The sequence below is a fragment of the Pseudomonas sp. BIGb0381 genome (assembly GCF_024809815.1).
Taxonomy (GTDB): Bacteria; Pseudomonadota; Gammaproteobacteria; order Pseudomonadales; family Pseudomonadaceae; genus Aquipseudomonas.
Genome location: NZ_JANUEN010000005.1, coordinates 285,000 through 380,473 on the forward strand (window position 1 = coordinate 285,000; position 95,474 = coordinate 380,473).

General features: G+C 62.3%; 85 protein-coding genes and 2 pseudogenes (1 of these 87 only partly in view). 40 read left to right on the top strand and 47 right to left on the bottom strand.

The genetic code is table 11. From position 1 onward, the window contains the following. The 9 genes from M2397_RS16580 to pedF all read right to left on the bottom strand — a co-directional run. Window positions 1-1,292, bottom strand: the 5' portion of a protein-coding gene (locus tag M2397_RS16580; protein ID WP_145336154.1) for a hybrid sensor histidine kinase/response regulator. 79 nt of this gene lie to the left of the window's left edge; 1,292 of the gene's 1,371 nt are visible here — the first part of the coding sequence; its start codon is at window positions 1,290-1,292; its stop codon lies off the left edge, out of view. After that, window positions 1,276-2,439, bottom strand: coding sequence for an alcohol dehydrogenase-like regulatory protein ErcA (gene ercA, locus M2397_RS16585; RefSeq protein ID WP_090405974.1), 1,164 nt, complete (start codon window positions 2,437-2,439; stop codon window positions 1,276-1,278). Before ercA ends, M2397_RS16580 begins: the two co-directional genes overlap by 17 nt. 127 nt (window positions 2,440-2,566) lie before the next feature. Further along, entirely contained in the window at window positions 2,567-2,638 is a 72-nt protein-coding gene (gene pqqA, locus M2397_RS16590; RefSeq protein WP_010209364.1) for a pyrroloquinoline quinone precursor peptide PqqA, read from the bottom strand. Between the two features lie 240 nt (window positions 2,639-2,878). Continuing rightward, window positions 2,879-4,399: an aldehyde dehydrogenase family protein gene (locus M2397_RS16595; RefSeq protein WP_010209363.1), complete on the bottom strand. Its 1,521-nt coding sequence runs from the start codon at window positions 4,397-4,399 to the stop codon at window positions 2,879-2,881. Window positions 4,400-4,520: 121 nt separating this feature from the next. Then, complete coding sequence (locus M2397_RS16600; protein ID WP_010209362.1) at window positions 4,521-6,296, bottom strand: PQQ-dependent methanol/ethanol family dehydrogenase; 1,776 nt, start codon at window positions 6,294-6,296, stop codon at window positions 4,521-4,523. Between the two features lie 125 nt (window positions 6,297-6,421). Continuing rightward, a complete protein-coding gene (locus M2397_RS16605) occupies window positions 6,422-7,354 on the bottom strand; it encodes a quinoprotein relay system zinc metallohydrolase 1 (protein WP_259244077.1) in 933 nt (310 codons plus the stop codon). A 16-nt stretch (window positions 7,355-7,370) separates the two neighbouring features. Further along, window positions 7,371-8,120: a quinoprotein dehydrogenase-associated SoxYZ-like carrier gene (locus M2397_RS16610; RefSeq protein ID WP_092490238.1), complete on the bottom strand. Its 750-nt coding sequence runs from the start codon at window positions 8,118-8,120 to the stop codon at window positions 7,371-7,373. A gap of 9 nt (window positions 8,121-8,129) precedes the next feature. Then, a complete protein-coding gene (locus M2397_RS16615; RefSeq protein ID WP_167655725.1) occupies window positions 8,130-9,005 on the bottom strand; it encodes an ABC transporter substrate-binding protein in 876 nt (291 codons plus the stop codon). Window positions 9,006-9,008: 3 nt separating this feature from the next. Further along, window positions 9,009-9,470: a cytochrome c-550 PedF gene (gene pedF / locus M2397_RS16620; protein WP_027606205.1), complete on the bottom strand. Its 462-nt coding sequence runs from the start codon at window positions 9,468-9,470 to the stop codon at window positions 9,009-9,011. A gap of 254 nt (window positions 9,471-9,724) precedes the next feature. Between pedF and exaA the strand changes: the two genes are divergently transcribed. Together exaA and M2397_RS16630 are read left to right on the top strand one after the other, a co-directional pair. Further along, complete coding sequence (gene exaA, locus M2397_RS16625) at window positions 9,725-11,617, top strand: quinoprotein ethanol dehydrogenase (RefSeq protein WP_259244078.1); 1,893 nt, start codon at window positions 9,725-9,727, stop codon at window positions 11,615-11,617. A gap of 88 nt (window positions 11,618-11,705) precedes the next feature. Next, window positions 11,706-12,353 carry a pentapeptide repeat-containing protein gene (locus tag M2397_RS16630; protein ID WP_131698167.1) on the top strand — a complete coding sequence of 216 codons (648 nt, stop codon included), beginning with the start codon at window positions 11,706-11,708 and terminating at the stop codon, window positions 12,351-12,353. A gap of 38 nt (window positions 12,354-12,391) precedes the next feature. On the opposite strand, the gene M2397_RS16635 is transcribed toward M2397_RS16630, so the two are convergent. After that, window positions 12,392-13,018, bottom strand: coding sequence for a response regulator transcription factor (locus M2397_RS16635; RefSeq protein ID WP_145336167.1), 627 nt, complete (start codon window positions 13,016-13,018; stop codon window positions 12,392-12,394). Then, a complete protein-coding gene (locus M2397_RS16640; RefSeq protein WP_184744111.1) occupies window positions 13,015-14,277 on the bottom strand; it encodes a sensor histidine kinase in 1,263 nt (420 codons plus the stop codon). Before M2397_RS16640 ends, M2397_RS16635 begins: the two co-directional genes overlap by 4 nt. A 186-nt stretch (window positions 14,278-14,463) precedes the next feature. On the opposite strand from M2397_RS16640, the gene M2397_RS16645 reads away from it, so the two are divergent. From M2397_RS16645 to M2397_RS16670, 6 genes are all read left to right on the top strand, one after another. Next, the gene (locus M2397_RS16645; RefSeq protein ID WP_259244079.1) at window positions 14,464-15,636 is read left to right on the top strand and encodes an ABC transporter substrate-binding protein; all 1,173 of its coding nucleotides are present in this window, start codon (window positions 14,464-14,466) and stop codon (window positions 15,634-15,636) included. Window positions 15,637-15,666: 30 nt separating this feature from the next. Next, window positions 15,667-16,626 (top strand): YVTN family beta-propeller repeat protein, encoded by a 960-nt coding sequence (locus M2397_RS16650; RefSeq protein ID WP_131698169.1) that lies wholly within the window; start codon window positions 15,667-15,669, stop codon window positions 16,624-16,626. Next, a complete protein-coding gene (locus tag M2397_RS16655; protein ID WP_131698170.1) occupies window positions 16,623-17,363 on the top strand; it encodes an ABC transporter ATP-binding protein in 741 nt (246 codons plus the stop codon). Before M2397_RS16650 ends, M2397_RS16655 begins: the two co-directional genes overlap by 4 nt. Then, window positions 17,360-18,151, top strand: coding sequence for an ABC transporter permease (locus tag M2397_RS16660; RefSeq protein ID WP_145336173.1), 792 nt, complete (start codon window positions 17,360-17,362; stop codon window positions 18,149-18,151). The genes M2397_RS16655 and M2397_RS16660 overlap by 4 nt, the downstream gene beginning before the upstream one ends. A 108-nt stretch (window positions 18,152-18,259) precedes the next feature. After that, window positions 18,260-18,808 (top strand): PQQ-dependent catabolism-associated CXXCW motif protein, encoded by a 549-nt coding sequence (locus tag M2397_RS16665; RefSeq protein ID WP_131698171.1) that lies wholly within the window; start codon window positions 18,260-18,262, stop codon window positions 18,806-18,808. Window positions 18,809-18,823: 15 nt separating this feature from the next. After that, window positions 18,824-19,489 (top strand): response regulator transcription factor, encoded by a 666-nt coding sequence (locus M2397_RS16670; RefSeq protein WP_032889994.1) that lies wholly within the window; start codon window positions 18,824-18,826, stop codon window positions 19,487-19,489. A gap of 342 nt (window positions 19,490-19,831) precedes the next feature. On the opposite strand, the gene M2397_RS16675 is transcribed toward M2397_RS16670, so the two are convergent. The 4 genes from M2397_RS16675 to M2397_RS16690 all read right to left on the bottom strand — a co-directional run bounded on the left by M2397_RS16675 (window position 19,832) and on the right by M2397_RS16690 (window position 25,077). Continuing rightward, window positions 19,832-21,772 carry a NahK/ErcS family hybrid sensor histidine kinase/response regulator gene (locus M2397_RS16675; protein WP_405046444.1) on the bottom strand — a complete coding sequence of 647 codons (1,941 nt, stop codon included), beginning with the start codon at window positions 21,770-21,772 and terminating at the stop codon, window positions 19,832-19,834. Continuing rightward, entirely contained in the window at window positions 21,714-22,859 is a 1,146-nt protein-coding gene (gene nosP, locus M2397_RS16680) for a nitric oxide-sensing protein NosP (RefSeq protein WP_259244080.1), read from the bottom strand. The genes M2397_RS16675 and nosP overlap by 59 nt, the downstream gene beginning before the upstream one ends. Window positions 22,860-23,025: 166 nt before the next feature. After that, a complete protein-coding gene (locus M2397_RS16685) occupies window positions 23,026-23,832 on the bottom strand; it encodes a sulfite exporter TauE/SafE family protein (RefSeq protein ID WP_131698174.1) in 807 nt (268 codons plus the stop codon). Continuing rightward, entirely contained in the window at window positions 23,833-25,077 is a 1,245-nt protein-coding gene (locus tag M2397_RS16690) for an FAD/NAD(P)-binding oxidoreductase (RefSeq protein ID WP_145336180.1), read from the bottom strand. Window positions 25,078-25,246: 169 nt separating this feature from the next. Between M2397_RS16690 and M2397_RS16695 the strand changes: the two genes are divergently transcribed. Continuing rightward, window positions 25,247-26,110 (top strand): MBL fold metallo-hydrolase, encoded by an 864-nt coding sequence (locus M2397_RS16695; RefSeq protein WP_131698176.1) that lies wholly within the window; start codon window positions 25,247-25,249, stop codon window positions 26,108-26,110. Window positions 26,111-26,167: 57 nt separating this feature from the next. Here M2397_RS16695 and bkdR read toward each other — a convergent pair whose 3' ends face one another. Continuing rightward, entirely contained in the window at window positions 26,168-26,656 is a 489-nt protein-coding gene (gene bkdR, locus M2397_RS16700; protein ID WP_003174877.1) for a Bkd operon transcriptional regulator BkdR, read from the bottom strand. Between the two features lie 195 nt (window positions 26,657-26,851). Between bkdR and M2397_RS16705 the strand changes: the two genes are divergently transcribed. From M2397_RS16705 to M2397_RS16725, 5 genes are all read left to right on the top strand, one after another. Then, window positions 26,852-28,087 carry a 3-methyl-2-oxobutanoate dehydrogenase (2-methylpropanoyl-transferring) subunit alpha gene (locus M2397_RS16705; RefSeq protein WP_259244081.1) on the top strand — a complete coding sequence of 412 codons (1,236 nt, stop codon included), beginning with the start codon at window positions 26,852-26,854 and terminating at the stop codon, window positions 28,085-28,087. A 1-nt stretch (window position 28,088) separates the two neighbouring features. Further along, window positions 28,089-29,147 (top strand): alpha-ketoacid dehydrogenase subunit beta, encoded by a 1,059-nt coding sequence (locus M2397_RS16710; protein ID WP_032888135.1) that lies wholly within the window; start codon window positions 28,089-28,091, stop codon window positions 29,145-29,147. Continuing rightward, on the top strand, window positions 29,148-30,404 hold the full coding sequence (locus M2397_RS16715; RefSeq protein WP_259244082.1) for a dihydrolipoamide acetyltransferase family protein: 1,257 nt from the start codon (window positions 29,148-29,150) through the stop codon (window positions 30,402-30,404). Window positions 30,405-30,408: 4 nt separating this feature from the next. Next, complete coding sequence (lpdA, locus tag M2397_RS16720; RefSeq protein WP_131698179.1) at window positions 30,409-31,788, top strand: dihydrolipoyl dehydrogenase; 1,380 nt, start codon at window positions 30,409-30,411, stop codon at window positions 31,786-31,788. A gap of 203 nt (window positions 31,789-31,991) precedes the next feature. Then, window positions 31,992-33,011, top strand: a complete 1,020-nt coding sequence (locus M2397_RS16725) for a branched-chain amino acid aminotransferase (RefSeq protein ID WP_131698180.1) — start codon at window positions 31,992-31,994, stop codon at window positions 33,009-33,011. A 67-nt stretch (window positions 33,012-33,078) separates the two neighbouring features. Here the strand turns inward: M2397_RS16725 and M2397_RS16730 are convergent, their stop codons facing one another. After that, complete coding sequence (locus M2397_RS16730) at window positions 33,079-33,972, bottom strand: GNAT family acetyltransferase (RefSeq protein WP_259244083.1); 894 nt, start codon at window positions 33,970-33,972, stop codon at window positions 33,079-33,081. A 266-nt stretch (window positions 33,973-34,238) separates the two neighbouring features. Between M2397_RS16730 and M2397_RS16735 the strand changes: the two genes are divergently transcribed. Further along, window positions 34,239-35,285, top strand: a complete 1,047-nt coding sequence (locus M2397_RS16735) for an ornithine cyclodeaminase (RefSeq protein WP_259244084.1) — start codon at window positions 34,239-34,241, stop codon at window positions 35,283-35,285. Window positions 35,286-35,404: 119 nt separating this feature from the next. Beyond that, on the top strand, window positions 35,405-35,902 hold the full coding sequence (locus M2397_RS16740; protein ID WP_131698183.1) for an Lrp/AsnC family transcriptional regulator: 498 nt from the start codon (window positions 35,405-35,407) through the stop codon (window positions 35,900-35,902). 72 nt (window positions 35,903-35,974) lie between these two features. Here the strand turns inward: M2397_RS16740 and M2397_RS16745 are convergent, their stop codons facing one another. The 4 genes from M2397_RS16745 to M2397_RS16760 form a co-directional block, all read right to left on the bottom strand. Further along, window positions 35,975-36,808, bottom strand: a complete 834-nt coding sequence (locus tag M2397_RS16745; RefSeq protein WP_259244085.1) for a TIGR03915 family putative DNA repair protein — start codon at window positions 36,806-36,808, stop codon at window positions 35,975-35,977. Continuing rightward, window positions 36,805-38,025 (bottom strand): putative DNA modification/repair radical SAM protein, encoded by a 1,221-nt coding sequence (locus M2397_RS16750; RefSeq protein WP_259244086.1) that lies wholly within the window; start codon window positions 38,023-38,025, stop codon window positions 36,805-36,807. Before M2397_RS16750 ends, M2397_RS16745 begins: the two co-directional genes overlap by 4 nt. A 66-nt stretch (window positions 38,026-38,091) precedes the next feature. Beyond that, window positions 38,092-39,429 (bottom strand): lysine N(6)-hydroxylase/L-ornithine N(5)-oxygenase family protein, encoded by a 1,338-nt coding sequence (locus tag M2397_RS16755; RefSeq protein WP_131698185.1) that lies wholly within the window; start codon window positions 39,427-39,429, stop codon window positions 38,092-38,094. A 119-nt stretch (window positions 39,430-39,548) separates the two neighbouring features. Continuing rightward, window positions 39,549-40,031: a sigma-70 family RNA polymerase sigma factor gene (locus M2397_RS16760; protein WP_131698186.1), complete on the bottom strand. Its 483-nt coding sequence runs from the start codon at window positions 40,029-40,031 to the stop codon at window positions 39,549-39,551. Between the two features lie 347 nt (window positions 40,032-40,378). Here M2397_RS16760 and M2397_RS16765 point away from each other — a divergent pair, with 347 nt between their 5' ends. The 14 genes from M2397_RS16765 to M2397_RS16830 all read left to right on the top strand — a co-directional run bounded on the left by M2397_RS16765 (window position 40,379) and on the right by M2397_RS16830 (window position 56,085). Next, the gene (locus tag M2397_RS16765; protein WP_131698187.1) at window positions 40,379-41,548 is read left to right on the top strand and encodes an efflux RND transporter periplasmic adaptor subunit; all 1,170 of its coding nucleotides are present in this window, start codon (window positions 40,379-40,381) and stop codon (window positions 41,546-41,548) included. 1 nt (window position 41,549) lies between these two features. Beyond that, on the top strand, window positions 41,550-43,520 hold the full coding sequence (locus tag M2397_RS16770; protein ID WP_259244088.1) for a MacB family efflux pump subunit: 1,971 nt from the start codon (window positions 41,550-41,552) through the stop codon (window positions 43,518-43,520). Continuing rightward, window positions 43,513-44,925, top strand: coding sequence for an efflux transporter outer membrane subunit (locus M2397_RS16775; protein ID WP_259244089.1), 1,413 nt, complete (start codon window positions 43,513-43,515; stop codon window positions 44,923-44,925). Before M2397_RS16770 ends, M2397_RS16775 begins: the two co-directional genes overlap by 8 nt. Window positions 44,926-45,033: 108 nt before the next feature. Beyond that, window positions 45,034-45,783 carry an alpha/beta fold hydrolase gene (locus M2397_RS16780; RefSeq protein ID WP_131698190.1) on the top strand — a complete coding sequence of 250 codons (750 nt, stop codon included), beginning with the start codon at window positions 45,034-45,036 and terminating at the stop codon, window positions 45,781-45,783. Window positions 45,784-45,890: 107 nt separating this feature from the next. Then, on the top strand, window positions 45,891-46,658 hold the full coding sequence (locus tag M2397_RS16785; protein WP_259244090.1) for a FadR/GntR family transcriptional regulator: 768 nt from the start codon (window positions 45,891-45,893) through the stop codon (window positions 46,656-46,658). A 134-nt stretch (window positions 46,659-46,792) separates the two neighbouring features. Then, entirely contained in the window at window positions 46,793-47,995 is a 1,203-nt protein-coding gene (locus M2397_RS16790) for an ABC transporter substrate-binding protein (RefSeq protein ID WP_259244091.1), read from the top strand. Window positions 47,996-48,063: 68 nt separating this feature from the next. Continuing rightward, window positions 48,064-48,924, top strand: a complete 861-nt coding sequence (locus M2397_RS16795) for a branched-chain amino acid ABC transporter permease (RefSeq protein WP_131698193.1) — start codon at window positions 48,064-48,066, stop codon at window positions 48,922-48,924. A gap of 1 nt (window position 48,925) precedes the next feature. Beyond that, window positions 48,926-49,936: a branched-chain amino acid ABC transporter permease gene (locus M2397_RS16800; protein ID WP_259244092.1), complete on the top strand. Its 1,011-nt coding sequence runs from the start codon at window positions 48,926-48,928 to the stop codon at window positions 49,934-49,936. Further along, complete coding sequence (locus tag M2397_RS16805; protein ID WP_184742945.1) at window positions 49,933-50,682, top strand: ABC transporter ATP-binding protein; 750 nt, start codon at window positions 49,933-49,935, stop codon at window positions 50,680-50,682. The genes M2397_RS16800 and M2397_RS16805 overlap by 4 nt, the downstream gene beginning before the upstream one ends. Beyond that, window positions 50,682-51,377 (top strand): ABC transporter ATP-binding protein, encoded by a 696-nt coding sequence (locus M2397_RS16810; protein WP_184742948.1) that lies wholly within the window; start codon window positions 50,682-50,684, stop codon window positions 51,375-51,377. Before M2397_RS16805 ends, M2397_RS16810 begins: the two co-directional genes overlap by 1 nt. Window positions 51,378-51,390: 13 nt before the next feature. After that, window positions 51,391-52,659 carry a Zn-dependent hydrolase gene (locus tag M2397_RS16815; protein ID WP_259244093.1) on the top strand — a complete coding sequence of 423 codons (1,269 nt, stop codon included), beginning with the start codon at window positions 51,391-51,393 and terminating at the stop codon, window positions 52,657-52,659. Further along, window positions 52,656-54,062, top strand: coding sequence for an amidase (locus M2397_RS16820; RefSeq protein WP_259244094.1), 1,407 nt, complete (start codon window positions 52,656-52,658; stop codon window positions 54,060-54,062). Before M2397_RS16815 ends, M2397_RS16820 begins: the two co-directional genes overlap by 4 nt. Window positions 54,063-54,158: 96 nt before the next feature. Then, window positions 54,159-55,022 (top strand): LysR family transcriptional regulator, encoded by an 864-nt coding sequence (locus M2397_RS16825; protein WP_259244095.1) that lies wholly within the window; start codon window positions 54,159-54,161, stop codon window positions 55,020-55,022. A gap of 58 nt (window positions 55,023-55,080) precedes the next feature. Beyond that, on the top strand, window positions 55,081-56,085 hold the full coding sequence (locus tag M2397_RS16830; RefSeq protein ID WP_145336209.1) for a LacI family DNA-binding transcriptional regulator: 1,005 nt from the start codon (window positions 55,081-55,083) through the stop codon (window positions 56,083-56,085). Here the strand turns inward: M2397_RS16830 and M2397_RS16835 are convergent. From M2397_RS16835 to M2397_RS16885, 11 genes are all read right to left on the bottom strand, one after another. After that, window positions 56,082-56,807 carry an SDR family oxidoreductase gene (locus tag M2397_RS16835; protein ID WP_131698201.1) on the bottom strand — a complete coding sequence of 242 codons (726 nt, stop codon included), beginning with the start codon at window positions 56,805-56,807 and terminating at the stop codon, window positions 56,082-56,084. The genes M2397_RS16830 and M2397_RS16835 overlap by 4 nt on opposite strands. A gap of 77 nt (window positions 56,808-56,884) precedes the next feature. After that, window positions 56,885-58,417 (bottom strand): FGGY-family carbohydrate kinase, encoded by a 1,533-nt coding sequence (locus M2397_RS16840; RefSeq protein WP_259244096.1) that lies wholly within the window; start codon window positions 58,415-58,417, stop codon window positions 56,885-56,887. A gap of 4 nt (window positions 58,418-58,421) precedes the next feature. Then, window positions 58,422-59,513 (bottom strand): alcohol dehydrogenase catalytic domain-containing protein, encoded by a 1,092-nt coding sequence (locus M2397_RS16845; protein WP_131698203.1) that lies wholly within the window; start codon window positions 59,511-59,513, stop codon window positions 58,422-58,424. 25 nt (window positions 59,514-59,538) lie between these two features. Further along, window positions 59,539-60,531, bottom strand: a complete 993-nt coding sequence (locus M2397_RS16850; RefSeq protein ID WP_145336211.1) for an ABC transporter permease — start codon at window positions 60,529-60,531, stop codon at window positions 59,539-59,541. After that, entirely contained in the window at window positions 60,497-62,005 is a 1,509-nt protein-coding gene (locus M2397_RS16855; RefSeq protein ID WP_184742964.1) for a sugar ABC transporter ATP-binding protein, read from the bottom strand. Before M2397_RS16855 ends, M2397_RS16850 begins: the two co-directional genes overlap by 35 nt. 63 nt (window positions 62,006-62,068) lie before the next feature. After that, window positions 62,069-62,992 carry a substrate-binding domain-containing protein gene (locus M2397_RS16860; RefSeq protein WP_259244097.1) on the bottom strand — a complete coding sequence of 308 codons (924 nt, stop codon included), beginning with the start codon at window positions 62,990-62,992 and terminating at the stop codon, window positions 62,069-62,071. Between the two features lie 217 nt (window positions 62,993-63,209). Next, window positions 63,210-64,676: a hypothetical protein gene (locus M2397_RS16865; protein ID WP_259244098.1), complete on the bottom strand. Its 1,467-nt coding sequence runs from the start codon at window positions 64,674-64,676 to the stop codon at window positions 63,210-63,212. Window positions 64,677-64,985: 309 nt separating this feature from the next. Next, window positions 64,986-65,555: a hypothetical protein gene (locus M2397_RS16870; protein ID WP_310521933.1), complete on the bottom strand. Its 570-nt coding sequence runs from the start codon at window positions 65,553-65,555 to the stop codon at window positions 64,986-64,988. Window positions 65,556-65,843: 288 nt separating this feature from the next. Beyond that, a complete protein-coding gene (locus tag M2397_RS16875) occupies window positions 65,844-66,905 on the bottom strand; it encodes a lipocalin-like domain-containing protein (RefSeq protein ID WP_131698208.1) in 1,062 nt (353 codons plus the stop codon). Next, window positions 66,895-69,357 carry an FtsX-like permease family protein gene (locus M2397_RS16880; protein ID WP_259244099.1) on the bottom strand — a complete coding sequence of 821 codons (2,463 nt, stop codon included), beginning with the start codon at window positions 69,355-69,357 and terminating at the stop codon, window positions 66,895-66,897. The genes M2397_RS16875 and M2397_RS16880 overlap by 11 nt, the downstream gene beginning before the upstream one ends. Next, window positions 69,354-70,013, bottom strand: coding sequence for an ABC transporter ATP-binding protein (locus M2397_RS16885; protein WP_131698210.1), 660 nt, complete (start codon window positions 70,011-70,013; stop codon window positions 69,354-69,356). The genes M2397_RS16880 and M2397_RS16885 overlap by 4 nt, the downstream gene beginning before the upstream one ends. A gap of 274 nt (window positions 70,014-70,287) precedes the next feature. Between M2397_RS16885 and M2397_RS16890 the strand changes: the two genes are divergently transcribed. The 3 genes from M2397_RS16890 to M2397_RS16900 all read left to right on the top strand — a co-directional run bounded on the left by M2397_RS16890 (window position 70,288) and on the right by M2397_RS16900 (window position 74,326). Next, window positions 70,288-70,962: a histidine phosphatase family protein gene (locus M2397_RS16890; RefSeq protein WP_259244116.1), complete on the top strand. Its 675-nt coding sequence runs from the start codon at window positions 70,288-70,290 to the stop codon at window positions 70,960-70,962. 188 nt (window positions 70,963-71,150) lie between these two features. Beyond that, window positions 71,151-72,806: a lipid IV(A) 4-amino-4-deoxy-L-arabinosyltransferase gene (gene arnT, locus M2397_RS16895; RefSeq protein ID WP_145336217.1), complete on the top strand. Its 1,656-nt coding sequence runs from the start codon at window positions 71,151-71,153 to the stop codon at window positions 72,804-72,806. Further along, window positions 72,806-74,326, top strand: a complete 1,521-nt coding sequence (locus M2397_RS16900) for a glycosyltransferase family 39 protein (protein WP_131698212.1) — start codon at window positions 72,806-72,808, stop codon at window positions 74,324-74,326. The genes arnT and M2397_RS16900 overlap by 1 nt, the downstream gene beginning before the upstream one ends. Before the next feature lie 105 nt (window positions 74,327-74,431). Here M2397_RS16900 and M2397_RS16905 read toward each other — a convergent pair whose 3' ends face one another. Beyond that, window positions 74,432-74,836 (bottom strand): RidA family protein, encoded by a 405-nt coding sequence (locus M2397_RS16905; protein ID WP_259244100.1) that lies wholly within the window; start codon window positions 74,834-74,836, stop codon window positions 74,432-74,434. 372 nt (window positions 74,837-75,208) lie between these two features. Here M2397_RS16905 and M2397_RS16910 point away from each other — a divergent pair, with 372 nt between their 5' ends. After that, complete coding sequence (locus tag M2397_RS16910) at window positions 75,209-75,484, top strand: DUF6124 family protein (protein WP_145336221.1); 276 nt, start codon at window positions 75,209-75,211, stop codon at window positions 75,482-75,484. A gap of 352 nt (window positions 75,485-75,836) precedes the next feature. Here M2397_RS16910 and M2397_RS16915 read toward each other — a convergent pair whose 3' ends face one another. Together M2397_RS16915 and M2397_RS16920 are read right to left on the bottom strand one after the other, a co-directional pair. After that, the gene (locus M2397_RS16915; RefSeq protein WP_259244101.1) at window positions 75,837-76,769 is read right to left on the bottom strand and encodes a pyridoxamine 5'-phosphate oxidase family protein; all 933 of its coding nucleotides are present in this window, start codon (window positions 76,767-76,769) and stop codon (window positions 75,837-75,839) included. A gap of 89 nt (window positions 76,770-76,858) precedes the next feature. Next, window positions 76,859-77,731 (bottom strand): LysR family transcriptional regulator, encoded by an 873-nt coding sequence (locus tag M2397_RS16920; RefSeq protein ID WP_259244117.1) that lies wholly within the window; start codon window positions 77,729-77,731, stop codon window positions 76,859-76,861. Between the two features lie 135 nt (window positions 77,732-77,866). On the opposite strand from M2397_RS16920, the gene M2397_RS16925 reads away from it, so the two are divergent. Both M2397_RS16925 and M2397_RS16930 read left to right on the top strand, forming a co-directional pair. Beyond that, entirely contained in the window at window positions 77,867-78,640 is a 774-nt protein-coding gene (locus tag M2397_RS16925) for a glucose 1-dehydrogenase (protein WP_145336225.1), read from the top strand. 14 nt (window positions 78,641-78,654) lie between these two features. Further along, window positions 78,655-79,707, top strand: a complete 1,053-nt coding sequence (locus M2397_RS16930; RefSeq protein ID WP_145336227.1) for an L-idonate 5-dehydrogenase — start codon at window positions 78,655-78,657, stop codon at window positions 79,705-79,707. A 3-nt stretch (window positions 79,708-79,710) separates the two neighbouring features. Here M2397_RS16930 and M2397_RS16935 read toward each other — a convergent pair whose 3' ends face one another. The 6 genes and pseudogenes from M2397_RS16935 to M2397_RS16960 form a co-directional block, all read right to left on the bottom strand. Beyond that, window positions 79,711-80,964 carry an ATP-grasp domain-containing protein gene (locus M2397_RS16935; RefSeq protein ID WP_145336230.1) on the bottom strand — a complete coding sequence of 418 codons (1,254 nt, stop codon included), beginning with the start codon at window positions 80,962-80,964 and terminating at the stop codon, window positions 79,711-79,713. Further along, window positions 80,961-81,842, bottom strand: a complete 882-nt coding sequence (locus M2397_RS16940; protein WP_259244118.1) for an EamA family transporter — start codon at window positions 81,840-81,842, stop codon at window positions 80,961-80,963. The genes M2397_RS16935 and M2397_RS16940 overlap by 4 nt, the downstream gene beginning before the upstream one ends. Window positions 81,843-81,898: 56 nt before the next feature. Then, window positions 81,899-82,465 carry a phosphoribosyltransferase family protein gene (locus M2397_RS16945; RefSeq protein ID WP_259244102.1) on the bottom strand — a complete coding sequence of 189 codons (567 nt, stop codon included), beginning with the start codon at window positions 82,463-82,465 and terminating at the stop codon, window positions 81,899-81,901. Further along, the gene (locus M2397_RS16950; RefSeq protein WP_259244103.1) at window positions 82,452-83,411 is read right to left on the bottom strand and encodes a cysteine synthase family protein; all 960 of its coding nucleotides are present in this window, start codon (window positions 83,409-83,411) and stop codon (window positions 82,452-82,454) included. Before M2397_RS16950 ends, M2397_RS16945 begins: the two co-directional genes overlap by 14 nt. 134 nt (window positions 83,412-83,545) lie before the next feature. Next, window positions 83,546-83,795, bottom strand: a pseudogene (locus M2397_RS16955) (ABC transporter permease); the annotation flags it as partial. Further along, a pseudogene (locus M2397_RS16960) lies at window positions 83,792-84,006 on the bottom strand (ABC transporter ATP-binding protein); the annotation flags it as partial. The pseudogenes M2397_RS16960 and M2397_RS16955, both read right to left, overlap by 4 nt. A 164-nt stretch (window positions 84,007-84,170) precedes the next feature. Between M2397_RS16960 and M2397_RS16965 the strand changes: the two are divergent. From M2397_RS16965 to M2397_RS16975, 3 genes are all read left to right on the top strand, one after another. Beyond that, the gene (locus M2397_RS16965; protein ID WP_131698221.1) at window positions 84,171-85,247 is read left to right on the top strand and encodes an aldo/keto reductase; all 1,077 of its coding nucleotides are present in this window, start codon (window positions 84,171-84,173) and stop codon (window positions 85,245-85,247) included. Between the two features lie 310 nt (window positions 85,248-85,557). Then, complete coding sequence (locus tag M2397_RS16970; protein WP_259244104.1) at window positions 85,558-86,766, top strand: DUF1835 domain-containing protein; 1,209 nt, start codon at window positions 85,558-85,560, stop codon at window positions 86,764-86,766. A gap of 135 nt (window positions 86,767-86,901) precedes the next feature. Beyond that, a complete protein-coding gene (locus tag M2397_RS16975; protein WP_259244105.1) occupies window positions 86,902-87,726 on the top strand; it encodes a 5'-nucleotidase, lipoprotein e(P4) family in 825 nt (274 codons plus the stop codon). 7 nt (window positions 87,727-87,733) lie between these two features. Here M2397_RS16975 and M2397_RS16980 read toward each other — a convergent pair whose 3' ends face one another. From M2397_RS16980 to gabT, 6 genes are all read right to left on the bottom strand, one after another. Next, window positions 87,734-89,074 (bottom strand): OprD family porin, encoded by a 1,341-nt coding sequence (locus M2397_RS16980; RefSeq protein ID WP_405046445.1) that lies wholly within the window; start codon window positions 89,072-89,074, stop codon window positions 87,734-87,736. A 69-nt stretch (window positions 89,075-89,143) separates the two neighbouring features. Beyond that, entirely contained in the window at window positions 89,144-90,349 is a 1,206-nt protein-coding gene (locus tag M2397_RS16985; RefSeq protein ID WP_259244107.1) for a DUF1624 domain-containing protein, read from the bottom strand. Window positions 90,350-90,377: 28 nt separating this feature from the next. Further along, the gene (locus M2397_RS16990; protein ID WP_259244108.1) at window positions 90,378-91,148 is read right to left on the bottom strand and encodes a DUF4198 domain-containing protein; all 771 of its coding nucleotides are present in this window, start codon (window positions 91,146-91,148) and stop codon (window positions 90,378-90,380) included. A gap of 426 nt (window positions 91,149-91,574) precedes the next feature. Then, window positions 91,575-92,063: an Lrp/AsnC family transcriptional regulator gene (locus M2397_RS16995; RefSeq protein ID WP_010449292.1), complete on the bottom strand. Its 489-nt coding sequence runs from the start codon at window positions 92,061-92,063 to the stop codon at window positions 91,575-91,577. A 45-nt stretch (window positions 92,064-92,108) separates the two neighbouring features. Further along, window positions 92,109-92,753, bottom strand: coding sequence for a tautomerase family protein (locus M2397_RS17000; protein ID WP_259244109.1), 645 nt, complete (start codon window positions 92,751-92,753; stop codon window positions 92,109-92,111). Window positions 92,754-92,801: 48 nt separating this feature from the next. Beyond that, a complete protein-coding gene (gene gabT, locus M2397_RS17005) occupies window positions 92,802-94,094 on the bottom strand; it encodes a 4-aminobutyrate--2-oxoglutarate transaminase (RefSeq protein ID WP_259244110.1) in 1,293 nt (430 codons plus the stop codon). A gap of 193 nt (window positions 94,095-94,287) precedes the next feature. On the opposite strand from gabT, the gene M2397_RS17010 reads away from it, so the two are divergent. Then, a complete protein-coding gene (locus M2397_RS17010) occupies window positions 94,288-95,214 on the top strand; it encodes a glyoxylate/hydroxypyruvate reductase A (protein WP_259244119.1) in 927 nt (308 codons plus the stop codon). Window positions 95,215-95,474: the final 260 nt, after the last annotated feature.

Genomic DNA, 95,474 nt, shown 5'->3' on the forward strand with positions numbered 1-95,474 from the left:
CGCAGCACGCGGCGGCACTGGTCGGTGCGGTCGGCGGTGATGATCACGGCGGGGATGTTCTGCGCGAAATGCTCGCGCAGGTGCTTGACCACCGCACAGCCCACCACGCCGTGGTCAAGGTGGTAGTCGGCGAGGATCAATTCCGGTGCCCTGCCCTGCAGCGCCAGCAACGCCCCGGCCTGGTCGGTGGCGGTGATCACCTCACAGCCCCACTGCCCCAGCAGCGCGCGCATGCTGTCGAGGATGCTCACCTCGTTATCGATTACCAGCAAACGCCGCCCCGGCAGCGGGTTGCCCGTGGTCGGCAGCACCGGCAGTTGGCTGATCGCCAGGGGCATCTCTTCGCTGATGGGCACCTCGATACTGAACATCGAGCCACGCCCCGGCCACGAACGGACCGCCACCGGGTAGCCGAGGATCTCGGCGATGCGCTCGACAATCGCCAGGCCCAGCCCTACGCCTTTGCGGTCCGAGGCACGGCCGACGTCGAGCTGGTTGAACTCGAGGAAGATCGCATCGAGCCGGTCGGCCGCGATGCCGCGCCCGGTGTCCCACACCTCCAGGCGCAGGCGATCGCCACGGCGGCGCGCGCCGAGCAGGATGCAGCCCTCGTCGGTGTAGCGGCAGGCGTTGCTGAGGAAGTTACGCAGGATCCGCGTCACCAGGCGCAGGTCAGTGCGAATCGCATAATGGCCGGTACGCGCGCGCAGGTTCAGCCCGGCCGCCAGCGCCACCGACTGGAACTCCGAGACCAGCGGCGCAAACAGCTCATCCAGGCGATACAGCGCCACATCGGGCTTGACCGCCGCCTGGTCGAGCCGCGAAATATCCAGCAGGTCGGTGAGCAAATCCTCGGCGCCTTCCAGGGCCTGGTGCGTACGTTCCACCAGCACCTGCTCGACGCTGGGCAAGTTGCGTTCGCGCAGGGTCGAGATCAGCAGCCGCGCCGCGTTAAGCGGTTGCAGCAGGTCATGGCTGGCGGCGGCAAGGTATTTGTCCTTGCTGCGGTTGGCAGCTTCGGCGGCGTCGCGCGCATCGCGCAGTTCCTGCTCGACCTGCTCGCGCTGGGCGATCTGTTGTTGCAGGTTGCGGTTGGCTTCCAGCAGCTCATCGGTGCGCGCCGCCACGCGCTGCTCCAGCTCATCGTTGAGACGGATATAGCGGTTGCGCTCGGCCTCCAGCTCGTCGAGGCGCGCGGTGAGTTCCGGGTAGTGGCTCTTGCGCGCCGAGTGATTGCCCAGGCCCAGCAACCCGGCCAGGGCCTGTTGCTGGTCGTCAGAGCGCTTCGCCATATACGACCTCGACATCACGCTGGCTGGACTCGCGCGGGTTGGTGAGGATGCACGGGTCGTGCATCGCATGTTGGGACAGGAACGGAATATCCGCCACGCGCACCCCATGCAAACCGAGGGTTTCGTGAAAGCCGATGGCGTGCTTCAGGGCAATCAGATGCTCCACCAGCCGCCCGCGAATCTGCCGATGGCTGAGGCCCCGGCAATCGATGCCAAAGGTCTCGGCAATTACCTTGAAGCGCTCCGGCGCCGAGTTGTAGTTGAACGCCACCACGTGTTCCACCAGCACCGCGTTGCACAAACCATGGGGCAGGTCGAGAAACCCGCCGAGGCTGTGGGACATGGCATGCACCGCGCCGAGGATCGCATTGGAGAACGCCAGGCCGGCCTGCATGCTGCCGAGCATGATCTTCTCGCGCAGGGCAATGTCACCGGGGTTGGCGATCATCTGCACCAGGTTACCGTTGATCAGGCGCATGGCTTCCAGCGCATGGGGGTCGGTGAGCGGGCCGTGACCGGTGGACACGAACGCCTCAATGGCATGCACCAGCGCGTCGATGCCGGTACAGGCGGACAGGAACGGGTCCATGCTCGCCGTGGTTTCCGGGTCGATCAGCGACACATCCGGCACCACCGCCTTGCTGACGATGGAGAACTTCATGCGTTCCTGCTGGTTGGAAATGATCACGAACTGCGAGACATCCGCCGACGTGCCGGCGGTGGTGGGGATCAGGATCAACGGCGGGCTTGGCACACGGATGGTGTCCACGCCTTCGAACTCGAGGATACAGCGCCCATGGGCGACCACAATGCCGATGGCCTTGCCGCAGTCCATGGGGCTGCCGCCGCCGATGGCCACGATCACATCGCAATGGTTTTCCCGATACACCTCGGCACCGAGCATCACTTCTTCGACGCGCGGGTTGGGCGACACGGCGCTGTACAGGCAGTAGTCGATACCGATGGCCTGCAGGCTGGCTTCCACATCGGCGACCCAACCGGCGGCGATCACCCCAGGGTCGCTGACCACCAGCACCTTGCGCGCACCAAAGGTCTTGGCGTAGTTACCGACGTTGTGCCGGCAGCCGGCACCGAAGATGATTTCAGGCGAGACGAATTTACGCAGGAGGCTCAGATTGGGGCTCATTGGAAAGCCTGTTCTTATTATTTTTGGGAGATGCGCTTCACACTAACCCATTCCGGGGCGAATGCAATCAGACCAAAGGGTCATTCCCAATACGGCACCGGCCAGCGCGAGGCTGGCCGGAGATGGATCAGCGGCTGGCGAAGTACATGGTCACTTCGAAGCCGATACGCAGGTCGGTGAAGGCGGGTTTGGTCCACATAGGGAGACTCCTCTTGTTGTGCCGGAAGATTCCGGTAAGGGCATTAATGCATGGGTGGATGGGGGTGCGAATGCTACTTTCGAAGGAGCTCGCACCCGCATTGGTAGCGGGTATACGCCGATCAAAATGTGGGAGGGGGCTTGCTCCCGATAGCAATGTGTCAGCCACATCACTGTTGACTGACCTACCGCCATCGGGAGCAAGCCCCCTCCCACAGGGGACCGCGTTGCAATCCGAGGGTTAGAAGAAACCCAACGGATTGATGTCGTAGCTCACCAGCAAATTCTTGGTCTGCTGGTAGTGATCGAGCATCATCTTGTGGTTCTCACGCCCCACGCCCGACTTCTTGTAGCCGCCAAACGCCGCATGCGCCGGGTACAGGTGATAACAGTTGGTCCACACGCGACCGGCCTTGATCGCCCGGCCCATGCGGTAGGCGCGGTTGATGTCGCGGGTCCACAGCCCGGCGCCGAGGCCGAATTCGCTGTCGTTGGCAATCGCCAGGGCTTCGGCTTCGTCCTTGAAGGTGGTGATACCCACCACCGGGCCGAAGATTTCTTCCTGGAACACGCGCATCTTGTTGTGGCCCTTGAGCAGGGTCGGCTGGATGTAGTAACCGCTGGACAGGTCGCCCTCCAGGCGCTCGGCCGCGCCGCCGGTGAGCAGCTCGGCGCCCTCTTCCTGGGCGATCTTGAGGTAGGAGAGGATCTTGTCGTATTGCTGTTCGGACGCCTGGGCGCCGACCATGGTCTCGGTGTCCAACGGGTTGCCGCGCTTGATCTTGACGATCTTCTTCATCACCACTTTCATGAAGTCGTCGTAGATCGACTCCTGCACCAGCGCCCGCGACGGGCAGGTGCACACTTCGCCCTGGTTGAAGAACGCCAGCACCAGGCCTTCGGCGGCTTTTTCGATGAACTGCGGCTCGGCCTGCATGATGTCTTCGAAGAAGATGTTCGGCGACTTGCCGCCCAGTTCCACGGTGGAGGGAATGAGGTTCTCGGCGGCCGCATGCATGATGTGCGCGCCGATGGGGGTCGAGCCGGTAAAGGCGATCTTGGCGATGCGCTTGCTGGTGGCCAGTGCCTCCCCGGCTTCGCGGCCAAAGCCCTGGACGATATTCAGCACGCCCGGTGGCAGCAGGTCATTGATCAACTCGGCAAACACCATGATCGACAACGGCGTCTGCTCGGCCGGCTTGAGCACGATGCAGTTACCGGCGGCCAGGGCCGGGGCGAGTTTCCAGGCGGCCATCAGCAGCGGGAAGTTCCACGGAATGATCTGCCCGACCACGCCCAAGGGCTCATGGAAGTGATAGGCCGCGGTGTGTTCGTTGATCTCGGCGGCGCCGCCTTCCTGAGCGCGGATGCAGCCGGCGAAGTAGCGGAAGTGGTCAGCGGCCAGGGGCACGTCAGCGTTGAGGGTTTCGCGCACGGCCTTGCCGTTGTCCCAGCTTTCGGTCACGGCCAGCACTTCGAGGTGCTGCTCGATACGGTCGGCGATTTTCAGCAGCACCAGCGAGCGATCCTGGGGCGAGGTCTTGCCCCAGGCGTCGGCGGCAGCATGGGCAGCGTCGAGGGCCTTGTCGATATCGGCGGCGTTGGAGCGCGGGAATTCGGCGATCACTTCACCGGTCACCGGCGAAGTGTTGGTGAAGTACTCACCGCTCAGCGGGGCGACGAATTCACCGCCGATGTAATTACCGTAGCGCTGCTTGAAGCTGACGATGGCGCCAGGGGTGCCAGGTTGTGCGTAGATCATGTTAAAGCCTCTGTCTGGGTCCGGGCCTGTCGGTCAACAGGCGATGACCCGATAGTAAAGAGCCCCCGTTGCCGGGCGAATGCGCCGTTGGCAGGGGGGCACTTGTCATTTGGTCGTAGATTCAGTGTTTGGCGACCAGCTCTTTGGGCAGCTTGAAGGTCCAGAGCATCCCGCCCTGGTTGAAGTCCTTGATGCGCTTGGCCACTTCACCGCCCCACAACGGCACGGCGCCGCCCCAGCCGGAGAGCACCGAGACGTACTGTTCACCATCCATTTCCCAGGTCACAGGCGAGCCGAGCACGCCGGAGCCGGTCTGGAATTCCCAGACTTTCTCGCCGGTCTTGGCGTTGAACGCCTGCAGGAAGCCTTCCGGCGTGCCGGTGAACACTAGGTTGCCCTTGGTGGTCAGCACCCCGCCCCACAGCGGCGCGAAGTTCTTGTGGCGCCAAACTTCCTTGCCGGTCTTCGGATCGATGGCGCGCAGCACGCCTATGTAGTCTTCGTTCAATGGCTTGATAGTGAAGCCCGCACCGAGGAACGCCGCGCCTTTTTTGTAGGCGATGCCTTCGTTCCACATGTCCATGCCCCACTCGTTGGACGGCACGTAGAACAACCCGGTGTCGCGGTTATAGGCCATCGGCATCCAGTTTTTCGCGCCCAGGAACGCCGGTGCGACGAACACCGAGGTGCCCTTGGCTTCGCTGCCCGGGGCGCCAGGGCGGCTGGCGTCGTTGTAGATCGGCCGACCGTCCTTGTCCAGGCCGGTGGCCCAGGTGATCTTGTCGACAAACGGGAAACCACGGATGAACTTGCCGTTGGTGCGATCAAGCACGTAGAAGAAGCCGTTACGGTCGGCTGTGGCGGCGGCTTTGATCTCTTTGCCGCCTTCCGTGTAATTGAAGGAGACCAGCTCGTTCACGCCGTCATAGTCCCAGCCGTCATGGGGCGTGGTCTGGAAGTGCCACTTGATGGTGCCGTCGTCCGGGTTCAGCGCCAGGCGCGAGGACGAGTAGAGGTTGTCGCCAGGGCGCAGGTGCGAGTTCCACGGCGCCGGGTTGCCGGTGCCGAACAGCAGCAGGTTGGTTTCCGGGTCGTAGTAGCCGCCCAGCCACGGTGCGGCGCCGCCGGTTTTCCACAAGTCCCCGGGCCAGGTCTTGCCCGCCTCGCCACCGGAGATGCCGTTCTCCACCGCCTTGCCGTCCTTGTAGACGTAGCCCATATGGCCTTCGACCGTCGGGCGACTCCATAGCAGTTCACCGTTTTTCGGGTCATAGGCTTCGATCTTGCCCACCACGCCGAACTCGCCACCGGCCACACCGGTAATCAGCTTGCCGTTGATCACCAGGGGCGCGGCGCTGATGGAGTAGCCTTCTTTGTGGTCGGCGACTTTCTTGCTCCACACCACTTTGCCGGTGTCTTTGTTCAGCGCCACCAGCTTGGCGTCGAGGGTGCCGAAGAACACCAGGTCGCCGTACAGCGCCACGCCACGGTTGATCACGTCACAGCACGGGCGGATGTCATCGGGCAGACGCGCATCGTACTGCCAGAGCTTCTTGCCGGTGCGCGCATCCACCGCGAACACCCGAGAGTAGGAACCGGTGAGGTACATCACCCCGTCCTTGATCATCGGCTGCGCCTGTTGCCCACGCTGCTTCTCGCCACCAAAGGAAAACGCCCAGACCGGGCGCAGTTCCTTGACGTTGTCGACGTTCAGGGTGTCGAGGGGGCTGTAGCGCTGGCCCTGCACGCCCAGGCCGTTGGTGACGATCTGCCCGGGGTTTTTCGGGTCCTGGAGGATTTCCTCATCGGTGACCGAGGCCATGGCCTGGCCAGACAACAGGATGGCACCGAGCAACACACTCAAGGCGAAGGGTTGGCGGCGTGCGGGTTGGGTCATGACGGCTACCTCTGCGGTTTTTGTTATACCCGGGAAATTTTCCCGGTCTGGTGCAGATTCTTGGGCGCAGGGGCAGTTGTCACAATTGACCGCAGTATCGAGTTTGCTAGTTCCTTAGTAGCGGGTCAGCGCGCCGAATCCACGCGTTGCATCTGTTCGCGCTCGTATCGCGGGTACAGGTGGCTGACGCTGCGGATCAGTTCATGGCGGCTCAGGCTGATAGCGGCGAAGCGTTCGGGGATGGGGCTGCGGATCATCTCGGCCATGTCGCTGCCGTGGGCCGCGCCGTCACGCAAAAGTTGATCGAGCCAGGTCAGGTAGTCGCGCATCTGCGTGAAGGGTTGCGCGTCGCTGGCCACCGGGCCATGGCCGGGCACGATCAGGGTCCAGGGCAAGGCTTGCAGGGTGCCGAGGTCGGCCAACCACACCGCCAGCCCCGGGCTGTTGGGGGTGGTGAGCGCGCGCTGGTAAAACACCAGGTCGCCGGCGAACAGCACGCCGGTGCTCTGGTCGAAGATCGCCAGGTCGGCGCCGGTGTGGCCGGTGAGCGCGAGCAGGCGCAAGTCGTGGCGGCCGACGCTCAGCACACCGGGTTCCAGCACCTGGGTGGGCAACACCACCTCGGTACCGCGCATCCAGTCGCCGACCATGCGGTAGAGGTTTTCCGCCATGCCGTCGCCCTGCTCGTGCAGCAATCGTGTGGTCTCGGCCAGGGCGCCGATGGGCACGTCCTTGAAGGCCTGATTGCCCAGCGCATGGTCGGGGTGATGGTGGGTAATCAGCACCTGGATCACCGGTTTGGGGGTGACACGGGCGATGGCCTCGCGCATGGCTTCGCCGTAGCGCCGCGACGGCCCGGTGTCGATCACCACCACGCCAGCCTCGGTGACAATGAAGGCGGTGTTGACGATATTGCCGCCATTGGCCTTGGCAAAATTGTCGGTGCTGCCTTCAAGCAGCCAGGTGTCATCGGCGATCAACCGGGGCTTGAGGGCGTAGTCGAGGTCCGCCAGGACGGGCAGGCTCAGGCCCAGGCATAACAATAGAATCCAGCGCATGCCGCGCTCCTTCTGGTCAGGGGATGGCCGCGTCGAACTCATTGCCGCTGTTGTCGCGCAGCACCAGGCGGGTGGGCCCCGGCGCGTCGATGTCGAAGGCCAGGTTGGGGTTCTCGCTGACCGCCGGGAACAACTCAAGATCAGCCAGCACCTGGCCGTCCTGGCCGCGCAGTTGCGCATGGTTGATAAAAAACTCGGGGATGCCGCTGACCATGCCATTGTCCATCGGGTGCGCCACCTGCACACGTACGCGGCTGAACTCGCCACGCGGGTAACGGCCGCCGAGCACTTCGCCGATGTGCTCTTCCCAGCCCGGCTGGGTGCGTACCACGCTGGGCGCGGTGCAGCCGCCACCGGCCGCGTCGATCAAGGTCGAGCCCACATGCCACAGCCCGTCATCGGTGAGCACCGCCGCCCGCAACGGCGTGGCCTGCTCGATACGAATCCGCAGCGACAGCCACGGCAGCACGCCGGCCTTGGGTTGGAAGTCGACGATTTTCGGCAATGGGTTGAGCTCGGCCCAGGCGAGGATTTTCACCACATGGCCGTTGAAGGCGCGGGCGTCGATTTCCAGCGGCACCTGGCGCGCATCTTCGGCGAACGGCGGCGCGAGCAGCTTGACTCGGTCGTCGAACACGAACGGCGCCTCGGCCAGGAACTGCTTGTGATAGAACGCCCACATCACCGACGGCACCGGGTCGACCTCCACGGCGTGAGCCGCCAGCGGCAGCCAGCACGCCAAAATGCAGCTCAGTCGCCAGTTCATCGCCTGCTCCTATTGATACATCTCGGGGACTTCGTACTGCAGGCCGTAACGGGCATAGATGGCTTGCACCGCACCGTCGCGGATCAGGCCTTCCAGCGCCTCTTCCACCGCATAGGCCAACTGGCGATTGCTCTCGTGCACCGCCATGCCGATCTCCCAGCGTTGCTTGCCCATGTTCGGGTAGGCGTTTTCGGCCAGGGCCAGTTGCGGGTCGTGGGCTTCATGCACCTGCCAATCGACTTCGCCGCGCATCGCCATCACCGCATCGACCTCACCGGCTTTCATCGCCGCAAAGGCCTGGGGAACATCGGGGTAGTGATGGGTCTTGGCGGCGAGCATGCCGTTGAACACCGAGGTGAGGTAGAACGACGGCACGCTGTCGACTTCGACGCCAATCGGGTGCTGCTCGAACACCGCCACGCTGGCAACCCTGTCCAGGCGCCGACGGTCGTAAGCCACCTGCCATTGTTCGTTCTGGTACGGCCCGAACATCACCACATGGCCGTTTTCCAGTTCGCCCTGGTCGTTGCGCTTCTGTGCGTAATCGTGATCGTAGGGCGCGCGCATCATCAGGTCGGCCAGTTGCTGGTTGTGCAACTGGCTGCCACGCCAGATGTAGTCGCGCAGGTCGTCGTCGAGCTTCTCGCCGGCCGGCGCCCAGATCAACTTGAGCCGTACCCCCAGCGCCGTGGCCAGGGCCTGGGCCAGTTCCACGTCGACCCCGCGCGCGGTGGCGCCGTCTTCGAAACTGTAGGGGGCAAAGTCCTTGTACACCGCCACGTTGATTTCGCCGGCGGCGATCATCTGGTCATAGCTGCGCACCTGCGCCTGTGCCGGCTGGCAACACAGCAGGGCCAGGCCAAGCACATAAGCGAACAGGCGCATGGCTTACTCCTCGACGTGCACGCTGTCCAGGTAGGTGCGCACGGCCCACAAGGCTTCCTGGCTCAGGTAGTCGGCCATTTTCGGCATGTACACGCGGCCGTCACGCACCGCGCCATGGCGCACGCGCTCGACGAACCATTCATCACCGGCTTCGCCCACATCGAGCATGCGCAGGTCGGGGGCGATGCCGCCGGACTTGGCTTCCAAGCCGTGGCAGGCGGCGCAGTTCTGGTTATAGGCGGACGAACCGATTTCCACGGCGCGGTCGTGTTCAGGCGAGGTGCGGTACGGATTGACCGCCGCCCAGCCGTCTTCGTTGACCGGCACGCCGGCATCCTTGATCGAGGTCAGGCCCTTGGTTTCCACCGCTTGCGGGACCACGTTGCCGTGGGCCCAGGCAGAGCCCCCGGCGATCACACCGACCAACAGCCCGGCGACGAGCAAGGCATTGTGTTTTGTTGTCATTATTTTGCCCTCAGGATTGCACGCAAAACCTCATTGCAGAGGTTATGGCAACCATCTTAGAAACCCCGGGGCATGGGCCGTATGCTGCTTTGGTGGCCGCCCTCTCCTCCCTTGGTAGTAGGGCTTGTGGGGCACGCCTAAAACAGCGGCGCCTCGGGAAGTCTTCCCGGCCACAGCGGGACTTTTTCCGTATCCGCCCGGCGCCCCGGCGTTCCACCCTGTGCAGGCCAAAACCTCCACTGGGAACTGCAACCATGACAATAAGATCGCTACCCGCCCGCTCACCTTTAAGCCTTGCCGTGCAAGCCTTTTTGCTGGTGGGCAGCCTGTCCCTCAGTGCCGTAACGTTCGCGGCCGCCGACCCCGCCAAGCCGACGCACAATGTCACCTGGGAAGACATCGCCAACGACCACCTGACCACCAAAGACGTGCTGCAATACGGCATGGGCACCAACGCCCAGCGCTGGAGCCCGCTGGCCCAGGTCAACGACAAGAACGTGTTCAAGCTCACCCCGGCCTGGTCCTACTCGTTCGGCGATGAGAAGCAACGCGGCCAGGAATCCCAGGCCATCGTCAGCGACGGCGTGGTCTACGTCACCGGCTCCTATTCCCGCGTGTTCGCCCTCGACGCCAAGACCGGCAAGCGCCTGTGGACCTACAATCACCGCCTGCCCGACAACATTCGCCCGTGCTGTGACGTGGTCAACCGTGGTGCGGCGATCTTCGGCGACAAGATCTACTTCGGCACCCTCGACGCGCGCCTGATCGCCCTCGACAAAAACACCGGCAAAGTGGTGTGGAACAAGAAGTTCGGCGACCACGCCGCCGGCTACACCATGACCGGCGCCCCGGTGCTGATCAAAGACAAGGTCAGCGGCAAGGTGCTGCTGATCCACGGCAGCTCCGGCGATGAATTCGGCGTGGTCGGCCAGCTGTTTGCCCGCGACCCCGACACCGGTGAAGAAGTGTGGATGCGCCCGTTCGTGGAAGGCCATATGGGCCGCCTCAACGGCAAGGACAGCACCACCACCGGCGACGTCAAGGCCCCTTCGTGGCCGGATGACCCCACCACCGAAACCGGCAAGGTCGAGGCCTGGAGCCACGGCGGTGGCGCCCCTTGGCAGAGCGCAAGCTTCGATGCCGAGACCAACACGATCATCGTCGGCGCCGGCAACCCCGGCCCGTGGAACACCTGGGCGCGCACCGCCAAGGACGGCAACCCCCACGACTTCGACAGCCTATACACCTCCGGTCAGGTCGGCGTCGATCCGAGCACCGGCGAAGTGAAGTGGTTCTACCAGCACACCCCGAACGACGCCTGGGACTTCTCCGGCAACAACGAGTTGGTGCTGTTCGACTACAAGGACAAGGACGGCAAGGTGGTCAAGGCCACCGGTCACGCTGACCGCAACGGTTTCTTCTACGTGGTAGACCGCAACAACGGCAAGCTGCAGAACGCCTTCCCCTTCGTCGACAACATCACTTGGGCCAGCCATATCGATCTGAAGACCGGGCGTCCGGTGGAGAACGAAGGCCAGCGTCCGGCCAAGCCATTGCCGGGTGAAACCAAAGGCAAACCGGTGGAAGTCTCGCCGCCGTTCCTGGGTGGCAAGAACTGGAACCCCATGGCCTACAGCCAGGACACCGGCCTGTTCTACATCCCGGGCAACCAGTGGAAAGAGGAATACTGGACCGAAGAGGTCAACTACAAGAAGGGCTCGGCGTACCTGGGCATGGGCTTTCGCATCAAGCGCATGTATGACGACCACGTCGGCACTCTGCGCGCGATGAACCCAACCACCGGCAAGGTAGTGTGGGAGCACAAGGAAGCGTTGCCACTGTGGACCGGCGTGTTGGCCACCAAGGGCAACCTGGTGTTTACCGGTACAGGCGACGGTTTCTTCAAGGCCTTCGACGCGAAAACCGGCAAGGAGCTGTGGAAGTTCCAGACCGGCAGCGGCATCGTCTCGCCGCCGATCACCTGGGAGCAGGATGGCGAGCAGTATGTCGGCGTGACCGTCGGCTATGGCGGCGCGGTGCCGTTGTGGGGCGGCGACATGGCCGAGCTGACCAAGCCGGTAGCGCAAGGCGGGTCGTTCTGGGTGTTCAAGATCCCGAGTTGGGATCAGAAGACCGCGCAAAAATAACCCCTGCGAGAATGCCGGGCCGCCCTTTGTAGCAAGCGGGTTCCCTTGTGGTGAGCCCGCTCACCACAGGATCCCCAGAGGTTACACGATGAACTACCTGCCCTTGTTACTCCTGCTCTCCCTGCCCCTGGCGCACGCCGACGACGGCGACGACGCCCCGCTGATCATCAACGGCTGCACCATCGCCGAACACAGCCAATGCCCCGGCGCCAACCTCAAGGGCGCCAACCTGCGCAACCAGGACTTGAGCAAGATGAACCTGGCCGGCGCCGACCTGCGCGAGGCGGATCTGCGCCATGCCAACCTCGACCTGGCCAACCTGGAAAAAGCCCAGCTGCAAGGCGCCAACCTGACCCGCGCCAGCCTGCAACAGGCCAACCTGCGCCTGGCCAACTTCAGCGGCGCCACGCTGATGGCGATCCAGGGGTGGGGCCTGTTCGCCCAGGGCGCGCAGTTCGAAAACGCCAACCTCAGTGCGGCCTACCTGCAATTTGCGCGGCTGTCCGGGGCAAAAATGCACAAGGCCAACCTGCGTGCGGCCGACCTGGAGATGACCTGGCTGAGCAAGGCCGACCTGCAAGGCGCCGACCTCAGCGACGCCAACCTGCAGGAAGCCAAGTTCGGCGAGAGCAACCTGGAACAGGCCACCCTCACCGGCAGCCGTCAGCACTATGCGAATTTCCAGGATGCGAATATGGAGGGCTGCCAGGATTGCCCAACGACCTGGAATCGCTGAAACGACGCCATTGAAATGTGGGCTTTGTGCACACCCGGTTATCCAACCACCCGCACCACCCCCATATCGATCCCCAAGTGCACCAGCTCGGCATGGGAACTCACCTGCAATTTGCTCTTGAGCAAGGTCAGGTGATTGGACACGGTCTTGCTGCTGATATTCAGCTGGTCGGCAATCGTTCGGGTGGGCGTGCCCCTGGCCAGCATCAGGAAAATCTCCAGTTCACGTGGGGTCATGCCCTGCAAGCGTTGATCACCGGGGGTATAGGCCAGTTCGGTGGCCAGAGCCTGTTCGATGTAGGCGTGGCCGTCGAGGATGCGCCGCACCGCTTCGATCAACACTTCGGGTGCCGAGGTTTTGGTCAGGTAGCCAGAGGCCCCGGCATCCAGGGCCTGACGCACCAGGGGCAGTTCGTCGTGCATGCTGAAAAACAGCACGCGCAGGTGCGGCAGGCGCTGGCGCAGACGGCGGGTGGTTTCCAGGCCGCTGATGCCCGGCAAGCCGAAGTCCATGATCACCAGGTGCGGCAGCGCTTCCTGGACCCGGCTCAACGCTTCTTCACCACTGGCCGCCTCGCGCACCTCAACGGCCGGCAGCAGCGCGCGCAGCAGGCTGGCATAGCCCTGGCGCACCACGGCGTGATCATCCACCAACAGAATATTCATGAAGCCTCCAACGGCATGTTCAACGCCAACGCCCAGCCGGCGCCGGGCTGGCTGATGATCTTCAATTCGCCGCCCAGGCAGCGGGCGCGTTCGGCCATCGAATACAGGCCCACACCCGGCCGCTGGGGCGTTTCTGCACCGCGACCGTTATCACGCACCCACAGGCGCAGGCGCGAACCGTGATGTTGCAGGCGCACGTGCACCTGGCTGGCGTCGGCATGCCGCAGGATGTTGGTCAGGGCTTCCTGGAGCAGGCGGTACAGATGGGTCTTGCTGGCGCCGGGCAACAGCGGCAGGTCCGTACTGACTTGCAGGTGGCAGGGAATGCCGTGGCTGGCCTGCCACTGCGTGACCAACATCGAAAACGCCTCGGCCATCGGCAGGTGTTGCAGGGCCACCGGATAGAGATCGTGGACCAGCGCCCTGAAGCCTTGCTGCAAGTGCTCGCAGTGATCTTCCAATTGCGCCACCGTGGACGCCAGCAGATGCGGCTGGTCGGTAACCAGCCGCAACAGGCAGGCCTGGGCGCGAATGCCGGCCAGGTATTGGCCGAGGTCATCGTGCAGGGTCTGGGCCAGGTGGGTGCGCTCCTGCTCCTGCACTGCCAGCAGGGTCTGGGTGAGCCGGGTGTTATCGGTGCGCGCCTGCTCCAGGGCGTCGGTCATGCGGTTGAAGTGCAGCGCCAATTGCCGTGCTTCCGGCGCGCCTTCACTGCGCAGGCGCACGTTAAGCTGGCCGGCGCACACCTGTTGCAGCGCGCGCAGCAATTCATCCAGCACGCCCATGCCACGGCGCACTGCCCAGCGGATGGTCAACAGGCTCAGCACCAGGGCCAGGGCGCACAGGCCCAGCAGTTGCTGCAGGGAGTCCCAGACCTCGTCGATTTCATCCCGTGGGTCAACGGCGATGGACACGCGCCGACCGTCCGGCAAGTCCAGCACTTGGGCACTGCGTCGCGCCTCGGCAAACAGCAGGCGCCCGAGCCAGGCGTCCAGCCCGTCCGGCGCCGGCGCTTGCGCGGTGTCGCCGCTCGCCAGCCAGTGCACACGTACATGGCGCAAACTCGCGGTGAGGTGGGGTTGCAGGCTGGCCGGGTCGCGCTCGGCGGTTTCGCTCAGGTAGTGCACCACCGCTTCAGCCGATTGCAGCTCGCGCTCCACATCGGCCAGGGCCTGGTGCAGCAACAGCGCGGTGCAGGCGCAGGTCACCAGGGCGAAGAAGCCGCACACCCACAGGTTGATGCGCCACAGGGCCGACAGGCCGGGCCGGGCGGTGAAGACGCGCATGCTCGTGTCACTCCTGTGAATAAGACCGGTAGGGACCCATGCTAAGACCGCACCCGCTGCGCGTGGCTACTACCTTGGTACTGCCCCAGCGCTACTTTCTGCATATTTGCAGCGACGTTCAGGGTTCCTATGCTGGCGCTACCTGTCATGGAGTGCCTTATGCGCCAGCTCGCCCCCTACGCCGTGATCTGCCTGCTGGCAATCGCCTGGGCCGCCACCGGCCAGGCCGCTGAAGCGCCCTTGCAGGTGCAGATCGGCTACCTGGGTTATCGGCCCGATCCGGGGCCGCTGCTGTCGAATGTGATTCCCGAGCCCGCCGATGCCGGGCAGCGCGGCGCTGAACTGGCGATCATCGACAGCAACAGCACCGGCGCCTTTCTCAACCAGCGCTACAGCCTGACGACCGCCACGGTAGACACCCCAGACGCCCTGCTCGCCGCCGCCCAAGCCCAGCATGCCCAAGGCCTGCGCCTGTTCGTGGTCAACGCGCCCGCTGCCAGCCTGCGCCAACTCAGCGCGGCGTTGCCCGACAGCCTGCTGTTCAATGCCGGCAGCCCGGATGACAGCCTGCGCAGCACCGACTGCCTGGGCAACGTGCTGCATACCCTGCCCAGCCGCGCGATGCTTGCCGATGCGCTGGCGCAGTTCCTGGTAGTGCGCAAATGGCAGAAAGCGCTGTTGATCGTCGGCCCCACCGAGGATGACCAGGCCTACGCTGCCGCCCTGCGTCGCGCCGCCAAACGCTTCGGCGTGCAGCTGGTGGCGGAGAAGGCCTGGCGCTTCGACAACGACCAACGCCGCAGCGCCCAGGCGGATATGCCGCTGTTCACCCAGACCGCCGAATACGACGTGGTGCTGGTGGCCGACGAGCGCGGCGACTTCGGCGAGTACGTGCCCTACCAGACCTGGTACCCGCGCCCCGTGGCCGGCACCCAGGGTCTGACGCCCACCGGCTGGCACAAAACCGTCGAGACCTACGGCGCCGCCCAATTGCAGAAACGCTTCGAGGCCCTGGCCGAGCGCTGGATGAACGACCGCGACTTCGCCGCCTGGATGGCCGTGCGCAGCATCGCCAGTGCCGTGAGCAAGTTGCGTCAGGTCGAGCCCATGGCGATCCGTCAACTGGAAATCAGCGAGCAACTGCCCCTGGATGGTTTCAAGGGCCGCAAGCTCAGCTACCGCCCCTGGAACGGCCAATTGCGCCAACCGATTCCCATCGTGCAGCCCCGCGCGTTGGTCAGCACCTCGCCCCAGGACGGTTTCCTGCACCCCACCAACGAAATGGACAGCCTGGGCTATGACAAACCCGAGGTGACCTGCCGCTTCCCTTGATCACCTACCCACAATAATAAGGAATCCGCCATGCGCCGCACCCTGCTCTCATGCGCCCTGCTGCTTGCCGCCGGGCACGCCATGGCCAGTACCGCCTGGGTCTCCAACGAGAAAGACAACAGCCTGAGCCTGATCGACATGCAGACCCTGCAGGTCACCGACACCCTCAAGGTCGGCCAGCGCCCACGAGGCTTGCTGCTGTCCCATGACAATAAGCTGCTGTACATCTGCGCCAGCGACTCGGACCGCGTGCAGGTGATGGACGTGGCCACGCGCAAGATCATCAAGGAACTGCCCTCCGGCAAAGACCCCGAGCAGTTCGCCCTGCACCCCAATAACCGCTGGCTGTACGTGTCCAACGAAGACGACGCGCTGGTCACCGTGATCGACACCGAGACCGCCAAGGTGCTCGGCCAGATCAACGTCGGCGTCGAACCCGAAGGCATGGCCGTGAGCCCGGATGGCAAGTGGGCGGTAAACACCAGCGAAACCACCAACATGCTGCACTGGATCGACACCAGCACCCAGACCCTGGCCGACAGCACCCTGGTGGACCAGCGCCCGCGCTTCGTCGAGTTCAACCACGATGGCTCGCAGCTGTGGGCCTCGGCGGAAATCGGCGGCACCGTGACCATCCTCGACGTGGCCAGCCGCGCGATCCTCAAGACCCTGACCTTCAAGATCAAGGGCGTGCACCCGGACAAAGTCCAGCCGGTCGGCATCAAGCTCAGCGCCGACGGCAAGTACGGCTTTGTCGCCCTCGGTCCGGCCAACCATGTGGCCGTGATCGACGCCAAGACCTTCGAGGTCCTCGACTACCTGTTGGTGGGCCGCCGCGTGTGGCAGATGGCATTTACCCCGGACGAGAAACAGTTGCTGGCCACCAACGGCGTGAGCGGTGATGTGTCGGTGATCGATGTGGACAGCCTCAAGGTGATCAAGTCGGTGAAGGTCGGGCGTTATCCATGGGGCGTGGTGGTCACGCCATGAACGCCCTGGAGGTGCGCGACGTGAGCTTCGCCTACGGCGCACGGCAGGCCTTGTGCGAGGTGGGTTTCAGCCTCGCACCGGGGCGCTTTGCGGCGCTGCTGGGGCCCAATGGCGCCGGCAAATCCACCTTGATCGCCCTGCTCACGCGGCTGTATGACCTGCAAAGCGGCGACATTCGCGTGGGCGGTCATTCCCTGCGTGAGGCGCCGCGTGCAGCCCTCACCCAGCTGGGTGTGGTGTTCCAGCAAAGCACCCTGGACCTGGATTTGAGCGTGGAACAGAACCTGCGCTACCACGCCGCGCTGCACGGTTTATCACGGCGCCAGACCGACCTGCGCGTAGCCGCCGAACTGGCACGCCAGGCCCTCACCGAACGGCGCCGCGAAAAAGTCCGCGAGCTCAACGGCGGGCATCGGCGCCGGGTGGAAATCGCCCGGGCGTTGCTGCATGAACCGCGCTTGCTGCTGTTGGATGAAGCCAGTGTCGGCCTCGACCCGGCCAGCCGCCTGGCGCTTAACCAGCACGTGCGCAGCCTGTGCCTCGAACAGGGCATCAGCGTGCTGTGGACCACCCACCTGCTCGACGAAGTACAGGCCGACGATGCGTTGATGATCCTGCATCAGGGCCGTCTGGTGGCCAGTGGGCAAGTCGATGCCTTGATCGCGCAACAAGGCGGCGACCTCGGCAGCGTGTTCGCGCGCTTGACGCGCCCCACCACGACGGGAGCTGCGGCATGAACGCTTACTGGCAATGCCTGCGCGGCATCGTCCTGCGCGAGTGGCTGCGCTTTGTGTTGCAGCGCACGCGGTTTCTCAGTGCGCTGGTGCGGCCATTGCTGTGGCTGCTGGTGTTCGCCGCCGGGTTCCGCGCCGCGTTGGGCATCTCGGTGATCGAACCCTACGACACCTACATCCCCTACGAGGTGTACATCATCCCGGGGCTGGCCTGCATGATCCTGCTGTTCAACGGCATGCAAGGCTCGCTGTCGATGGTCTACGACCGCGAGATGGGCAGCATGCGCGTGCTGCTGACCAGCCCGTTGCCGCGCACGTTTTTGCTGTGCAGCAAGCTGTTGGCCACCGCGCTGATTTCGCTGTTGCAGGTGTATGGGTTCCTGGCGATCGCCTGGGTGTACGGCGTGCAACCGCCGCCCATGGGACTGTTGATCGCCCTGCCGGCGTTGCTGCTGGTGGCCTTGATGTTGAGCGCCCTGGGCCTGTTGCTGTCGAACGCGATTCGCCAGTTGGAGAACTTTGCCGGGGTGATGAACTTCGTGATCTTCCCGCTGTTTTTCCTGTCGTCGGCGCTGTACCCGTTGTGGAAGATGCGCGACTCCAGCGAATGGCTGTACTGGCTGTGCGCGGTCAACCCGTTTACCCACGCCGTGGAGCTGGTGCGCTTTGCCCTGTACGAACGCTTCGCCGGCCTGGCCTTGGCAGTGTGCCTGGGCTTGACCGTGCTGTTCGCGGTGTTGGCGGTGCTGACGTTCAATCCCCAGCATGCGGCGTTGCGCAAAAAGGGCTGAAGGCGGCAAAAACTACTACTTTAGTACCGGTTTTCCTGTCTATCGTCGCATTCCCAAGGGCTCGGGACTCACGTGTAATGCGCGCATAACGATAAGGATCGCCCTGCCATGCTGTACGCCCGACTGCCTCTGTTGGCACTGCTGTGCCTGTTCGTCGCTAACGTTCAGGCCGACACTCCACTGTTTTCCGCCGACGGCTACCGCATCAGCCTGTACCGCAGCCCCACGCCCGACCACCTGCCAGGCGCCACGATTGTCGACACTGCGGCCCTGCAAACCCTGCTCAGCCAAACACCCGCGCCCGTGCTGATCGACGTGTACCGCCGCCAGTGGCTGCAAGGGCGCTTCATCGAAGACCAGCCCCACGCCAACCTGCCCGGCAGCCACTGGCTGGCCAATACCGGCGACGGCGACCTGACGCCGGAGTGGCAGAGCTATTTCGTGCGCCACTTGTATACCTACAGCGGCGGCGACCTCAAGCGACCGCTGGTCTTCTACTGCCGCGCCGATTGCTGGCTGAGTTGGAACGCGGTAAAACGTGCCGCCAATCTAGGCTATACCTCTGTGTACTGGTATCGCGACGGCCTGGATGCCTGGGAAGCGGCGAAGCTGCCGGTGACGGTCGCCCAACCCGAGCCATTTCAAACATCACAATAAGAAAGGTGAACGGCCATGTACAAAATCCTGATTGCCGACGATCACCCACTGTTTCGCGAAGCGATCCATAACGTCATCAGCGACGGCTTTCCCGGCAGCGAAGTGATGGAAACCGCCGACCTCGACAGCGCCCTGGCGCTGACCCAGGAACACGACGACCTCGACCTGATCCTGCTCGACCTGAACATGCCCGGCATGCACGGCCTCAATGGCCTGATCAACCTGCGCAACGAGGCGCCGACCATTCCGGTGGTGATCGTCTCGGCCGAGCAGGACAAGCAGATCGTGCTACAAGCCATCACCTATGGCGCCGTGGGTTTTATCACCAAATCCTCGCCGCGCCTGCAAATGACCGAGGCGATCCAGCAGATTCTCAACGGCAACGTGTACCTGCCGCCGGACATCATCCGCACCCAGAAGCCCGGCACCCACCGGCGTCTCAACGAAAACCCCGGCTTCGCCCCCGAACTGCTGCAAGCCCTGACACGCAAGCAATTGCTGGTGCTGGAACGCATGACCAAGGGCGAGTCGAACAAACAGATCGCGTACACGCTGGAGATTGCCGAGACCACGGTAAAGGCCCACGTGTCAGCGATATTGCGCAAGTTGAACGTGCATAACCGGGTGCAGGCGATCCTCAGTGCCGGGGATATCGATTTCGGCTCGTACCTGCGCCGCTGACCCGTCTGACACAACACAAATCAAATGTGGGAGGGGGCTTGCTCCCGATGGCGGTGCATCAGTCAGTTATGATGTCGACTGACCCACCGCTATCGGGGGCAAGCCCCCTCCCACATTGGTTCTCCGTTTATCAGGGCCGGCCGAGTAAGTGGCTCATGGCAGTCTTGAGCTTGATCAGACGTACCTGCGCCGCCAATCTTCCAGGCACAACACTGGTCAAATGTGGGAGGGGGCTTGCTCCCGATGGCGGTGCATCAGTCAGTTATGATGTCGACTGACCCACCGCTATCGGGGGCAAGCCCCCTCCGACATTTTGATCTCCACTTGTGGGTATTTCGCCGTTCATTTGCCGAGCAGGTGGCTCATGGCGGTCTTGAGTTTCATTGGGCGTACCGGCTTGTGCATCAAGGTGTGCCCCAACTCACGGATCTGCAGCTTCAACTCGTTGCTGTAGTTGGCGGTGATCATCAGCGCCGGTATCGCGCGGCCGCGGCGTCCATTGATGCGGGCGACGGCGTCGACGCCGTTCTGGTCGTCGTCGAGGTGGTAGTCGGCGATCAGCAAGTCGGCTTCGGCATGGTAGTTGTCCACCTGCCGTGCCAGGTCTTGCTCCGACAACGCCGTGATCACCTGGCAGCCCCAGCCTTCCAGCAAGGTGCGCATGCCCGCGCAGATCGCCGCGTCGTTATCCAGCACCCACACCCGTGCGCCTTGCAGGCGTTCGAGCATCGGTTCGCTCATGGCCAGCATTGGCAGCGACTTGGGCGCCGTGGCGCTCAACGGCACCTCCACCGAGAACATCGAGCCCTTGCCCGGCCAGGATTTGACGCTGATGCGATGACCCAGGATCCCGGCGATCTTTTCCACAATCGCCAGCCCCAGGCCCAACCCACGGTCCTGGTCGGGCCGCTGCACATCGCCGCGCTTGAACTCCTGGAAAATCTCCTCCAACCGCTCCTCGGCGATGCCCATGCCGCTGTCCCATACCTGGATCAACAAACGCTGATGCTGGCGGCGACAGCCCAGCACCACACGGCCCTTGTAGGTGTAGCGAATCGCGTTGCTCAACAGGTTGCGCAGAATCCGCGCCAGCAACTGAATATCGCTGCGCACCAGCGCCGAACAGACGACAAAATGCAATTCGAGGCCCTCGCTGCGGGCCAATTCGGTGTACTCGGCGGCCAGGTTGTCGAGCAGTTCACTCAGGGCAAACGGCGCGATGTCGGCCTTGATCACCCCGGCATCCAGCTTGGAGATATCCACCAGGGTGCCCAGCAGGTTTTCCACGTCTTCCAGGGAGTTGCTCACGTTGCGCACCAACGTTTCGCTGGGCCGCTCCAGCAGCGCGCTGGTAAACAGGCGCGCCGCATTCAAAGGTTGCAGCAGGTCATGGCTGACGGCGGCGAGGAATTTGGTTTTTGACAGGTTGGCCTGCTCGGCCTCGAGCTTGGCTTCACGCAGGCGCGCCTCCACGCGGCGGCGCTCGTCGATCTCCTGCAATAACTGGTCGTTGAGCGCGGTCAGTTCCGAGGTGCGCTGGGCCACGCGTTGCTCCAGGTGCTGATAGGCCTGGTGCAGGGCTTCGGCGGTGCGGCGGCGTTCGGTGATGTCGCGGATCAGCACGAAGATCCCCACCACTTCGCCGCTGGCCAGCATATTCGGCACATAGGAACGCAGCATGTAGCGCTCCTGGTTATTGATGTTGGTCTCGGCGAATTCAAAGGTCACGCTCTCCCCCGCCAGGGCGCGGGCGACGTAGGCATCCAGGCGCTGGCAGTGCTGCTCGCTGTGGACTTCGCGCAGGCTCTGGCCGAGCATCATGCCGCGCGGCCAGCAATACCATTCTTCATAGACTTTGTTGGTGAACTCGTAGACCAGGTCGGCATTCAGGTAGCCGATCAGGGCCGGGACGTTATCGGTGATCAGGCGAATCCAGCGTTCGCTTTCCTGGGCCTTTTGCGCGGCCGCCTGTTCGCCGCGCAGGGTTTCGGCGCGCAGCCGCGCGTTGATCAGCAAATGGTTGCTGGCCTTGAGTTCGGCCATCGCCTGGTTCAGCGCGTCGGTGCGTTCGCGCACTTGTTCGGCCAGCACCACCGAATGCTGAAAGGTAGTGTAAGGGTTATTGCCCTGGACCATGCCGGACTCGATGCGCTCGATCAGCGCCGCGTTGATCCGCGCCAGCTTGTGGTTGTCCTGTTGCAGCTGGGCAACCTGGGCGAGCAGTTCAGCGCCGACCTCGGGCAATGGCGACTCCAGTGAAGGTCTGGTTGATATGCATGCCATTGAACTGTTCTCCGTAGGTGTTGAAGCCCATCACCCGCTGGTCACGCAGGAAACCGCCGATCTGTTCCAGATTGTCGCTGTCTTCCAACTCCAGGCGGCGCAGGAAGCAGTCGCAGCCGATGGTCAACAGCAGGTCGCCCAGGCGCGCTTGCAGGCCGTCGAACAGGGTTTGCAGGTTTGGCAGGATCGGCCCGGGTTTCATCACGGTGAGGACGATGCCGTTTTCCACCGCGCAGTAGAAACTCAGGCTCAGGTCGTCGTGCACTTGCTGGATCGCCCGCACGTAGTACTGGTCGTGGATGCGCACTGCCAACGGGTGCGCCGCGAAGACGCGGTGATCGAGATCGGCCACGGCCACGCCGATATGCCGCGCGTACTCTTCGGCGGCGGGTTCGGCGTTGAGCTCGAAGACCCGGCGCGACGGGCTGTCGGCGCCGGTCACCACCAGCTTTTCGTTGCGCGGCAGGATGTGGTGGGTGGTGAACACCTCGAAATCCAGCCAGGTATTGACCAGCACCACCACCGCCGCGCCGCTGTGGAAGGCGCCGTTGAAGTACACGTGGGTGTGGGTGAGGAAGTTGTCGTCACCGGCCGAACCGCCGAAATGCGGAATGTCGCCGAGCGCCGCGCTGAGGGCGGCGAGCACCACCTCTTCACGGCTGGACAGGCCATCGAGCAGGGTCAGAGCGAAGGTGTTGCCCTTGATCGGCGCCAGGGTATTGCTGCGGCAACCGCCGACCAGACGTTCAACCATCTGCTGGGCGTCGATCAGGCTGAAGTGTTCCACCTGGTCGATCAGCTCCGTGGCGATGGAAAAGTGCGCGTGGTTAAAGCCCATTGCCGTCACGCAATTGCGGCCGTAGCCCTGGGGCGTGATCTCGCCGGCGCTGGTGCAGCCCACTACGCGCACGTTGCCGAAACATTCTTGCAGGGCGTGGCCCAGGGCCTGCAGGTCGTAGGAGGCCGAGCAGAAAAACAGCACGAAGCCCAGGTACGGATGCAACAGTTGCCGCGCCAACTCCTCGGCGGCCTGCCCGGCATCGGTGGCCTGGGACATGGCACTGACTACGCCTTCACTGTTATGCATCGTTACCTCCCCCTCTGAGGCATGAGTGTACGAAGGGCGGAGGGTGGGACCTATGCTACTTGGGTACTGGGTGGGGGGATGCGATGGGATGAATCGCTCAAAAACAAGGGAGATTCAAATGTGGGAGGGGGCAAGCCCCCTCCCACATTTGGATTGCATTTCAGGTTCAAAGCACGGCGTTGACCAGCATGCCAATCGCCACCAGCACACACAGGCTGGCAAACCCCACCTGCAAGGTGCGTGCGGCAATCACCGAGCACAGGCGTCGGCCGATCAGCATGCCGACGATACTCGCCGCGATGAACACCCAGCCCACGGGTTCGATGCGCACCCCGGCATGGAACGCGCCGGCCACGCCGATCAGCGAAATCAGGCTGATCACCATCAGCGACGTGGCGACGATGCCACGCATCTGCACGTCGGTGAGTTGCTTGAACGCCGGCACGATCAAAAAGCCGCCGCCCACCCCGAGCAAACCCGAGACCGCCCCCGTCACCGCGCCCAGTGCAGCCAGGGTGGCGCTGCATTTGGCGGTCCAGGCCAGGCGCCCGGTCTGTTGATTGAGCATGCAGTTCTTCTGGCCCCAGGACGCCGCGCCATGGTCACTCGGCCCGGCCTCGAGCTTTTCGCGCTGCAACATGCGCCAGGCCACCAGCACCATCAATGCACTGAACAGCCCCATCAGCACCGGCTCCGGCAACTGGTGGGCGAGAAACACCCCCAGCGGCGAAAACAGCGCGCCGAGCAAAGCGATCAACAGCGCGGCGCGGTAACGCACCAGGCCGTGGCGTAACCCGTCAATCGCCCCGACGGCCGCTGCCGCGCCCACCGCCAGCAACGACACCGGCGCGGCCTGGGTCATCGTCAAGCCCAACCCCAGCACCAACGCCGGCACCCCGAGGATGCCGCCGCCCGCGCCGGTCAGGCCCATGACCAGGCCCATCAACATCCCCAACACACTGGCCAGCAGCATTTAATCCACCTTGCTCAGACGGGTCAGCCACTCGCGGCCCTTGAGCATGCCGTTCCAGTAGAACCACGGCAGCCAGGTCGCCTTGAGAAACCACATCGAACGGCGCGCCCGGGTCGGGTCGAGGGGAAAGGTCGGCAGCAACTTGCCGCCGTAGCCGAACTCGGCCAATACCACCTTGCCCTTCTCCACCGTCAGCGGGCACGAGCCATAGCCGTCGTACTTGAGCGGCAGCGGCGCCTGTCTGCGCAGGGCCAGCAGGTTTTCGGCGACCACCACGATTTGCTTGCGCACGGCGGCGGCGGTCTTGGCGTTGCTGGTGCCGCACACATCGCCCAGGCCGAATATCTGCGGATAGCGCAGGTGCTGCAGGCTGTGGGGGTTCACCTCGCACCAGCCGGCAGCGTCGGCCAGCGGGCTTTGGCGGATAAACTCCGGGGCAACTTGCGGCGGCACCACGTGCAGCAGGTCGAAGGATTTTTCCTCGAGCGTGACGTTGCCCTCGGCATCCTTCACCTCGAACCAGGCCTTGCGCGCCGGGCCGTCGACCTTGACCAGGTTGGCGTTGAACGCCAGGCGCGCGTTGTATTTCTCCACGTATTTCATCAACGGCGGCACAAAGGTCGCCACGCCGAACAGCGCCGCGCCGGCCAGGTTGAACTCGACGTCGATGTGTTTAAGGTCGCCCTGCCTGAGCCAGTGATCGCAGGACAGGTACATGGCCTTTTGCGGCGCACCCGCGCATTTGATCGGCATGGCCGGCTGGGTAAAGATCGCCTTGCCGCCCTTGAGTTGCTGCACCAGTTGCCAGGTGTAGGCGGCGCTTTCGTAGCTGTAATTGGAGGTGACGCCGTGCTGGCCCAGGGTCTCTTCCAGGCCTTCGACCTTCTCCCACGCCAGGCGCAGGCCCGGGCAGACGATCAGGTTGTTCCAGCTGACGCGCTGGCCGCTGTCGAGCACCAGGGTGCGCTCGTCCGGCGACAGTTCGGTGACGGCGGCCTGCACCCAGGTGACGCCATTGGGCAGCACATCGGCCAGGGGGCGTCGGGTCTTTTTCAGGTCGTAGGCACCGCCGCCGACCAGGGTCCAGGCCGGCTGGTAGCAGTGATGGTCGCTGGGTTCGATGAGGGTGATGTTCAGGTCGGGGTCGCGCTTGAGCAGGCTGGCCAGCAGGCCGATGCCTGCCGAACCGCCGCCGATGACGACGATATCGCCACTGATGGTTGGCCCCCAGTGTTGGTCGGTCATGGTCTATTGCCTTTTATCGTCAATGCACACAAGGGTCGCTGCCGTATGGCATCACGCCCAGCGATGGGTCGATGCTTTGCCTCGAATCGTTTTTTTGCCTTAAGCTCGCAAGCCTATGTGGAAAACATCTCGAATGTAACCCGCAATTCGCTACCAAGGACCGCCGCCAATGCCAGCGTTGATTCAAGCCTTTCTGGACGAGGCATCGTCGACCTACACCTATGTCCTGCATGAGGGCGATGATGGCCCCTGCGCCATTGTCGACTCGGTGCTCAACTACGATCCGGCATCAGGGCGCACCGACACCCGTCAGGCGGACAAAGTGATTGCCTATGTGCGCGAACATCGTCTGCAAGTGCAATGGCTGCTGGAGACCCACGCCCATGCCGACCACCTGTCGGCAGCGCCGTACCTGCGCCGCACCCTGGGCGGCAAGATCGCCATCGGCCAAAGCATCAGCAAGGTGCAGGACGTATTCAAGAATCTTTTCAACCTGGAGCCGGAATTTCGCGTCGATGGCTCGCAGTTCGACCACCTGTTCGCGCCGGATGAAATCTTCCACATCGGCACCATCAAGGCCCAGGCCCTGCACGTGCCGGGGCATACCCCGGCGGACATGGCCTACTTGATCGACGACCGCTTGATCCTGGTCGGCGACACCCTGTTCATGCCCGATGTCGGCACCGCTCGCTGCGACTTCCCCGGCGGCGATGCGCGGCAGTTGTATGCGTCGATGCGCAAGCTCTTGGCCTTTGCCCCCGATACCCAACTGTACGTGTGCCACGACTACCCGCCCGAAGGCCGCGAGGCCAAATGCCTGACTACGGTGGCCGAACAGCGGGCGGGAAATATCCATGTGCATGACGGGGTGGATGAAGCGACGTTCGTGGCGATGCGCACCCAACGCGATGCCGGGCTGGGGATGCCCACGCTGTTGTTGCCGGCGATCCAGGTGAATGTGCGAGCGGGGAATATGCCGCCGGCGGAAGAGAATGGGGTTACTTACTTGAAGATACCCCTCAACCAACTCTGAGATGCGGGAACAATGTGGGAGGGGACCTGCCCCCTCCCACATTGGTAATCTGTTGCATCAGCTACCGAGGCTGATGCCATTGGCAGGCAACGGCAACGCTGTTTTGTAGCGCACTTGCTTGAGGGCAAAGCTGGAACGAATATTCGCCACCCCCGGCACCTTGGTCAAAAAGTCCATCATGAACCGCTCCAGCGACTGGATCGTCGGCACCAACACCCGAATCAAATAGTCCGGATCGCCAGCCATCAAATAGCACTCCATCACCTCGGGCCGGTCGGAAATCGCGCCTTCGAACTGCTGCAACGCCAACTCGTTCTGTTTTTCCAGGCTCACATGGATAAACACGTTGACGTGCAGCCCCAGCAAATCGGCGTCGAGCAGGGTGACCTGCTCGCGAATCAGGCCCAGTTCTTCCATCGCCTTGACCCGGTTGAAACAGGGTGTAGGCGACAGGTTGACCGAGCGGGCCAGGTCGGCGTTGGTGATCCGCGCATTCTCCTGAAGGGCGTTGAGAATGCCGATATCGGTACGGTCCAGTTTGCGCATGAGACAAAATCACCTGTTTATTATGTTTATGCAGGTTTTTTATCCGCAATTGATCGCGGGCGCAACGAAACAGAGATAAATATTCTTCTACGCCACGCCTATGATTGTTGTAGGACAAGATTTCTCTTACCCGGAGACTGACTGTCAGCTAGCGCGCCCACTACAAGAAATTCACAAGATCGAGCGTAGAAAGCCATGAATCAGCCGTATGCCCCACTGCGCCTGCACGTTCCCGAACCGTCGGGTCGCCCAGGCTGCAAGACCGACTTTGCCTACCTGCGCCTGACCGACGCAGGCACCGTGCGCAAACCCGCCATCGACGTAGAACCCGCCGACACCGCCGACCTGGCCAAGGGCCTGATCCGCGTGCTCGACGACCAGGGCCAGGCCCTGGGCCCGTGGGCTGAAGGGGTTCCGGTAGAGATCCTGCGCAAAGGCATGCGCGCCATGCTCAAGACGCGGATCTTCGACAACCGCATGGTGGTCGCCCAGCGTCAGAAAAAAATGTCGTTCTACATGCAAAGCCTTGGCGAAGAAGCCATCGGCAGCGCCCAGGCCCTGGCCTTGAACATCGACGACATGTGCTTCCCCACCTACCGCCAGCAAAGCATCCTGATGGCTCGCGACGTGCCGCTGGTGGACCTGATCTGTCAGTTGCTGTCCAACGAACGCGACCCGCTCAAGGGCCGCCAGCTGCCGATCATGTATTCGGTCAAGGACGCAGGCTTCTTCACCATTTCCGGTAACCTCGCCACCCAATTCGTACAGGGTGTGGGCTGGGGCATGGCCTCGGCGATCAAGGGCGATACCAAGATCGCCTCGGCCTGGATCGGCGACGGCGCCACCGCCGAATCCGACTTCCACACCGCCCTCACCTTTGCCCACGTGTACCGCGCGCCGGTGATTCTCAACGTGGTCAACAACCAGTGGGCGATTTCCACCTTCCAGGCCATCGCCGGTGGCGAAGCCACCACCTTCGCCGGACGCGGCGTCGGCTGCGGCATCGCCTCCCTGCGCGTGGACGGCAACGACTTTATCGCGGTGTACGCCGCCTCCGCCTGGGCCGCCGAACGTGCGCGCCGCAACCTCGGCCCAACCCTGATCGAATGGGTCACCTACCGCGCCGGTCCACACTCCACCTCGGACGATCCGTCCAAATACCGTCCCGCCGACGACTGGAGCCACTTCCCGTTGGGCGACCCGATTGCCCGCCTCAAGCAGCACCTGATCAGGATTGACCAGTGGTCCGAAGAGGAACACACGGCGGTCAGTGCCGAACTGGAAGCCGAGGTGATCGCCGCGCAGAAACAAGCCGAACAGTACGGCACCCTGGCCGGTGGTCAGATTCCAAGCGCCGCGACCATGTTCGAAGACGTCTATAAAGAGATGCCGGAGCACTTGAAGCGCCAGCGTCAAGAGTTGGGGATCTGACATGAACGATCACAACAACAGCATCGAATTGGAAACCGCCATGACCACCACCACCATGACCATGATCCAGGCCCTGCGCTCGGCCATGGATGTGATGCTTGAACGTGATGACAACGTGGTGGTGTTCGGCCAGGACGTCGGTTACTTCGGCGGTGTGTTCCGTTGCACCGAAGGCTTGCAGACCAAGTACGGCAGCTCGCGGGTGTTCGACGCACCGATCTCCGAGAGCGGCATTATCGGCGTGGCCGTGGGCATGGGTGCCTATGGCCTGCGCCCGGTCGCCGAGATCCAGTTCGCCGACTACGTCTACCCCGCCACCGACCAGATCATCTCCGAAGCGGCGCGCCTGCGTTATCGCTCGGCCGGCCAGTTCACTGCACCGCTGACCATGCGCATGCCCTGCGGCGGCGGCATCTACGGCGGCCAGACCCACAGCCAGAGCATCGAAGCGGTGTTCACCCAGGTCTGCGGCTTGCGCACGGTGATGCCGTCCAATCCCTATGACGCCAAGGGCCTGCTGATCGCCTCGATCGAAAACGATGACCCGGTGATCTTCCTCGAGCCCAAACGCCTGTACAACGGCCCGTTCGACGGCCACCACGACCGCCCGGTAACGCCGTGGTCGAAACACCCGCAGGCGCAAGTGCCGGACGGTTACTACACCGTGCCGCTGGACGTGGCCGCCATCGTGCGTCCGGGCTCGGCCGTCACTGTGCTGACCTACGGCACCACCGTGTATGTGTCGCAGGTCGCCGCCGAAGAAACCGGCATCGACGCCGAAGTCATCGACCTGCGCAGCCTGTGGCCGCTGGACCTGGAAACCATCGTCAAATCCGTGAAGAAGACCGGCCGTTGCGTGGTGGTGCACGAAGCCACCCGCACCTGCGGCTTTGGTGCCGAATTGGTGGCGCTGGTGCAGGAGCATTGCTTCCACCACCTGGAAGCGCCGATCGAACGCGTCACCGGTTGGGACACCCCCTACCCGCACGCGCAGGAGTGGGCGTATTTCCCAGGCCCGTCCCGAGTGGGCGCGGCGTTGAAACGGGTCATGGAGGTCTGAATGGGCACGCACGTTATCAAGATGCCGGACATTGGCGAAGGCATCGCGGAAGTTGAACTGTCGCAGTGGCATGTGAAGGTCGGCGACCTGGTCGTTGAAGACCAGGTGTTGGCGGATGTGATGACCGACAAGGCGATGGTGGACATTCCCTCGCCGGTCCATGGCAAGGTGATTTCCCTCGGCGGCGAGCCGGGTGAAGTCATGGCAGTGGGCAGTATTCTGATCAGCATTGAAGTGGAAGGTGCGGGCAACGCCAAGGAGGCGCCCGTGGTGGCGGAGCCGGGGAAAGCGGCTCCCGTTGTCGAGGCCAAGCCGGCACCGGTGGTTGAAAGCCAGCCCGCGCCCGTCGTAACCGCACAGGCCCCTGTGGCCCGCGATGTCGACGAACGCCCCCTGGCCTCCCCCGCCGTGCGCAAGCACGCGCTGGATGCCGGGATTCAACTGCGTCTGGTACAGGGCTCCGGCCCCGCCGGGCGGATCCTGCACGAAGACCTTGACGCCTACCTGCAACAAGGGCGGTCAAAAACTTCGACGGCAGCCAACCCTTACGCCGAACGCAACGACGAAGAACAGATCCCGGTGATCGGCATGCGCCGCAAGATCGCCCAGCGCATGCAGGACGCCACCCGGCGTGCCGCGCATTTCAGCTATGTGGAAGAGATCGACGTCACCGCCCTCGACGAGCTGCGCGTGCACCTCAATGAGAAGCACGGCGCCACGCGCGGCAAGCTGACGTTGCTGCCGTTTATCGTGCGCGCCATGGTCGTGGCGTTGCGGGATTTCCCGCAGATCAACGCACGTTACGACGACGAAGCCCAGGTCATCACCCGCCTCGGCGCGGTGCATGTGGGCGTCGCCACTCAGAGCGACGTGGGCCTGATGGTGCCGGTGGTGCGTCACGCCGAAGCGCGCAGCCTGTGGGGCAACGCCGAGGAAATCGCGCGCTTGGCCAGCGCCGCGCGCAATGGCAAGGCCAGTCGCGATGAACTGTCGGGATCGACCATTACCCTGACCAGCCTGGGCGCCCTGGGCGGTATCGTCAGCACCCCGGTGCTGAACCTGCCGGAGGTGGCCATCGTTGGCGTCAACCGTATCGTTGAGCGGCCGATGGTGATCAAGGGCCAGATCGTGATTCGCAAAATGATGAACCTCTCCAGCTCCTTCGATCACCGCGTGGTCGATGGCATGGACGCGGCGCAATTCATCCAGGCCATTCGCGGCCTGCTCGAACAACCCGCCAGCCTGTTCCTGGAGTAAGGGCATGACTCAGACATTGCATACCACGCTGCTGATTATCGGCGGCGGCCCTGGCGGTTATGTGGCCGCCATTCGTGCCGGCCAACTGGGCATCCCGACGATCCTGGTGGAAGGCCAGGCGTTGGGCGGCACCTGCCTGAACATCGGCTGCATTCCGTCCAAGGCCTTGATTCACGTAGCCGAGCAGTTCCAGCAAACCGTGCACCACAGCCAAGGTTCCCAACTGGGAATCGAGGTGGATGTGCCGACCCTGGACATCCGCAAAAGCGTGGAATGGAAAGACGGCATCGTCGACCGCCTGACCACGGGCGTCGCTGCACTGCTTAAAAAGCACAAAGTGCAGGTGATCCACGGCTGGGCCACGGTGGTGGACGGCAAGACCGTCGACGTCGGCGACCAGCGCATCCAGTGCGAACACCTGCTGCTGGCCACCGGTTCGACAAGCGTCAACCTGCCGATGCTGCCGATTGGCGGGCCGATCATCTCCTCCACCGAAGCCCTGGCGCCGACCCGCGTGCCCAAGCGCCTGATTGTGGTGGGCGGCGGCTACATCGGCCTGGAGTTGGGGATTGCCTACCGCAAGCTCGGCGCCGAGGTCAGTGTGGTCGAGGCGCAGGACCGCATCCTGCCGGCCTACGACGCCGAGCTGACGCAACCGGTGAACGAATCGCTCAAGCAGTTGGGCGTGAAGCTGTACCTCAAGCACAGCGTCACCGGTTTCGAGCACAACAGCCTGCAGGTGCGCGACCCGAATGGCGACACGTTGTCGCTGGCGACGGACCAGGTGCTGGTGGCCGTTGGTCGTAAACCCAATACCCAGGGCTGGAACCTCGAAGCGCTGAACCTGGAGATGAACGGCGCGGCGATCAAGATCGACAGCCGCTGCCAGACCAGCATGCGCAATGTGTATGCCATCGGCGACCTGAGCGGCGAGCCGATGCTGGCGCACCGGGCCATGGCCCAGGGCGAAATGGTTGCCGAACTGATCAGCGGTCAACACCGCGAATTCAACCCGGCCGCGATCCCGGCGGTATGCTTTACCGACCCGGAACTGGTGGTGGTCGGCAAGACGCCCGATGATGCCAAGGCCGCCGGCCTGGACTGCATCGTGTCGAGTTTCCCGTTTGCCGCCAACGGCCGCGCGATGACCCTGGAGTCGAAAACCGGCTTCGTACGGGTGGTGGCACGCCGCGACAATCATCTGATTGTCGGCTGGCAAGCGGTGGGCGCCGGCGTGTCCGAGCTGTCAACCGCCTTCGGCCTGAGCCTGGAAATGGGCGCACGCCTGGAAGACGTGGCCGGCACCATCCACGCCCATCCGACGCTCGGCGAAGCGGTGCAGGAAGCTGCGCTCAGGGCGCTGGGGCATGCGCTGCACCTGTAAATAAACACCCCCCTGCAGGAGCGAGCTTGCTCGCGAAGAACCTGAGGGCGCCGCGTTCATTCTGGTTTCACGCGTTATCGTTGACGATTTTCGCGAGCAAGCTCGCTCCTGCAAGGGACGCGGGGGATGCGAACGGGCCTGCGAATGAAGTATTGTTGCGCCCATTCAGAAAAAAACCGACTTGACCAAAGATAGAGGGTGTCATGGGTAACGAAAGCATCAATTGGGACAAGCTGGGTTTTGACTACATCAAGACCGACAAGCGGTTTCTCCAAGTCTGGAAAAACGGCGAATGGCAAGCCGGCACCCTGACCGACGACAACGTGCTGCACATCAGCGAGGGCTCTACTGCCCTGCACTACGGCCAGCAGTGCTTCGAAGGCCTCAAGGCCTACCGCTGCAAGGACGGTTCGATCAACCTGTTCCGTCCGGACCAGAACGCCGCGCGCATGCAGCGCAGCTGCGCCCGCCTGCTGATGCCGCACGTCCCGACCGACGCGTTCATCGACGCATGCAAACAAGTGGTCAAGGCCAACGAGCGGTTCATCCCGCCGTACGGCAGCGGCGGCGCGCTGTACCTGCGCCCGTTCGTGATCGGCACCGGTGACAACATCGGCGTGCGTACCGCGCCGGAGTTCATCTTCTCGGTGTTCTGCATCCCGGTTGGCGCCTACTTCAAGGGCGGCCTGGTGCCACACAACTTCCAGATCTCCACCTTCGACCGCGCCGCGCCACAGGGCACCGGTGCCGCCAAGGTCGGTGGCAACTACGCCGCCAGCCTGATGCCGGGCTCGGAAGCGAAGAAATCCGGTTTCGCCGATGCGATCTACCTGGACCCGATGACCCACTCGAAAATCGAAGAAGTCGGCTCGGCCAACTTCTTCGGGATCACCCACGACAACAAGTTCATCACACCGAAGTCGCCTTCGGTGCTGCCAGGCATCACCCGCCTGTCGCTGATCGAACTGGCCCAGACCCGCCTGGGCCTGGAAGTGGTCGAAGGCGAAGTGTTCATCGACAAGCTGGATCAGTTCAAGGAAGCCGGCGCCTGCGGCACTGCCGCGGTGATCTCGCCGATCGGCGGTATCCAGTACAACGGCCAACTGCATGTGTTCCACAGCGAGACCGAAGTCGGCCCGATCACCCAGAAGCTCTACAAAGAGCTGACCGGCGTGCAGACCGGCGACGTCGAAGCGCCAGCGGGTTGGATCGTAAAAGTCTAAACCCGCAACACCGCACATCAAATGTGGGAGAGGGCTTGCCCCCTCCCACATTTGTTTTGCAGTGTTCTTAGGATTGAGTCGGAATATTCTCGGCAACCTTCTTGCCCATGCTGATCCTCGCCTCCACCCCATACCCCAGCGCCTCGTAGAACCCCGCCACCGCCTCATTGCCACTGGTGATCTGCAGGTTGATCTTCATGCAGCCCAGGGCCGTCAATGCCTGTTCCGCATGCCGCACCAGCGAGGAACCCAGGCCATGACGCCGATAGTCGGCGTGCACGGCCACCGAATACAGCCAGCCGCGATGGCCGTCGTAGCCGGCAAGAATCGTCCCGATCACGGTTTTCTTGTCCGTCGCTACAAAAAACAGCCCGTCATTGACCCCCAGTTTCTTATCGATCGCCAAGGTCGGCAGGTTATGCGCCGTGTCATAACCAAACGCCTCCTGCCATAACGCCACCACTTGCGCCCGGTGCTGACGGTCGCGGTACGGCCCGATGGGATGGCGCGACAACAGCGCCTTTTCCATCACCAGCGTGCGCTCATTGCCGTGGTAGACATCGCGTACCGTGTGAAACCCCAGTTTGGTGTAGAACGGCTCGGCGGTCAGCGAAGACGGCACACTCAGCGTCGTCACCCCCGCTTCCCGCGCGCGCAGTTCGATTTCAATCATCAGCAACCGGCCAACGCCCTGCCCTTGCGCCGCCGGATTGACGAATACCGAGCGCACCACATTGGTATCCAGGGCCGCCGTGGCGACGATCACCCGGTCCTGGACCGCCACCAGCACCACCCGCCGCTTGAGCAGCTCAAGCACCGCGTCCGGCGTGAAGTTGCTGGCCACCCGGGCAATCACATCCACCGGATAATCCCGCGCATTGCTGCTGTGCAAGGCCGCCAGGATGACCTGGCTGATCCCTTCGGCATCGGCGGATTGGGCGAGACGTACGACGGTAGACATGATTCCTCCTGGCTGAGACAGCTATGGCAAATACCACAATACCCTCTCCCGCCTTTTGATCCCATTACAGACCTCACAGCCGATTCGGCTGCATCACCCACCTTTTCAGCTTTACCCGCTGGGCGCGCCCCTTGTTTCAGCCGGGATTCATCGGCCCGAACGCAGACAATAGCCCGGCTGCCCACGCTTGCTGCGCCGAGCTACGCACAGCAGAAAACGCTCGCCGCGTTCACCGCAGCCCCTCTCGAACAACAAGGAGCCTCTCCATGACCCGCTACATCGACGTCAACGACCTCAGCTATCTGGTCGCGCAAAAAGGCCTGCAAACCTGCATCATCGAAATGGCCGAGTACATTCGCGCCGACTACCTGCGCTGGCAGGATTTCGAGAAGTGCGCACGCCTGGCCAATCACTCCCCGGAGGGTGTGATCGAACTGATGCCGGTGTCCGACGCCTCGCTGTATGCCTTCAAGTACGTCAATGGCCACCCGAAAAACACGCTGACGGGCATGCTCACGGTCATGGCATTCGGCGCCCTGGGCGATGTGGACACCGGCAAACCGTTGCTGCTGGCCGAAATGACCCTGACCACCGCCATCCGCACTGCCGCCACCTCGGCACTGGTGGCGCGCTACCTGGCCCGTGACAACAGCCGCAGCATGGCGTTGATCGGCAACGGCTCCCAGAGTGAGTTCCAGGCCCTGGCCTTCCACGCGATGCTCGGCATCGACGAGATTCGCCTGTTCGATATCGACACCAAGGCCACCGCCAAGCTCGCAGCCAACCTCAAAGCGTTCCCGGCGATCAAGGTGATCCTCGCCGCCAGCGTGGCAGACGCTGTGAAAGGCGCGGATATCGTCACCACCGTTACCGCCGACAAAGCCTACGCCACCATTCTGACCGACGAGATGATTGAGCCGGGCATGCACCTCAACGCCGTGGGCGGCGACTGCCCGGGCAAGACCGAACTGGACCGACGCATCGTCGAGCGCGCCCGTGTGATTGTCGAGTACGAACCCCAGAGCCGCATCGAAGGTGAGATCCAGCACATGCCGCACGACTCACCAGTGACCGAACTGTGGCAGGTGATCAACGGCCAGCTCCCTGGCCGCGAACATGCGCAACAGATCACGCTGTTCGACTCAGTCGGGTTTGCCATCGAGGACTATTCGGCCCTTCGTTATGTGTTGGATGCAGCCAAGGCACTGGACCTGGGCAGCGACTTGGAACTGGTGCCCGCGTTGGACGACCCCAAGGACCTATTTGCCCGCCTGACCCTGCAGCCTGCCGCGCAACAGAAGAAACGCGCCTGACACCTGCAGGCCCAGTGGCAAAGTCATGCAGACGTTGGCCAGGGAAGGCCGTACCATACTTGTCACGCAACCGATGAACGCTTGCTCACCCTTCTTCCCAACCGTTTGAAGTGAACCCCATGGATACCAAGGCCAACGGACCCCACTCCGCCCCTGCGCTGGATCGCATCGACGAGGCGATCATCGAAGTGCTGCGCCATCAGGGGCGTATCACCTACGAAAAGCTCTCGTCACTGGTGCACCTCACCCCCAGGCCCTGCCTGGAGCGGGTGCGCAAGCTGGAGCGACGCGGGGTGATTCGTGGGTATGGGGCAATCATCGATGTGCAGATGGTCTCGCCAGGGCTATCGCTGCTGGTGCTGGTGGCCTTGTCCAACCAGAGCGGGCGCTCGGCGCAAAAGGCCTTCGAAGCGTGTATGAAGGCCTGCCCCCAGGTGTTCGAATGCCAGCTGATCAGCGGGCCGTTCGACTACAGCCTGCGCATGCGCTGCCGGGATATGGAGCACTACCGGGTGGTATCGGAGATCTGGCTGAACAACGATGAGTTGCACATCGATAAGTTGGTGGCGCATCCGGAGTTGGCGGTGGTGAAGAATACCGCCGTCGAACTGGCCTGAGCCCCACTCACCAAGCCAATGAGGATCGAATGTGGGAGCAAGTCGAATCGTCGCACCGCCCCTCCCACATTTTTAACCATGCCCGCTTAAGATTTTCTTACCTTGGCGCGCCCCCACCAGCTTCGCCTGCCCATCCTTCTGCTTCCCTGTACGCGCCTCGCTGATCAACCCCGGGATCAACTTGCCCTCCGGCAGATTCTTCCAGAACCGGCTCGGCAAGTGCCCTTCCATCACCTTGGGGTTCAACCGCGCCGGGTTGAAGATGTGACTGTAATAGGTCAACCACATCGCGCTGTGGGGGTCTTCGACTGTCTGCGCCAATTGCTGCCAGGCCTCGGGGCACTGGCGTTGATGAATCAACTGTTCGCCGTCGTAATACACCCCGTCCAACGGCGTGGCGATCATCCAGCGATGACGGCCCATACGCCCGACAAAATGCTGGCTGGCGCTTTTGAGAATGTCGTGGGCCGGCTCATGCCAAGCCACGTACTCCGGCAACTCCGGCCCCGCCTCGGCCGGCAAGGCGATAAAGCGCACAAACGCATGCAGGTGATGGGCCTCGCGACTCACCTGCTTGATGCGCCGCTGCAACTCACTGCCGAGCTTATCCCCCGCCAGCATCGCGGTGCGGTCGCCATGGCTGACGCGCCACAACACCTCATACAACAGACTCCAACGCTGATCACCTTGGTAGCAGGCGGCCGACTCCAGCAATTCCAGCAGCGCCTTGGGAATTCGCGCCTGGAACGGCCCCAAGCCTTCGGGGATCGGCTCATCGGTGGCAAACAGGTCCGCCGCCTGCACCTCGCCCCAGCTCACCTGGCTCGGGTCGACCTGATGGCTGAGCAGCCAGCGCGCCTGTTCGCGCCAGGTGCTGAAAAGGTTGTCGCATTCCAGGCTGATCATCCCCACAACCCCATCTGCTGCGGCTGCGGGCGGTCACGCAGTTGTTCGCGCAGCAGCACGCTGGTGCTGTCGGCCTGTTGCGGGTGGTAGTCACTGGTGATGAAAAACGGCTTGGCCTTGGCTAGCACGCAACGCATGCGTGCCAGGTCTTCAAAGCGGATCTTGCGTTCGCGGCGCAGGTCCACCAGGCGCTGGGTGGTGCGCAGGCCGATCCCTGGGATGCGGGCGATCAAGGTCGGCTCGGCGCGGTTCAGGTCCAGGGGGAACACCTCGCGGTGTTCCAGGGCCCAGGCCAGCTTGGGATCAATGTCCAGGGCCAGGTGGCCAGGGCCTTCAAAGAGTTCGTTGGCGCTGAAGCCGTAGCTGCGCAGCAGGAAGTCGGCCTGGTACAAGCGATGCTCGCGCATCAACGGCGGCGCGGCCAGGGGTACGCTTTTCGGGCTGTTGGGGATGGGGCTGAAGGCCGAGTAGTACACGCGGCGCAGCTTGTAGTTGCCATACAGCGCCTCGGCACTGTGGAGGATGGTGCTGTCGTCGGTCTCGTCGGCGCCGACGATCATCTGGGTGCTCTGACCCGCCGGGGCGAAACGCGGCGCGCGGGGTTCGTTCAGGACCGTCTGCTCGCCGGTATAGATGGTCTGCATGGCCTGCTTGATCGAGACGATCTGTTTTTCCGGCGCCAGGGTTTGCAGGCTGGCATCGGTGGGCAGTTCGATATTCACGCTGAGGCGGTCGGCGTAGCGCCCGGCCTCGGCAATCAGCGCCGGGTCGGCTTCGGGGATGGTCTTGAGGTGGATGTAACCGCGAAAGTCATGCTCTTCGCGCAGCAGTTTGGCCACCCGCACCAACTGCTCCATGGTGTAGTCGGCCGAACGAATGATGCCCGAGCTGAGGAACAGCCCGCTGACGCAGTTGCGCTTGTAGAAATCCAGGGTCAGGGTGACCACCTCCTCCGGGCTGAAGCGTGCACGGGGCACGTCGCTGGAGCGGCGGTTGACGCAGTATTGGCAGTCGTAGAGGCAAAAGTTGGTGAGCAGCACCTTGAGCAAAGATACGCAGCGACCGTCCGGCGTGTAGCTGTGGCAGATGCCCATGCCATCGGTTGAGCCCAGCCCCGCCTTGCCTTCCGAACTGCGCTTGGGCGCGCCACTGCTGGCGCAGGAGGCGTCGTACTTGGCGGCGTCGGCGAGGATGCTGAGTTTTTCGATCAACTGCATGGAAGGCTACCGATACTGGTTTTTTGTACAGTATCAGCCAGCCCCCCGTGTCACAAGTGCAGCTTGTCAGCTGGCGGTGGCGAGGAGCAGATCCTGCACCGAACGCGCCTTGCCGCGGCTACGGTCGTTTTCAAACAGCGACGCCGCAATCTCATCCGCGCGAATCGGCAGTACCGACAGCAGCGTATCGCTCAAGCCATGGCTGGCCTGGCTGAAGCCCTGGATGTAGATGCCGGCCTTGCAGCGCTCATCGGTGACGATGCGGTAGTCGCGCGCCACTTCAAAATCACCCAGATACTCCTCCAGCGGCGCCAGCAGTGCGCGATGCGTCTCGCGCTCGTAGCCGGTGGCAAGGATCACCGCGTCGTAATGGTTGACGCTGGTTTCGCCGTTGGCGTTGTTGCGCAGGGCCAGTTCGATGCCCAGGGGGCCGGGGGTGACCTTCTCGACCACGGTCATGGTGCGGAAGGCCTGGCGGGCGATGCCGGAGACTTTCTGGCGGTAGAAAATCCCGTAGATGCGCTCAATCAGGTCGAGGTCGACCACCGAATAGTTGGTGTTCTGGTACTCGGCGACCAGGCGCTCGCGCTCGGCACCGACTTGCTGGAACACCAGGTCGGTAAAGGCCGGCGAGAACACTTCGTTGACGAACGGGCTGTCATCGGCCGGCTTGAGTGCCGAACCGCGCAGGATCATGTCGACCTGCACCGAGGGGAAGCTGTCGTTCAGGTCGATAAAGGCTTCGGCCGCACTCTGGCCACCGCCGATGATTGCGACGCGCATCGCCTTGCCGTCCACGCAAGGCTGGGTGGCCATGCGCTCCAGGTACTGGGAATGGTGGAACACCCGGCTGTCGCCCTTGAGGGCCTTGAACGCTTCGGGAATACGCGGTGTGCCGCCGGCGCTGACCACCACCGAACGGGTGGTACGCACATGCTGCTCGCCCAGCGCATCGCGGGAAATCACGCGCAGCGCCTCCACCTGCTGCTGGTGCAGGATCGGCTCGATGGCCAGCACTTCCTCGCCGTAGCGGGCCTGGGCCTGGAACTGCCCGGCAACCCAGCGCAGGTAGTCGTTGTACTCCATGCGGCACGGGTAGAAGGTGCCCAGGTTGATGAAGTCCACCAGGCGGTCATGGGCTTTCAGGTAATTGACGAAGGAGTACGGGCTGGTGGGGTTGCGCAGGGTCACCAGGTCCTTGAGGAACGAAATCTGCAATTCGCTCTGGGTCACCAGGGTATTGCCGTGCCAGCGATAGTCGGCCTGTTTGTCGAGAAACAGCACGTCCAGTTTGCCCTGCGCCTTTTCGCGCTCCTGCAGGGCGATGGCCAGCGCCAGGTTCGAAGGGCCAAAACCGATACCGATCAGGTCGTGAACCGCGGGCGAAGCAATTGCCTGTGTCATTCCAGTGTCCTCTGGATAAGCCCCTTGGCGGTGGGGCGGGAATACCTTCGAGACCTGCACAACAGGTCATGTGTTGATAGGAAACGAGGACAATGAAATAAAATTTACCTGATCAGTGATCAGTGCGCGTCCCACTCGCGTATCCGCACCCGGCAGTGCTTCATGGCATTGACAATGTGTTTTTCCACCAGGGTGCGGGAAATACCCAGGCGCTCGGCGATTTGCAGGTGGCTCAGGCCCTCGAGTTTGCGCAGCAGGAAGCTGTCGCGACAGGCCGCCGGCAGCTCGGCCAGGGCGCGTTCGAGCATAGCCAGGCGTTGGCCGTAGTCGTGGGTGGCGTGGGGCGAACCGGCGGCGAAGCGCTCCTCGCTGTCGAGTACATCCAGGGGTTCGACCTGGCGCAAGGCGTTACGCCGGTGTCCATCGATCACCAGGTTCAGCGCGGTGCGATACAAAAACGCACGCGGCTGTTCGATGGGCGTCTCGCTGGAACGTTCCAGCACCCGGACATAAGCGTCATGCACCACATCCTCGGCCACCTGGCGGTTGCCCAGCTTGGCGTTGAGGAAGCACACCAGCTCGCGATAGTAGTTTTCCAACATGACTCCTGGCCCCCGGGCGGCGGCATTTGGTCCTGCAGGAGCGAGCTTGCTCGCGAAGTACCTCAACGATAACGCGGGAAACCAGAGTGAACGCGGCGTCCCTGAGCTCTTCGCGAGCAAGCTCGCTCCTACAACAAATACAGGCCATTCAGTAATGGCAGTTTGGGTAGGTGCAATTTATAGTAATTCTCATCTACTTTTAAACAAGACTTGCATCTACAGGCCGATTTTTTTCTGCACACGACCTGTAACCGCTTATGTATCAGCCTAAATCTTTGGGCAATTCTCTCGTTTAACTGTCAGCTCTGCGCAACTGCGCTCCGAACTTTCCTGGCTGGAACCTAAGCATGAAACGCCCTCGCCCTGCCCGACGCGCCTTGCTAGCTATTGCGTGCCTGATTCCCATCATCGCCGTCGCCGCCTGGCAGGTATTGCCGACGGGGGGTGAGACCCTGACCACCGTTACCGTCACCCGCGGCAATATCGAAAACAGCGTCACGGCCCTGGGCACCCTGCAACCGCGCCGGTATGTCGACGTGGGCGCCCAGGCGTCCGGACAGATTCGCAAGATCCACGTCGAAGCCGGCGACCAGGTCCAGGAAGGCCAATTGCTGGTGGAGATCGACCCCTCGACGCAAAAAGCCAAGCTCGACGCCAGCCGCTATGCCATCGAAAACCTCAAGGCGCAGCTGCAGGAGCAGAAAGCCCAGCACGCACTGGCGCGCCAGAAGTACCAGCGCCAACAGCGCCTGGCCGCCGGCAACGCCACCCGCGAGGAGGATGTGCAAACCGCCAAGGCCGAATTGAGCGCCACCCAGGCCCGAGTCGATATGTTCCAGGCGCAGATTCTCCAGGCCCAGGCCAGCCTGCGCAGCGATGAAGCGGAGCTGGGCTATACGCGCATCTACGCACCGATGACCGGCACCGTGGTGGCGGTGGATGCGCGGGTCGGCCAGACCCTTAACGCCCAGCAGCAGACCCCGCTGATCCTGCGGATCGCCAAGTTGTCGCCGATGACCGTGTGGGCGGAAGTCTCGGAAGCCGACATCGGCCACGTCAAACCCGGCATGACCGCCTATTTCACCACCCTCAGCGGCGGCAACCGGCGCTGGTCCAGTACCGTGCGGCAGATCCTGCCGATCCCGCCCAAGCCGCTGAATGAAACCCAGGGCAGCGGCAGCCCCAACAGTTCCAGCAAGAGCGGCAGCGGGCGCGTGGTGCTGTACACCGTGCTGCTGGACGTGGACAACAGCGACAACGCGCTGATGGCCGAAATGACCACCCAGGTATTCTTCGTCGCCAGCCAGGTCAAGGATGTCCTCACCGCACCGGTGGCCGCGCTGCTGGGCACCTCAAGTGCCGACAAACAGATCGCCCGCGTGGTCGCCACCAACGGCCGCATCGAAGAACGTGAAGTGCACCTGGGCATCAGCGATCGCCTGCGGGTCGAAGTGCTCGACGGCCTGCACGAAGGCGATCACCTGCTGATCGGCCCGGCCGACGGCAACGGGGGTTGAGGTGACCACACCCCTGATCGAACTCAAGAACATCCGCAAATCCTACGGCGGTGGCGACAGCCCGCAGGTTGACGTGTTGCGCGGCATCGACCTGTCGATCCATGCCGGGGAATTCGTCGCCATCGTCGGCGCTTCCGGTTCCGGCAAGTCCACGCTGATGAATATCCTCGGTTGCCTCGACCGCCCAAGCACAGGCGAGTACCTGTTCGCGGGGGAAAACGTCGCCCACCTGGACAGCGACGAACTGGCTTGGCTGCGCCGCGAGGCGTTCGGCTTTGTGTTCCAGGGCTACCACCTGATCCCCTCGGGCTCGGCCCAGGAGAACGTCGAGATGCCGGCGATCTATGCCGGCATCAGCGCTACCGAGCGCCATGCCCGCGCCCACGCCCTGCTCACCCGCCTGGGCCTGGCCGAGCGCACCGGCAACCGACCGCACCAGTTGTCCGGCGGTCAGCAACAGCGCGTCTCGATTGCCCGCGCGCTGATGAACGGCGGCCACATCATCCTGGCGGATGAACCCACCGGCGCCCTCGACAGCCACAGCGGCGCCGAGGTGATGACCCTGCTCGATGAACTCGCGAGCCAGGGCCATGTGGTGATCCTGATCACCCACGACCGTGAAGTGGCGGCGCGGGCCAACCGCATTATCGAGATTCGCGATGGCCTGATCATCAGTGACTCGGCCGATGACGGTGCCGCGCCCCCACCGACCACCGGCGGCGCGTTGCAAGCCGTGGACCTGCGCCAGCGCTTGGCCGACGGCACCGAACACAACGGTGCCTGGAGGGCCGAACTGGTGGACGCCGTCCAGGCTGCATGGCGGGTGATGTGGATCAACCGCTTCCGCACCGCACTGACCCTGCTGGGGATCATCATCGGCGTGGCCTCGGTGGTGGTGATGCTGGCGGTCGGGGAAGGCAGCAAGCGCCAGGTCATGGCGCAGATGGGAGCGTTCGGCTCCAACATTATCTACCTCAGTGGATCATCGCCCAACCCGCGCACGCCGCTGGGTATCGTGACCCTCGACGACGTCCACGCACTGGCGGCATTACCCCAGGTCCAGCGCATCATGCCGGTCAACGGCAGTGAGGCCGGGGTGCGCTTCGGCAACGTCGACTACATGGCCTATGTGGGTGGCAACGACACCAACTTCCCGGTGATTTTCAATTGGCCGGTGGTTGAGGGCAGTTACTTCACCGCGGCCGACGAGCGCGCCGCCGCCACCGTGGCCGTGATCGGTCACCGTGTGCGTGAAAAGCTGTTCAAGGGTGAGGTCGACCCCATCGGCCAATACATCCTGATTGAGAACGTCCCGTTCCAGGTGATCGGCGTGCTGGCGGAAAAAGGCGCCAGCTCCGGCAACAAGGACAGTGATGACCGTATCGCCATCCCCTACACCGCCGCCAGCGTGCGCCTGTTCGGCAGCTACAACCCCGAATACGTGGTGATTGCCGCCGCCGATGCGCGCAAGGTCCGCGAGGCCGAGGTGGCCATCGACCAGTTGATGCAAAAGCTGCACAACGGCAAGCGCGACTACGAGCTGACCAACAACGCGGCGATGATCCAGGCCGAGGCGCGCACCCAGAACACCCTCTCGCTGATGCTCGGCTCGATTGCCGCGATTTCCCTGCTGGTAGGCGGCATTGGCGTGATGAACATCATGCTGATGACCGTGCGCGAACGCACCCGCGAGATCGGCATCCGCATGGCCACCGGCGCGCGCCAGCGCGACATCCTGCGCCAGTTCCTGACCGAGGCGGTGATGCTGTCGGTGGTCGGCGGCCTGTGTGGCATTGCCCTGGCCCTGCTGGTGGGCGGCGTGCTGGTGCTGGCCCAGGTGGCGGTGCAATTTTCCCTGGTGGCGGTGCTTGGCGCATTCGGTTGCGCATTGGTCACCGGCGTCGTATTCGGCTTCATGCCGGCCCGTAAAGCTGCCCGGCTCGATCCGGTTAAGGCGTTGACCAGTGAATAAACGATCCATCCCCGCGCACCTGCCCGCACTCGGCCTATGCCTGCTGCTCACGGCCTGCGCCGGTGACCCGCCCGCCGTGGACAGCGGTATCGCGCCGCCGGCCGCCTGGCAGTTCGCCGAGCGCGACGCCGCCCAGGCCACCAACCAGCGCTGGTGGACGCAGTTCGGCAGCCCGCGGTTGAACCGCCTGGTCGACCAGGCCCGGCGTGACAGCTTCGACGTGGCCGCCGCCATGGCACGCGTGCGCCAGGCCCAGGCCAGTGCGGTGATTGCCGGGGCGCCACTGTTGCCCGAGGTGAAGTTCAACCTCGCCACCAGCCACCAGAAACTGTTGCACGGCCCGGGCGGACCGGACCTGGACGCCTCGCAAAGCGATGACTCCGTCGACAATTTCGGTATCAACCTTACCGCCAGTTATGAGGTGGACTTCTGGGGCGGCCGCGCGGCTGCCCGTGACAGCGCCCTGCACAGCCTGCGCGCCAGCGAGTTCGACCAGGCCACCGTGGAGCTGACCCTGCTCAGCAACGTGGCCGACCGCTACGCGCAAACCCTGGCCGCGCGCCAACACCAGCAGATCGCCGAATTGAACCTGGCCAATGCACGTAACGTGCTCGACCTGGTGCAGACCCGTTACGACGCAGGCTCCGCCACGGCCCTGGAACTGGCCCAGCAGAAAAGCCTGGTCGCCAGCCAGCAACGCCAGCTGCCGTTGGTTCAACAACTGGCCGAAGAATCCCAGATCACCCTTGCTGCCCTCCTCGGCCAGCCGGTTCAGGCCCTGGACCTGGGCGCCGAACCTTTCCAGGACCTGACCTGGCCAACCATCGGTGCCGGCATGCCCAGCCAGCTGCTCAGCCGCCGGCCGGACATCGCCAAGGCCGAGGCCCAACTGGCGGCAGCCCAGGCGGACGTCACCGTGGCCCGCGCCGCCATGCTGCCGGCCCTGACCCTCGGCGCCACACTCGGCTCCGACGCCTACAAGGCCCTGGACGTCCTGCGCAGCCCCTACTACACACTGACGGCCGGCCTGGTCGGGCCGATCTTCAACAACGGCCGTTTAAGCGCCGAGCGCGACAAGGCGCGCGCCCGCCAGGATGAGCTGTTGCAAACCTACCGAGGCGCGATCATCAATGGCTTTGCCGATGTGGAAAAAGCCCTCAGCAGCATCACGCGCCTGGACCAGCAGCGCCAATGGCAAACGGAAGAATTGCAACAGGCCCAAACCGCCTTCCAGATCGCCGAAAGCCGCTACCAGGCGGGGGCCGAAGACTTGCTCACGGTGCTGGAAACCCAGCGCACCCTGTATGCCGCCCAGGACTTGAACGTGCAATTGCGACTGTCGCGCCTGCAGGCCAGCATCGCGCTGTACAAGGCATTGGGCGGCGGTTGGAAAACCAAAATCTGATAAACAAAACTCCAATTTCGTACACGAGTCGTCTACCGCCCCTACATTCTTCGCCCCAGGTTCCTTGGTAAAAAATGCCGCTATCACACGGCTGCCAGGGACCACTGGATGAATGTTGCAAAATACCTCGCGTGCGGCTGTTTCTGGTTGATGGCAAACCTTGGCCAGGCAGAGCCACTGATCAAACCCACCGCCATTGATTGGCTGCTCGACTGCCCCCTTCCCGCCGCCGAACGGCTGGACCCCGAGGTGCTGTCGCGCACCCAGTGTGGCATCGTGACCGTACCGCGCAATTACGCGGCGCCGCGTCAAGGCAGCATCCGTCTCTACCTGACCCGTGTGGGCGCCCGCGAGCCGTTGAACCGCGCCGGCCTGGTCTTCGCCCAGGCCGGCAACGCCTCGAGAAGCAACACCGGCGGCACCTTCGCCATTAAGTTGGCCAGCCGCTGGAGCGACTACTCCACTCAGGCTTACCGCAGGCTGCTCAATTACTATGACGTCATCGAACTCAGCCCCCGCGACCTCAAGCACGACAAAAGCGTCGAACAGGCCGCACGGGACATGGAGTTCGTACGTGCCCAACTGGGCGATGCGCAACTGCTTTACCTGGGCAATGCTGACGCCTCGCGGCTGGGCAACCGCTACGGGACGCTGTATCCGGAACGCGTCGCGCGCATGGTGCTGGTCAATGCCCCATACGGAGAAAAGGCCGCACCCCTGGTCGAACAGCTGCACCTCAAGGAGGCGGCTCAGACGGGGACCAGCGGCTGCGTCAACCAGTGGGTCGGCGACTTCCTGGCCTATGGCAAGCAACCACCCCCTTCTACGCGCTGCCTGGATTCGGGTAATTGGGAGTAGGGCGTCATTTACGACCTGTTGCCGCCGAAAACGACACCCTGCGTTGACGCTCCGTCTCAATCGTTATTAAGTGCTATTTATCCGCATTAATACGATAAATCGACCCTATGCTGACTCGCCCGCTACGCCGCAAACGCCAGAAGCTGTCCGACGTGATTGTCGAGTCGGTCAAGCGCTCCATCGTCACCGACGCCTTGAAGCCCGGCGACCGCCTGCCCACCGAGCGTGAGCTGATGGAAAGCTTCCAGTGCTCCAAGGGCTCGGCCCGTGAAGCGCTCAAGGCCCTGGAGGTCGAGGGGCTGGTGAATACCCGCACCGGCCCCAGCGGCGGCGCCTACCTGAACCAGGCCGGCACTGAACCCGCCAGCCGTGCGCTGCGTAACTACCTGCACTTCCAGCACCTGGATGGCGAGCAGGTGTACCAATTGCGCAAGGTCATCGAAGTGGAACTGGCGGTGTCGGTGCTCGGGCGCCTGAGTGAAGACGACTACCAGGCCCTGCAGGACAACGTGGATTTCTGCAGCGCTCCCGAAGACAGCGAAGCCGGCCAGCGCGAGCAACGCCTGGCGGAACTGGAGTTTCATAACCTGCTGGCCAAGGCCTGCCCCAACCCGTTGCTGAGCTTTATGGCGCAGTTTCTCAACGATCTGCTGCGCGACCTGGTGGTGCTGAAAAAAGCCTACAAGCCCAAGCGCAAGCAGTTCGACGCCGCCAACCTCGACTATCACAAGCAACTGCTGAGCGCCTTTCGCGCCGGGGATGAAGGCGCGGTACGCAGCCTGATGCATGAACATATGTGCGACGCCGAACACCATATGACCGCGCTGGAAGGCCAGGTCAGCCCGCACTTTCTACTGGAGTTCGATCACTCTTAAGAACGCCCCCTCCCACAGTTGACTGCATCACAACCCGCACACTGCGTTACCCCAATAACAGGCCTGCCCACAGGCCCTGCTCCACCGTATCGCCATTGCTACTCCTGCCAATAACTAAACCAGGGAGTCACCCCATGCAGCGTCGTACGTTATTAAAAGCCAGTCTTACTGCGGCCGCCGCCCTCAGCCTTCCGCTGAGCGTACGGTCCGCATTCGCCGCCGAGCCCTTTACCTTTTACGGCCTCAAGTCCATGTCCGGCGCCTTTGCCAGCTATGGCAAGTTTGCCGACATGGGTTCGCGCCTGGCGGTGGCACAACACACCGAGCTCCTGGGCCGCCCATTGAACTACAAGGTCATCGACACCGAGGGCAACGCCGGCAAAGCCGTACGCAAGGTACAGGAGGCAATCCAGCAGGACGGCGCGCGGTTCTTCCAAGGCTGCACGCTGTCGTCGTCGGCGCTGGCGGTGGCCAAGGAAGTCGACAAGGTCGGCGGTGTATTCATGACCCCGGTCGGGGCCGATGAAGTCACCGGCAAAGACTGCAACCCCGCCACGTTCCGCTGGTCGGTACCTACCTACGGCGCCATCCGCGAAACCATGGTGCCGCTGATCAAGCTGCTGCCGGACGCCAAGCGCTGGTACACCATCACGCCACAATATGTGTTCGGCGAAGCGCTGCTCGAAGGCGCCAGAAACGTGCTCAAGGAACACGGCCTGGAACACGTCGGCAACAGCTACCACTCGCTGCAGGAACAGGAATTCTCCGGCTACCTCACCAATGCCATTTCCACCAAGCCGGATGTGCTGGTGTTGCTCAACTTTGGCAGCCAATCGTCCAACACCCTGCGCCAGGCGGTGAACTTCGGCATCAAGGAACGCATGAAAGTGCTGTTGGTGTGGTCCGCCGGACTCGACCAGTTCCAAGAACTGGGCAGCGACATCCTCGAAGGCGTGTACCTCGGCGCGCAGTACTGGCATCAGGTCGACACCCCGCTCAACCGCGAGCTGGTCAAGCTGACCCAGGCCAAGTACGGCATCAACCCCACCTACCCGTTGGCGGCCGACTACATCAGCACCAAAGTCATGCTCGACACCATCATCGCTACCGGCAGCTTCGACGGGCCGACCGTGGCCAAGGCCATGCAGGGCCTGAGTTTCGAAGGCCCCACCGGCAAAGAGTCGATTCGCGCCGGCGACCACCAGGTGATCAAGGACTACTACCTGCTGGTCGGCAAGGCCGCCGGCGACATGGCCGACAAGGATGACCTGGCCAAGGTGCTCAACGCCGGCCAGTCATTCCCGCCGGTGGAAGCCACGGGCTGTACGCTCGCCTGATCCGCTAAAACTTCACCGGTTGTACACGGCAGGGCCGCCCCGGCGGCCACCTGTTCGAGGGTTTCTGCATGCTTAATCTTTACCTGTTCCAGATACTCAACGGCCTTGGATTGGGGATGATCTACTTCCTGATCGCGGTCGGGCTGACGATCATTTTCGGCCTGCTCAACTTCGTCAACTTCGCCCACGGCGCGTTCTTCCTGCTGGGCGCCTACATCTGCTACACCGCCGTGAGCCTCACCGGCAGCTTCTGGCTGGCGCTGCTGATTGCGCCGCTGGTGGTGGCCGCGTTGGCCTGGGTGATCGAGCGTGTATTGATCCAGCGGATCTATCACTTGCCGCACATGTTCCAGATCCTGGTCACGCTGGGCATCGCGCTGATCATCCAGGAAGCCAGCGTGATGATCTGGGGCCCGGTGGGCAAAAGCGTCGCCGTGCCGGAACTGCTGCGCGGCGTGCTGGTGGTGGGTGATTTCGTCTACCCCTACTACCGCCTGTTCCTGATTGTGTTTTCCGGGTTGGTTGGCCTGGGCCTGTGGCTGCTGCTGGAGCGCACGCGCTTTGGCGCCCTGGTGCGCGCCGGCAGTGAAAGCACCGAGACCGTGTCGCTGCTCGGCACGAACATCTTCCGCCTGTTCTCCATGACCTTCGCCCTCGGCGTCGGCCTGGCCGGCATGGCCGGTGTGCTGTTCGCGCCGTTGCGCGGCGCCCAGCCGTTCGTGGGCCCGGAGATTCTCGGCATCGCCTTCGTGGTGGTGGTGATCGGCGGCATGGGCTCGTTCAGCGGTGCACTGGTCGGCGGTTTACTGGTGGGCGTGGTGCAAAGCCTGATGACCACACTCTGGCCCCAAGGCGCGAGCCTGATGATCTACGGCGCCATGGCCGTGGTGATTCTGGTACGTCCTTACGGCCTGTTTGGGAGAGCCTGACATGAGCGAGAGAAATCCCCTGCCGTTTGCCAAAACGCAATCGCGCGCCATGTTGCTGTGGGTAGTGGCGGTGCTGATCGGCCTGCCCTTGATATTGCCCTCGGCGACCCTGGCCACCGAGATCCTGATCTTTGCCATGGCGGCCCTGGCCTGCAACCTGCTGCTGGGCTACACCGGGCTGTTGTCGTTTGGCCAAGGCATCTTCTTTGGTGCCGGCGCCTACTGCGCGGCGCTGCTGATGATCCACCTGCAACTGGGCCTGTTCACCGCGCTGCTGGGTGCCGCCATCGCTGGTGGCTTCCTGGCCTTGCTGGTGGGTGCCCTGGCAATCCGACGCACCGGCATCTACTTCGTGATGCTCACGTTGGCATTCAGCCAGATGGCCTACTTTGTCGCCTACACCCTCAGCGACTGGACCGGCGGCGACAACGGCCTGCTCAGCGTGCCGCGCCCCGAGATTCGCCTCGGTGACACCGTGCTGCTGTCCCTGGCCGACGCCCGTGCGTTCTATGGCTTTGTCGCGGTGCTGTTCCTGCTGATCTTCGTTGGCGCACGCCGGGTGATCGCCTCGCCGTTCGGCAGCACGCTGATGGCCATCCGCGAAAACGAAACCCGTGCCTCGGCCATCGGCTACGACACGCGGCACTTCAAGATCCTGGTGTTCGTGCTGTCCGGCGCAGTCACCGGGATTGCCGGGGCGCTGTACGCCATGCTGCTGCACTTTGTACCGCTGTCGAATATCGACCTGGCGATGTCCGAGAACATCCTGATCATGACCATTATCGGCGGCACCGGCTCACTGTTCGGCTCGTTGCTGGGCGCCGGTTCCATCGTACTGCTGGGGGATTTTCTCTCCGACCTGTGGCCGCGCTGGCTGATGTTGCTGGGGGTGATTTTGATCCTGGTGGTGATCTTCATGCGCGGCGGTTTGTGGGGCGGCCTGGCCGCGTTGTTCGAGCGCGTGCGCGGCAGCCGCAAGGCAGCCGTCGTCGCCAAGGAGGAAGGGCTATGAGCATCCTGCTGGAAACCCAAGACCTGGAACTGGCCTATGGCGCGTTCCGGGCAGTGAACGGCGTGAACCTCAAGGTCGAAGCCGGCACCATCCACACCATCATCGGCCCCAACGGCGCAGGCAAGACCAGCCTGTTCCACTGCCTGACCGGTGAACGCCAGGCCACGGCCGGGGCGATTCATTTCGACGGCAGGAACCTGATGCGCAAGCCGGCCCACGGCCGCGTCGGCCTGGGCATGGCGCGCTCGTTCCAGCTCACCAGCCTGTTCCAGAACCTCAGCGTGCGCGAGAACCTGCGCCTCGCTGCCCAAGGCCGCGACGGTGCACGTGCGCTGAATTTCTGGCGCCGCGTGGACAGCAAGCGCGAACATCTGGAGATGGCCGACCAGGTGCTCGAACGCCTGCAACTTACCGCCCGTGCCGAGACCCTGGCCGGCGAGTTGTCCCACGGCCAGCAACGGGTGCTGGAGGTGGGCATGTCGATCTGCTCCAAGCCGAAACTGTTGATGCTCGACGAGCCCACCTCGGGCATGGGCATCGATGACATCCCGATCATGACCCAACTGATCAGCGACCTCGGCCGCGACCACACGGTGCTGTTGATCGAACACAACATGAGCATCGTCATGTCCATCAGCCAACGCATCACGGTGATGAGCCACGGGCAGATCCTGGTGGAAGGCACGCCGGAGTTCGTGCGTGCCGATGAACGCGTGCGCAGTGCTTACCTTGGGGAGGCCGCCTGATGCTGATCGTCGAGAATATCCATTCCTACTACGACAAGAGCCACGTGCTTGAAGGCGTGTCGCTGAGCGTCAACCCCGGCGAACTGGTGACCCTGCTCGGGCGCAACGGTGCCGGCAAGACCACCACCCTGCGCAGCATCCTTGGGATTATTTGTCCGCGCCAAGGGCAGATCCATTTCAACGGCCAGGCGCTGGTGGGTCGGAAGATTTTTGAGATCGCCCGCCAGGGCCTGGCGCTGGTGCCGGAGAATCGCGGGATCTTCCGCCTGCTGAGCGTCGAGGAAAACCTGCGCATCGCCGTCCGCAAGACCAGCCGCTGGCAGCTCGAAGACGTGTACGGCATGTTCCCGCGCCTCAAGGAGCGGCGCAAGAACGCCGGCCATGCGCTCTCCGGCGGCGAGCAACAGATGCTCGCCATCGCCCGCGCCCTGCTCAATGATCCGAAGCTGCTGATCCTCGACGAACCCACCGAAGGCCTGGCCCCGGTGATCGTCGACGAGCTGGTGAAGATCCTGCGCAAGGTCAAGGACGACGGCCTGCCGGTGCTGCTGGTGGAACAGAACCTGATGGTCTGCGACAAGCTCGCCGACCGCCATTACGTCCTCGAACAGGGCCGCGTGGTCTACGAGGGCAGCGCCGCCGCCTTCCGCGCCGACCCGACGATCAAGAACCGCTACCTGGCGCTGAGCGCCTGACGGGAGATTGCAGATGAACAGTTTTGCGCAACCGCTCCAGAGCAACGCCCCGTTGATCAACCGCGACCGCCTGTGGCAATCGCTGATGGACCTGGCGCAACTGGGCGCCACGGTCAAGGGCGGCGTGTGCCGCCTGGCCCTCACCGACCTGGACCGCCAGGCCCGTGACCTGTTTGTACAGTGGTGCGAAGCCGCCGGGTGCAGCGTCAGTGTCGACGCTATCGGCAATATTTTCGCCCGTCGCCCTGGGCGCAACCCGGCCCTGCCGCCGGTGATGACCGGCAGCCATATCGACACCCAGCCCACCGGTGGCAAGTTCGATGGTTGCTACGGTGTGATGGCCGGGCTGGAAGTGATACGGACGCTCAATGACTTGAAGATCGAGACCGAAGCGCCGCTCGAAGTGGTGGTGTGGACCAACGAAGAAGGCTCGCGTTTCCCGCCGTGCATGATGGGCTCCGGGGTATTTGCCGGTAAGTTCGACTTGCAGGATACCCTCGACAAACGCGACGACCAGGGCCTGTCGGTGGGCGCTGAATTGCAGCGCATCGGCTATGCCGGTTCGCGCACGGTGTTGGGCCACCCGGTCGGCGCGTATTTCGAAGCGCATATCGAACAAGGCCCGGTGCTGGAAGACCAGGCCACCACCATTGGCGTGGTGATGGGTTGCCTGGGCCAGAAGTGGTTCGACCTGACCCTCACCGGCGTGGAAGCCCACGCCGGCCCGACGCCCATGCACCTGCGCAAGGACGCCCTGGTCGGCGCCGCCGAGGTGGTCAGCGCGGTCAACCGCATCGCTCATCAGCAACAACCTCACGCCTGCGGCACCGTCGGCTGCCTGAGCCTGCACCCGGGCTCGCGCAATGTGATTCCCGGCCAGGTGCACATGACCATCGACCTGCGCCACCTGCATGCCGATAAGCTGCAAGCCATGGTCGATGAAGTGTGCGACGTGATCGAAACCACAGCCGCCCGGCACGGGTTGATCTTCGAACTGACGCCCACCGCCGATTTCCCACCGCTGGATTTCAACCCGGCCTGCGTCACTGCCGTGCGCGAGGGTGCCCAGGCCTTGGGTTTGAGCCATATGGACATCGTCAGCGGCGCCGGGCATGACGCGATTTTCGTCGCCGAACTGGGCCCGGCCGGGATGATCTTTGTGCCGTGCGAAGGCGGCATCAGCCACAACGAAATCGAGAACGCCGCGCCGGATGACCTGGCGGCCGGTTGCGCGGTATTGCTGCGCGCCATGGTCAATGCGGCGCAGGGAGACAGGGCATGAGTGAGATGGGCCAACTGACAGCGGTGCAACTGCTGGAGCATTTCCGTAACAAGACCTTATCGCCGGTGGACGTCGCCGAAGATGCGCTGCTGCGTATCGAGCGCTACAACCCGGTGGTCAACGCCTACTGCCATGTGGACCCCGAGGGTGCGCTGCGCGCCGCGCGGGCGTCGGAGCAACGCTGGTTGAAAGGGGAGCCCTGCGGTGCCCTGGATGGCGTGCCCGCATCGATCAAAGACCTGACGCTGACGATCGGCATGCCCACCCGCAAGGGCTCACGCACCTCGTCGGCCGAGGGGCCGTGGGACGTCGACGCGCCCTTCCCGGCCTTTATGCGCAAGGCCGGCGCGGTGCTGCTGGGCAAGACCACCACCCCGGAGTTCGGCTGGAAAGGCGTCACCGACAACCCGCTGTACGGCATCACGCGCAACCCGTGGGACACCCGCACCACCGCGGGCGGCTCATCCGGCGGTGCGGGCGCGGCAGCCGCGTTGAACCTGGGTGTGCTGCACCAGGGCAGCGATGCCGGCGGCTCGATCCGCATCCCCTGCGCGTTTACCGGCACCTTCGGGATCAAGCCGACGTTCGGCTACGTGCCGCAATGGCCGGCCAGTTCGATGACCATCCTCTCGCACCTGGGGCCGATGACCCGCACCGTGGAAGACAGCGTGTTGATGCTGCAAGCCGTCGCACAACCGGATGCGCGGGATGGCCTGATCGGTGCGCCGAGGACCACCCCATGGCTCACGCCGCAGACGGATTTGAAAGGCCTGCGCGTGGCCTACAGCCCAACGTTTGGCTACGTGGATGTCGACCCGCAGGTGGCCAGGGTAGTCGCCCAGGCAGTCGAAGGCCTGGTGCAGTTGGGTGCCCATGTCGAGCAGATCGACCCTGGTTTCAGCGACCCGCTGGAGGTGTTCAGCATCTTGTGGGCGGCGGGCGCGGCACGCCTGGCCGGATCCATGAGCGACGCGCAGAAACAGCTGCTGGACCCTGGGCTGCTGCGCATTGCCCAGCGTGGCGAGCGGTTGAGCCTGGATGACTTCAACGCGGCCCTCGAAGCCCGCGCTGCACTGGTGGCACGGATGGCGGCGTTCCACGAACACTACGATGTGCTGGTGTCGCCGATGATGCCGATCACCGCGTTCGAGGCCGGGCACAACGTACCGCCCGGTTCCGGGATGCAGGAATGGACCGAGTGGACGCCGTTCACCTACCCCTTCAATCTCACCCAGCAGCCGGCAGCGTCGGTGCCGTGCGGCTTGGCGGCGAATGGTTTGCCGGTGGGGTTGCATGTGGTGGGCGCGCGGTTTGCCGATGAGCACGTGTTGCGAGTGTGCCGGGTGTACGCCAAGGCGTTTCCGACCCGGCACTTACAGAGACCGATCACCCCAACACCGTAGATCCAAATGTGGGGAGGAGCTTGCCCCTTCCCACATTTTCTGACCGCATTCCAATCCCCTGCCTCTACAATGTCCGCATTCATCCCCGGGGGCTTCATGGACATCGAACTGGCACGCACCTTCCTGGAAATTTCCCGCTGCGGCAGCCTGGCCGCCGCCGCCGAGAAATTGCACCTCACCCAGACCGCCATCACCGCACGCGTCAAAAACCTGGAAAACCAGCTGGGCTGTACGCTGTTCGTGCGCAACCGCGCTGGTGCGCGCCTGACCGCCGATGGCGAGGCATTTGTGGCGTACGCCAACCAGTTGCTGCAAACCTGGGAAGCCGCGCGCCGCGACCTGCCGTTGCCCGATGGTTATCGCAATGTGCTGCATATCGGCGGTGAAGTCAGCCTGTGCAACCCGCTGATGCTCGGTTGGGCCCGGGCCCTGCGCGAACAGATTCCCGGGCATGCCCTGCGTACCGAAGTGCGTGAAGGTGAATACCTGCTGCGGCAACTGGAGCTCGGCGTACTCGATGCGGCGCTGGTGTTCCAGCCGCAGTACTGGCCGGGGTTGCAGGTGGAGCAGGTGCTGGAAGAAAAGCTGATCCTGGTGCAGTTGGTGAGCAAACCAGACCCGTACGTCTACATCGACTGGGGCCCGGGTTTCCGCCAGCAGCACGACGCCGCCCTGCCCGACAGGGCTCGCGCTGCGGTGAGTTTCAACCTCGGGCCGCTGGCGTTGCAGTACATCCTCGAACAGGGCGGTGCGGGCTATTTCCGCACACGCGTGGTGCAAAGCTACCTGGACAGCGGCGTGATGCAGCGCGTGCCCAAGGCCCCTGAGTTCAGTTTCCCGACGTTCCTGGTGTACTCACGGGCGCGGGATTCGGCGGTGTTGCAACAGGCGCTGGGGCTGCTGCGTGAGGTGGTCAAGGCCGAGAGTGACTGGTCGCAGCGCTGGGACCCGCTGATTTGAATCACCGTATGTCGCCGCGCATGCTAGCCTGCGGGTGTGTCCTCTCGCAGCCTTACCGATGAACAAGAAAAAGTCCGTCACCATCAGCGACATCGCCAAACGCGTCGGCATGACCACCATCACCGTGTCCCGGGCGTTGAGCAAACCTGACCTGGTCAAACCGGCCACCCTGGCGCGCATTCTCGACGTAGCGCGCGAACTCGACTACGTGCCCAACGCCTTCGCCCGCGGGCTCAAGCGCAGTGAAAGCCTGATCATCGGCGTGATCACCGCGTCAGTGGACAACCCGTTCTACAGCGAGATGATCAAGGCGATTTCCCGCGAGGCCAAACAGCACGGCTACACCATCATGCTGGTGGACACCGATGAGCTGGAGGAGTTGGAAAGCAAGGCGGTCGATACCCTGCTGGGCTACCGCGTGGCGGGGATCATCCTGTCGCCGGTCTCCGACGAGCCGAGCTACCAACCCGATTACCTGGAGCGCCTGGGCAACGGCAAGACCCCGGTGGTACTGCTCGATCGCACGATCCACGACAGCCCGTTCAGCCGCGTGGTGCTCGACAACTACCACAGCGGCATCCAGGCTGCACATTACCTGCTGCGCCAAACGCCCGATCTCAAGCGCCTGCTGGTACTGACCGGCCCCGAGCATTCGCGTATCACCGTCGAACGCCTCAAGGGCCTGCGTGAGGTACTGGCCGAACACCCGCAGGTGCAAGTGCAGGTGCAAGCCGGCGACTACACGCTGATGCCCTCTTACCTGCACACCCTCGACTACCTCGCCGAACACTCGGCGCCGGATGCGATCATGGGTTTCAACCAGTTGATCACCCTGGGTGCCCTGCGCGCCCTGCGCATGCACAACATCCCCCATGACAGCCTGACCATCTGCGGCATCGACCGCCTGCCCTTCGCCGATATCTTCGGCGTACCGATTGCGTGCGTGGCCCACGACGCCTCGCTGGCCGGCAGCAGCGCGGTACGGCTGCTGCTCGACCGCCTGGAAGACCCGCACAAACCACGGGACAAGGTGGTGATCGCCGGCAAGCTGGAGAACGGCTAGCGGCTGGTGTAGCCACCGTCGATCGGCAGACTCACGCCGCTGATCATGCTGGCAGCATCGCTGAGCAGGAACAGCACGGGTAACGCCACTTCCACGGTCTCGGCAAAGCGTCCCAGGGGGATTGCCGCCAATGCAGGATCACGCCTGGCCGGGTCGGACCAGGCCATGGTGGCCATCGGCGTGAGCGTCACCGTGGGGTTGACGCTGTTCACGCGAATGCCAAAGCGGCCCCATTCGGCGCACTGCACACGGGTGATCGAATCCAGTGCGGCCTTGGAGGCGCAGTAGCTGAGGTGGTCGTCCAGCGCGACCAACGAGGCTTGGCTGGAGATGTTGACAATGCTGCCGGCGATGTTCGCTTCGATCATTTTGGCCGCCACACGACTGGCCACCTGGGCGGCGGCGCGGGCGTTGACCTGCATGACCTGATCAAAGGCTTCTGCACTGATGGAGGCGGCGGGCTCCAGGCGCGAGATGCCCGCGCAGTTAACCAGGCCGTGCAACGGCGGCAAGTTTTGCAGGGCGTTGTCGAGGGCGGCGCTGTCGGCGATGTCCAGGCACAGGGTGTGGCAGCCCAGTTGCGACAGGGCATTGGCGTCGCGGCCGAGGGCAAAAACTTCGGCACCGCTGGCGATCAGTTGCCGGGCAATTTCGCGGCCGATGCCACTGCTGGCGCCAGTGACGAGAATGCGTTGGTGGGTGAAGTTGAAGACTGCGTTCATGATCACTATTCCCTAGGCGATAAAGATCCCCTGTGGGAGTGAGCAAGCCCGCTCCCACATTTTTGGACCGTGTTGATTCAGGTGGCTTGCAGGTTGTGCATGATCGGTCTCAGGGCCGGGTACAGTTTCAAATACTCGGCGAACACCCGGTCATACGCCTCGACGTTTTCCGCTTTGGGCTCAGCCCGCAACGCCAGGTGCACCCACCCTTTGTCCATTGCCCCATCACTCACCAACCCCACCGTATGCGCCGCCAACAACGCCGCGCCCAAGGCGGCCTCGACTTCCTGGACAATGGTGTACACCGGTAACCGCGTGACGTCCGCGATGATCTGCATCCACAAATCCGAATGGCTTGCGCCCCCTACCACGATCAAGCGCGGGTCCAACGAGTGCGCGCCACGAGTACCCGCCTCGATGTTATGGCGCAGGGCAAAACTCACCCCCTCCAATACCGCACGGTACAGGTGGATACGGCTGTGATACAGGTTCAGCCCGACAAAACTGCCGCTGGCGCGGTCGTCCCATACCGGGCTGCGCTCGCCCATCAGGTACGGCAGGAACAACACCCCTTCGCTGCCCGCCGGAATGTTCATCGCGCTCTGTTCCAGCAGTACCAGGCTGTCCTGGCCACTGGCCTTGGCCTGTTGTTCCTCGGCCTGGCAGAACTGTTCGCGAAACCAGCTCACCGACGCCCCGGCGGTGATCGCGCCGCCGAAGATGTACAGGTCCCGATGGCCGTTGTAGACATGGGGCATGCTGACCAAGCCGTGGTGCGCATCCACCCGCTGGTTCAGGTAGCCCCAGCACATACTGGTGCCGATCATCGCCACATGGTTACCCGGCTGCGTGACGCCGGCTGCCAGCGTTGCCATAGCCGCGTCCACGCCACCGGCAAGCACCGGCATGCCCGCCTGCAAGCCCAGGCGCGTAGCCCAGTTTTCAAGCAAACCACCGACGACTTCACCGCAATACAGCAGTCGCTGCGGCATCATCGCCAACGGTATATCCAGCGCCGCAAGCATTGTTTCGGACCACCCCCGCGCCGCCATATCGTAGACCCCGCCGATATTGCCGGCGCTGCTATGGTCCACCGCCAGCTCACCCGTGAGGCACCAGTTGATATAGCTGTTGGGCGGCAGCAAGTAGCGGGTTTTCGCCCAGACCGCGGGCTGGTGCTGCTTGAGCCAGAGCATCTTGGTGAAACCGTAATAACTGTCCACCGAGTTGCCGGTGATCGTGAACAAACGATCCAGGTCGACATGCTCGCGCACCCACGCCACCTGCTCGCCGGCGCGGCGGTCCATCCAGATCAGGCAGGGGTGCAAGGGCGTCATCTGCCCATCCACTGCGATGCCCGAACCGCCATACAGGCTGCTGATGCACAGCGCCTGGACCTGGTCTTTGGCCACTCCAGCCTTAACCATGCACTGCGCCACGCAGTTCTCGACCGCATCCAGCCAGACCTGCGGCCATTGCTCGGCCCAGCGCACCTTGGGGGTATCCACGCTATACCCCTGGCGGTGCTGGGCAATGATCGTGCCTTGAGCATCCACCAGCAGCGCCTTGGTACTCTGGGTTCCTATGTCCACACCCATCACGTAGTTCATGCTGCTACTCCTGGGATGGCAGCACCGGCTTCAACAACACCTTGATCGACTTGGTCGAATTGGCCAGCTCAAAGGCTTCGGCAAAATCATCCAGCGGGAAATCATGGGTGACGATGCCCTTGGAGGTGACCAGTCCGCGCTCGAACAGGTCGATGGCAATCGGGTAGCAGTAGGGGCCGAGGTGGGCGCCACGCACGTCCAGTTCCTTGCGGTCGCCGATGATCGACCAGTCCACGCTGGTCTCGGCACCGAACACACTGAACTCGACAAACCGACCAAGCTTGCGGATCAGGTCCAGGCCCTGGGTGACGCCGGCCGGCACGCCGGTGGTTTCGATGTAGACGTCGCAGCCGTAATGGTCGGTAAGGCCATTGATCATCTCGCGGGCGTTGTCCCGCGCCGGGTTGATCACCACGTCGGCGCCGAATTTTTTCGCCAGCTCCAGGCGCTCATCGACCATGTCGATCACCACCAGTTTCTTCGGCGTTTTGAGCGCCGCGACCTGCACCATGCACAGCCCGAGGGTACCCGCACCGGCGATCACCACCACGTCGTCAAGCTGGATATCGCCGCGGTTGACGGTGTGGATCGAGCAGGCCATCGGCTCCACCAGCGCCGAGTCTTCCAGCGACACCGACGCGGGAATCTTGTGCACAATGGCGGTCTTGGGAATGCGCATGTACTGCGCCATGCCGCCTTCGGCCACTTCACGCTGGAAGCCGAAGATGTTGTGCACTTCACACATCCAATACTTACCCGACTTGCAGAAACGACACTTGCCGCACGGCACGATCTGCTCGGCGATAACCTTGTCGCCCACCTGTACCTCGAAGTGCTCCTCGGCGCCCTCGCCCACTTGCTCCACATAACCGAAAAACTCGTGGCCCGGTACCACCGGCGCCTTGACCCAGGGGTTGTCGCCGCCCCAGAACATCGCCGCGCCCGAGTGGCACTTGCAGTCACTGGCGCAGATACCGCACGCGGCGATGCGGATCACCAGTTCATTGGGCCGCGCCTGGGGTTTGCCGATGCGTTCCAGGCGGTAGTCTTTGGGGCCGTGGCAGACGACGGCTTGCATTTGGGTGTGCTTGTCCATGATGGTTGGCCTGTATGAGAGAAGTTTATTTATGGCGCTGACGGCTGATGAAAATCGCCAGCAAAATGATCCCGCCCTTGATCACGCTCTGGACGTAGGGCGACACCCCGAGCATGTTCAATCCGTTATTCAAGACCCCGAGCAGCATGGCACCGAGCAAGGTGCCGACAATCACCCCACGCCCACCGGCAATCGACGCGCCACCGAGTACCACGGCGGCAATCGCATCCAACTCGAACGACACACCGGCATTCGGCTGGCCGCTCATCAGGCGTGAGGTGAGCACCAGCCCGGCAATCGCGGCGGTCAGGCCGCTGATGCCGTACACCAGCACCTTGAAGCGCGCCGCGCGTACGCCGGACAAGCGCACGGCTTCTTCATTGCCGCCGATGGCGTAGATATAGCGGCCGATGCGCGTGTGTTGCAGCAGCACATAGGCGGCCAGGTAAGTGATCAGCATGATCAGGATCGGCACCTGGATGCCGAACACGCTTTCGCGACCGAAAAAAGCAAACCAGTCCGGCAACCCGGAAATCGGGTAGCCGTCGGTGTACATCAGGCCCAGGCCACGGGCGATGCCCATGGTCGCCAGGGTGACGATGATCGGCGGCATGTGCAGGTAGGCCACGAACAGACCGTTGCCGATGCCGAACGCCACGCCGATCAGCATGCCGGCACCTATCGCCAGCCCCGGCGGCAGCCCCGCGACCATCAGCCCGGCCGTCAGCGTGCCGGACAACGCCATCACCGGCCCCACCGACAAATCGATGCCACCGGTGAGGATCACGCAGGTCATGCCCACCGCGATAATCGCGTTGATCGACACCTGGCGCGCGATGTTCGTCAGGTTGCTGGCGGTCAGGAACGTGTCGCTGGCCAGGATCATCACCAGGGTCACCACCACCAGTCCCACGAACGGATAGAACGCCGGCGAGCGCACCAGCCGCGCCAAGTTCAGGCGCAGCCGCGCGGTGTCAGCGCGGTTAATGGACGTATTCACTTGAGCCCCCTGTTGCATGGCGCATGACCTCTTGAGGATTGACGGCGGACGCTTCCAGGACCTTGACGATCGCGCCCTTGTGGAACACGGCGACGCGGTCGCACATGCCGATGACTTCGGGCAGTTCGGAGGAAATCATGATGATCGCGTAGCCCTGTTCGGTGAGGCTGCGCATCAGCGCGTAGATCTGTGCCTTGGCGCCCACGTCGATGCCGCGCGTGGGTTCGTCGAACACCAGCACGTCGCAGTGGTGGTTGATCCAGCGGGCAATCACCACCTTTTGCTGGTTGCCGCCGCTGAGGTTGAACACCCGGCTTTCGCCGCTCGGGGCCTTGATCGATAGCTGCTTCATCAACGCCTCGACGCTGGCGCACTCCTTGGCCTTGTCGATCAGGCCACCGGCGTTCTGGTACTTGGGCAGGTTGTTCAGGGAGATATTTTCGCGAATGCTGAAATCAGTGATCAGCCCTTCGCTCTTGCGGCTTTCCGGCAGCAGCCCGATGCCATGGGCCAGCGCCTGGGCCGGGTCGTCGAGGCGGATTTTTTCACCACGCAGCCACACCTCTTTGCTCACCGACGGCAGCGCGCCGAGCATGCCCAGGGCCAGCTCAGTGCGGCCGGAGCCGACCAGACCGGCAAAGCCGAGGATCTCGCCCTTGTGCAGTTGAAAGCTGTTATGCGGACCGTTGCGCACGAGCTGGATGTCCTTGACCTCCAACAACAACGGGCCGCGTTCGGTGCCGGACTTGGGCGGGAAACTGCATTCCAGGCGGCGGCCCACCATCATTTCCACCAGGCGGTCGATATCGCTGTCGGCCACATCGGTCACGCCCACGTTGCCGCCGTCGCGCAGTACGCTGATGCGGTCGCACACCTGGAAAATCTCTTCCAGGTGATGGGAGATAAAAATCACCGCCACGCCCTGGCGCTTGAGCTCACGCATGATCTCGAACAGCAGTTCGGCCTCGCTGGGTGTCAGGGTCGCGGTGGGTTCATCCAGCACCAGCAAACGCGCATCCAGGGCCAGGGCCTTGGCGATTTCGACGAATTGCTGCTCGGCCACGCTCAAATGCTTGACCGCGCAATGCAGGTCGATGCTCACGCCCAGACGCTGGAACAACGCCTCGGCGGCCTCGACCATCTCGCGTTTGCGCAGCAGGCCAAAGCGGTTGCTCAGCTCATGGCCGAGGAAGATATTTTCCACCGCCGTGAGGTAGGGAATCAGGCTGAACTCCTGGAACACGATACCGATCCCGGCAGCGATTGCGTCGCGGTAAGTGGCGAAACGTTGCGCCTGACCGTCGATGAGGATGCGCCCTTCGTCCTGATGCTCGACGCCGCCGAGGATCTTCATCAGGGTCGATTTACCCGCGCCGTTTTCGCCGAGCAAGGCATGGATCTCGCCGCGCTCGACTTGCAGGTTGATGGACTTGAGGGCCTGCACCCCCGGGTAACGCTTACAGATATTTTCCAGCTTCAGAAGACTGCTCATGCCGCCGACCTCTCGCTCAGAAGGATGACCAGGGCCCCACGCATACCGGGGGGCCTGGGCGGTTTACCAGCTGAAGTCCTTGGCCTTGGCCTGGTCGATCAGAGTGATGTCCACCGGGATAGTGGCGGGCACTTGCGAGCCCCACTTCTTCGCCAGGGCAATGCCCAGGGCCAGGCGGATCTGGTCGCGGGGGTACTGGGCCGAGGTGGCGATTAATTTGCTGCCGGGCTTCTGGATCGCCTTGATCGCTTCCGGCGCGCCGTCGACGCTGACCAGTTTCACGTCCAGGCCGCTGGCCTCAATGGCAGAAAGCGCACCGAGGGAGCCGTTGTCGTTCACGCTGAAAATGCCCTTGAGGCCGGGTTGGGCCTGCAGCATGTTTTCGGTGACGGTCAGCGCCTGGTCACGCTCCTGCTTGCCGTTCTGGATGCTCACGATCTTGATGTCCGGGTGCTTGGCCACGGCCTCTTTGCAGCCGCGCACGCGCTCCAGGATCGGCACCACGGCGATGCCGTCGAGGATGGCGATATTGCCTTTGTCGCCGATGTGCCTGGCCAGGTATTCACAAGCCTGGAAACCGGCGTCGAAGTTCTTCGAACCGACGAATGAATCCAGCGGGCCTTCGGCCTGGGCGTCCACCGCCACCACCACGACACCGGCGGCGTGAGCGGACTTGACGGCCGATTGCACGCCTACCGAATCAGTGGGGTTGATCAGCAGGATATCGATGCCTTTTTGCAACATGTCTTCCACGTCGCTGACCTGCTTGGACACGTCGTGGCGGGCATCGGTGATGATGAGTTTCGCACCGATGCTCGCGCCGGCTTCTTCCAGGGCGTTTTTCATGGTGACGAAATAGGGGTTGTTGATTTCCTGGAACGACGCGCCGATGCGGATCGGTTTGGGGGGGTCGGCGAATGCCGGTACAGCGTTGCCGAGGGTGATGCTTACAGCCAATAAACACAGGGTTTTCGGGAGCATTTTCATGGCGTGGTCTCTGTTTTGTTTTTATTTTTAGAGCAAATGTTATCGTTAACATTTTGCGAGAAACTAGCAAGGAAACCAGGCCGGTGCAAGAGGCCGTTGGTCAGTCCCGAACAAATGTGGGATCGCCGGTGGTGAGCCGGTCGCCGAAACGAGCGTTGGCGAAACGAAAAAAAAGGAGCAGCCGGTTCCGGCTGCCCCTTTCATTTATCGCGATGTATCAGTGTGTGATGTTCTGGGTGCAGATGTGTCCCAGGCTCACGTAAGGGACGTTATCACCGCCCACTCCCACACCTTGGAACTCATCCAGCTCGATGCGCCAGCCACCGAAGTTGAAGGTGGTATCCCAGTTGTACGCCACACCGGTGCTGCTGTCCGGGATTACCACACGGTAGTCGCCGAAGCACTCACCCAGGGAGGCGCTGGCCAGGGTCGCGCCTGCACTGTTGGTGGTGGCCTTGAAGTCGGTCCAATGGAACTCGGCACCGTCAAAGCGTTTGTCGACGCGCAACACCGGCGTTACCCCCAGCAGCGGCACACCCGTGGAGTCGGCCCATTGGGTCGACCAGTTCAACGTGCGCGCGGTCTGCGTTGCCAGAGGGAACACCGACACCGGTACCCGCACAATGTTGTCGCCCTTCACGTCGAAACTCTTCAACTGCGGCGCCGAACCCAGAGTCAGGTTGTATTGGACACTCGGATCCTGGGTGACGCCAGGGTTGGCACGTACCCGCACTTGCACCACATAGCCAGGTGCCAGACCGGAGGCAACCAGGTCATCGCCGACCGGTACCTGGACCCAGTTGTTACCTTCCAGACGCTCGAAGATCCACTGGTCACTCACCTCTTTTTTGTCATCGCTCAGGGACATCGCCACGTTCTGGCCACGGGTGGCCTGGAAGGCGAAGTAGTCGACATCATCCGGGTTGTCGAGATTGCCCGTCACCTTGTTCAGGGCGTCGGGCAGCACGAACGAGGCTTGCGGGGTGTCGTTGGGTTCATAGGCATCGATGTTGGTGTCCACCGCCACGCCAAAACTGAACTGCGCGTCGGTGGCCTCATTGGCCACCATGTACCAGTAATAATCCCCCGCCGGCAGCACGCCACCCAGGAATTCATCGGCATTGCCCGCGTTGTCGGAGGTACCGATCAGTTGGGGATTGCCCTGGCCGTCATCCCGGAACAGGCTCAGCGACATATTGGCACCGGCACTTTGGTCAATCAGTTGCACCAGTATGCGAGCACTTTGCGGCAGGTTGAAGTGGTAGGGAAACTCCTGGCCTGTCTGCACATCGGTAATGGTGTAGAGGGTATTGACGTCCAGCGTCGGAAACAGCGGCACGAATTCGGCGACCTCCGTTTTCAGCTGGTCCTGGGCGGGTTTCTTCAGTTCGCTGTCAGCGGTGGCAACCGTGGTGGTTTTTGCCGGTTGACTGGCCACGGCCTTGGATTTTCCGGCCGCCTTGACCGCCATCGCCGCCTTGAGTTTTTGCTGCAACTGCGCGGAGATGGGCGTGGCTTCGAGCGTACCGCCCGACTTGAGGGCTTTTTCCGCAGCCTGCTTGACCGTCTGTGCACTCAGTTTCGGGGTGGGCTGCGAAGGGTATTGCTCGGCCAGGGCGAAGGCCGAAACGAAGCAGGAGGCCGCCATGGCCGCGCCCAGCATAAAGGCTTTTTTCGATTTCATTTTTTATCCATCCATAGTTAAAAACTGAAGGTCAGGTGACATCCGGTCACCTGGGATGGAATGTAGGACATTACTGGATGCATGTACAGTATTTTTTCAGATGAATGTGGCCTAAAGGAAAAATACGTGTAGGAAAAACTAGCCCCCTCGAACCTCTGCGTTTTCACTGAAGTAGCTCTCCAGCTGGTCGAGCTTCGTATATTCGGCAAAAAGTATCAGTCCCACGACAACCAACATCCCGACAAACCACACAATGGTGTAAGCAAGAAAAAAACTCATGGCTAAGCCCCCTCTGGCTGGAATATCAAATCACCATTGACCTCCAGGATCTGTCCCCGCATACCCACCCGCAGCACTTCCGATAACGCTACAGATCAGTTCACCACGCCCTTTAGCCGCAATGCCTAAAAAAATGTTGCATGCGCGCCGACCCAGCTTAGCGCCAAAACTCGCAGCTCCAGCCGCCCCAGCCACTCCCCCCACCAACCTCCCCGTCTCCACATACTTCGCCCTCCTGCACTGCGCCTCCCGCCCCGTCACACACGCCTCCTTGATCTCCAGCCCGGTCACGCCCACATCCAGCGCGATCCCAATGAAAGTTCCCTTACCCAGCCACTTGGACGTCTGCGCAATCTCGCGCATGCGCTGCGCATACCCCGCGATCTCGCCTTTATGCAGATAGCTGTTAGTCGAAATCCCCAGCACCTTCTTCAACGACTCACTGCCCTGCAACCCCGTGCCGAACCGTGCAGCGCCTTGCAGTTGCAGATCCAGGCGCCGGAACAGGGCCTGGCGCTGTTGGGTAAAACCATTCCGGTCCAAAGCACCGTCCTTCAAGCGCTGATGCAACCGCTCGATGTCCTCCAGGGTCTGCGCCACCTCGTCCAGATGCCGTGACCAGGCCGGGGCGCAGGTGCCGGTTCAGCACATCAAAATGGTCAGAACGTTGTCGGCTCGGGGCAGCGCCCATCAGGCGGGATTTCAAGCTGTTGTAGTCCGTTGCGCGGTCGTTGATATAGCTCTGCGCCATGCCTTACATCCGGGATGCAATGAAGATGGCGTCGAAATATAAGCAAGCACCTACGCCCCGAACACAAGCGCAGGTGGGCTGAATTGCATTTGGGAAGTTGCCTACTTCACGAAGAAACTGGGCCTACAGAAACAACCCTAATAACCGGTCATCTCCAGGTAACCCACCCCACCCTCAAACCGCACCGGTCCTTCCCAATACGGAATACTCAGGTTCATCCAGGCGTTGGGGTTGACGGCCTGGGTGGTGATATCCAGCTGCTTGCTGGGAATCTTCAGCGACCAGCGTGTGGGAATCTGGCGTCCGTCGATGGCTGTTGTGTCCAGCGGTGCCAGTTGGATATCGGCGTTGTGCAGGGTCTGGGTGTGGCCTTCGCGGTCGATCCAGGTGCCGGTCAGGTAGGACGCGCCGTCGGTTTGCCGCACACGAAACAGCATCAACTGCTCGCCACGGTCCAGGTGCAGGGAGAACCAGTCCCAACCGGTCTGACTGGCGGTCAACGGTTGGCTGCTCCATTCGCGGTCGAGCCACGCCGGGCCGCTGACCTGATACGTCTTGCCGTCGATGCTGACGCTGCCATCGGCGGTAAAGAAGGGTTGGCTGTAGTAGTACGACGCCTGGCCCTGGTCGGATTTGCGGCTGTAGCCGTTGTCGCCCTGCAGCACCAGCGGGCGGCTGGAGGTCAGGCGCAGGTCGTAGGCAAATTGCGCACCGCTGGCCTTGAGCTGCATGTCCGCCAACGCGCTCGCGGCGCCGGGCTGGCTGGCGAAATTCCAGTCGTCGATCCACGCGTTGAACGGCACTGCCTGCGCCCCGGCCTGGCCGACGCCGCCGCGGGCGAAGCGTTCGGCGGCGTAGTGGTGGGTGGCGGAAGTGACGGCGGCGTGGCCAAGCCATACGGTCGAGTCGTGCCAGCCGGCTTGCGTCGGCTCGGCCTTGAGGGCGTTGCGAAACAGCGTCCATTGCACGCCGAACACATTGCCTTGTGCGTCCTTGAGGTTGGCGGTGACGTACCACCACTCGATACGAAAACCATCGTGGGGGCCGTGGTCCTCGGGAAAGCTGAAGACCTTGCCGGGCAGCACCTGGGCAAAGTCGGCCGCGTCACTGCCCAGGCCGGCGAAGCTTTCCTGTGGCGCAGGGACTTTGTCACAGGCCACCAGCAGTAATACGGCGCACATCAACGACTTAATCTTCATGGGCAAACGTCCTCAACAAATCCACCGGACGACTGCGGTACAGCTGCCACAGCGGCCAGGCCGATGCCAGCAGCGTGGCCAGCAGCGCCAGCCCCAGCAATTGAGCGAGCTGCCACGGGAACACTTGCAACGGCAGGCGCCAGCCAAAGGCCTGCACGTTGATCACCGCATCCAGGCACCACGCCAGCAACAGGCCCAAGGGCAATGCCAACACCAGCGTAAGCACCGCCAGCAACCAGGTTTGCCCCAGGTTCAGCAGCATCAATTGCCTGCGCGTCACCCCCAATGCCCACAGCGGAGCGAGTTGGCCGAGGCGGCTCTGGCTCTGGGTCAGCAGGCTGATGAACAGCGCCACACCGGCCACGCCCAAGGTCAGGCTGTTGAGCGCGGCGGTGGCGGCGAAGGTGCGTTCGAACACCTGGCTCGACCAACCCTTGAGTTGCTGTTGATCGACGATACGGCTGTCTTCCAGGGCAAAGGCGCGCTGCACTTCACCCACCAGCGGCGCCACGTTTTCCGGCAATACCCGCAGGTTGAAACGCGCCGGCGTCAGTGTCGGCCAGTGGGCCAGCAGGTGGCGGGAATTGACCAGCACGTGGCCCTTGGGATTGCCGTAATCGGCGTACACCCCCACCACGGTCGGCGACCACACACCCTGCGGCGTGGGAATGCTCACCATATCACCCAGCGTCACCCCCAGCCGCCGCGCCAGTTGCTCGCTGAGCATCAGGGTCTCGCCTTGCTGCAACTGGTCCCACGGCGCGCTCGCCGCTTCCAGCAGCGGCCAATGCTGACGGTAGGTCGGGTCGTCGACCACGCCAAACAGATCCGCCGGCCAGCCCTGCAATTGCACCGCGACCTGCCAGGTGGGCAACACGGTTTGTACCAACGGTTGCTGCGCCAGCCAGGCACCGAGGTGTTCTGCCTGGGCCGGGTTTTGCGGGTTGAGGTACAGCTCGGCGGTAAGGCGTTGCTCCAGCCAGTTATTGAAAGTGTGGCGAAAGCCCGAGGTCATGGAGCCCGCGCCGATATTCGCGGCCAGGGCCAACAGCAGCGCCATCAATGCGAGGCTCAGGGCCGGCAGTTGTTGACGGCAGTCAGCCAGGAACCACTGGCCGAGTACCGAACGGCTGCGCCCCAATACGACCTTCAACAGCCCATTGAGCACGACCGGCAACCCCAGGGCGGCGCCGAGCAACAACCCCGCCATCAACACAAAGCCCGCCGCCAGGCTATCGCCCAACCATAACGCCAACAACGCGATCAGTAAGGCCGTAGCCGCGACCCAGCCCTGGCGCCGCAACCAGCGCCCATGGGCCTCGTGCCAGGCCTGGGCATTGGCCAGCGCCAGCAACGGCAAACGTGCCGCGCGCCACAGGCTGCTGGCGCCGGCAAGCAAGGCACCGAGCAAACTCAAGCCCAGCCCCGCTGCCCACCACCCTGGGTTCAAGCTCAATTGGCCCGGTACCTCGGCGCCATACAGGCCGCGCAGGCTGGCGGCCACATCCGGCAGCAACAGGCTGGCCAGCAGGTAACCGCTGGCGACGCCGAGCACGCCCCCCAGCAGCGACAACGCCCCCAACTCCACCCCCAGGCCGAGGATCAACATCCGCGCACTCACCCCACAGGCGCGCAACGTGCGCAACAACCCCCGCCGCTGCTCCAGGGCCAGGCCGATGGCCGCGTGCACAATGAACAGCCCCACCACAAACGACAGGAAGCCCAACGCATCAAGGTTCAGGTGAAAGCTCTCGGTCAACCGCGCGAGGTTATTCTCCTCGCCCTGCTTGAGTTGCAGCCCGGCGGGCGGTGTGGGATGGCGAGCGGCGAAGGCCTTGTCCACCAGCAGGCGCGAGAGCTGGCCGGGCATCTCCAGCAGCGGCTGGGCAAAACCGATATCGGTGAGCAACAGGCCGGGCGCCATATCCGCCTGGACCTGCAACGGTGGCAGGCGCTGCCCATTCAGTGTGAGCGGTTGCTGGCCTGCGCGCAGCCCCAGGGCCTGCAAGGTGTGCGGCGCAATCCAGGTACGCCCCGGCGGTTCAAAGAAGGCCAGCATCTGCGCCTGGCTCAAGCGCTGCCCCGCCACCGCGCCGCTGCCGGGCAACGACAGCGGCTCAATGCCCATCAACTGCAGGCGCACATCCTCATGCCCTTTGAGTTGCAGCCGCCCCTGCACCACCGGCGACACCGGCCACCCGGCGCGGCGCAGTTGGGCAAACAGCGTTTGCGGGAAACTGGCGGCGTCCGGCGCACTCAGGCTGGCCTGGGGTTCGCCGCCGATCAATTGGCTGGCGCGCGCGTAACTGTCACGGGCCTGGCTGTTGAGGGCCTGCACCCCGGTCAGCAGCGCGGTGGCCAGCCACAGGCCGGCAAGTACGCTGAAAAACTGCACCGGATGGCGTCGCCAATGGCTGAGCAAGGCGCGCATGGTCCAGTAAAACACGCTCACGTCGGCAGGACCTTTCCATGATGCAGCACCACTTGCCGGTCCAGGCGGGCGGCGATGCGTGGGCTGTGAGTGACCATCAACAGGCTGGTGGGACTGTCGCGCAGCAGGTCCAGCAGCAGTTGCAGCACCTCGTCGCTGGTGGCTTCGTCGAGGTTGCCGGTGGGCTCGTCGGCCAACAGCAAACCCGGGCGCGAAGCCAACGCCCGTCCGACTGCCACCCGTTGCTGCTGGCCGCCCGAGAGTTGTTCCGGATAGCGCTTGAGCAAGTCCCCCAGGCCCAGGCGTTCGACCAATTGCGCCTGCCACTGCGGATCAAAACGCCCCGCCAGGCGGGCCTGGAATGCCAGGTTGTCGTCGACACGCAAGCTGCCGATCAGGTTGAACTGCTGGAACACCAGGCCGATCTCGGTACGCCGCCAGTGGGCCAGTTGCGCCTCGCTGAGCTGGTCGAGGCGCTGCTCGCCCACCTGGATAGTGCCGCCGTCCACCCGATCGAGCCCGGCCACCAGGTGCAGCAAGGTGCTCTTGCCGCTGCCGGACTCGCCCATCAAGGCCAGGCTGCTGCGCTCGCTCAGATGCAAATCGACCCCCGCCAACACCGGCAGCGGGCCTTGGGGAGTGGCGTAGCTTTTAAAGACACCTTGCACCTGCAACATGGCAACACTCGTCTGATGGCTGGCAATCGAGAATAACGGCTAAGGATTCACGTCACGCAAATTTTTCACATTGATTTCACCGGTTGCCCACCCACCGCCCTTTAAATTACCGGCCAAACGTCATTCGTCGGCAACTTGTTAGTTACCACGCCTGGCAACTTTTAACTGCGGCATGTTCAGCGAAAAGACAGCCGCCCTGTGACAGCCTCCCGCTTCACTTCGGGCACTCGCCGACAAGTTGCGCCTCATGAATACAATATTGCCGACAGTGACCATGGTGAATGAAGTGGTTGACCTTACCCTGACCAAACCACGCTCACGCCGGGCCTTTCTGAAGCGTTGGCAAACCCTCTGGCTGGGGATCGTGGTGGTCGCCTTGCTCATTACTGGCAGCCTGTTCTGGCCTTCATCACCACAAGACCTGGGCGTGGGCAATCGCTTGTTGAGTTCCCAGGTGCTGCCGCTCTGGCGCGATGGCGACCTGATCGTGCTGGTACGCCATGAAGAGCGTTGCGATCGCTCGTCCAATCCATGCCTGGGGCCGGTGGAAGGCTTGACGATCAATGGCAGCCAACACGCTGAAAAACTTGGGAAAGCCTTTAAAACACTGGGTATGGATGGCAGCGACGTGCTCGCAAGTCCAGCCATTCGCACCGCCCAGACCTTACGTTTCATGTTCGGCAAAAACGAGCTGACCTCTGGCCAGCAGGCCGTGTGCGGCACGGTCATGGGCGAAGAATTACTCAGCCACAAAGCACCCGGGCGCAACCTCGTCTTCGTCACCCACAGCGGTTGCATTGCCGACTTCGAAACCGCCCTGGGCTTCCCCCACGCCAAGTTTTCCGAGTACGGCAGCGCGCTGTTCGTACAGGTGCTGGCCAACGGCAAGTTCAAGGCCCTGGGCATCATGAAAAACCAGGATTGGCCAGCCGCACTTAAACAAATCTAAGTCATTCCCTTCCCGCCCCTACGGCCTATGTTCAGCAAAAAGACAGCCCTGTTCTGGCATGTTTAGTTGCGCCCTTTAATTAAGGTCGTTATGACTATTTCCTGTTACTTAGTGAACGCTGTGACGACTTTCGCCATTACTTCATTAGTTGAAAAAACTACCATCAGGCGTCAGGGAGCGACGTTTTCATGACCCGCCTGAAACCCCTGCCGGTGTTATTACTGGCCTTCGTCGCGTTTTATCTATTGCCCCTGGGCCTGCACGGTTTGTGGATACCGGATGAAACCCGCTACGCCCAGATCAGCCAGGAGATGCTCCTGAGCGGCAACTGGGTGGCGCCGCACTTCATGGGCATCCGTTATTTCGAAAAACCCGCTGCCGGTTACTGGCTGATCGCCCTGGGCCAGGCCGTGTTTGGCCAGAACCTGTTCGGTGTACGCATCGCCTCGGCCCTGACCACTGGGTTGAGCGTGCTGCTTGCGTACCTGATCGCCCGCCGCCTGTGGAACGACCCACGCAAGAGTTTCGCCTGCGCCCTGCTCTACCTGAGCTTTGGCCTGGTGGCCGGGCAAGCGGGGTACTCCAACCTCGATCCGCAATTCACCTTGTGGGTCAACCTGAGCCTGGTGGCGCTGTGGTTTGCCCTCGACAGCAGCCTCCTGCGCAGCCGTCTGGGCGCCTGGGCCGTGCTGGGATTCGCCTGTGCCATGGGGTTCATGACCAAGGGTTTCCTGGCGTGGGCGCTGCCGGTACTGATTGCCGTGCCTTATATGCTCTGGCAACGGCGCCTGGGCGAGCTGCTGCGGTATGGCCCGTTGGCAATCGGCGTGGCCGTGCTGGTGTGTTTGCCCTGGGTGCTGGCGGTCCACACTCAGGAACCGGATTTCTGGCGCTTCTTTTTCTGGAATGAACACATCCGCCGCTTCAGTGCCGATAACGCGCAACACGTGCGGCCCTGGTGGTTCTTCCTGCCGATAATGGCGGTGGCTTGCCTGCCGTGGGCCGGGCTGCTGCCCAACACCCTGCACCAGGCCTGGAAAGAAAAGCGCCACCCGGCGATCGCCTTCCTGGCCCTTTGGCTGCTGTTGCCCCTGGGCTTGTTCAGCCTGAGCAACGGCAAGCTGCCGACCTACATCATGCCGTGCCTGCTGCCCCTGGCGTTGCTGATGGGGCATACCTTGAGCGACCTGGTCAGCCAAGGCAAAACCCAAGCCCTGTGCCTCAATGGCCTGTTCAACTTCGTGATCGGCATGGCCGCCATGGTCGGCCTGATCTACCTGCAAATCGCCAGGCCGCTGTACAGCAACAGCCATGCCGAGATGTTCAGCCTGTCGCTGGCGTTTATCGTGCTGCTGGGCTGGATCCTTGCCAACCTGCTGCAGGCCTTGCGTCCGCTGACGTTGTGGGCGATGCCGGCCCTGGGCATCGGCCTGCTGGTGATCCTGCTGCCGGCGAGCATGCCGGCGCAGATCGCGGATAACGAAATGCCCGACCAATTTGTGCTGGAGCATCTGGATGAGTTGCAGCACACCCACGCGCTGCTGAGCAATGAACTGGAGAGCGCCAGCGCATTGGCCTGGCGCCTGCAACGCGCCGACGTGGTGCTGTATGACACCGAAGGCGAGTTGCGCTACGGCTTGCAGTACGCTGGTGCCGTAAAACGCAAAGTGGGGTTGGAACAGGTTCAGGGCTGGCTCAAAGAAGCACGCCAGCACGGCTCGGTCGGCGTGCTGCTGCGGGTCAACAGCACCAGTGAAATGCGCGAGGCCGGGCAATTGCCGCCCGGAGGCAAACGCTATCACAAGGGCTACCTGGAACTTATCCTCTACCCGCAGGCGCCATGATGCCGGGTTATTTCAAGACCGAACGCGGCGCCCTGCTGCTGTTGCTGGGCGTCTCGGCCCTGCTGCTGCTCACCGGCCTGGGCGCGCGTGACCTGTGGGGCCCGGAAACCCGCTGGGCGAATATCGCCTTGCAGATGCTGCAGAGCGGTGACTATTTCGACCCGTACCTCAAGGGCCTGCCGTATTACGACAAACCCCTGCCCTCCTACTGGCTGATCACCGGCGCGGCCCACCTGATGGGGGGCCTTGGTCCCTGGTCGTTGCGCCTGCCGTCGGTGATCGGCGCGTGGTTGAGTGTGTGGCTGGTGTACCTGATCGGCGAACGCCTGTTCCGCAAGGGCACGGGGCTGATCGCCGGCTGGATGCTCGCCACCACGTTCTACTTCCTGTTCTGGGCACGCGTGGCCACGGCGGATGTGCTCACCGTGTGCGGCGTGCTGGCGGCCGTCGCCTGGTATTGGCGTGGCCCCGACGACACGCGGCTGTGGCGCTACACGGTGTTTTTCCTGTTGCTGGCCCTGACGTCGTTGTTCAAGGGCCTGATCGGCTTTGTGCTGCCCGGCCTCGTGCTGTTGCCGCACCTGCTCGGCGAGCAACGCTACAAGCGCCACCTCAATCTGCGCCTGGTGCTGGCCGTGCTGATCGCCGCCGCAGTGTATGCGGTGCCGTTCGTGCTGTCGCACGTCTACGGCGCACCGACCTATGGCGCGAGCGGCCTGGCGTTGGTGTTCCGGGAAAACGTGGTGCGTTTCTTCGACCCGTTCGACCATATGGGGCCGATCTACACCTACCTGATCTACCTGCCCGCCTACACGCTGCCCTGGACTCCGTGCTGGTTGCTCGGCCTGTGGCTGGCCGTGCGGCACTGGCGCCACACCGCGCCGAACGCGCGCTGGCTGGTGTGGGGCCTGGGCCTGCTGTTTGTGTTCTTCACCGCCAGCGGCAGCCGGCGCAGCTACTACGTGCTGCCGCTGGTGCCCTTTGCCCAATTGCTGGCGGCGTGGTGGCTGAGCGAGCGCGTGTTGAAAAAGCCCGCCATCTGGCCGCGCTGGCAGAAGGGTCTGGGGATCGCTGCCGCACTCATGCTGTTGATACTCGGCGTGGCCTATCCCTGGTCTAACGGCAACGGCGGCGTGACCCGCTTCGCCGAAGATGTGCAAGCCGAGGCCGTGAAAAGCGCGCCCTGGAACCAATGGCAGATGGTGCTGGTGGAAGTCGACAACAAGGTCCCGATGTACCTGCAAAATGGCGGCAAGCCGTTCTACTACATCGCCGAGACCCAGGACTTTCCCCGCCAGGGTGACACAGCCGCCTTCATGGCCTGGCTGGAAAAAACCAGCGGCCAAGGCTTTGACCCGCAACGTACGATCATCGTCGCGCAGTTCTCCAAGGACGATCCGACGCCGCTGGCGTATTTGGGTGCGGATCATCAGGTGATCACGACCCGGCCGGACAATGGCGAGCGGCTGTTTCACAAGCGTGACGAGGGCAGTGTCGCGTTTATCCCTGCGTCACGCTGATAGCTGCGTATCAGGTGTGCTTGTACCGCGCTGGGCGGGGCGTGGGGACAGTGAGCCGCTTGATCATGGCAAACAGGTTTTGGGGTGAACAGGCTTTTTGTGGCCTTATTTCGGTGGAACCACCGCCTCCGCCTCTATTTCGATCAACCACTCCGGCAACGAAAGCCCACTGACAATAATCCAGGACGACGGCGGCGGGTTATGGGGGAAGCGCTCACGGAGCGCCCGGGCTATGAGTTCCTGCTGATCACGCGCGGATTCGACGATATACAGCCGCAGCATCACCACATGGGACAAGTCACCCTCGACCTCGGCCAGGATCTTTTCGATATTGTCCAACGCCGTAGCGGTTTGCTCGGCCATGCCTGGACCCACGGTAAGCTCCTGGGCGTCCACACCTACCTGGCCGGAAAGCAGAATACGCCGGCCATCAGGCACTTCGATGGCTTGGCTGAAGCCGTATTGCAAGGAGTTGAATACGCTCTTGGGATTGATGACCTTGGGTTGCATGACGCGTCCTTGTTGTCGGTAGGAGTGCAAGGCTAACGTTAAAAGTCTTACGTCTCCAGGAGAGGGCTTTGGGTGATGAAGATGAGCAGGTCCATCGGACCGCTCTTACGCAACTTTCGGGTTGCGTCTGATCCACCTCGCCGCTAACCTTCGCGGGTCGCTGCAAATTCAGCGAATGGGTGTGGTAGCCCAGTTCTTTCATAGACCCCAAAACGCTCAAGGGCGTTTTTTTGTGCGGGCTGCTTTGTGGCGGCTGTGCATGGGAGGCTTCGGCCTGCCGGGTTTCTATGACCGGTCTACCACCCCGTGTACAGTCGCCTCCTGACTTCGTGTGGTAGCGAAATGGAGGTGCTCATTCATAGGAGCTTCGCCATGAAGAAAGTCACACCCAATCCCCCGCCATCCACCTCGGATGACAATCCGCAAATACCCCCCGATGTCATCTTCACCGTCCGTCCCGGCCTGAGTACGGAAGCCGCCTTGAGTAACGCCAGCGAGATGCTTGAATCGGCCACGGTCTGCGCGTACGACTGCGCCGAACGTCTTGACAGTCACCACCGCAGGCAGGTGCTGGCAGTGGTGCAGATGATCGAGATTGCGCAGTTATTGGTGGATGAAGCCCTTAACCGGGAATGCCCGGCGGCCTGATCACACAGCGCAAACTCAAGCAGCACAGCAGAGCCCCAGTGGGAGCTGTCGAGCTAAAGCTCGACAGCTCTTAACTTCAAATAACTTACTGATTTAAAAGGGTTAAAATTTCACCCTGACGTCGTGAGTCTTGCATACACAATTTCAGGCGACCGCATTCCTGTGGCGAGCGGGCTTGTCCCGCGCTGGGCTGCGCAGCAGCCCCAAAACCAGGCGCAGAGGCGTACCTGATACACCGCATTCGTCTTCATCAGGGCCGCTTCGCAGCCCAACGCGGGACAAGCCCGCTCGCCACAGAGGTCCCCGTTTGCTGCGCGACAGCGCTACGTCGAGCAGGATAAATACGCTGACGCTACCAACCTCCCATCGCCAGGCTGAACGGCGAAAACGCCTCGAACTGCCACCGTAACGCCAACGCCGCCGGGCGGCGGACCACATGGTCCACGGTCACCGTCCATAGCCGCTGCGCGCCTTCGAAGCGGGCGACTTCAGGGCCGTCGAGGATCAGCGAGGTATGCCCGGCGATCTGCAGCACATCCCCAGTTTCAAAGTCGATAAACAACAGCCCCGCCACCGGGTTGGTCGCCAGGTTGCCCAAGGTGTTGAAGAACAGGTTGCCGGCAAAATCCGGGATGGTCAGTACGTCGCCCTGCACGCGCACAAAGCCGGTGTTGCCGCCGCGATGGGAAACGTCCACCGAGCGTTCACCGTTGACCTCGACGTAGCTGGCGACGAAGAAGGTGTCGGCGTAGCGGAGCATCGCTTGGGCGGCGGCGTCGAGGCCGTCCATGCGCTCGACCTGGGTGCCAGGTTTACGCGCGATTCCATCGACCGGCCGCAGTTGGATGTATTTGGGGCAATTGCCGTAGCTCTGCACCACGTCGACCGACAGGCCATCGTGATCGAGCGCGCCGACACGGCCGTTCATACGGTTGCGGCGCCGGGTGTTCAGGTCGATGCCGAGCAGGCCCACTGCGGCGCCCTTGTGCAAGGCCGCGCGGGCCGGGTCGCTGGCAGACGGCAGGCTGTCAATCTGCAACGTATAAGGATCGGGAGAGTGGACGAACCCCGGCGCGCCTTCAATCAGGGTCGCCCAGGGAAGCCCCTGTTCATCCACCACGCCGAGCACCAGGTACGGCAACAAGGGATAGAAATCTCGATGCTGCTCCGGCAGGTGATCGCGTATCACCTTGGGCCCGACCACGGCCATGCGCTCGGCCACGCCGACCGCTGCTTGTAACTGCCGTTCGCCGGCATGCCAGGGGGATTGTTCCACGGGGTTCATGGTGATCACCTCAAGTTGAATGCCCTGATGCGGCGCCGATCACTGGAATTACCAGGTTTTACAATCCAGCATTTCAGCGGGTGAAACAATCACTCGCCAAACAATTCGACGATCAGCGTAAACAGCGTGGTCTTCACTGCGCTGTCCAACTCGGTCCAGGCCAATCCCGTGCTGGCCTGGAACGCTCCCAACACCAGCGGCCGCGAAACGCAATGGGCTGGTAACGCCCGCGCGGCCTGCTGTGGCAATACACCGACGCCCAACCCGGCGCAGACCAGCGCGAGCATGGTGGTGAACTCGCCCAGTTCGGACGCGATCTGCAGGGGGATGCCCACGGCCTGGATAAATTCGTCGTAGAACCCCGGCGCATACCGCCGCGCGAGGATGTACACCGGCACGTCGAGCAGGTCACCGGGCTGGATCGAATCCTGCGTGGCCAACGGATGATCCATCGGCAAGGCCACGCAGAACGGCTCGCGCAACACCACGCGGGTCTGCACCCCAGGGTAGGCGGCGGGCAGGCGCATCAAGCCGAAATCCAGGCGGCCATTTTTCAACGCGGCGGCTTGATCAGGGCCGGGCATGTCCTTGAGCTCCAGCTCGATCCGCGGGTAGCGCTGATGCACCGTGCGGATCAACTCGGGCAACAGTTGGGGCAATACCGACGACACAAAGCCCAGGCGCACCCGGCCGATTTCCCCCCGGTTGGAGGCTCGTGCTGCATCCGCCGCCCGCGCGGCCTGATGCAGGGTCGCCTGGGCTTCGGGCAGGAACACCCGACCGGCATCGGTCAAGGTCACCGAGTGGCGATTGCGGTCCAGCAGGCGTGCGCCCAGGCCACTTTCGAGCAGCTTGATCTGCATGCTCAGCGCCGGTTGCACAATCGACAACTGCGCCGCCGCCCGGCCGAAATGCAGCTCCTGGGCCAGTACCACAAAGGCGCGCAAGTGCTTGAGTTCCATCCAGCCTCCCCGGTTATCACGGATATTGATCAGCCGATCATAAATGAACATTGGACCTGCGCCCTATACCGGCGTGAAGTTAAGCCCATCAGCCAACGTTTTGATTATCACAAGCACGCCCGGAGAAATATGCCCATGCCAAGCGTTCTAGACACCTTTCGCCTCGATGGCCGGCTGGCGCTGGTCACCGGCTCCAGTGCCGGTATCGGCCTGGCCATCGCCCGAGGCCTGGCCCAGGCCGGTGCGCGGGTGGTGCTCAACGGGCGTAACCGCAGCACGTTGCGCGACGCCGCCGCGCTGCTGACCCTTGAAGGCCTGGAGGTGCATACCCAAGCGTTCGATGTGACCGACAGCGCGGCGATCCAAGTCGGCGTGGCCGCTATCGAGGAACGCCTCGGGCCCTTGGACATCCTGGTGAACAACGCCGGCATGCAGCGCCGTGGGCCGTTGGAGGACTACAGCGAGCAGCATTGGCGCGAACTGATCAGCACCAACCTCGACAGCGCCTTCCTCGTGGGCCAGGCTGTGGCGCGCGCGATGATCCCGCGCAAGCGGGGGCGCATCATCAATATTTGTTCGGTGCAAAGCGAATTGGGCCGCCCCGGCATCGCGCCGTATGCGGCGAGCAAAGGCGCGTTGAAGATGCTCACCAAGGGCATGGCCATCGACTGGGGCCCGCACGGGTTGACAGTCAACGGTATCGGCCCCGGCTACTTCAAGACCGAGTTGAACGCCAACCTGGTGGCCAACCCCGAGTTCAGCGACTGGCTGGTGCAACGTACGCCGAGCCGCCGCTGGGGCGACGTCGCCGAATTGGCCGGTGCGGCGGTGTTCCTGGCCAGCGATGCCGCGAGTTTCGTCAACGGTCATATCCTCTATGTCGACGGTGGCATCACCGCGTCGCTGTAACCCTGGAGAACCTTATGCACGCCATTGTCTGCCACGCCTCAAAAGACCTGCGGGTCAGCCCCCAGGACGAACCCCACACCCTGGGCCCCGAGCAACTGCGCGTGCGCATCGCCCGCGGCGGTATCTGCGGCTCGGACTTGCACTACTACCAGCACGGCGGCTTCGGCACGGTGCGCCTGCGCGAGCCGATGGTGCTCGGCCATGAAGTGTCGGCAGTGATCGACGCCGTGGGCGCGGACGCCGGCCGGTTCAAGGTCGGCCAGCGCATTGCCGTATCGCCGTCGCGTCCATGCGGCGCTTGCCGTTATTGCCATCAAGGCCTGCCCAACCATTGCCTGGACATGCGCTTCTACGGCAGCGCGATGCCCTTCCCGCATATCCAGGGCGCGTTTCGCCAGCGCCTGGTGATCGAGACGCATCAGGCCCATGTGCTGGCCGATCACGTCAGCCTCGCCGAAGGTGCACTGGCCGAGCCGTTGTCGGTGGGGTTGCATGCGATCCAACGGGCCGGCGCAGTGTTCGGCAAGCGCGTGCTGGTGACCGGTTGCGGCCCCATCGGCAACCTGCTGATCGGCAGCCTGCGCGCCGCCGGTGCCGCTGAAATCGTCGCGGTGGACCTGTCCGCCAGCGCCTTGGCCTGCGCGGAAAAAATGGGCGCCACGCGCACCCACAACATCGTCGACGGCGTCGACGCGCTCAAGCGCTACACCGCCGAAAAGGGTTACTTCGAGGTGATGTTCGAAGTCTCCGGCAGCGCCCAGGCCCTGCGTAACGGCCTGGACTGCATCGCCCCGCGCGGCGTGCTGGTCACTGTCGGCTTGGGCGGTGAGGTGTCGCTGCCGCTGAACCTGCTGGTCAGCCGCGAGATCGACCTGCGCGGCACCTTCCGCTTCCACAGCGAATTTGCCCAGGCGGTGGACTTGCTCAATCGCCAGATCATCGACGTGCGCCCGGTGATCTCCCACACGGTACCGTTCGAGCAGGCGGTGCAGGCGTTTGAACTGGCGGCGGACAAGACTCAGGCGATGAAAGTGGTGCTGGATTTTGGCGTGGCGGACGTGGAGTAAGGCCTACCCGCTTTCGGTCAGATACCCCCCCTCGACCTCAAGTGCGCGAATCCTAAGGTAATCTGCGGCGATCACCTTAGGATCGACATGAACCAGATACACCGTCCCCGGCTGACTGAACACGTCCTGCGTCGCACCCATTTGTTGTCCATTGTCGACGTAGAAAACTGCATCGAAGAACGACTCAAGTTTGAGCAGCTCTTTCAAAAATAGATCCTTATCGAAACAGCCATTTGAACGGTTGATCAGGCAGACATTATAGGTATGTTGCAACAGTGGATAGTCGGCCTCCCTTGCCAGCAATTGTGCAAAAAACTCCGGCTCGGCGATGGATAAAGCCACAGCTTCAATCTGCCCCAGACCGGTGGTTTGCCTGGATACACCGGGACGCAGAATACCGTCGGTTCGTGCAGCAACTTCTACCAGTTTCGGCCCCTCTGCGGTGAACATGACTTCTGCATGACTGGGGCCGTTGCGAATACCCAGACACCGCACCACTGCCCGAGTGTAATCCACCAGCACCGGGTAAACCGATGAGTCAGGTCCGATCAACTCATCGATGTCATAGAGTACGCCGCCCTCTTTTGTGCGCTGTTTTTGGTACCTCACGACCTCGGTAACAAGCTGTTGACCATTGAGTGAAACCATATTCACCACATATTCCGTCCCCGCCAGGTACTCCTGAATCAGCACCTGCGTATTAGGCAGGTTCAACTTATTCGTTGCTCCCAACAGCTTGCCCACCGCAGTCTCGCAGGCCTGCCTATCCGCACAGATGAACACACCATCGGCGCCTGCGCTGTCGAGGGGTTTTACCACGACAGGAAAGTGCCCATGGTCTTTGATCCAGCCGTCGGCTAACGCCCAACTGCCTGCAACGAACTGTCGGGGTGCGGGCAACTGAGCCTGGGAAACACATTGAATCATGTCGTACTTGTTTCGGCGGGCATTGGTCCTGTCGAAGTCATTACGATAGGGCAGTTGCAGTCCTTCATTTAATAGGTCAGCCAGGAGCACACCGGTTTCGGCACCGGCGATGATGAAGTCAGGCTTGAAGCATTCGACGCCCGCCAAGGTAGTCGTCATATTGCTATTGACAATCATCTGCTCATAAATCGAAGGATCGAAGCCCTTGTAGTAGTAACTCTCCAAGGCTCCCGTTGACGCCACATGCATGAGCACACAACCTTTTTCACTCAACCGCTTCGCCACAAATTTTCCCGAAGAGAAACCATCAACCACGACCACTCTAATCATGTTGCCTCCTTCCTGATTGCATACATCGCCCGACCCGAAAGCAACAACACAATGACGCTGACCGCCACCACACTGGCCATGGAAAACTCCACTCTGGTATCCAGGTATTGGAGTAACAGTACAAAGACAGGAAGTGTCAGCAAAACCAGGGAGACATGGATGGGTGTGAGGTAGTAGATGGTTTTCTGAATCAGGTAAATCGGCAACAAATGCCCGATCACAACCAGAACCACCATCGGCAGAATCAATTCGCGGTCGAGCGAAAAACTCACCTCGGAAGCAGGAATTGCGATGACGCAGACACCAATCATCGCCACGCTCCTGACAGCCAGTATTTCATGGACAGACCAATGGCGAGCGAACATCTCCTTGGAGAAAACCGTGTAAATGACGGTACCCAACGCGCAAACCATGACGCTGCCAATACCAAACAGTCGCTCCTCCACGGTAGTAGCGACCACACCGCTGTCACCGGCAAATGAATTGAACAACATGATCCCTACCGACGTGAGCACCAGACATGAAACCAGCGTATCTGCGAAGGCAGCCTTAGCACCGCGTTTAGTCAGCAGCGAGATAATCAACGTGAAGGCTGGGCCGCAGGCTACTGAGGCGACTCCGACCACTGCTGGCTCTAAATAACGCAACGCGTAAAACAGGCCTCCCCAGTTGAGTAGAACTGCAATATTGACGATAAAGACAAACGGCCAACAGGATCTAAACTTTGAAACCAAAGAACCTGCATCGCGATACAGTGCGCACACGATAAAAAACACTGCCGACGTTACAAAACAATAAAAAACAACGATCAGTGTATTGATCGATTGCGTGACATAAGCGACATACACATCGAATGCTGCACTGAGCAAGCAAAACACCAAGCCAATTATTACGCCCACCCTAAGCATATCTATCAACCGAAAAAAATACCGACCTATGAAATCACGTTCACACCTTCGTCTCTAACCACTATTTTCATAATGGTTTTCACATCAATACCCGTTTGTTTTTTAACCTTTTCAGCGCCATTATTCCCCACCTTTTCAACGGCACAAATAACGTCCACTAATTCGCCACCAGCACCTTTCACTGCATTGACCAGCGCAATCACTGCACCACCAGTACTCAACGTATCATCAATAATAGTTACGCGATCACCAGCATTAACGCCATTAAGATACATACTTCCTTGAAAATACTCTGACTGCACATTAACCACCTGCTCATTGATACCCCCCAGACTGTAGGAATACCATCTCGCCATTGCCATAGGAATACCTGTAAGCAAAGAGACCGTCGTAGCAAGCGCAGCACCTTTATCTTCTTCAGTTACAATTTTTGAAACATTAAAATCCATGAGCCTAACGATTTCTTGAGCCACCTCCATTAATACCTCCGGCCTTAATGCCGGAATTTGATCAGTAAACTCGTTTACGGTAGTCAATGCTGCACCAGAGTTCACAACTCTGGCATTCCTATAAACCTCTTCAAGTAACATCATTCACCTCACTGTATTCTGGATAAACACCATCCCAGCGACTTGCGTACTTCCATGAACTATCAAAAAACAAGGTGACTATATTTTTTTTGTGGAATGTTCGTGCAAACTCATCGCAGACCAGCAAGTTCGCACCACAGGTCGGGCCAATTGGGATTTTTTCTTCGTCAATAAAGAGCTTCATTCGAGCCCATGCGTCTGAGCCTTCAATCACTCGGACCTCATCAACGAGTTCAGAGATTGTATTAGCTGACAAGACTCCGGCACCGAGCCCCATTAAATTATGAGGGCGATGTTCAAAAGCCAAGTGATGCCTTTCTGCAAACAATGGAGCAGAATTATTGACTTCAAGCCCTACGGTTCTAATTTCGCTGTACTCTCGCTTCAAGACCTCAGCAATACCAGAAAACGTTCCACCCGTGCCTATCGAGCAAACAAAAAAATCAGGTACTACGCCATGCACCTTCAGGTCCCGTACTATTTCTTCACCACAGACCTTCCAACTTTGCCTGTTCAATAAATTGCTGGACTGATCCAGAAAATAACTTTCTCTCGCCGAGTTCTCCGCTTGATAACGTTTGGCTCGGAGTACGGCTTCTGATAAAAAACCTTCTCTTGGCGTTTCAACTATTTCAGCCCCATAAGAGCGTATTTGAGCTTTCCGTTCCTCAGTCATACCTTCTGGCATAAAGATTTTAACCTTATAGCCTTTTAGCCTTCCGATCCACGCAAGTGCTGCTCCACCATTCCCGGTAGAACAATCTATCAAGGTCATGCCCGGCCAAATGACGCCGGCCTCTTCCAATCGGCTAACAATATTTAGATAAGTCCTGTCCTTGTGACTTCCTGAGGGATTCAAAAACTCACACTTAGAAAAAACCTTGTTGCCATTTATCGAGAGTGTTTTCAACTCTACAAGTGGCGTACCACCAATATCTGCGAGCTCCATTCTGAAGCCCCCTATCCTCGACATAGAATACTTGAACGCTAACAGATTACTTCACAGACAAATAGCTAGCCGAACGGATAGGTAGTTTCAAGTTCGAAGTAGCGACCTGAGTGTAGGATTTTCCTGCAAACAATCCCTGCAAGAACTAGGATGCTGTCGACCCTTTGCCCACGGTACGTGCGACGCCCACGCCCCGCCGCCGACAGCCCGGCGATCAGGGTCATTGCGCACATCAACGGCAGTACCACATACCAGTAGGCGAACTCGAACACCCATCCCAGCAGGTAACCGATGGCCAACAGTTGCACCGCGGTGCGCACCGTTGACCAGGATCAGCGAAGCAGCGATGCCCATGTCCAGGGCGGTGAGGTTCTGATAGTTCACGGCTGGGCCGCCTCGCTCAACACCCCGGCACTCATCTGCCAGTGGATGTCGCTCATGCGCCGGGCCTGGTCGGGGTCGTGGGGTCGAGGGCGGTGGTGGGTTCGTCCAGCAGCACCTCGGGGTTGAGTTGCAGGGTGCGGATCAGCGAGACCACCTAGGCCTCGCCACCCGACAGGTCCAACGCGTTCTTCGTCAAAAAATCGGCTGCCTTGTGAGGGCGTGGGTCTCGATCAGTGCGCGCATGGACGCGGTGTTCCTCTTAAAACCTGTTGGGCGTAATGGTGAGGCCCGCGCGGGAAGTTTTCATGAAAAAATTCAAACTATCGTCACCCACGTCGTTCAGAACTTCAGGTTCGACGTTAAGTAGGAGACGACATGCAATACCGACAACTGGGCCATTCGGGCCTGCTGGTATCCGAAATCATCCTCGGCACCGTGCCCTTTGGCGGTCGCGCCGAGTTTGAAAAATGCGGGTCGGTAGACGTGCCCCAGGCCAGGCGCATGTTCGATATCGCGTTCGACGCCGGGGTGAATATGGTCGACACCGCCGACCTCTACTCCCATGGGCTGGCCGAAGAAGTCGTCGGCAAAGCCCTGGGCGACAAGCGCAACGATATCCTGCTGGCCACCAAGGGCCGCAGCCCGGTGGACAAGAACCCGAATAACTCAGGCTCTTCACGCTACCACCTGATTCGCGCCTGCGAGGCCAGTTTGAAGCGCCTGGGCACTGACCATATCGACCTTTACCAATTGCACAATTGGGACGGCATGACCCCCATCGAGGAAACCCTCGAAGCCCTGCGGCTGTTGGTAGGGTCGGGGAAAATCCGTTACTTCGGCACCAGCAATTTTACTGCCTGGCAGATGATGAAAACCCTCGGCAAGGCCGAATTGCACGGCATGCTCAAGCCCATCACCCAGCAGATCTACTACACGCCGGAATCCCGCGAGGCCGAGTACGAGTTGCTACCATTGGCCCTGGACCAGCACGTGGGTACTCTGGTGTGGGGGCCGATGGGCGAAGGCCTGCTGACCGGCTCCACCCGACGCGGACAGCAGCCACCGGCCAATACCCGCCAGGGCAGCGGCTGGCCCGAACCCTACGTACATGACCAGGAACGTGCGCTGGACATCATCGAGACCCTCGCCGCCGTGGGCGATGAACAGGGCGTGTCGGTGGCGCGCACCTGCCTGGCCTGGCTCAAGGACCGTCCAGGGATTACCTCCCTGATCGTCGGCGCCCGCACTGAAGCGCATCTGCGCGACAACCTGGCGGCCACAGAGTTAAAACTCACCGAAGAACAGTTCGCGCGCATTGAAGCGGTGACACGGCGCCAACCGTTGTATCCGTACTGGCATCGCTTTACTGCCGGGATTGATCGCTTCGATCCGGCAGAGCAGCCGTTCCTGGCCGAGCACCAGAAAACCATGGATGCACGCAAGGACAAATAATCCAGAACAGCGTACCTGTGGCGAGGGCGCTTGTTCCCTCACCACAGATTACTTTTGGCCCTTTCTACGTCTTCACTGACTGACATGGGGGCAAATCCCCCTCCCACATTTAATCCCGTACAAACCCCAAAAAGAGTACGGCTGTGATCCCAAGCCCGATTTGCAATCAAACGCCGCAGTGCCTATATTTCCCGCCTGGCGCTCTCTACGCCACCTTCCGCGGAAAGGGCTGCGCCCAAGACAGTCAAGCTCCACCTCATTTCTACGACTCCCAACCTTAAAGCGGAAAAGGTTTGTGCAAGGAGATCGTATGTCGCAACGCCCTGTATCCTCCAACACCGATGGCCGTCTCAACCTTGAGCAGCAGCGCAAGCGCGCCAAGGAATTGTTGCGGCAGCTGAAAACCCAGGACTCCAGCGCCACCCTGTCCCAGGCTCAGTGGGAGATCGCCAGGCAACTGGGTTTCAGCAGTTGGCCCAAGCTCAAGGCCCATGTCGACGCCATTGACTTCGCCGCCCGCCATCCCGACTTTGCCGCCAGCGACGAAGCACGCACCACCCACTGGCGCTGCGGCAATGACATTGCCCATAGCCTTCAGATTGCCGGGTTCAAGGGCCACTTCCACATGCTGAGCGACCCGCTATGCATGGGCCCGGTGCGCGACGTACCCACCGCAGAATTCCGCGCCCTGCGCAGCGCTTTCATCAGCCAGACCTTTGCCCTGCCCGCAGCGGACGTCACGCGCCGCGTCGACGATGAATACGATCAGCTCCACTCCTTGGCCAGCGCCGAGCACAGCGTGCTGTGGTGCGAGGCGGACGCCTATGACCAGTTGTTCCTGATCCGTGCCCTGGCCGGCCTGGAGCAGATGCCGCCCAAGCTGGAGCTGATCGAGGTGGATCGTATCCCCGGTGTCGAGCGTTTTATCGGTATCGGCCAGTTGGCGCCCGATGTATTGGCGTGGCTATGGCCACAGCGGCGCTTGATCGGTGACGATGCGGTGCAACTGGCCAAACAGGCCTGGTCGGCCTATTGCGACAGCTCACCGACGAAGTTGGCGAAGCTTGCCCATGGTAAACACCCCGCCCTGCCTTTGCTGGCCCCGGCGCTGTTGCGTCAGTTGCAGGAACTGCCGGGCACCCAGGACGGCCTGTCGCTGACCGAACGCCTGGCCCTGACCTACCTCGCCGAAGCCGGGACGCTGCCATTTGGCCGTGTGTTCGCCGAGCTGATGGCCAGGCGCGACCCGCTGCCGTTCCTGGGGGACATGATGTTTCATGCGCTGTTGCGGCCGTTGATCGATGGCGAGCAGCCGTTGCTGACGGAAACCGAGACGCATCTGGACTGGCCGCGTCGGCCGCTGGCGCTGACTCCCTTGGGCCATGAAGTGCTCAACGGACAGGCGTACTGGCTCGACCATGCCAGCCACGAACGCTGGGTGGGCGGTACGTGCATCAGGCCCGGCCAACCGCACTGGACGATTGACGAGGCTCTGCGCCCCCAGTACAGAGCGCAGTAAAAAAACAGCCCGCCGTGCATCACCCACGGCGGGCTGTTTTAGTAGTCATCGGCGCCCAGGCTGAAGACGGTGGTGCATCAACGCAGGATTAGGCTAATGTGCCGCCCACGCGCCCTTTCCCTGCGAGACCTCTGCATGCGACCCCTGATTTTCGCCAGCCTGTGCCTGCTGGCAGGCTGTCAACAAACGCCGCCGGCCAACGACCAGCTCGACGCCGTACTCTGGACCCAGACCTCCATCGAACACGAGTTGATCTATCGCCAGGTCTTCGCCAATGCCACCCGCCAGCTCGACGTGGCGCTGGCCGATCCCCGCTGGGACGCGCTGCCCTTCCCCCCACGCAACCTCAGCGGCCTGCCGCCGGCGGTGGTGGTAGACATTGATGAAACCCTGCTGGACAACGTGCCGCTCAATGCCCGCGACGTGATCAATAACCAGGTGTATGGCTACGACCGCTGGAACACCTGGGTCGACCAGGCGAATGCCCAGGCCCTCCCCGGTGCCGTGGCGTTCCTGCAAGCGGCACAACAAAAAGGCATCACGGTTTACTACCTGACCAACCGCGAACACAGCCAGGTCGCGGCCACTGTGGCCAACCTGCGCCTGCGCGGTTTTCCGGTGGAGAGCAATCAACAGGTGCTCGCCGCCAGCACGCCTACCGGGCACTGCGAAAGCGCCGGCTACGGCAAGAACTGCCGCCGCCAATGGGTCGCCAGCCAGGCTCGCGTGCTGTTGATGGCCGGTGATTCCCTGGGGGATTTCGTCCAGGCCGAACACAACACCCTCGAGGCCCAGCGCAAGGCCGTCGAACCCTATGTGAGCTGGCTGGGGCAGCGCTGGTTTTTGCTGCCCAACCCGACCTATGGCAACTGGTACAGCGCGCCCTATGGGGATGATGAAAAGCTGCCGTTCGCGCAGAAACGCCAGCTCAAGCAGCAGGCGTTGCAGTTGCAGGAGTAACGCCGGACTAGTGCAAGCGCCCGCCCAACGGGTACTCGACCGCCAGGCGGATCTGGTTGGCATCCAGCTCCGCCTGCGCCGCATTGCCCCGGTGCACGGCGTGGCGCAGGGTAAAGGCGAGGTTTTTCGCGACACCGGACTGCACCACGTAACGTGCTTGCAGGTCACGCTCCCAATGCTTGCCCCCATCACCGTAGCCGAGCCATGGGTAGCCGCCGCCAGGATCCATGTGGCGGCCGTCGATACCACTGCCGCGTACATACAACGCCGCCAGGCTCAGGCCGGGCATGCCATGGCCCGTTAGGTCCAAGTCATAGCGCGCCTGCCACGAGGCCTCCCGCGGGGCGTTGAAATCGGACAGCGCCACGGCGTTGCTCAGGTAAATCGCCCCGCGCGTCACGTAGTCGAACGGCGTGTCGCCACTGACTTTCTGATAGCCCACGCCCACACTGTGGGCACCGAACCGATACGTCGAGAGCAGGCTCCATGTGGTGTTATCGATGCGCCCGGACAACGCCTTGCCGGTGTCCTGGGTGCGATACAGGTTCAGGTCAACGGTCAGTGCCTGGCCGGGAAGCAGCGGCCGGGTGTAGACCGCCCCCAAGTAATGCTGGCGCCAGGTGTCTTCATAGACAGCACTGAACACGCTGGCGCTCAGCCCCTTGATTGCCGTATTGCGTATGCCCACCAAGTCAAAGCGATCGCCTTGCTTGCCGTTGGAATAGTTGACGACAAATCCTCGGTCATGGCTGCTGGCGTTGCGCTCGGTGCTCTCATTGAAGTGCCCAGCGAACAGGGTGGTGGCCGGCAACTCGCGGCTGGTCAACAACCATCCCGTCGCGGTTTCGGGCAGCAAGCGGCTGTCGGACGAGGCAAACACCGGGGTTTTCACCCGCTGCTCGCCATAGCGCAATTCGGTTGAGGAAAAGCGCAGTTTGGCAACTGCACCACCGCGGCTGAACTGGTCCTTGGGATGGCCGTCATTGTCCACCCCCAATAGCCGTGCCTTCCCGGCACGTCCACCGCCACTGTCCAGTTGCCAGGCGGAATAAACGTGCGCATCCAGGCCAAAACCCAGGGTGCCGGTGGTGAAACCCGAGGTGTAGTCAGCCATCAGGCCATAGGCCCATTCCTCCGCCAGGTCGCTGCGCTGGGATCGCGGTTTGTAGGCGTTGCGAGCGCCGTTGCTGAGGGCGCCATGCTGGTAGTCGCGGCGGTCGTAGACACTGCGGTTGAGCAGGTTCCACTGGCTGTCCTCGATAAAGCCTTTGGCGGTGTCTTGTTCGGCGGCGAAGGCGAGCAGGCTCTGCCCTCCCAGTGCCAATAGCAGGGTGCGGGTCGATAGCATCTTCACGGTTTGACTCCAGAACGTGTCAGGCAAAGGTGTTCCGCAGGGCGCAGAACACCGTTGGTTCCGTCAGAGGTATTTGAGAATCGCGATGTCGCGACGACGCTGTTTGAGGCCGGCGAACCAGCGCGTCGGGAAGAACAGCAACACCCCGAGTATCACGCTCCACAACCACACCATCGGCAGGTCGTCAAAACCGTAGTACGTGCCCTGGTTAGCGCCCCAGATCGCCAGCGCGACCAGGTACATGGCCTTGAGCACGTAGAGGTGCAGCAAGTAGAAAAACATCGGCGCCCCACCATAGATCGCCAGGGTCGCGGTAGCCCAGCGGGACTGCCATTTCTCGAACAGTGCCAACAACAGCAGCGACAGGCCCAGGGTGGGCATCAGGAACATCAGCGACGGCGGGTATTTCTTCGCGCTCATGAAGCTCATGAAGGTGCGCAATGCATCACCGGTCTGCACCCAGGGTTTCTCGCCATACACGTTGAGGTAGCGGATAAACACAAACGCGACCAGCAAGCCTGTACCCAGCTTGACCAGGCGGGAGATACGCTCCGCCGACGGCATCGCCTTGCCAAACCACGGACCGATGCCCCAGCCCAGCAGGATCACACCGATCCACGGCAATATCGGGTACGTCGTGCGGGCGCGGGTGAATTCGGTAATGTCGATAAACACCCGCTGATGCAGGATCGACCAGGGCACGAAGAACGGCGACTCCGGCCCGACTGTCACGCCATCGAGCAGGTTATGCCCGGCAACAATCGCCACCCCCAGCACGATCAGCCAGGCGCGTTTGAAGTGCAGCAAACCGGCAAGCACGATCATGCACAGGCCGATACACCAGATCACCTGCAGCCACAACGTCTTGGGCGGGAACTCGGCGTTCCAGGCAAAGCACACGAAGGTGATTTCCAGGAACACCAGGAACAGACCGCGCTTGAGCAAAAACACCGAGGTTTCGCGGGCGCTGTGTTTCTGGCTGTAGAGCCAGGCCGACAAGCCCGTCAGAAAGATAAACGCCGGGGCGCATATCTCGCTGAGCATACGGGTGAAATACAAGTCCGGGGTGACACTCAAGGCATCGATCGGGTCGGTGACCTGCCGGTGCAGCAAGAAGGTTTCGCGCACATGGTCGATGAGCATCAACAGCATCACAAAACCACGCAGCGCATCGATAGCCAGCATGCGCGTGGCCGCCGTGACGTTCGTGCGGGCAAGCGTGGGCGCAACAGTGCCCGCCTGACCGGCCAATCCTGAAGAAAGGGTCATATCAATCACTCATGAAGGAGGCAATGAATCAGGCTGACTTTTTCAGCCTGGCGACTTCCGATGCCGGCAGTTGCGACGGCGCGCGAGGTAACGGCGCCTGGCCTTGCTGGCGGTGGAACGACAACGTCGAACTGAAGCGTTTGACGTCAAACCGCTCGGGGTTACCCGCCGGATCAAGACGCTCGCCAGGGCTGTTGTCCTGGTACTCGACGGCCACCACGTAAGTGCCCTGCCAGGGCAGCTCGAAGCTGACGTTGCCGGCGGCATCGCTGCGCTGCTTGAAGACTTCACCGGAGGCGGTTTCCAGCATCACTTCCTGGCCCGTCAGCGGCTTGCCCGCGAAGAACACCCGGAACTGCGCACGGCCCGCATCGGCAACGCCGGTGGGCACGATATCCAGGATCAGCTCCGGGCTACGGGCACGCAGGTCACCGACCCAGCGCGTGGCCGGCGTCCAAGCGGCTTTCAAGGTCTTGGCGCCTTCATGCACATCGAACATCGGATAGTGCAGGTCTTGCGCCAGCAACGAATCCTCGGGACTGGGCTGCTCAGCCAGCATGAACGCCTGGCGTTGCAGGCTCAGCTGCAGCGGTGCCGACCGGTCGGCCATCGACCACGCCTGGAGTTGCCTGAACCGGTCCATTCCCCCCGGCGTGACCTCCAGTACGTTCTTGTCATACTCCCCGTAGTACAAGGCCAGTGGCTGCCCGGGAAGTTGTTCATACCAAATCTGATGCGCCTCGCTGGCGGTTGCCAGCATGAACGCCCCATAACCCAACAGTGCTTTTGCGTTGCTCATTCGCATTTTTTTCGCTCCGATTGGTGGTGTTCAACCCAAGGCTGTCGCGGCTGGAAAACACCGCACAGCCCTGCGCTCCCTCACTCTGCAAGCATTACAACGCAGGCCCTTTTGCGGTATGCGCCGAATTGCGCCCACGGATCGGCGCAGACCACTGTTTAAGGACTCGAAAAAGTGTTTTATGCGGGTTGCGTCGAGATGAGGCGTTTAGCCAAGACTACGAGTGGGTGTGTCCAATTGAGGTGCAAAAGCAGTGAGCTTTGATCGTTTCCACGTTCTGCGCAAAGCTGTGTACCTGATGTACCGAGGTGCCTGCATCGCAGGCAAGCCAGCTCCCACATTTGAACCGGCTCACCCCATAAAGCGGGGTCAACTGACAGACCTCCATCGGGGGCAAGCCCCCTCCCACAGGAAAGCGAGCGTATGTCAGTGCCGCAGCAACTTGCGCAACGGCACGCCATCCTTGAGCACCGGTGACTTGATCACGATATAGCTGAAGTACTTGGAGATACCGATGTTCTTGTCCAGCAAGCTTTCAACCACTTCCTGGTAATGCTGGATGCTGCGGGTCATGAAACGCACCAGATAGTCGTAGCCACCACTGATCAAGTGACACTCGAGCACTTCGTCCACCAGGCGGATATTCGATTCGAACTTGGCGAAGTCTTCACGCTTGTGGTCGCTGAGGGTGATCTCGGTAAACACCGTGACCGAGTCGGTGATCTTGGCCAGGTTCAAGTGCGCCTTGTAGCTGGAAATATACCCGGCCGACTCCAGCCGCTTGACCCGTTGCAGGCACGGGCTGGCGGACAGGCCCACGGCGTCGGCGAGGCTGACATTGGTCATCCGGCCGTCTTTTTGCAATTCAACCAGAATACTGATGTCGATCCGGTCCAGCTTGACTTGCCCTTCCATTGCGTACCTCTTGACTGCCGTTTGTAAGACAATCTTCTAGCAAAATCAGCGCCGTAAAGACAGCTGATGCTGCGCCACCAGATCCGCCATGCTGTTGATGCAGTACTCCGCCGCGCAAGGCGAAGGCTGCCGCGCCCGGTGGCGGCCGATCAAACAGCGGTCCAGGACCGCGTGTGCGCCGACTGACGGTCGCGTCACATGCAGCACCGGTTGCAACTGCTCGCCCTGGTCCGTGAGCCATTGCGGGTCTTCGGCCAGGGAAATGAAATCTTCCGGTGCAATCCCCAATCGCTCGCACAACACCCCGCGATCCTCGGCATCACGGTCGCCACGCACCAGCAATCGGTAGAACTTGCGCAGGTACAGCATCGCCCCCGGGGCATCCTCGAACAACGACCAATTGCCCGCCGAACGGGCAAAGCTCATGCCCTCCTCCCAACTGGCGTGCAATCCCCACGCCTCTGCCAGTTGGCGATGGGCAAAACACAACACGCCACTGAAGCCCAGCTCGGCGAAACGCGGATAGAGCTGGGCAACCTGCGCATTGAATTCGGCCAGCACCTGGTCCTTGGCCGGCTGCCCGCCACGGCTGTCGAGCAGCGGTTGCAACGCCGCCCACACCCCGGAATCGCGATCCACCAGCACTTCATCGCAATCGATCAGCAACGCTCGATAATCTGTCAGTCCCATGTGGGGTCAAGCCTCCAATGCTGCAGTTGGCCCATAGTGGGCACAGCCTCAGTTCAAGACCCGTGCCAAGGCACCGTCGAGGATTTTCAGCGCTTCGTCGACCTGAGCTTCAGTGGTCACCAACGGCGCGAGGAAGCGCAGCACATTGCGATGCACCCCGCATTTGATCACCAGCAAACCACCGGTCCGGGCTTCATCGATCAGCCGTTGGTTGAGGTCGGCATCCGGGGTTCGGGCCGGGTCATCCTTGATCAATTCCATCGCCAACATAAAGCCGGTGCCGCGCACATCGCCGATGCGCGAGTAGCGCGCCTGCAAATCGAGCAAACCCTGGCGCAGGCGCTCGCCCAGTACTTGGCTGCGCGCCAGCAACTGCTCCTGCTCGAACGCATCGATCACCGCCAGCGCCGCCGCACAGGCCAGCGCATTACCGCCGTAGGTGCCGCCCAACCCGCCGGGCAATGGTGCATCCATGATGTGCGCCTTGCCGACTACGCCGGACAACGGCAAGCCGCCGGCCAGGCTCTTGGCCACGGTCACCAGGTCGGGCTGGATACCCGCATGCTGGAAACCGAACCAGGTGCCGGTGCGACCGAAGCCAGTCTGGATTTCGTCGAGGATCAACACGATGCCATGCTTGTCGGCCAACGCTCGCAGCGCCTGGAGAAACTCAGGTGGCGCGGTGAGGAAACCGCCGTCGCCCTGCACCGGCTCGATGATGATTGCGGCCACCCGCTCCGGCGCTACCTGGGTCGCCAGCAACTCATCCAGGGCCTTGAGCGCGATGTCGCTGGTCACGCCGCGATAAGCATTCGGGTACGGGGTGTGGAACACCTCCGGCGCAAACGGCCCGAAGTTCTGCTTGTAGGGCTGGCTCATGCCGGTGAGCGTGGTGCCCAGCAACGTGCGCCCGTGGAAACCGCCACGGAAGGCGATCACCGCCGAGCGATTGGTATGGGCGCGGGCGATCTTCACCGCATTTTCCACCGCCTCGGCGCCGGAGGTGAAGAACGCCGCTTTGTACGCTTCCTGGCCGCCAATCATTTCACACAGACGCTGGGCCAGGTCGAGGTAAGGCTGATAGGCAACCACCTGGAAGCAGGCATGGGAGACCCTCTGCAACTGGGCCTGCACAGCGGCGACCACCTTGGGGTGGTTATGACCGATGTTGAGCACGCCGATACCGCCGACGAAGTCCAGGTAACGCTTGCCATCCACGTCCCACAACTCGGCGCCCTGGGCACGGTCGATCACCAGCGGGTGCGCGGTCACCAGGCCACGGGGCACGAACTGCTCGCGCTGACGGAGCAAATGAGGGGTTTCGTCGACTTTGCTATTCATGGCATTTCCCATCGTGAGTCCGGCAACCGGAAGGTGGTTGCGATGCTGTCCAGAGTACGACCTGCGGGCAACGAACTACGCCGAACTTGCCCCGTGAGAAATTCGGATCAACTGTTTTCGCCCCGCGTTTCAACAGATCCTGCGCCGGGCTTGGGGGATGATGATCGCTACCTTCATCCAGCAGGAAATGCCCATGGCCTTGCTCTACAAAGCTGACCCGGTGCGCGGCCAACACTGGCAGGCACTCTTTGCCCAACACGCGCCGGATATCGAATGGCGCGCCTGGCCCGACATCGGCAACCCCTCCGAGGTCGACTACCTGGCCGCCTGGCAGGCGCCGGAAGATCTGGCGCACGTGCTGCCCAACCTGAAGGTGTTGTTTGCGTTGTCGGCCGGTGTCGATCAACTGGATCTGGACTGTCTGCCTGCGGGCCTGCCGGTGGTGCGCCTGCTGGATCCGGGCATAACCCGCGGCATGTGCGAGTACGCCAGTTGGGCGGTGCTCAGCCTGCACCGCGACATGCTGCGCTACCGCCAGCAGCAGGTGGCGCGCTGTTGGCAGGCGCACCTGTTGCAGCCGGCTGCGAACCGGCGCGTAGGGGTGATGGGCCTGGGAGCCCAGGCCCAGCAGATTCTGGCGACCTTGGCACCGCTGGGCTTTGCCCTGTCCGGCTGGGCGCGCAGTGCGCACCAGGTGCCGGGGGTGGAGTGTTATGCGGGAGAAGCGCAACTGCCGGCGTTTCTTAGCCAGTGCGATATTTTGCTGTGCGTGTTGCCGTTGACGGAGCAGACCCAGGGGATTCTGGACCGACGCTTGTTTGCGCAACTGCCACGGGGGGCGGGGTTGGTGAATATGGGCCGTGGGGGGCACCTGGTTGAAGAGGATTTGCTCGAGGCACTGGAGAGTGGGCAGTTGAGTGGGGCCGTGCTGGATGTGCTGCGGGAAGAGCCGGCGGCACCGGAGCATCCGTTTTGGGAGCACCCGCAGGTGTTGTTGACGCCGCATATTGCGGCGATGACGCAGCCGGAAAGTGCGTTTGGGGTGTTGTTGGAGAATATTCGGCGGTTTGAGCGGGGGGAGGAGATGGTGGGTGAGGTGGATCGGTTGCGGGGGTACTGAGTACATATCCGTTGCTGCGGTAACGGCGGCTATTGGTTCCGCCCTTACGGCGGGTCACTTTTGGAAAGAGCCCAAAAGTAACCAAAAGGCTCTCGCCGGTATGACTCACCCACATGGGTTACAAATCAGTTCACACACATAGGTAACAGTTTTTAACTGGCAGGGTTGAATCCGTGGGTAACCCGGCAGGACGCCGGGTTAGCCGTCCTGGGCCAAGGATGGCCCATGACGGCGGCCCACGGATTCAAGCCGGAGTGAGG

Coding starts and splice junctions, on each gene's coding strand:
- M2397_RS16860 (WP_259244097.1), bottom strand. CDS start 62,992: ATGAAAATGCTCCCGAAAACCCTGTGTTTATTGGCTGTAAGCATCACC.
- M2397_RS16910 (WP_145336221.1), top strand. CDS start 75,209: ATGAAGAAAGTCACACCCAATCCCCCGCCATCCACCTCGGATGACAAT.
- M2397_RS16930 (WP_145336227.1), top strand. CDS start 78,655: ATGCACGCCATTGTCTGCCACGCCTCAAAAGACCTGCGGGTCAGCCCC.
- M2397_RS16795 (WP_131698193.1), top strand. CDS start 48,064: ATGCTTAATCTTTACCTGTTCCAGATACTCAACGGCCTTGGATTGGGG.
- M2397_RS16975 (WP_259244105.1), top strand. CDS start 86,902: ATGCGACCCCTGATTTTCGCCAGCCTGTGCCTGCTGGCAGGCTGTCAA.
- M2397_RS16755 (WP_131698185.1), bottom strand. CDS start 39,429: ATGACACAGGCAATTGCTTCGCCCGCGGTTCACGACCTGATCGGTATC.
- M2397_RS16740 (WP_131698183.1), top strand. CDS start 35,405: ATGGATACCAAGGCCAACGGACCCCACTCCGCCCCTGCGCTGGATCGC.
- M2397_RS16685 (WP_131698174.1), bottom strand. CDS start 23,832: ATGCTGCTGGCCAGTGTGTTGGGGATGTTGATGGGCCTGGTCATGGGC.
- M2397_RS16730 (WP_259244083.1), bottom strand. CDS start 33,972: ATGTCTACCGTCGTACGTCTCGCCCAATCCGCCGATGCCGAAGGGATC.
- M2397_RS16815 (WP_259244093.1), top strand. CDS start 51,391: ATGAACAGTTTTGCGCAACCGCTCCAGAGCAACGCCCCGTTGATCAAC.
- M2397_RS16785 (WP_259244090.1), top strand. CDS start 45,891: ATGCTGACTCGCCCGCTACGCCGCAAACGCCAGAAGCTGTCCGACGTG.
- ercA (WP_090405974.1), bottom strand. CDS start 2,439: ATGAGCCCCAATCTGAGCCTCCTGCGTAAATTCGTCTCGCCTGAAATC.
- M2397_RS16825 (WP_259244095.1), top strand. CDS start 54,159: ATGGACATCGAACTGGCACGCACCTTCCTGGAAATTTCCCGCTGCGGC.
- M2397_RS16660 (WP_145336173.1), top strand. CDS start 17,360: ATGAACGCTTACTGGCAATGCCTGCGCGGCATCGTCCTGCGCGAGTGG.
- M2397_RS16750 (WP_259244086.1), bottom strand. CDS start 38,025: ATGCAGTTGATCGAAAAACTCAGCATCCTCGCCGACGCCGCCAAGTAC.
- M2397_RS16735 (WP_259244084.1), top strand. CDS start 34,239: ATGACCCGCTACATCGACGTCAACGACCTCAGCTATCTGGTCGCGCAA.
- M2397_RS16670 (WP_032889994.1), top strand. CDS start 18,824: ATGTACAAAATCCTGATTGCCGACGATCACCCACTGTTTCGCGAAGCG.
- arnT (WP_145336217.1), top strand. CDS start 71,151: ATGACCCGCCTGAAACCCCTGCCGGTGTTATTACTGGCCTTCGTCGCG.
- M2397_RS16950 (WP_259244103.1), bottom strand. CDS start 83,411: ATGGAGCTCGCAGATATTGGTGGTACGCCACTTGTAGAGTTGAAAACA.
- M2397_RS16840 (WP_259244096.1), bottom strand. CDS start 58,417: ATGAACTACGTGATGGGTGTGGACATAGGAACCCAGAGTACCAAGGCG.
- M2397_RS16780 (WP_131698190.1), top strand. CDS start 45,034: ATGAATGTTGCAAAATACCTCGCGTGCGGCTGTTTCTGGTTGATGGCA.
- M2397_RS16665 (WP_131698171.1), top strand. CDS start 18,260: ATGCTGTACGCCCGACTGCCTCTGTTGGCACTGCTGTGCCTGTTCGTC.
- exaA (WP_259244078.1), top strand. CDS start 9,725: ATGACAATAAGATCGCTACCCGCCCGCTCACCTTTAAGCCTTGCCGTG.
- M2397_RS16835 (WP_131698201.1), bottom strand. CDS start 56,807: ATGAACGCAGTCTTCAACTTCACCCACCAACGCATTCTCGTCACTGGC.
- M2397_RS16765 (WP_131698187.1), top strand. CDS start 40,379: ATGAAACGCCCTCGCCCTGCCCGACGCGCCTTGCTAGCTATTGCGTGC.
- M2397_RS16980 (WP_405046445.1), bottom strand. CDS start 89,074: ATGCTATCGACCCGCACCCTGCTATTGGCACTGGGAGGGCAGAGCCTG.
- pedF (WP_027606205.1), bottom strand. CDS start 9,470: ATGACAACAAAACACAATGCCTTGCTCGTCGCCGGGCTGTTGGTCGGT.
- M2397_RS16990 (WP_259244108.1), bottom strand. CDS start 91,148: ATGAGCAACGCAAAAGCACTGTTGGGTTATGGGGCGTTCATGCTGGCA.
- M2397_RS16900 (WP_131698212.1), top strand. CDS start 72,806: ATGCCGGGTTATTTCAAGACCGAACGCGGCGCCCTGCTGCTGTTGCTG.
- M2397_RS16745 (WP_259244085.1), bottom strand. CDS start 36,808: ATGATCAGCCTGGAATGCGACAACCTTTTCAGCACCTGGCGCGAACAG.
- M2397_RS16675 (WP_405046444.1), bottom strand. CDS start 21,772: ATGGCATGCATATCAACCAGACCTTCACTGGAGTCGCCATTGCCCGAG.
- M2397_RS16595 (WP_010209363.1), bottom strand. CDS start 4,399: ATGATCTACGCACAACCTGGCACCCCTGGCGCCATCGTCAGCTTCAAG.
- M2397_RS16935 (WP_145336230.1), bottom strand. CDS start 80,964: ATGATTAGAGTGGTCGTGGTTGATGGTTTCTCTTCGGGAAAATTTGTG.
- bkdR (WP_003174877.1), bottom strand. CDS start 26,656: ATGCGCAAACTGGACCGTACCGATATCGGCATTCTCAACGCCCTTCAG.
- M2397_RS17000 (WP_259244109.1), bottom strand. CDS start 92,753: ATGGGACTGACAGATTATCGAGCGTTGCTGATCGATTGCGATGAAGTG.
- M2397_RS16600 (WP_010209362.1), bottom strand. CDS start 6,296: ATGACCCAACCCGCACGCCGCCAACCCTTCGCCTTGAGTGTGTTGCTC.
- M2397_RS16915 (WP_259244101.1), bottom strand. CDS start 76,769: ATGAACCCCGTGGAACAATCCCCCTGGCATGCCGGCGAACGGCAGTTA.
- M2397_RS16790 (WP_259244091.1), top strand. CDS start 46,793: ATGCAGCGTCGTACGTTATTAAAAGCCAGTCTTACTGCGGCCGCCGCC.
- M2397_RS16605 (WP_259244077.1), bottom strand. CDS start 7,354: ATGCGCTGGATTCTATTGTTATGCCTGGGCCTGAGCCTGCCCGTCCTG.
- M2397_RS16805 (WP_184742945.1), top strand. CDS start 49,933: ATGAGCATCCTGCTGGAAACCCAAGACCTGGAACTGGCCTATGGCGCG.
- M2397_RS16695 (WP_131698176.1), top strand. CDS start 25,247: ATGCCAGCGTTGATTCAAGCCTTTCTGGACGAGGCATCGTCGACCTAC.
- M2397_RS16845 (WP_131698203.1), bottom strand. CDS start 59,513: ATGGACAAGCACACCCAAATGCAAGCCGTCGTCTGCCACGGCCCCAAA.
- M2397_RS16725 (WP_131698180.1), top strand. CDS start 31,992: ATGGGTAACGAAAGCATCAATTGGGACAAGCTGGGTTTTGACTACATC.
- M2397_RS16645 (WP_259244079.1), top strand. CDS start 14,464: ATGCGCCAGCTCGCCCCCTACGCCGTGATCTGCCTGCTGGCAATCGCC.
- M2397_RS16945 (WP_259244102.1), bottom strand. CDS start 82,465: ATGATGTTACTTGAAGAGGTTTATAGGAATGCCAGAGTTGTGAACTCT.
- M2397_RS16810 (WP_184742948.1), top strand. CDS start 50,682: ATGCTGATCGTCGAGAATATCCATTCCTACTACGACAAGAGCCACGTG.
- lpdA (WP_131698179.1), top strand. CDS start 30,409: ATGACTCAGACATTGCATACCACGCTGCTGATTATCGGCGGCGGCCCT.
- M2397_RS16850 (WP_145336211.1), bottom strand. CDS start 60,531: ATGCAACAGGGGGCTCAAGTGAATACGTCCATTAACCGCGCTGACACC.
- M2397_RS16615 (WP_167655725.1), bottom strand. CDS start 9,005: ATGCGCCTGTTCGCTTATGTGCTTGGCCTGGCCCTGCTGTGTTGCCAG.
- M2397_RS16830 (WP_145336209.1), top strand. CDS start 55,081: ATGAACAAGAAAAAGTCCGTCACCATCAGCGACATCGCCAAACGCGTC.
- M2397_RS16650 (WP_131698169.1), top strand. CDS start 15,667: ATGCGCCGCACCCTGCTCTCATGCGCCCTGCTGCTTGCCGCCGGGCAC.
- nosP (WP_259244080.1), bottom strand. CDS start 22,859: ATGCATAACAGTGAAGGCGTAGTCAGTGCCATGTCCCAGGCCACCGAT.
- M2397_RS16965 (WP_131698221.1), top strand. CDS start 84,171: ATGCAATACCGACAACTGGGCCATTCGGGCCTGCTGGTATCCGAAATC.
- M2397_RS16630 (WP_131698167.1), top strand. CDS start 11,706: ATGAACTACCTGCCCTTGTTACTCCTGCTCTCCCTGCCCCTGGCGCAC.
- M2397_RS16800 (WP_259244092.1), top strand. CDS start 48,926: ATGAGCGAGAGAAATCCCCTGCCGTTTGCCAAAACGCAATCGCGCGCC.
- M2397_RS16655 (WP_131698170.1), top strand. CDS start 16,623: ATGAACGCCCTGGAGGTGCGCGACGTGAGCTTCGCCTACGGCGCACGG.
- M2397_RS16610 (WP_092490238.1), bottom strand. CDS start 8,120: ATGAACTGGCGACTGAGCTGCATTTTGGCGTGCTGGCTGCCGCTGGCG.
- M2397_RS16905 (WP_259244100.1), bottom strand. CDS start 74,836: ATGCAACCCAAGGTCATCAATCCCAAGAGCGTATTCAACTCCTTGCAA.
- M2397_RS16920 (WP_259244117.1), bottom strand. CDS start 77,731: ATGGAACTCAAGCACTTGCGCGCCTTTGTGGTACTGGCCCAGGAGCTG.
- M2397_RS16705 (WP_259244081.1), top strand. CDS start 26,852: ATGAATCAGCCGTATGCCCCACTGCGCCTGCACGTTCCCGAACCGTCG.
- M2397_RS16995 (WP_010449292.1), bottom strand. CDS start 92,063: ATGGAAGGGCAAGTCAAGCTGGACCGGATCGACATCAGTATTCTGGTT.
- M2397_RS16715 (WP_259244082.1), top strand. CDS start 29,148: ATGGGCACGCACGTTATCAAGATGCCGGACATTGGCGAAGGCATCGCG.
- M2397_RS16885 (WP_131698210.1), bottom strand. CDS start 70,013: ATGTTGCAGGTGCAAGGTGTCTTTAAAAGCTACGCCACTCCCCAAGGC.
- M2397_RS16855 (WP_184742964.1), bottom strand. CDS start 62,005: ATGAGCAGTCTTCTGAAGCTGGAAAATATCTGTAAGCGTTACCCGGGG.
- M2397_RS16635 (WP_145336167.1), bottom strand. CDS start 13,018: ATGAATATTCTGTTGGTGGATGATCACGCCGTGGTGCGCCAGGGCTAT.
- M2397_RS16690 (WP_145336180.1), bottom strand. CDS start 25,077: ATGACCGACCAACACTGGGGGCCAACCATCAGTGGCGATATCGTCGTC.
- M2397_RS16875 (WP_131698208.1), bottom strand. CDS start 66,905: ATGAAGATTAAGTCGTTGATGTGCGCCGTATTACTGCTGGTGGCCTGT.
- M2397_RS16820 (WP_259244094.1), top strand. CDS start 52,656: ATGAGTGAGATGGGCCAACTGACAGCGGTGCAACTGCTGGAGCATTTC.
- M2397_RS16925 (WP_145336225.1), top strand. CDS start 77,867: ATGCCAAGCGTTCTAGACACCTTTCGCCTCGATGGCCGGCTGGCGCTG.
- M2397_RS16865 (WP_259244098.1), bottom strand. CDS start 64,676: ATGAAATCGAAAAAAGCCTTTATGCTGGGCGCGGCCATGGCGGCCTCC.
- gabT (WP_259244110.1), bottom strand. CDS start 94,094: ATGAATAGCAAAGTCGACGAAACCCCTCATTTGCTCCGTCAGCGCGAG.
- M2397_RS16760 (WP_131698186.1), bottom strand. CDS start 40,031: ATGTTGGAAAACTACTATCGCGAGCTGGTGTGCTTCCTCAACGCCAAG.
- M2397_RS16890 (WP_259244116.1), top strand. CDS start 70,288: ATGGTGAATGAAGTGGTTGACCTTACCCTGACCAAACCACGCTCACGC.
- M2397_RS17010 (WP_259244119.1), top strand. CDS start 94,288: ATGGCCTTGCTCTACAAAGCTGACCCGGTGCGCGGCCAACACTGGCAG.
- M2397_RS16710 (WP_032888135.1), top strand. CDS start 28,089: ATGAACGATCACAACAACAGCATCGAATTGGAAACCGCCATGACCACC.
- M2397_RS16985 (WP_259244107.1), bottom strand. CDS start 90,349: ATGACCCTTTCTTCAGGATTGGCCGGTCAGGCGGGCACTGTTGCGCCC.
- M2397_RS16970 (WP_259244104.1), top strand. CDS start 85,558: ATGTCGCAACGCCCTGTATCCTCCAACACCGATGGCCGTCTCAACCTT.